This window comes from Mycolicibacter sp. MU0083 (assembly GCF_963378075.1).
Lineage (GTDB): Bacteria > Actinomycetota > Actinomycetes > Mycobacteriales > Mycobacteriaceae > Mycobacterium > Mycobacterium kokjensenii.
The window spans coordinates 2,407,097-2,518,435 of the sequence record NZ_OY726394.1 but is presented as its reverse complement, the minus strand read 5'-3'; the positions used below and the strand labels follow the sequence as shown (position 1 = coordinate 2,518,435).

General features: G+C 68.9%; 118 protein-coding genes, 4 tRNA genes and 1 pseudogene (2 of these 123 only partly in view). 72 read left to right on the top strand and 51 right to left on the bottom strand.

The annotated features are described in order from the left end of the window. Positions 1-568 carry the 3' end of an FtsK/SpoIIIE family DNA translocase gene (locus RCP38_RS11685; RefSeq protein WP_308473126.1) on the top strand. The gene continues 2,018 nt to the left of window position 1, outside the view, so 568 of the gene's 2,586 nt are visible here — the last part of the coding sequence; the start codon falls outside the window, past its left edge; its stop codon occupies positions 566-568. Between the two features lie 34 nt (positions 569-602). Here RCP38_RS11685 and RCP38_RS11680 read toward each other — a convergent pair whose 3' ends face one another. Then, entirely contained in the window at positions 603-5,414 is a 4,812-nt protein-coding gene (locus RCP38_RS11680) for a PE family protein (RefSeq protein WP_308473125.1), read from the bottom strand. A gap of 191 nt (positions 5,415-5,605) precedes the next feature. Next, entirely contained in the window at positions 5,606-6,958 is a 1,353-nt protein-coding gene (locus tag RCP38_RS11675) for a wax ester/triacylglycerol synthase family O-acyltransferase (protein ID WP_308473124.1), read from the bottom strand. A 185-nt stretch (positions 6,959-7,143) separates the two neighbouring features. Here RCP38_RS11675 and RCP38_RS11670 point away from each other — a divergent pair, with 185 nt between their 5' ends. Then, positions 7,144-7,653, top strand: a complete 510-nt coding sequence (locus tag RCP38_RS11670) for a DUF421 domain-containing protein (protein ID WP_308473123.1) — start codon at positions 7,144-7,146, stop codon at positions 7,651-7,653. Between the two features lie 3 nt (positions 7,654-7,656). On the opposite strand, the gene RCP38_RS11665 is transcribed toward RCP38_RS11670, so the two are convergent. Then, positions 7,657-8,205, bottom strand: coding sequence for an amino-acid N-acetyltransferase (locus tag RCP38_RS11665; protein WP_308473122.1), 549 nt, complete (start codon positions 8,203-8,205; stop codon positions 7,657-7,659). Positions 8,206-8,236: 31 nt separating this feature from the next. Between RCP38_RS11665 and pgsA (RCP38_RS11660) the strand changes: the two genes are divergently transcribed. The 4 genes from pgsA (RCP38_RS11660) (at position 8,237) to pspM (ending at position 11,039) form a co-directional block, all read left to right on the top strand. Further along, complete coding sequence (pgsA, locus tag RCP38_RS11660; protein ID WP_373692342.1) at positions 8,237-8,833, top strand: CDP-diacylglycerol--glycerol-3-phosphate 3-phosphatidyltransferase; 597 nt, start codon at positions 8,237-8,239, stop codon at positions 8,831-8,833. 99 nt (positions 8,834-8,932) lie between these two features. Next, the gene (gene clgR / locus RCP38_RS11655) at positions 8,933-9,274 is read left to right on the top strand and encodes a transcriptional regulator ClgR (RefSeq protein ID WP_308473120.1); all 342 of its coding nucleotides are present in this window, start codon (positions 8,933-8,935) and stop codon (positions 9,272-9,274) included. Between the two features lie 104 nt (positions 9,275-9,378). Continuing rightward, positions 9,379-10,197: a phage shock protein PspA gene (gene pspA, locus RCP38_RS11650; protein ID WP_308473119.1), complete on the top strand. Its 819-nt coding sequence runs from the start codon at positions 9,379-9,381 to the stop codon at positions 10,195-10,197. 5 nt (positions 10,198-10,202) lie between these two features. Beyond that, positions 10,203-11,039, top strand: a complete 837-nt coding sequence (pspM, locus tag RCP38_RS11645) for a phage shock envelope stress response protein PspM (RefSeq protein WP_308473118.1) — start codon at positions 10,203-10,205, stop codon at positions 11,037-11,039. Here pspM and RCP38_RS11640 read toward each other — a convergent pair. Beyond that, complete coding sequence (locus RCP38_RS11640) at positions 11,036-11,458, bottom strand: DUF5313 domain-containing protein (RefSeq protein WP_308473117.1); 423 nt, start codon at positions 11,456-11,458, stop codon at positions 11,036-11,038. The genes pspM and RCP38_RS11640 overlap by 4 nt on opposite strands. A 10-nt stretch (positions 11,459-11,468) precedes the next feature. Beyond that, positions 11,469-11,915 carry a limonene-1,2-epoxide hydrolase family protein gene (locus RCP38_RS11635; RefSeq protein ID WP_308473116.1) on the bottom strand — a complete coding sequence of 149 codons (447 nt, stop codon included), beginning with the start codon at positions 11,913-11,915 and terminating at the stop codon, positions 11,469-11,471. A 42-nt stretch (positions 11,916-11,957) separates the two neighbouring features. On the opposite strand from RCP38_RS11635, the gene RCP38_RS11630 reads away from it, so the two are divergent. Both RCP38_RS11630 and RCP38_RS11625 read left to right on the top strand, forming a co-directional pair. Beyond that, entirely contained in the window at positions 11,958-13,130 is a 1,173-nt protein-coding gene (locus RCP38_RS11630) for a glycosyltransferase (RefSeq protein ID WP_308473115.1), read from the top strand. Between the two features lie 9 nt (positions 13,131-13,139). After that, the gene (locus RCP38_RS11625) at positions 13,140-13,334 is read left to right on the top strand and encodes a DUF3046 domain-containing protein (protein ID WP_308473114.1); all 195 of its coding nucleotides are present in this window, start codon (positions 13,140-13,142) and stop codon (positions 13,332-13,334) included. Positions 13,335-13,339: 5 nt separating this feature from the next. Here the strand turns inward: RCP38_RS11625 and RCP38_RS11620 are convergent, their stop codons facing one another. Next, on the bottom strand, positions 13,340-13,975 hold the full coding sequence (locus tag RCP38_RS11620) for a TetR/AcrR family transcriptional regulator (protein ID WP_308473113.1): 636 nt from the start codon (positions 13,973-13,975) through the stop codon (positions 13,340-13,342). A 70-nt stretch (positions 13,976-14,045) separates the two neighbouring features. Between RCP38_RS11620 and RCP38_RS11615 the strand changes: the two genes are divergently transcribed. The 4 genes from RCP38_RS11615 (at position 14,046) to RCP38_RS11600 (ending at position 17,866) form a co-directional block, all read left to right on the top strand. After that, on the top strand, positions 14,046-15,266 hold the full coding sequence (locus RCP38_RS11615; RefSeq protein ID WP_308473112.1) for an oxygenase MpaB family protein: 1,221 nt from the start codon (positions 14,046-14,048) through the stop codon (positions 15,264-15,266). Positions 15,267-15,442: 176 nt separating this feature from the next. Further along, positions 15,443-16,495: a recombinase RecA gene (recA, locus tag RCP38_RS11610; RefSeq protein ID WP_174549742.1), complete on the top strand. Its 1,053-nt coding sequence runs from the start codon at positions 15,443-15,445 to the stop codon at positions 16,493-16,495. After that, a complete protein-coding gene (gene recX / locus RCP38_RS11605; protein WP_308473111.1) occupies positions 16,464-17,003 on the top strand; it encodes a recombination regulator RecX in 540 nt (179 codons plus the stop codon). Before recA ends, recX begins: the two co-directional genes overlap by 32 nt. A 284-nt stretch (positions 17,004-17,287) precedes the next feature. Next, a complete protein-coding gene (locus RCP38_RS11600) occupies positions 17,288-17,866 on the top strand; it encodes a hypothetical protein (protein ID WP_308473110.1) in 579 nt (192 codons plus the stop codon). A gap of 64 nt (positions 17,867-17,930) precedes the next feature. Here RCP38_RS11600 and RCP38_RS11595 read toward each other — a convergent pair whose 3' ends face one another. The 5 genes from RCP38_RS11595 to RCP38_RS11575 all read right to left on the bottom strand — a co-directional run bounded on the left by RCP38_RS11595 (position 17,931) and on the right by RCP38_RS11575 (position 21,347). Continuing rightward, entirely contained in the window at positions 17,931-18,158 is a 228-nt protein-coding gene (locus tag RCP38_RS11595; RefSeq protein ID WP_308473109.1) for an Rv1893 family protein, read from the bottom strand. Positions 18,159-18,221: 63 nt separating this feature from the next. Then, on the bottom strand, positions 18,222-19,106 hold the full coding sequence (locus RCP38_RS11590; protein WP_308473108.1) for an amino acid ABC transporter permease: 885 nt from the start codon (positions 19,104-19,106) through the stop codon (positions 18,222-18,224). Then, positions 19,103-19,777 carry an amino acid ABC transporter permease gene (locus tag RCP38_RS11585; RefSeq protein WP_308473107.1) on the bottom strand — a complete coding sequence of 225 codons (675 nt, stop codon included), beginning with the start codon at positions 19,775-19,777 and terminating at the stop codon, positions 19,103-19,105. The genes RCP38_RS11590 and RCP38_RS11585 overlap by 4 nt, the downstream gene beginning before the upstream one ends. Next, entirely contained in the window at positions 19,777-20,589 is an 813-nt protein-coding gene (locus tag RCP38_RS11580) for a glutamate ABC transporter substrate-binding protein (protein WP_373692341.1), read from the bottom strand. The genes RCP38_RS11585 and RCP38_RS11580 overlap by 1 nt, the downstream gene beginning before the upstream one ends. Continuing rightward, positions 20,589-21,347: an amino acid ABC transporter ATP-binding protein gene (locus RCP38_RS11575; protein ID WP_308473106.1), complete on the bottom strand. Its 759-nt coding sequence runs from the start codon at positions 21,345-21,347 to the stop codon at positions 20,589-20,591. The genes RCP38_RS11580 and RCP38_RS11575 overlap by 1 nt, the downstream gene beginning before the upstream one ends. A gap of 99 nt (positions 21,348-21,446) precedes the next feature. Here RCP38_RS11575 and miaB point away from each other — a divergent pair, with 99 nt between their 5' ends. Both miaB and RCP38_RS11565 read left to right on the top strand, forming a co-directional pair. Then, positions 21,447-22,913: a tRNA (N6-isopentenyl adenosine(37)-C2)-methylthiotransferase MiaB gene (gene miaB, locus RCP38_RS11570; RefSeq protein WP_308473105.1), complete on the top strand. Its 1,467-nt coding sequence runs from the start codon at positions 21,447-21,449 to the stop codon at positions 22,911-22,913. After that, positions 22,910-23,503, top strand: coding sequence for an Rv2732c family membrane protein (locus RCP38_RS11565; protein WP_308473104.1), 594 nt, complete (start codon positions 22,910-22,912; stop codon positions 23,501-23,503). The genes miaB and RCP38_RS11565 overlap by 4 nt, the downstream gene beginning before the upstream one ends. Positions 23,504-23,533: 30 nt before the next feature. Here RCP38_RS11565 and RCP38_RS11560 read toward each other — a convergent pair whose 3' ends face one another. Next, positions 23,534-24,865 (bottom strand): DUF349 domain-containing protein, encoded by a 1,332-nt coding sequence (locus tag RCP38_RS11560; RefSeq protein ID WP_308473103.1) that lies wholly within the window; start codon positions 24,863-24,865, stop codon positions 23,534-23,536. A 250-nt stretch (positions 24,866-25,115) separates the two neighbouring features. Between RCP38_RS11560 and RCP38_RS11555 the strand changes: the two genes are divergently transcribed. The 9 genes from RCP38_RS11555 to RCP38_RS11515 all read left to right on the top strand — a co-directional run bounded on the left by RCP38_RS11555 (position 25,116) and on the right by RCP38_RS11515 (position 35,982). Continuing rightward, positions 25,116-26,006: a DMT family transporter gene (locus RCP38_RS11555; RefSeq protein WP_308473102.1), complete on the top strand. Its 891-nt coding sequence runs from the start codon at positions 25,116-25,118 to the stop codon at positions 26,004-26,006. A 55-nt stretch (positions 26,007-26,061) separates the two neighbouring features. Next, positions 26,062-26,979 (top strand): DMT family transporter, encoded by a 918-nt coding sequence (locus RCP38_RS11550; RefSeq protein WP_308473101.1) that lies wholly within the window; start codon positions 26,062-26,064, stop codon positions 26,977-26,979. A gap of 10 nt (positions 26,980-26,989) precedes the next feature. Then, complete coding sequence (locus tag RCP38_RS11545; protein WP_308473100.1) at positions 26,990-27,658, top strand: class III extradiol ring-cleavage dioxygenase family protein; 669 nt, start codon at positions 26,990-26,992, stop codon at positions 27,656-27,658. Then, complete coding sequence (gene miaA / locus RCP38_RS11540; protein WP_308473099.1) at positions 27,655-28,575, top strand: tRNA (adenosine(37)-N6)-dimethylallyltransferase MiaA; 921 nt, start codon at positions 27,655-27,657, stop codon at positions 28,573-28,575. The genes RCP38_RS11545 and miaA overlap by 4 nt, the downstream gene beginning before the upstream one ends. A gap of 4 nt (positions 28,576-28,579) precedes the next feature. Next, positions 28,580-29,446 (top strand): diaminopimelate epimerase, encoded by an 867-nt coding sequence (gene dapF, locus RCP38_RS11535; protein WP_308473098.1) that lies wholly within the window; start codon positions 28,580-28,582, stop codon positions 29,444-29,446. Continuing rightward, positions 29,443-30,852 (top strand): GTPase HflX, encoded by a 1,410-nt coding sequence (gene hflX, locus RCP38_RS11530; protein WP_308473097.1) that lies wholly within the window; start codon positions 29,443-29,445, stop codon positions 30,850-30,852. Before dapF ends, hflX begins: the two co-directional genes overlap by 4 nt. Before the next feature lie 216 nt (positions 30,853-31,068). After that, a complete protein-coding gene (locus RCP38_RS11525; protein WP_308473096.1) occupies positions 31,069-32,433 on the top strand; it encodes a DEAD/DEAH box helicase in 1,365 nt (454 codons plus the stop codon). 87 nt (positions 32,434-32,520) lie between these two features. Continuing rightward, complete coding sequence (locus RCP38_RS11520) at positions 32,521-33,681, top strand: acyl-CoA dehydrogenase family protein (RefSeq protein WP_308473095.1); 1,161 nt, start codon at positions 32,521-32,523, stop codon at positions 33,679-33,681. A gap of 231 nt (positions 33,682-33,912) precedes the next feature. Further along, a complete protein-coding gene (locus RCP38_RS11515; protein ID WP_416223205.1) occupies positions 33,913-35,982 on the top strand; it encodes a sunset domain-containing protein in 2,070 nt (689 codons plus the stop codon). Here the strand turns inward: RCP38_RS11515 and RCP38_RS11510 are convergent, their stop codons facing one another. Both RCP38_RS11510 and lexA read right to left on the bottom strand, forming a co-directional pair. Beyond that, positions 35,983-36,435, bottom strand: a complete 453-nt coding sequence (locus RCP38_RS11510) for a nuclear transport factor 2 family protein (RefSeq protein WP_308473094.1) — start codon at positions 36,433-36,435, stop codon at positions 35,983-35,985. A gap of 2 nt (positions 36,436-36,437) precedes the next feature. Next, on the bottom strand, positions 36,438-37,118 hold the full coding sequence (gene lexA, locus RCP38_RS11505; RefSeq protein WP_308473093.1) for a transcriptional repressor LexA: 681 nt from the start codon (positions 37,116-37,118) through the stop codon (positions 36,438-36,440). 212 nt (positions 37,119-37,330) lie between these two features. Between lexA and RCP38_RS11500 the strand changes: the two genes are divergently transcribed. The 3 genes from RCP38_RS11500 to RCP38_RS11490 all read left to right on the top strand — a co-directional run bounded on the left by RCP38_RS11500 (position 37,331) and on the right by RCP38_RS11490 (position 38,971). After that, a complete protein-coding gene (locus tag RCP38_RS11500) occupies positions 37,331-37,840 on the top strand; it encodes a LysM peptidoglycan-binding domain-containing protein (RefSeq protein WP_308473092.1) in 510 nt (169 codons plus the stop codon). Between the two features lie 143 nt (positions 37,841-37,983). Next, complete coding sequence (gene nrdR, locus RCP38_RS11495) at positions 37,984-38,448, top strand: transcriptional regulator NrdR (protein ID WP_308473091.1); 465 nt, start codon at positions 37,984-37,986, stop codon at positions 38,446-38,448. A 37-nt stretch (positions 38,449-38,485) separates the two neighbouring features. Beyond that, complete coding sequence (locus RCP38_RS11490; protein WP_308473090.1) at positions 38,486-38,971, top strand: peroxynitrite isomerase; 486 nt, start codon at positions 38,486-38,488, stop codon at positions 38,969-38,971. Positions 38,972-38,987: 16 nt separating this feature from the next. Here RCP38_RS11490 and RCP38_RS11485 read toward each other — a convergent pair whose 3' ends face one another. Together RCP38_RS11485 and sthA are read right to left on the bottom strand one after the other, a co-directional pair. Further along, entirely contained in the window at positions 38,988-39,962 is a 975-nt protein-coding gene (locus RCP38_RS11485) for a proteasome assembly chaperone family protein (RefSeq protein WP_308477221.1), read from the bottom strand. 175 nt (positions 39,963-40,137) lie between these two features. Next, positions 40,138-41,552: pseudogene (gene sthA / locus RCP38_RS11480) on the bottom strand (Si-specific NAD(P)(+) transhydrogenase). Between the two features lie 140 nt (positions 41,553-41,692). Between sthA and RCP38_RS11475 the strand changes: the two are divergent. Next, on the top strand, positions 41,693-42,751 hold the full coding sequence (locus tag RCP38_RS11475) for a DUF4192 domain-containing protein (protein ID WP_308473089.1): 1,059 nt from the start codon (positions 41,693-41,695) through the stop codon (positions 42,749-42,751). A 12-nt stretch (positions 42,752-42,763) separates the two neighbouring features. Here the strand turns inward: RCP38_RS11475 and RCP38_RS11470 are convergent, their stop codons facing one another. The 3 genes from RCP38_RS11470 to RCP38_RS11460 form a co-directional block, all read right to left on the bottom strand. Beyond that, positions 42,764-43,456, bottom strand: a complete 693-nt coding sequence (locus tag RCP38_RS11470; RefSeq protein WP_308473088.1) for a metal-dependent transcriptional regulator — start codon at positions 43,454-43,456, stop codon at positions 42,764-42,766. A 145-nt stretch (positions 43,457-43,601) separates the two neighbouring features. Further along, positions 43,602-44,567: a sigma-70 family RNA polymerase sigma factor gene (locus RCP38_RS11465; RefSeq protein ID WP_308473087.1), complete on the bottom strand. Its 966-nt coding sequence runs from the start codon at positions 44,565-44,567 to the stop codon at positions 43,602-43,604. Between the two features lie 128 nt (positions 44,568-44,695). Further along, a complete protein-coding gene (locus tag RCP38_RS11460) occupies positions 44,696-45,121 on the bottom strand; it encodes a DUF3099 domain-containing protein (protein ID WP_308473086.1) in 426 nt (141 codons plus the stop codon). Between the two features lie 65 nt (positions 45,122-45,186). On the opposite strand from RCP38_RS11460, the gene RCP38_RS11455 reads away from it, so the two are divergent. Next, the gene (locus RCP38_RS11455) at positions 45,187-45,426 is read left to right on the top strand and encodes a DUF3039 domain-containing protein (RefSeq protein ID WP_308477219.1); all 240 of its coding nucleotides are present in this window, start codon (positions 45,187-45,189) and stop codon (positions 45,424-45,426) included. Here the strand turns inward: RCP38_RS11455 and RCP38_RS11450 are convergent. Together RCP38_RS11450 and RCP38_RS11445 are read right to left on the bottom strand one after the other, a co-directional pair. Continuing rightward, positions 45,413-46,360 carry a YihY/virulence factor BrkB family protein gene (locus RCP38_RS11450; RefSeq protein ID WP_308473085.1) on the bottom strand — a complete coding sequence of 316 codons (948 nt, stop codon included), beginning with the start codon at positions 46,358-46,360 and terminating at the stop codon, positions 45,413-45,415. The genes RCP38_RS11455 and RCP38_RS11450 overlap by 14 nt on opposite strands. A gap of 72 nt (positions 46,361-46,432) precedes the next feature. Continuing rightward, entirely contained in the window at positions 46,433-46,627 is a 195-nt protein-coding gene (locus tag RCP38_RS11445) for a DUF7455 domain-containing protein (protein ID WP_308473084.1), read from the bottom strand. Between the two features lie 118 nt (positions 46,628-46,745). Between RCP38_RS11445 and RCP38_RS11440 the strand changes: the two genes are divergently transcribed. Further along, entirely contained in the window at positions 46,746-47,108 is a 363-nt protein-coding gene (locus RCP38_RS11440) for a DUF952 domain-containing protein (protein WP_308473083.1), read from the top strand. On the opposite strand, the gene RCP38_RS11435 is transcribed toward RCP38_RS11440, so the two are convergent. The 5 genes from RCP38_RS11435 to cei form a co-directional block, all read right to left on the bottom strand. Beyond that, positions 47,053-47,340, bottom strand: coding sequence for a hypothetical protein (locus RCP38_RS11435; RefSeq protein WP_308473082.1), 288 nt, complete (start codon positions 47,338-47,340; stop codon positions 47,053-47,055). The genes RCP38_RS11440 and RCP38_RS11435 overlap by 56 nt on opposite strands. Before the next feature lie 38 nt (positions 47,341-47,378). After that, positions 47,379-48,455 (bottom strand): methyltransferase, encoded by a 1,077-nt coding sequence (locus RCP38_RS11430; protein WP_308473081.1) that lies wholly within the window; start codon positions 48,453-48,455, stop codon positions 47,379-47,381. A 15-nt stretch (positions 48,456-48,470) separates the two neighbouring features. Then, entirely contained in the window at positions 48,471-49,916 is a 1,446-nt protein-coding gene (locus tag RCP38_RS11425; protein WP_308473080.1) for an RNA polymerase sigma factor, read from the bottom strand. A 187-nt stretch (positions 49,917-50,103) separates the two neighbouring features. Next, positions 50,104-50,910, bottom strand: a complete 807-nt coding sequence (gene ppgK, locus RCP38_RS11420) for a polyphosphate--glucose phosphotransferase (RefSeq protein WP_308473079.1) — start codon at positions 50,908-50,910, stop codon at positions 50,104-50,106. Between the two features lie 24 nt (positions 50,911-50,934). Continuing rightward, positions 50,935-51,585, bottom strand: a complete 651-nt coding sequence (gene cei / locus RCP38_RS11415) for an envelope integrity protein Cei (RefSeq protein ID WP_308473078.1) — start codon at positions 51,583-51,585, stop codon at positions 50,935-50,937. 169 nt (positions 51,586-51,754) lie between these two features. Here cei and RCP38_RS11410 point away from each other — a divergent pair, with 169 nt between their 5' ends. Then, positions 51,755-52,057 (top strand): DUF4193 domain-containing protein, encoded by a 303-nt coding sequence (locus RCP38_RS11410; protein WP_013829371.1) that lies wholly within the window; start codon positions 51,755-51,757, stop codon positions 52,055-52,057. A 21-nt stretch (positions 52,058-52,078) separates the two neighbouring features. Here the strand turns inward: RCP38_RS11410 and RCP38_RS11405 are convergent, their stop codons facing one another. Next, positions 52,079-52,564 (bottom strand): DUF3093 domain-containing protein, encoded by a 486-nt coding sequence (locus RCP38_RS11405; protein WP_308473077.1) that lies wholly within the window; start codon positions 52,562-52,564, stop codon positions 52,079-52,081. Positions 52,565-52,589: 25 nt separating this feature from the next. On the opposite strand from RCP38_RS11405, the gene dut reads away from it, so the two are divergent. Together dut and RCP38_RS11395 are read left to right on the top strand one after the other, a co-directional pair. Next, a complete protein-coding gene (dut, locus tag RCP38_RS11400; protein ID WP_308473076.1) occupies positions 52,590-53,054 on the top strand; it encodes a dUTP diphosphatase in 465 nt (154 codons plus the stop codon). 43 nt (positions 53,055-53,097) lie between these two features. Beyond that, positions 53,098-53,931 (top strand): DUF3710 domain-containing protein, encoded by an 834-nt coding sequence (locus RCP38_RS11395; RefSeq protein WP_308473075.1) that lies wholly within the window; start codon positions 53,098-53,100, stop codon positions 53,929-53,931. Here RCP38_RS11395 and RCP38_RS11390 read toward each other — a convergent pair. Beyond that, positions 53,918-54,607 (bottom strand): alpha/beta hydrolase, encoded by a 690-nt coding sequence (locus RCP38_RS11390; RefSeq protein WP_308473074.1) that lies wholly within the window; start codon positions 54,605-54,607, stop codon positions 53,918-53,920. The genes RCP38_RS11395 and RCP38_RS11390 overlap by 14 nt on opposite strands. Positions 54,608-54,734: 127 nt before the next feature. Here RCP38_RS11390 and RCP38_RS11385 point away from each other — a divergent pair, with 127 nt between their 5' ends. Together RCP38_RS11385 and RCP38_RS11380 are read left to right on the top strand one after the other, a co-directional pair. Continuing rightward, positions 54,735-55,106: an OB-fold nucleic acid binding domain-containing protein gene (locus RCP38_RS11385; protein WP_019735637.1), complete on the top strand. Its 372-nt coding sequence runs from the start codon at positions 54,735-54,737 to the stop codon at positions 55,104-55,106. A gap of 28 nt (positions 55,107-55,134) precedes the next feature. Next, entirely contained in the window at positions 55,135-55,812 is a 678-nt protein-coding gene (locus RCP38_RS11380; protein WP_308473073.1) for a DUF3159 domain-containing protein, read from the top strand. Here RCP38_RS11380 and RCP38_RS11375 read toward each other — a convergent pair. Together RCP38_RS11375 and RCP38_RS11370 are read right to left on the bottom strand one after the other, a co-directional pair. Beyond that, on the bottom strand, positions 55,798-56,460 hold the full coding sequence (locus RCP38_RS11375) for a potassium channel family protein (protein WP_308473072.1): 663 nt from the start codon (positions 56,458-56,460) through the stop codon (positions 55,798-55,800). The genes RCP38_RS11380 and RCP38_RS11375 overlap by 15 nt on opposite strands. Beyond that, positions 56,457-57,125: a potassium channel family protein gene (locus RCP38_RS11370; protein WP_308473071.1), complete on the bottom strand. Its 669-nt coding sequence runs from the start codon at positions 57,123-57,125 to the stop codon at positions 56,457-56,459. The genes RCP38_RS11375 and RCP38_RS11370 overlap by 4 nt, the downstream gene beginning before the upstream one ends. Positions 57,126-57,229: 104 nt before the next feature. Here RCP38_RS11370 and RCP38_RS11365 point away from each other — a divergent pair, with 104 nt between their 5' ends. The 3 genes from RCP38_RS11365 to dxs all read left to right on the top strand — a co-directional run bounded on the left by RCP38_RS11365 (position 57,230) and on the right by dxs (position 62,423). Further along, positions 57,230-59,227 (top strand): APC family permease, encoded by a 1,998-nt coding sequence (locus RCP38_RS11365; RefSeq protein ID WP_308473070.1) that lies wholly within the window; start codon positions 57,230-57,232, stop codon positions 59,225-59,227. Next, entirely contained in the window at positions 59,224-60,399 is a 1,176-nt protein-coding gene (locus RCP38_RS11360; protein ID WP_308473069.1) for a class I SAM-dependent RNA methyltransferase, read from the top strand. Before RCP38_RS11365 ends, RCP38_RS11360 begins: the two co-directional genes overlap by 4 nt. Positions 60,400-60,509: 110 nt before the next feature. Next, positions 60,510-62,423: a 1-deoxy-D-xylulose-5-phosphate synthase gene (dxs, locus tag RCP38_RS11355; RefSeq protein WP_308473068.1), complete on the top strand. Its 1,914-nt coding sequence runs from the start codon at positions 60,510-60,512 to the stop codon at positions 62,421-62,423. On the opposite strand, the gene RCP38_RS11350 is transcribed toward dxs, so the two are convergent. The 3 genes from RCP38_RS11350 to RCP38_RS11340 all read right to left on the bottom strand — a co-directional run bounded on the left by RCP38_RS11350 (position 62,420) and on the right by RCP38_RS11340 (position 64,796). After that, positions 62,420-62,836 carry a PACE efflux transporter gene (locus tag RCP38_RS11350; RefSeq protein ID WP_308473067.1) on the bottom strand — a complete coding sequence of 139 codons (417 nt, stop codon included), beginning with the start codon at positions 62,834-62,836 and terminating at the stop codon, positions 62,420-62,422. The genes dxs and RCP38_RS11350 overlap by 4 nt on opposite strands. 158 nt (positions 62,837-62,994) lie before the next feature. Further along, positions 62,995-64,257, bottom strand: a complete 1,263-nt coding sequence (locus RCP38_RS11345) for a ribonuclease D (RefSeq protein WP_308473066.1) — start codon at positions 64,255-64,257, stop codon at positions 62,995-62,997. A 2-nt stretch (positions 64,258-64,259) separates the two neighbouring features. Beyond that, positions 64,260-64,796, bottom strand: a complete 537-nt coding sequence (locus RCP38_RS11340; RefSeq protein WP_373692511.1) for a DUF3000 domain-containing protein — start codon at positions 64,794-64,796, stop codon at positions 64,260-64,262. A gap of 232 nt (positions 64,797-65,028) precedes the next feature. On the opposite strand from RCP38_RS11340, the gene hemE reads away from it, so the two are divergent. The 3 genes from hemE (at position 65,029) to hemQ (ending at position 68,349) form a co-directional block, all read left to right on the top strand. Further along, positions 65,029-66,090, top strand: coding sequence for a uroporphyrinogen decarboxylase (gene hemE, locus RCP38_RS11335; RefSeq protein WP_308473064.1), 1,062 nt, complete (start codon positions 65,029-65,031; stop codon positions 66,088-66,090). Beyond that, on the top strand, positions 66,087-67,448 hold the full coding sequence (locus RCP38_RS11330) for a protoporphyrinogen oxidase (protein WP_308473063.1): 1,362 nt from the start codon (positions 66,087-66,089) through the stop codon (positions 67,446-67,448). The genes hemE and RCP38_RS11330 overlap by 4 nt, the downstream gene beginning before the upstream one ends. 199 nt (positions 67,449-67,647) lie before the next feature. Continuing rightward, a complete protein-coding gene (hemQ, locus tag RCP38_RS11325) occupies positions 67,648-68,349 on the top strand; it encodes a hydrogen peroxide-dependent heme synthase (RefSeq protein ID WP_308473062.1) in 702 nt (233 codons plus the stop codon). A 12-nt stretch (positions 68,350-68,361) separates the two neighbouring features. Here the strand turns inward: hemQ and msrB are convergent, their stop codons facing one another. Genes msrB through RCP38_RS11305 form a run of 4 tightly spaced genes read right to left on the bottom strand, consistent with a single transcriptional unit; the run spans position 68,362 to position 72,470 of the window. Then, positions 68,362-68,769, bottom strand: a complete 408-nt coding sequence (gene msrB, locus RCP38_RS11320; RefSeq protein ID WP_308473061.1) for a peptide-methionine (R)-S-oxide reductase MsrB — start codon at positions 68,767-68,769, stop codon at positions 68,362-68,364. Then, a complete protein-coding gene (gene aftC, locus RCP38_RS11315; protein WP_308477218.1) occupies positions 68,766-70,091 on the bottom strand; it encodes an arabinofuranan 3-O-arabinosyltransferase in 1,326 nt (441 codons plus the stop codon). Before aftC ends, msrB begins: the two co-directional genes overlap by 4 nt. A gap of 8 nt (positions 70,092-70,099) precedes the next feature. After that, positions 70,100-71,677 (bottom strand): alpha/beta fold hydrolase, encoded by a 1,578-nt coding sequence (locus tag RCP38_RS11310; protein ID WP_308473060.1) that lies wholly within the window; start codon positions 71,675-71,677, stop codon positions 70,100-70,102. 10 nt (positions 71,678-71,687) lie between these two features. Next, positions 71,688-72,470, bottom strand: a complete 783-nt coding sequence (locus tag RCP38_RS11305; RefSeq protein WP_308473059.1) for a pyrimidine reductase family protein — start codon at positions 72,468-72,470, stop codon at positions 71,688-71,690. Between the two features lie 34 nt (positions 72,471-72,504). Between RCP38_RS11305 and zapE the strand changes: the two genes are divergently transcribed. After that, positions 72,505-73,560 carry a cell division protein ZapE gene (zapE, locus tag RCP38_RS11300; protein ID WP_308473058.1) on the top strand — a complete coding sequence of 352 codons (1,056 nt, stop codon included), beginning with the start codon at positions 72,505-72,507 and terminating at the stop codon, positions 73,558-73,560. Between the two features lie 100 nt (positions 73,561-73,660). On the opposite strand, the gene RCP38_RS11295 is transcribed toward zapE, so the two are convergent. Next, the gene (locus RCP38_RS11295) at positions 73,661-74,194 is read right to left on the bottom strand and encodes a hypothetical protein (RefSeq protein ID WP_308477216.1); all 534 of its coding nucleotides are present in this window, start codon (positions 74,192-74,194) and stop codon (positions 73,661-73,663) included. Positions 74,195-74,294: 100 nt separating this feature from the next. Then, a complete protein-coding gene (locus RCP38_RS11290) occupies positions 74,295-74,822 on the bottom strand; it encodes a DUF4352 domain-containing protein (RefSeq protein ID WP_308473057.1) in 528 nt (175 codons plus the stop codon). A gap of 190 nt (positions 74,823-75,012) precedes the next feature. Here RCP38_RS11290 and RCP38_RS11285 point away from each other — a divergent pair, with 190 nt between their 5' ends. Beyond that, positions 75,013-75,276: a hypothetical protein gene (locus RCP38_RS11285; RefSeq protein WP_308473056.1), complete on the top strand. Its 264-nt coding sequence runs from the start codon at positions 75,013-75,015 to the stop codon at positions 75,274-75,276. 41 nt (positions 75,277-75,317) lie between these two features. Here RCP38_RS11285 and RCP38_RS11280 read toward each other — a convergent pair whose 3' ends face one another. The 5 genes from RCP38_RS11280 to RCP38_RS11260 all read right to left on the bottom strand — a co-directional run bounded on the left by RCP38_RS11280 (position 75,318) and on the right by RCP38_RS11260 (position 76,338). Further along, positions 75,318-75,602: a ribosome modulation factor gene (locus RCP38_RS11280; protein WP_308473055.1), complete on the bottom strand. Its 285-nt coding sequence runs from the start codon at positions 75,600-75,602 to the stop codon at positions 75,318-75,320. Beyond that, a complete protein-coding gene (locus tag RCP38_RS11275; RefSeq protein WP_308473054.1) occupies positions 75,599-75,880 on the bottom strand; it encodes a hypothetical protein in 282 nt (93 codons plus the stop codon). Before RCP38_RS11275 ends, RCP38_RS11280 begins: the two co-directional genes overlap by 4 nt. A gap of 192 nt (positions 75,881-76,072) precedes the next feature. Further along, a tRNA-Val gene (locus RCP38_RS11270) sits at positions 76,073-76,147 on the bottom strand. Positions 76,148-76,164: 17 nt separating this feature from the next. Then, positions 76,165-76,235 (bottom strand) — tRNA-Cys (locus RCP38_RS11265). 30 nt (positions 76,236-76,265) lie between these two features. After that, positions 76,266-76,338, bottom strand: a tRNA-Gly gene (locus RCP38_RS11260). A gap of 160 nt (positions 76,339-76,498) precedes the next feature. On the opposite strand from RCP38_RS11260, the gene RCP38_RS11255 reads away from it, so the two are divergent. Further along, positions 76,499-76,570, top strand: a tRNA-Val gene (locus RCP38_RS11255). A gap of 409 nt (positions 76,571-76,979) precedes the next feature. On the opposite strand, the gene RCP38_RS11250 is transcribed toward RCP38_RS11255, so the two are convergent. The 3 genes from RCP38_RS11250 to RCP38_RS11240 form a co-directional block, all read right to left on the bottom strand. Continuing rightward, positions 76,980-77,867, bottom strand: coding sequence for a metal-dependent hydrolase (locus tag RCP38_RS11250; RefSeq protein ID WP_308473053.1), 888 nt, complete (start codon positions 77,865-77,867; stop codon positions 76,980-76,982). Positions 77,868-77,983: 116 nt separating this feature from the next. Next, entirely contained in the window at positions 77,984-78,604 is a 621-nt protein-coding gene (locus RCP38_RS11245) for a hypothetical protein (protein ID WP_308473052.1), read from the bottom strand. Between the two features lie 96 nt (positions 78,605-78,700). Next, a complete protein-coding gene (locus RCP38_RS11240; protein WP_308473051.1) occupies positions 78,701-79,351 on the bottom strand; it encodes a DedA family protein in 651 nt (216 codons plus the stop codon). A gap of 124 nt (positions 79,352-79,475) precedes the next feature. On the opposite strand from RCP38_RS11240, the gene RCP38_RS11235 reads away from it, so the two are divergent. Next, positions 79,476-81,140, top strand: a complete 1,665-nt coding sequence (locus RCP38_RS11235; RefSeq protein WP_308473050.1) for an acyl-CoA synthetase — start codon at positions 79,476-79,478, stop codon at positions 81,138-81,140. A 14-nt stretch (positions 81,141-81,154) separates the two neighbouring features. Here RCP38_RS11235 and RCP38_RS11230 read toward each other — a convergent pair whose 3' ends face one another. Next, complete coding sequence (locus RCP38_RS11230; protein ID WP_308473049.1) at positions 81,155-81,952, bottom strand: enoyl-CoA hydratase/isomerase family protein; 798 nt, start codon at positions 81,950-81,952, stop codon at positions 81,155-81,157. Positions 81,953-82,171: 219 nt separating this feature from the next. On the opposite strand from RCP38_RS11230, the gene fdxA reads away from it, so the two are divergent. The 5 genes from fdxA (at position 82,172) to RCP38_RS11205 (ending at position 85,011) form a co-directional block, all read left to right on the top strand. Beyond that, positions 82,172-82,516, top strand: coding sequence for a ferredoxin (gene fdxA, locus RCP38_RS11225; protein WP_308473048.1), 345 nt, complete (start codon positions 82,172-82,174; stop codon positions 82,514-82,516). Beyond that, positions 82,513-83,244, top strand: a complete 732-nt coding sequence (locus RCP38_RS11220) for a helix-turn-helix transcriptional regulator (RefSeq protein ID WP_308473047.1) — start codon at positions 82,513-82,515, stop codon at positions 83,242-83,244. Before fdxA ends, RCP38_RS11220 begins: the two co-directional genes overlap by 4 nt. After that, the gene (locus tag RCP38_RS11215; RefSeq protein WP_308473046.1) at positions 83,241-83,666 is read left to right on the top strand and encodes a hypothetical protein; all 426 of its coding nucleotides are present in this window, start codon (positions 83,241-83,243) and stop codon (positions 83,664-83,666) included. Before RCP38_RS11220 ends, RCP38_RS11215 begins: the two co-directional genes overlap by 4 nt. Before the next feature lie 41 nt (positions 83,667-83,707). Beyond that, positions 83,708-84,046 carry a cupin domain-containing protein gene (locus tag RCP38_RS11210; RefSeq protein WP_308473045.1) on the top strand — a complete coding sequence of 113 codons (339 nt, stop codon included), beginning with the start codon at positions 83,708-83,710 and terminating at the stop codon, positions 84,044-84,046. Positions 84,047-84,120: 74 nt separating this feature from the next. Then, positions 84,121-85,011 carry an NAD(P)H-dependent flavin oxidoreductase gene (locus RCP38_RS11205; protein WP_308477215.1) on the top strand — a complete coding sequence of 297 codons (891 nt, stop codon included), beginning with the start codon at positions 84,121-84,123 and terminating at the stop codon, positions 85,009-85,011. Here RCP38_RS11205 and RCP38_RS11200 read toward each other — a convergent pair. After that, on the bottom strand, positions 85,008-85,718 hold the full coding sequence (locus RCP38_RS11200; RefSeq protein WP_308473044.1) for a helix-turn-helix transcriptional regulator: 711 nt from the start codon (positions 85,716-85,718) through the stop codon (positions 85,008-85,010). The genes RCP38_RS11205 and RCP38_RS11200 overlap by 4 nt on opposite strands. Positions 85,719-85,810: 92 nt before the next feature. On the opposite strand from RCP38_RS11200, the gene RCP38_RS11195 reads away from it, so the two are divergent. The 17 genes from RCP38_RS11195 to ruvB all read left to right on the top strand — a co-directional run bounded on the left by RCP38_RS11195 (position 85,811) and on the right by ruvB (position 101,592). Beyond that, positions 85,811-86,266, top strand: a complete 456-nt coding sequence (locus RCP38_RS11195) for a DoxX family membrane protein (RefSeq protein WP_308473043.1) — start codon at positions 85,811-85,813, stop codon at positions 86,264-86,266. A gap of 113 nt (positions 86,267-86,379) precedes the next feature. Beyond that, complete coding sequence (locus tag RCP38_RS11190; protein ID WP_308473042.1) at positions 86,380-86,994, top strand: PaaI family thioesterase; 615 nt, start codon at positions 86,380-86,382, stop codon at positions 86,992-86,994. 89 nt (positions 86,995-87,083) lie between these two features. Beyond that, positions 87,084-89,141 carry a threonine--tRNA ligase gene (thrS, locus tag RCP38_RS11185; protein ID WP_308473041.1) on the top strand — a complete coding sequence of 686 codons (2,058 nt, stop codon included), beginning with the start codon at positions 87,084-87,086 and terminating at the stop codon, positions 89,139-89,141. After that, positions 89,138-89,710 carry an ATP adenylyltransferase gene (locus tag RCP38_RS11180; protein ID WP_308473040.1) on the top strand — a complete coding sequence of 191 codons (573 nt, stop codon included), beginning with the start codon at positions 89,138-89,140 and terminating at the stop codon, positions 89,708-89,710. Before thrS ends, RCP38_RS11180 begins: the two co-directional genes overlap by 4 nt. Beyond that, entirely contained in the window at positions 89,707-90,372 is a 666-nt protein-coding gene (pgsA, locus tag RCP38_RS11175) for a phosphatidylinositol phosphate synthase (protein ID WP_308473039.1), read from the top strand. The genes RCP38_RS11180 and pgsA (RCP38_RS11175) overlap by 4 nt, the downstream gene beginning before the upstream one ends. Next, the gene (locus RCP38_RS11170; RefSeq protein ID WP_308473038.1) at positions 90,369-91,313 is read left to right on the top strand and encodes a phosphatidylinositol mannoside acyltransferase; all 945 of its coding nucleotides are present in this window, start codon (positions 90,369-90,371) and stop codon (positions 91,311-91,313) included. The genes pgsA (RCP38_RS11175) and RCP38_RS11170 overlap by 4 nt, the downstream gene beginning before the upstream one ends. Continuing rightward, positions 91,313-92,437, top strand: coding sequence for a glycosyltransferase family 4 protein (locus RCP38_RS11165; protein WP_308473037.1), 1,125 nt, complete (start codon positions 91,313-91,315; stop codon positions 92,435-92,437). Before RCP38_RS11170 ends, RCP38_RS11165 begins: the two co-directional genes overlap by 1 nt. Beyond that, entirely contained in the window at positions 92,437-93,480 is a 1,044-nt protein-coding gene (locus RCP38_RS11160) for an NUDIX hydrolase (protein ID WP_308473036.1), read from the top strand. The genes RCP38_RS11165 and RCP38_RS11160 overlap by 1 nt, the downstream gene beginning before the upstream one ends. A gap of 148 nt (positions 93,481-93,628) precedes the next feature. Next, positions 93,629-94,642, top strand: coding sequence for an alcohol dehydrogenase catalytic domain-containing protein (locus tag RCP38_RS11155; RefSeq protein WP_308473035.1), 1,014 nt, complete (start codon positions 93,629-93,631; stop codon positions 94,640-94,642). Positions 94,643-94,739: 97 nt separating this feature from the next. Then, positions 94,740-95,657: a pyridoxal 5'-phosphate synthase lyase subunit PdxS gene (gene pdxS / locus RCP38_RS11150; RefSeq protein ID WP_308473034.1), complete on the top strand. Its 918-nt coding sequence runs from the start codon at positions 94,740-94,742 to the stop codon at positions 95,655-95,657. A 7-nt stretch (positions 95,658-95,664) separates the two neighbouring features. Then, the gene (tesB, locus tag RCP38_RS11145) at positions 95,665-96,510 is read left to right on the top strand and encodes an acyl-CoA thioesterase II (protein WP_308473033.1); all 846 of its coding nucleotides are present in this window, start codon (positions 95,665-95,667) and stop codon (positions 96,508-96,510) included. Then, entirely contained in the window at positions 96,507-97,103 is a 597-nt protein-coding gene (gene pdxT, locus RCP38_RS11140) for a pyridoxal 5'-phosphate synthase glutaminase subunit PdxT (protein WP_308473032.1), read from the top strand. The genes tesB and pdxT overlap by 4 nt, the downstream gene beginning before the upstream one ends. Before the next feature lie 27 nt (positions 97,104-97,130). After that, the gene (locus RCP38_RS11135) at positions 97,131-98,486 is read left to right on the top strand and encodes an ABC1 kinase family protein (protein WP_308473031.1); all 1,356 of its coding nucleotides are present in this window, start codon (positions 97,131-97,133) and stop codon (positions 98,484-98,486) included. A gap of 59 nt (positions 98,487-98,545) precedes the next feature. Continuing rightward, positions 98,546-99,301 (top strand): YebC/PmpR family DNA-binding transcriptional regulator, encoded by a 756-nt coding sequence (locus tag RCP38_RS11130; protein ID WP_308473030.1) that lies wholly within the window; start codon positions 98,546-98,548, stop codon positions 99,299-99,301. A gap of 106 nt (positions 99,302-99,407) precedes the next feature. Beyond that, positions 99,408-99,965 carry a crossover junction endodeoxyribonuclease RuvC gene (gene ruvC / locus RCP38_RS11125; protein WP_308473029.1) on the top strand — a complete coding sequence of 186 codons (558 nt, stop codon included), beginning with the start codon at positions 99,408-99,410 and terminating at the stop codon, positions 99,963-99,965. Next, positions 99,962-100,552 carry a Holliday junction branch migration protein RuvA gene (gene ruvA / locus RCP38_RS11120; RefSeq protein WP_308473028.1) on the top strand — a complete coding sequence of 197 codons (591 nt, stop codon included), beginning with the start codon at positions 99,962-99,964 and terminating at the stop codon, positions 100,550-100,552. The genes ruvC and ruvA overlap by 4 nt, the downstream gene beginning before the upstream one ends. After that, positions 100,549-101,592 carry a Holliday junction branch migration DNA helicase RuvB gene (gene ruvB / locus RCP38_RS11115; RefSeq protein ID WP_308473027.1) on the top strand — a complete coding sequence of 348 codons (1,044 nt, stop codon included), beginning with the start codon at positions 100,549-100,551 and terminating at the stop codon, positions 101,590-101,592. The genes ruvA and ruvB overlap by 4 nt, the downstream gene beginning before the upstream one ends. Before the next feature lie 32 nt (positions 101,593-101,624). On the opposite strand, the gene gabT is transcribed toward ruvB, so the two are convergent. Together gabT and RCP38_RS11105 are read right to left on the bottom strand one after the other, a co-directional pair. After that, on the bottom strand, positions 101,625-102,980 hold the full coding sequence (gene gabT, locus RCP38_RS11110; RefSeq protein WP_308473026.1) for a 4-aminobutyrate--2-oxoglutarate transaminase: 1,356 nt from the start codon (positions 102,978-102,980) through the stop codon (positions 101,625-101,627). Between the two features lie 33 nt (positions 102,981-103,013). Continuing rightward, on the bottom strand, positions 103,014-103,334 hold the full coding sequence (locus RCP38_RS11105) for a hypothetical protein (protein ID WP_308473025.1): 321 nt from the start codon (positions 103,332-103,334) through the stop codon (positions 103,014-103,016). A gap of 181 nt (positions 103,335-103,515) precedes the next feature. Here RCP38_RS11105 and yajC point away from each other — a divergent pair, with 181 nt between their 5' ends. The 6 genes from yajC to RCP38_RS11075 form a co-directional block, all read left to right on the top strand. After that, complete coding sequence (yajC, locus tag RCP38_RS11100; protein ID WP_308473024.1) at positions 103,516-103,824, top strand: preprotein translocase subunit YajC; 309 nt, start codon at positions 103,516-103,518, stop codon at positions 103,822-103,824. 173 nt (positions 103,825-103,997) lie between these two features. After that, complete coding sequence (secD, locus tag RCP38_RS11095; protein ID WP_308473023.1) at positions 103,998-105,986, top strand: protein translocase subunit SecD; 1,989 nt, start codon at positions 103,998-104,000, stop codon at positions 105,984-105,986. 4 nt (positions 105,987-105,990) lie between these two features. Then, positions 105,991-107,247 (top strand): protein translocase subunit SecF, encoded by a 1,257-nt coding sequence (gene secF / locus RCP38_RS11090; protein ID WP_308473022.1) that lies wholly within the window; start codon positions 105,991-105,993, stop codon positions 107,245-107,247. Between the two features lie 6 nt (positions 107,248-107,253). Next, the gene (locus tag RCP38_RS11085) at positions 107,254-108,912 is read left to right on the top strand and encodes an ABC transporter substrate-binding protein (RefSeq protein WP_308473021.1); all 1,659 of its coding nucleotides are present in this window, start codon (positions 107,254-107,256) and stop codon (positions 108,910-108,912) included. Continuing rightward, on the top strand, positions 108,909-109,445 hold the full coding sequence (locus RCP38_RS11080) for an adenine phosphoribosyltransferase (protein WP_308473020.1): 537 nt from the start codon (positions 108,909-108,911) through the stop codon (positions 109,443-109,445). Before RCP38_RS11085 ends, RCP38_RS11080 begins: the two co-directional genes overlap by 4 nt. Positions 109,446-109,548: 103 nt before the next feature. Next, on the top strand, positions 109,549-111,339 hold the 5' portion of the coding sequence (locus tag RCP38_RS11075) for a RelA/SpoT family protein (protein ID WP_308477214.1). It continues 531 nt past the right edge of the window; only the first 1,791 of its 2,322 coding nucleotides appear in the window; its start codon is at positions 109,549-109,551; the stop codon falls past the right edge of the window.

Genomic DNA, 111,339 nt, shown 5'->3' with positions numbered 1-111,339 from the left:
CGTCGTCACCGGCCTGATCAAGACCAACGTGCCGTCCCGGCTGGCGTTCGCGACCTCGTCGCTGACCGACTCGCGAGTCATCCTGGATCAGCCGGGCGCGGAGAAGCTGATCGGTATGGGCGACGGACTGTTCCTGCCGATGGGCGCCAACAAGCCGATCCGGCTGCAGGGCGCGTTCATCTCCGACGAAGAGATCCAGGCCGTCGTCAGCGCCTGCAAGGAACAGGCCGAACCGGAGTACACCGAGGGTGTCACCGCGGTGAAGACGGGCGGTGACCGCGCCGACGTCGACCCCGATATCGGCGACGACATGGAGGTGTTCCTGCAGGCCGTCGAACTGGTGGTGTCCAGCCAGTTCGGGTCCACCTCGATGCTGCAGCGCAAGCTGCGGGTGGGCTTCGCCAAAGCAGGCCGGCTGATGGACCTGATGGAGACCCGCAGCATCGTGGGGCCCTCGGAGGGGTCCAAGGCACGCCAGGTGCTGGTCAAGCCCGACGAGCTGGCCGCGACCCTGATGGCCATCCGCGGCGGCGGCGAACCGGATACCAGCGACACCGAAGACTTCTAGCCGCCGTCACCGGAGTCCGCTGAAGAACCGGCGGCTACGGCGTGCCGCCCGCCCCGCCGGGGCCGCCCGAGCCACCAATGGAGCCGGTGGGGCCAGTGCCAAGTGTGCCGAGTTCGCCCGGGTTACCTGCGGCAATGGAATCGCCGCCGTCGCCCCCATTGCCTCCGTTGCCGCCGCTGCCGGTGTCGCCGTTGCCGCCGCTGCCGCCGTCGCCCCCATTTCCGCCCGTAGAGGTGTTGCTGGAACCGCCGTTGCCGCCATTGCCGCCGTCGCCACCGGTGAAGGAAGCCACGGCATCGCCGCCGTTTCCGCCAGCACCGCCGTCGCCGCCGGTGCCGGTGTCGCTGGTGCCGCCGTTGCCTCCGTTTCCGCCGTTTCCGCCGGCACCGCCGCTGGGATTCGCGTTGCCGCCGTCGCCGCCGTGTCCACCATTACTACTGTTGCTGTCGCCACCGGTACCGCCCGAGCCGCCCCAGCCGCCGGTGCCGCCGGCACCGCCGCGACCACCGCTACCGATGTTGCTGTTGCCGCCGTGGCCGCCGTGGCCGCCGCTGCCGCTGTTGCCGCCGTGGCCGCCGTTGCCGCCGTCACCGCCGAGACCGGCGTCGCTGTCCCCACCGTTTCCACCCCGGCCGCCGGCGACGCCACCGTCGCCGCCGTCGCCGCCGCTGCCAGCGTTGCCGGTGTTGCTGGCGCCGCCGTTGCCACCGCGGCCGCCCCAGAGGTAGCCGATGCCGCCGCCGCCTCCATTGCCGCCGTCGCCGGTGTTGCTGGTGCCGCCGTCGCCGCCGTTGCCTCCGGTAGAGGCGCTGCCACCGCCGCCGTTGCCGCCGTTGCCCCCGATGCGGGTGTTGCTGGTGCCGCCATTGCCGCCGTTGCCGCCGTTGCCGCCGTCGCCGCCGTCGCCGCCGTTGCCGCCGTTGCCGGTGCCGCTGTTCCCGCCGCTTCCGCCGCCGCCGCCGCTGTTCCCTCCGCTTCCGCCGTTTCCGCCGTCGCCTCCGTTGCCATCGTTGCCGGTAGTGCTGCTCCCGCCATGGCCTCCGGTACCGCCGTCGCCGCCGTTGCCGCTGGCGCTGGCGCTGTCGCCGCCGTTCCCGCCGTTTCCGCCGTCGCCACCGCCAATGTGGCCGCTTCCGCCGGCACCGCCGCTTCCGCCATCGTGGCCTGCGCGGCTATTGCCGCCGTTGCCGCCGTTGCCGCCGTGGCCGGTGTTGCTGGTACCGCCGTTGCCGCCGTTTCCGCCAGAGCCCCCGGAGTCGGGGCCCCAGGCGCCGTTGCTGGTGCCGCCGTTGCCGCCGTGTCCGCCGTTTCCGGTGTTGCTGGTGCCGCCGTTGCCGCCGTGTCCGCCGTCGCCGCCGTCGCTGGTGCCGCCGTTGCCGCCGTGTCCGCCGTTTCCGGTGTTGCTGGTGCCGCCGTTGCCGCCGTTGCCGCCGTCGCTGGTGCCGCCGTTGCCGCCGTGTCCGCCGTTGGCGCCGTTCCCAGTGTCGCTGGTGCCGCCGCTTCCGCCGTTTCCGCCACCGATTGCGCTGTCTCCACCGTTGCCGCCGGTGCCGCCGGTATCGCCATTTCCGCCGTTTCCGCCGTCTCCGCCACCGTTGCTACTGCCGCCGTGTCCGCCGTTGCCACCGTTGCCGCCGTCGCCGATTTCGCCGGTGTCGCTGGTGCCGCCGTTTCCGCCGTGACCGCCATTGCCGCCGCCATGACCGCCGTTTCCGCCGCTGCCGCCGTTTCCGCCGCCGCTGCTTCCGCCATTTCCGCCCCGGCCGCCGTCGCCGCCGTCGCCGCCGACTAGTGCCGCGCCTCCGGCACCGCCGTTTGTGCCATGGGCCGCAATACCGGTATGGCTGCTGCCGCCGCTGCCGCCGCGTCCACCCGCCCCACCGTGACCAGTGGCACCACCCCCGTTTCCGCCGTCGCCGGCCGCGCCTGCAGTACCGCCGTTGCCGTTGGTGGTGTTGCCGCCGTTGCCGCCGTGTCCGCCGTGTCCGCCGTTGCCGTTGGTGGTGTTTCCGCCGTCGCCGGCCGCGCCTGCAGTACCGCCGTTGCCGTTGGTGGTGTTGCCGCCGTTGCCGCCGTGTCCGCCGTGTCCGCCGTTGCCGTTGGTGGTGTTTCCGCCGTCGCCGGCCGCGCCGGCTGCGCCGCCGTTGCCGTTGGTGGTGTTGCCGCCGTTGCCGCCGTGTCCGCCGTTTCCGCCGTGGTTTCCGCCGCTGCCTTCGTTGTCCCCGCCGTTGCCGCCGGTCCCTCCGTCCCCGCCGTTGCTGGTGCTGCTGGCGCCGCCGTGCCCGCCGTGTCCGCCGTCGCCACCGACACCGCCGGCGGCGCCGTTGCCGCCGTGGCCCGCGGCTCCGCTGATGGTGTTACCGCCGTTACCGCCATCACCCCCGTTGCTGCCATAGCCACCGCTGCCGGCTGAGCCGCCGTGGGCGCCGTCGGTCGCGACCCCGGTGTCGCTGTCGCCGCCGTCACCGCCGCGACCACCACTACCACCGCCGTTGCCGCCATTTCCGGCTGCGCCGGCCGTGCCGGCGTTGCCGCTGGTCGTGCTCCCGCCGTTGCCGCCGTTTCCGCCGTTGCCACCACCGATCTCGCCGCCGTTGCCGCCGTTGCCGCCGTTTCCGGCGTTTCCGCCGTTCCCAGTGTCGCTGTTGCCGCCGTTGCCGCCGTTGCCGCCGTGGCCGCCGAAGGAGGTGTCAGAGGTCCCGACGGCACCAACGCCGCCGTGACCGCCGTTGCCGCCGACGGTACTGGCGCTGTTGCCGCCGTTGCCGCCGTTACCGCCGGAGGCGCCCTGGCCGATGATGTTGTTCCCGGCAAGGCTCGGCGCGCCCGTACCCCCGTCGCCTCCGTTGCCGGCCGTCCCGCTGATGGTGTCTCCACCGTTGCCGCCGTCGCCCCCGACGCCGTTGGTTGCCCAGGTGGCGAAGAGATATTGCCAGCCGGTCGCGGTACCGGCTTGGCCACCGTCGGCGCCATCGGCCGCAATACCGTCATCGCTGGAACCGCCGTCGCCGCCGCGACCACCGTTGCCGCCCATGAAGGTGCCGGTGCCGCCGTGTCCGGCCGCGCCTCCTGCACCGCCGTTGCCGCTGCTGGTGGAACCGCCCGCGCCGCCGTCGCCACCGCGACCACCCCAGATCATCGCAGTGCTATCGGGGGCGTCGCTAGCGCCCGCGGCGCCACCGGCCCCGCCGGCGCCCCCGTTGCCGGTGACGCTGTCACCGCCGGCGCCTCCTGTGCCTCCGGTGCCGTGGTAGCCGCCGATCACGCCCAAGGGGAGATTCGGCGCGGTGCCGTCGGAGAACCAGCCGGTGGCCACGCCGCCGGCCCCGCCGGCACCGCCCGCGCCTCCGTCACCGGTGACGCTGCTGATACCGCGACCGCCGGTTCCGCCGTCCCCGCCCGCGTAGGTGCCTGCACCGCCAGCGCCGCCGGCCCCGGCGGTGCCGTTGCCCTCGGCGACTGGCGCGCTACCGCCGGTGCCCCCATTACCACCGCGGCCACCCTGGGTTGCCACGGTGTTGTCGGTGGTCAGGCCATTCCCGCCGGCGCCGCCGTCGCCTCCGTTGCCGGCCACTCCGGTGCTACCGCTCGCGGCGACGGTGCCGTCGCCGCCGAGTCCACCGGCACCGCCGACTGCAGCGTTACCCCCTCGGCCGCCATCCTGTCCGTCGTAGCCGTCGACGTGCTCGGCTGTCCCGTCGAGACCGGCGGCGCCGTTGCCGCCGTTGCCGCCGTTACCGCCGACCCCGCCGACCCCACCGCCCCCGTCGGCACCTGCCGATCCGAACCAGCCGACACGGCTGCCGGCGCTGCCGCCATCGCCTCCGTCGCCGCCGGCGGTGCCGTCCTGTCCATCGGTGTGTCCGCCAGAGACGCCGTCGGCACCGTTTCCGCCGGCACCGCCCGCACCTCCGGCACCACCATTGCCGCTGTTGCCGAGTATGAGCCCGGCGTTGCCACCGTTGCCCCCATTGCCGCCGGTTCCGCCGGCCAAGCCCACCGGGTTGCCCGCGGTGGGTGCCACCCCGGCAATCCCGGCGCCACCGGCACCACCGGTGCCGCCGTTGCCCCCGAAGCCCCACGCGATGGCATCGCCGCCCGCACCACCGTTGCCGCCGGCGTGACCGGTCCAGCCCGTTCCGCCGACACCGCCGGCGCCGCCGTCGCCCATCAGCCAGCCACCGGTACCGCCGGCGCCGCCGTTTCCGGCCTCGATGAGCCCGTCGTCGCTCAGCCAGGCCGACGCACCGGTTCCGCCGGCGCCGCCGTTTCCGAACATGCCGGCCATCCCACCGACTGCGCCGTCGGGATCGGCGAGGGTGCCGGCCACTCCGGCACCGCCGTCGCCGATCAAGAATCCGCCGTCACCCAGATCGCCGATGCCCGGAAGCCAGCCGAACAGCGAGGTGTTGGTGTCGGCGAAGCCATCCAGACCGTTGCCGATCAAAGTGCGGCCGAACAGCAACTCCGATGGCCAGTTCAGGATGTTCAGCCACCAGGTGTTCCCTGGGTCGGTGATGACGTTCTGCAGGTCTTGGTGCAGCGCCATGTACCAGTCGTCGTGCCACGCAGCGGCCATTGGATCTGCTTCGGTGGCGCCGGGCAGCACCAGATCCAATCCAGCCCACGACCCCTGCGGTTCTGGGATCGGACCCTCCCAGAAGGCGGGGTCGAACAGGTCCTCGAAGCCGAAGTCGGCCCGTGCCACCGGCGCCGGGAGGACCGGCGCCAGCCCGAATGCCGCAAACGCCCCCACCGTCGCACCGGCACCCACCACCCGAACTCCACGACGGCCCCGACGGCCGCTCGAAGTGCCTTTGCGTCCGTGACCCCGATCAACAGCCATGGTTCCTGAGACCTTCCATGCCAAATCCCAGTGGTTTCCTGTGTGAGAGCCAACCATGGGGAGCGTGGGGGGAATACAGGGTTTTCCCTGGACTTCCGTATGAAGCTGCCAGATCAGAGGAACGTCGCCGCCAAGGCGCTGATCGCCGGCACATGACGTGAGATCGCCCTGGCCGCGCCCGGGTAAAGGCGCTAAGCGCTGTGCACCAGGCCCAGCCCGTGCCAGTCGCGGAGCGGCCTGCGGCGCTTACTGCGCGCCACCAGCCGGCCGACCGCGGTCTCCAGGCCCCGGGTGAGTTCGTCGGCCGCGGCGAGGTCGAAGTCGGCCAGCATCCCGACGAACAGGTTCCCGGCGTATCCGAGGATCGCCACGCCCGTGCGAAGTTGCATCGCGATGGGTGGCACCGGCAGGACCTGCACCACGTCGCATCCCATGATCTGCAGCGGCACCGCGGGGCCGGGCACCGTGGTCGCCACGGTCACCACACCGCGTTGGTGGAGCCGGCCGAGCAGCTGCGCCGCCCACCCCGACCAGGTGACCGGTAGCAGGCCGGCGGCCGACATGACCGCATGCCCGGCATGGTGCTGCCCGCCGGCCTTGGCGTGCGCCAGCCGCGACCGCACGGCCAGCAGCCGACGCACCGGGTGGGACTCCTCGATGGGCAGATTCGGCAGCAGCAGCGAAACCCGGTTCTGGGCCTGCCGTGCTTCCTCGCCCGCGGTCGCCACCGGTACCAGGGTCCGCAACGAATCCGGTTGTGGCACTTGGCCGCGACGGATCATGAAATCCCGGTAGCTCTCGGTGAGCGCAGCCAGCACCACATCGTTGACGGTGACGTCGAAGGCCCGGCAGATCTGCTCGACGTCGGCCAGCGCCACCCGCGCGGCGCTGTACCGGCGCCGACTGGTGATCGGCCCGTTCAGCGGGGACTCGGCCGGCTGCAGCAGACCGGTGGCCAACTCCACGACGCCGCGCAGATTGTCGATCCAGTGCAGCGGGTTGAGGTCCGGCACCGGCCGGTGATGCGGTGGCCGCGCCGCATCGCGGGGCGCCGCGACGGCCGCATCGCCGAAGCCGTTGTCGGACAGGCCGGTCAGCATGTGGGCGGTCGCGCCGGCATCGGCGATGCACTGGTGGACCTTCATCAGCAGAGCCCACCGGTCATCGGCGAGTCCGCCGATCACCCAGATCTCCCACAGCGGGCGGCGGCGATCCAGCCGCCAGGACATCACGTCGGCGATCACCCCGTGCAGTTCGGCATCGCCGCCGGGGGCGGGCACCGCGATCCGGCCGATGTGGTGGGCGATATCGAAGTGGGGGTCGTCGACCCACTCCGGTGTCCCCAGGCCCAAGGCGTGGCGGACCAACCGCTGACCGAATCGCGGGCAGCCGCGCAGTCGGTCGGCCAGGGTGGCCTGGATCGCGTCGTGGTCGGGCATCGGGCCGTCGAGCACCGCCAAGGTGCCGATGGCCATGCTGACGTTGTGATCGGAGTCTTCGACGCCCAGAAATCCGGCATCCAGGGGGGTCAGGTGCTCGGCCACGGCTACCTCCAGTTATCTGCAACTGTCAGTACCACTATCGCTGGTTTCGTGGTTCGCGGGCAGGGCCGGAAGTCCTCGGGTTGGCCGGCGACGGTGCCACACGGTGAACACGCGGTGAACACGCGGCGGACACGGACCGGACACGGACGGTTTTCTGAAAACGGACCGGCGCGTAATCTCAGCACGTGGATTGGGCACGACTTTTCGCTTTCGATACCCCGCCGTCGGAGATCATCATCCGCGGAACCGTCATCTACATCGCGATCTACGCGATGCTGCGGGTGGTATTGAAACGTGAGTCGGGTACCAACGGCATCACCGATCTGATCGTCGTGGTGCTGATCGCCGATGCGGCGCAGAACGGGATGGCGGGCGGCTACCGGTCGATCAGCGACGGGATCCTGCTGGTCGGGGTGATCATCGGCTGGTCCTACCTGCTCAACTGGATGGCGCACCGGTGGCCCGGTGTGGCGAGGCTGCTGCGGCCGGGGCCGCTGCTGGTGATCCACGACGGCAAATTCCTCGACGGCAATATGCGCAAAGAGATGATCACCGAAGAACAGGTTCGCGAGCAGGCCCGCAAACAGGGAATAGCGGACCTATCCCTGGTCCGCGAGGGGCGAATGGAATCCGACGGGCAGTTCAGCTTCCTGATCGGCGCCATTCACGGCACCCGAAATATGGTGCGCGACTAACGGTCACAGGATCAACAGCATCCGGGTGTTGCCCAGTGTGTTGGGCTTGACGTAGCTCAGGTCCAGGAATTCGGCGACGCCGACGTCGTAGGAGCGCTGCATCTCCGCGAACACTTCGGCGGTGACCGGTGTGCCGTCGATCTCGGCGAAGCCGTGCCGGGCGAAGAACTCGGTCTCGAAGGTCAACACGAACAGGCGCTGCAACTGCAGATCGCGGGCGACCTGCAACAGCCGATCGACGATGGCGTGCCCGATTCCGCGGCCGGTCATGGTCGGATCGACCGCGATGGTGCGCACCTCGCCGAGATCCGACCACAGCACGTGCAGCGCACCGCACCCCACCACCCGCTGGTCGGCGTCCTCGGCGACCCAGAACTCCTGGACCGCCTCATACAGGGTCACCAGGTTCTTCTCCAGCAGGATTTTGCCGGCGTAGATGTCCACCAGCTTCTTGATCGCCGGGACGTCCGAGGTGCGCGCGCGTCGTACCAGGGGTCGTCCAGCCGGGGGATCCGCGGCAAGATTCACAGCTGCACAGTATCGGTTTCTCATTTCCGGCCGGGTAACCGATATTCTGACTGCCGTGTCGGGACAGCCTCAAGCCGGTTCAGCGGTGACGCGTGTCCCCGTCGTCAATCTCGCCAACGCGTTGACCGTGTTGCGGATGGTGCTGGTACCCGTGTTCCTCCTGGTGCTGTTCGCCGACGGCGGCCACGAACCCAGGACCCGCATCGTGGCGTTCCTGATCTTCGCGGCGGCCATCGTCACCGACCGGCTCGACGGCATGCTGGCGCGCAACTGCGGCATGGTGACCGATTTCGGCACCATGGCCGACCCGATCGCCGACAAGGCGCTGATCGGCGCCGCACTGATCGGGTTGTCGATGCTCGGGGACCTGTGGTGGTGGGTGACCGTGCTGATCCTGGCCCGGGAGGTGGGGATCACCCTGCTGCGATTCGCGGTGCTGCACCGCGGGGTGATCCCGGCCAGCCGCGGCGGAAAACTCAAGACGTTGGTGCAGGCCGTGGGTATCGGGCTGCTGATCCTGCCGCTGACCGGGCCCTGGCTGGTGACCGCGTGGGCGGTGATGGCGGCGGCGGTGGTGCTGACGGTGTTGACCGGCGCCGACTACATCCGATCGGCGGTCGTCGATATGCGCGACGGGCCGCGCGCAGGCTGACCCGAAGGAAATCGTCGGATCCGGGAACCCGGACGGGCATCGTATGCGTTGACCCTGTTGACTGAGTTTGCTTCGGTGACCCGTGAGGGGGAGTGCACGATGACGACATTGCTGCGGGAGTCCGTCGGCGAGGTGTTGCGCCAGGCCCGGACCACGCAAGGACGCACCCTGCGGGAGGTGTCGGATTCGGCGCGGGTCAGTCTCGGCTACCTCTCCGAGGTGGAGCGGGGCCGTAAGGAAGCCTCGAGCGAGTTGCTCAACGCGATCTGTGCGGCGCTGCAGATCCCGCTGTCGACGGTGCTCTTCGACGCCGGGAACCGGTTGGCGCGCGCCGAGCGGGCACAGCGGCCGGTGGCCGGCGCCGGAGTCACCCGTATCGATGCCGGCACCAAGGTCGTCATTCCGCCGGTGCGCACTCTCGCTTCGGCGGCTTCGGCGTGACGCGCCCGGCTTGAACACCCACTCGATACCCGGTGACCCGATAAATTGGTCAGCGGTATCGGCAGTAGCGCGACAACACTGGAACAAGTAGACGGAGCTGACTGATGGCCAACCCGTTCGTCAAGGCGTGGAAGTACTTGATGGCGTTGTTCAACTCGAAGATCGACGAGCACGCCGATCCCAAGGTGCAGATCCAGCAGGCCATCGAGGAGGCACAGCGTCAGCACCAGGCACTGACCCAGCAGGCCGCGCAGGTCATCGGTAATCAGCGGCAGCTGGAGATGCGGCTGAACCGTCAGCTGGCCGACATCGAGAAACTTCAGGTCAACGTTCGCCAGGCGCTGACCCTGGCCGACCAGGCCGCCGCCGGCGGCGACGCGGCGAAGGCCACCGAATACAACAACGCCGCCGAGGCGTTCGCGGCGCAGCTGGTCACCGCCGAACAGAGTGTGGAAGACCTCAAGACCCTGCACGACCAGGCGTTGTCGGCGGCGATGCAGGCCAAGAAGGCGGTCGAGCAGAACGCCATGGTGCTGCAGCAGAAGATCGCCGAGCGCACCAAGCTGCTCAGCCAGCTCGAGCAGGCCAAGATGCAGGAGCAGGTCAGCGCGTCACTGCGGTCGATGAGTGAGATCGCCGCCCCCGGAACCACCCCGAGCCTCGACGAGGTCCGCGACAAGATCGAACGGCGTTACGCCAACGCGATCGGGGCCGCCGAGCTGGCGCAGGGGTCGGTGCAGGGCCGGATGATCGAGATCGAGCAGGCCGGTGTGCAGATGGCCGGCCACTCGCGGCTGGAACAGATCCGCGCCTCCATGCGGGGCGAGTCGCTGCCGGCCGGTGGAACCGCCACCGCTGCCGGACAGGCCGCCCCGGCGGCGCCGAAGACCGATCCCACCCCCGAGAACCCGTTGGGACGGTAACCCCCATGGCCGCGATACTCGGAGGCAGCGCCCGGCACCCGTTGCTGCAGCGCGCGGTGGACCGGGCCAGTGAGATCGCCGACATCGTCGCCGACAAGCTGGGGTCGATCGCCGATCCCCGGGCCCGGCTGCTGCGCAAGCGCCGGTGGGCGCTGCGCCTGGGTCTGTTCTTCACCGCCGCCTGCGGGTTCTGGATACTGGTGACGGCCGTGCTCGCGTCGTGGTCCACCCCGGTGTGGGTGTTGCTGATCACCGGGTTGGTCGCGGCGGGGGCGGCGGCACCGGCGACGCTGCTGTTATTGCGGTACCGCTGGCTGCGTTCGGTGCCGCTGCCGGTGCAACGGGCCGCCTCGGTGCGTCGCCTGCCGCCGCCGGGGTCGGCGGCACGCCCGGCGATGTACGCACTCGGCGCCTCCGAACGCGGCATGGTGTCGCTGTTGGGTGTGCTGGAGCGCGGACGGTTGCTGCCCGAGGGTGAGATCACCGAACTGACGGCGGCGGTCAACCGCGCCGCGTCGACGATGGCGGCCACCGCGGCCGAGGTGGTGTCGATGGAGCGCGCCGTGCTGCACAGCGCGCAGTCGAGTGCGTATCTGGTGCCGACGATCAACGCGTTCACCGCCCAGCTCAGCGCCGGTGTTCGCCAGTACAACGAGATGGTCACCGCCGCAGCGCAATTGGTCGCCTCAGCCAACGATGGATCGGTATCGACGTCCGGCGATCCGGCGAACTCCCCGATGTCGCAGCTGCGGTACCGCGAGGAGTTGGCCGGCGCCACCGAGAAGATGCTGGGTTGGGCCGCGGCATTCGACGAACTGGCCGAGTTGCCGCGCGTGGTCTAGATGTCGTCGCTGCGCTGATCGACCGAATCCGGGCGCGGACCGTAGCGCTCCTCGTAGGACCGGTGGATGTGGGCGTCGCGCTGGCGTTTGCGCGCATCGGCTAACTCCGGGTCGAGGCCGTGCATCCGCAACATGTGTTTGCGCCACACCTTGTTGAGCGCATGCGCGAACAGGATCACCATGGACCAGATCGGAAACGTCATGGTGAATCGCGTCATGACGTCGGCCGGGAAAAACCAGAACGGGAGCAGGATCAGCGTCGTCGGCACCAGGGCACGCATGATCATCCGGACGGTCGCACCGGGGCCGGCCAGGTCGTTGCGGACCCAGTCCCGCAGCTCCGGCGGCAGCGGACGGCCATAGCAGTAGCGGAGATACTGGATCGGACTCGGACGTGCGGGTTTCGAACTCTCAGACACGGTGGAGACCCTAGAACGTCGGGCGCAGCGCGGGGAAAACGGTTGCCGCCACGGCCCGCAATGTGCCCTTGAGGATGTCCAGGAAGTCGAAGTAGTCCCGCCACAACGTGATCCGGCCGCCGCGCACCTCGAAGACCCCGCAGACCCAGAACTGCACCCGCAGCGGTCCGAACGTCAACGCGTCGGTCCGCTCGGTGAGCACCGAGGCGCCGTCGGCGGCGACGCGGTGGATCTTGACGTCGAAGGTCCCGCGACCCGACAACTGCCGGAACACCCGGATGGTCGCGGCGCGGCCGTAGATGGTCGGCACCCCGACGTTCTGGTACACCACGTCCTCGGCCAGGGCGGAGGCCGCGGTGTCGAGATCCTCGTCGCGCAGAGCCTCCAGGAAGGTCTCCACGACGCGGATGTTCTCGGTGGCTTCGCGTGCGCTGGACTCGACAGTCGGTTCGGTCATGCCTGCCACCCTAGGCCCGGTGGGGTATGGCACGGTAGGCCGATGCGAGTGGTGGTGGTAGCCGGGCCCGACCCCGGTCACGCGATCCCGGCGATCGCGCTGTGCAAGCGCTTCACGGCCGCCGGCGACACGCCGACGCTGCTGACCGGCGTGAAGTGGCTCGACACCGCGCGCGCCGCCGGAGTGGACGCCGCCGAATTGCTCGGACTCGATCCCACCGCCGGTGACGACGACGCCGACGACGGTGCCAAGTTGCACCACCGGGCGGCGCGGATGGCGGTGCAGAACGGCGACCTACTGCGGGCCCTGGCACCGGATCTGGTGGTCTCCGACGTCATCACGGCCTGCGGGGGGATGGCCGCCGAACTGCTCGGTATCCCGTGGGTCGAGCTCAGCCCGCACCCGCTGTACCTGCCCTCGAAGGGGCTGCCGCCGATCGGCAGTGGCCTGGCGCCGGGTACCGGGCTGCGCGGCCGGTTGCGGGATGCGGTGATGCGGTCGCTGACGGCGCGGTCGGTGCGCGGCGGGATGCGTCAGCGCGCCGAAGCGCGGATCGGGATCGGACTGCCGGGTCGTGATCCGGGGCCGCTACGGCGTCTGATCGCCACGCTGCCCGCCCTCGAAGTACCCCGACCGGATTGGCCCGCCGACGCCGTCGTGGTGGGGCCGCTGCACTTCGAGCCGACCGATCAGGTGCTCGACGTGCCGCCGGGCGCCGGTCCGCTGGTGGTGGTGGCGCCGTCCACGGCGGCGACCGGCGCGACGGGCCTCGCCGAACTGGCGCTGGAACACCTGGTGCCCGGTGCCGGGCTGCCCGACGGTGCACGGGTGGCGGTGTCGAGGCTGAGCGGCCCGCCGCTGACCCTGCCGCCGTGGGCGGTCGCCGGGCTGGGGCGCCAAGATGAGCTGCTCGCGCGCGCCGACCTGCTGATCTGTGGCAGTGGACACGGGATCGTGGCGAAGGGGCTGCTGGCCGGGGTGCCGCTGGTGGTGGTGCCCGGCGGCGGTGATCAGTGGGAGATCGCCAATCGGGTGGCGCGCCAGGGCAGCGGTCGATTGATCCGGCCGCTGACCGGGCCGGCGCTGGCCGAGGCGGCGGGGGAGGTCTTGGCGTCGTCGGGCTACCGCGAGGCCGCGCGCCGGGCCGCCGGCAGTGCGACCGATGTCGCCGATCCGGTACGGGTGTGCCATGAAGCGTTGGCGGGCACTGGGTAGGTTGGACGCGTGCGCCTGACCGAATTCCATGAGCGCGTCGCCTCGCGTTTCGGTGCCGCCTACGGCACTTCGGTGGTCTCCGACCATGTGCTTGCCGCGGTGGGTGGGCGGACCGCCGCGCAGGCGATCGAGGACGGGGTGGAGCCGCGCGACGTGTGGTGGGCGCTGTGCACGGATTTCGACGTGCCGCGCGATCAGTGGTGAGGTGCTCAGCCGCGCTGCACGATGCTGCGGACCAGGGCCACCGAGAGATCGGAACAGATCGCGGCGAGTTCGGTGGTGGTCTCGACCGGGTCGTCGAGCCAGGTCTCGATGATCTGGTTGACGCCGCCGACGATGAACAACGCACCGCGGCGTAGTTCGGCGGGCGCGGGAACCCGACCGTCGAGCACCCCGGGGGCGTGTTCGACGATGGCATCGGTGATGAGGTCGAGGATGCCGGCGCGGTGCTCGTTGAGGCCCGGTATCGCCGACAGGTCGCTGGTGGCGATGCGGTGGATGAAGGGGTCGGCGGCGATCAGGTCCAGAAAGGCGGTCAGCGCGGACCGCAGTTTTTCGGTCAGGGTCCCGGGGTTACCCACCCCCGCGGTGACCATCGCCTCGAGCAGTTGGTCGCGGACGTCGTCGGAGACGGCGAAGAACAGCGCGTCGCGGTTGGGGAACTGCTCGTAGAAGTAGCGCGGCGTCAGTCCCGCCGCGGTGCACACCCCGCGGACGGTGACCTCGCTGATGCCCGATTCGCCCCAGATCTGACGGCCGGCGGCCAGCAGCCTGCTACGGCGCTCGGCGCGGCGGTCGGCCGCGCTGATTCCGCCGTAGTCGCGCACGACCTCGGGGCGTTTCATTGACATCACCCTACTAGCGGCTTTACATTCGGAACACAGACGTTATCCAAATCTGTTAGGGGGCTGTCCGATGAACTCGCCTGCGCAGGCCATACCCGCTCGACACCCCGATAAGCCCGGCGCGGTTCCGATCGGCATCCGACTGCTGGCCGGAGCGTTGAGGATCGACCAGCCCAGTCCCGAGCGGTGGCGGCAGATCGGTGCGGACCTGACCGCCGGTGACGAACCGATGCGCCGACTGGTCGAGTGGATGTCGGCCACCGAGGGGGCGCGGCCCATCTTCGAGCGGATCCTGGCCGAGGGCCTGGCCGCAGTGCCGGATGCGCCCGAACCGCTGCGGGAGTTCTTCGGCGAGTTCGAACCGATCCCGGACTGGGTCGAGATGGAACGGGTGCGGCGCGGCCAGCGGGCGCTGCGGCGCGGCGGTGCCGACGGCACCTACATCGCCCGGGACGTGTCGTTCCTCGGCGGCTACCAGTTCTCCTCGTTCAACAAGACCCTGCTGCGCACCGGGGTGTTGGAGAAGGGCTCCAACAAGCGTTTCGCCGAGACCCTGCAATGGGCGATGGACGTCAGCGGCGAGGGGGGACTGGAACCGCTGGGGACCGGCTACCGGGCCACCATCCGGGTGCGGTTGATCCACGAATACGTCCGCCGCCATGTGGCCGCGCTGCCGGATTGGCGCGGTGACGAATGGGGGCTACCGGTCAACCAGACCGACATGGCCGCCACCCTGGTGGGTGCGCTGATCGCACCGCCGGCCGGTGGGCTGATGCTGGGACTGGTGCTGTCCCCGGCCGAACTCGACGACATCGCGCACCTGACCCGCTACGTCGGCTGGCTGATGGGCGTGCGCGAGGACTGGCTGCCGCACAGCTTCCGGGACGGTGTCCGCATCCTGTACCAAACCCTCGGCGCGCTCTCGGCGCCCGACGAGACCACCAGGCAACTGGCGGAGCCGATGGCCGACGACCCGCTGGAGTGGCACTATGGCGGCCTGGCCGGATTGCGGCGTCGCATCGCACGGGCCCAGCATCTGTCGTTGACCAGCAGCTTCCTGGGGCCGCGCACCATGCGCAAACTCGGGCTGCCGGCCTTCGTGCTGCCGTGGTACCCGCTGCTGCGGATGCCGGTGAATCTGGCCCGCAGCGCCGCGGCGCTGCTGCTGCCCGGTGGGCTCGACCGTGCTGCGCTACGTGGCCGGCGTGAGCAGGAGGCGTTCATGCGCACCATGATGGGCGCCGGCGACACCACCATCGGGGCGTCCGCGCACGTCATGCAGGTGGCCTGACCGGAGAGAAAAGTCTTGACGCGCCGACACGCCGCGCGCCTGACTTGATTCGAACATCCGTTCGCCTACTGTGGAGGCAGTTCGCGCGGCCCGACGGGGTTGTCAGACCCCGCCGCTAGCGTCACGGCCAATCGACCGAGAACCGGTCAAACCGAACACCGAACCACAGGAGAGGCATCATGGCGCAAGCCCCCGATCGCGAAAAAGCACTCGAACTGGCGATGGCCCAGATCGACAAGAACTTCGGCAAAGGCTCGGTGATGCGCCTCGGAGACGAGGTGCGTCAGCCGATCTCGGTCATCCCGACCGGTTCGATCGCCCTGGACGTGGCGCTAGGCATCGGCGGCCTGCCCCGCGGCCGGGTCGTCGAGATCTACGGCCCGGAGTCCTCGGGTAAGACGACCGTGGCACTGCACGCGGTGGCCAACGCCCAGGCCGCCGGCGGGATCGCGGCGTTCATCGACGCCGAGCACGCCCTGGACCCCGAATACGCCAAGAAACTCGGCGTGGACACCGACTCGCTGCTGGTGTCCCAGCCCGACACCGGGGAGCAGGCGCTGGAGATCGCCGACACGCTGATCCGTTCCGGTGCCCTGGACATCCTGGTCATCGACTCGGTGGCCGCCCTGGTGCCGCGCGCGGAGATCGAAGGCGAGATGGGCGACAGTCACGTCGGCCTGCAGGCCCGGCTGATGAGCCAGGCGCTGCGGAAGATGACCGGCGCCCTGAACAATTCGGGCACCACCGCGATCTTCATCAACCAGCTGCGCGAGAAGATCGGGGTGATGTTCGGCAGCCCCGAAACCACCACGGGCGGAAAGGCGTTGAAGTTCTACGCGTCGGTGCGTCTGGACGTCCGACGGATCGAGACCCTCAAGGACGGCACCGACGCGGTCGGCAACCGCACCCGGGTCAAGGTCGTCAAGAACAAGGTGTCGCCGCCGTTCAAGCAGGCCGAGTTCGACATCCTCTACGGCCGGGGCATCTCCCGGGAGGGCTCGCTGATCGACATGGGTGTGGACCAGGGCTTCATCCGCAAGTCCGGGTCCTGGTTCACCTACGACGGCGAACAGCTGGGGCAGGGTAAGGAGAACGCCCGCAACTACCTGCTGACCAACGTCGATGTGGCCAATGAGATCGAAAAGAAGATCAAGGAGAAGCTCGGTATCGGCGCCGTGCTGACCGATGAGCTGGCCGATGACGTTCTGCCCGCCCCCGTCGACTTCTGAGCCGGTCGAGGTCGATCCGGCCAAGCGCGCTGAGCAGGCGAAGTCGCTGTGTCTTCGCCTGCTCACCGCGCGGGCACGCACCCGCGCGGAGCTCGCCGGTCAACTGGCCAAGCGGGGATACCCCGATGACGTCAGCGAGCGGGTGCTCGATCGGTTGGCCGCGGCCAAACTGATCGACGACGTCGACTTCGCCGAACAGTGGGTGCGGTCCCGGCGGGAACACGCCGGCAAGGGCCGCAAAGCGCTGGCCGTCGAACTACGCACCAAAGGTGTCGCCGAAGACGTGATCGCCGGTGCCCTCGAAGGTATCGACGCCGCCGCCGAACGTGACCGAGCCGAACAGCTGGTGCACGCCAAGCTGCGCCGGGAGACCCTCGGCGGCGACGACGACCTCAAGGTCACCCGCCGGCTGGTGGCGATGCTCGCCCGGCGCGGCTACAACCCCTCGATGGCCTACGACGTGGTCAGCACCGAACTGGCCGCCGAGCGGGAACGCCGGAGGGTTTGAATCGGTTTACTCATGAATCCGCCAATAGCCGTGGAGTCCATCTCAATCTAGAAGTCTGCGCCGTCTGGAATCGTCGCTTCCTGCCCCGCTGTGTCGTCCGATCGTATGAATCCGGAGTTCAATCCATCCCGGATTCGTTGGTGCCGGATATAGTTATGCCACGGAATCGCAGGCATGGCACCAGACGTTTCCCGTGCCATGAATGCCTTCCGCTCCTTGAATTCGGGGCGAGATGCAATACTGAATCCTAGGGATATTTAGGGCCTGATCCAAGGAGCGGAACGGTGCAGAGAGTCTTGGTCGCAGTGTGTTTGACAGTTGCGTGCCTTGCTGGCTCGGCCTGCTCTGGAAACGGGAATTCTTCGACAAGGTCGACCGCTCAGTCTCCGCGCGACAGTCAAGCCAAGAACGATAGCGGAATTTCTGGGAATGGACACCAGACAACTTTCACTCTGAATGGTGTTGAGGGAAGTATCGACGCGCCGGTGGACTGTGTTTCAGTTTCCGGAACCTCAGCAGGTGAGCCACTATCAGTCAGCCTTTCTATAGCCTCGAATGAGAAAGCAGTGTATGAAATCGCGAGGAAGCAATATCCGGATCTCGAAACAGTTTGGGAGCTCGGCAAAAAAATCGACCAGGTCGTGGTCAAAATTATGAATGACGGCAGCGTCGGCGAGCTTGCGATCCAATATCAAGGCAAGTATGTCGAGGCCAAGTCGAGATTCGGGTTTGATGCGGTTCATTCTCAGTCGGGAAGAACGCATGTAGTCTCAGGTTCAATTGCTGATGTGATGGACGTGGAAGCGGAGTCATTTCAATCCAAAATCAATTTCCCATACAAAATGACGGTCAGTTGCCCATGATGGTCTGAAAATTTGAAATTCGGTGCCAGATGTTGGAATCCGACACCGAGCAACCCGCTGGGGCTTATGCCTCGTCTTCTTCGGCGTCGCTGCTGCCGGTGAAGACTTCCTTGGTCCGCTCGACGGCGTGGCTGGCGATCTCCATCGAGTCCTGAACGATCGCGCTGACACCGCCGGAGATGTCCCCGCGGATGATGTCGCCGGCGTCCTCGACGATGTCGGAGGCCTTTTCCACCGCGTGAGCGGCGATGTCGCGGGCGGCGTTGAAAGCGTCCTTGGGGGTGATGGCCATGGCGATCTCCTGTCGCTAGCTGTTGAGTCAGACTCTAGACGCCGGGCACCGCGCGTGCAGTGCCTAAACAACCCTGGCGCCCGGGGTGCCCTCGGGTTCGATCGTGGCCGATTCCAGGGGAGAGCGACGGGCTCTGCGCAGCCGGCGCTCGAGTCGCGTCGCCCCCGCGGACAGCACCAGATTCCCGCTGATCATCAACGCCGCGATCACCAGCAGTGCGGCCAGATAGTTGCTGTATTGGGAGCCCACGACGGTGCCCTGACGCACCATCTCCACGAACGTGATCTGGTAGCCGATCGCGGTGTCCTTGAGCACCACCACCAGTTGTGACACCAGCACCGGCAGCATCGTGGTGACGGCTTGGGGCAACAGGACCAGCCGCATCGTCTGCATCCAGCGCAGACCCAGTGCGTCGGCGGCTTCGGACTGGCCGCCGGGCAGCGTGTTGACCCCCGCCCGCACGATCTCGGCGATCACGGCGCCGTTGTACAGCGTCAGACCGGTGACCACGCCCGCCAGGGCTATCTGCTGCGGGGGAAAGACGTCGACCACGCCGTAGACGAAGTAGGCGAAGATCATCATGATCAGCACCGGTATCGCCCGGAAGAACTCCACGATCACCGCACAGCACCAGCGGATCGGCCGGATCGGGGACAGTCGGCCGACGCCGAGGGCGAGTCCCAAGATCAACGCGAAGCCGATCGACCAGGCCGCCGCGGTCAGTGTCCCCGCGATGCCGGGCAGGACGTAGGTGCGCCACAGATCGGCGGTCAGAAACGGTGCCCACTTCTCCGCGGCCAGTTGGCCTTTGGCCGACAGCCGGCAATACACCACCCAGGCCAGTAGGGCCGTGACGACCACGGTGGCCACCGACAAGGCGTGATAGCGGGCGCGGGCACGTGGCCCCGGGGCGTCGAACAGCACCGTGGCGCGGGGAGTCTGCCTCATCGCGACGCCTCCCATCGCCGGTCCAGGTAACCGAACAGCAGGCCCAGCGGCAGGGTGAGCACGACAAAACCGGTCGCGAACACCGCGCCCACCCCGAGCAGGGCGGCGGTGTTCTCGGTCATGGTCTTCATCAACAGGGCCGCTTCAGCCACCCCGATCGCCGAAGCCAACGTGGTGTTCTTGGTCAGCGCGATCAACACCGACCCCAACGGGATCACCGCGGCACGAAAAGCCTGGGGTAACAGCACGATCCGCAGATTCTGGGTAAAGCTCAATCCCAGCGACCGGGCCGCCTCGGCCTGGCCGATCCCCACGGTGTTGACGCCCGACCGGACCGCTTCACACACGAACGACGCCGTGTACACCCCCAGCCCCAGCACCGCCAGCCGGAAGTTGCTGTCGTCGATCGACGTCGGCGACTGCGGGTCGGTCAGCGAGACCCCCAGCGTCTGCGCCAGGCCGAACGAGCACAGCAACAGCAGCAGGGTCAGCGGGGTGTTACGGACCAGATGCACATAGCCGGTGCCGAGCCAGCGCAGCACCGGAACCGGGGCCAGCCGCATGGCCGCCAACCCGGTGCCCAGCACCAGCGCGAGCAGGCCGGACAGCACGGCCAACTCCACGGTGACGGTGAACGACGCCAGGATCTGGCTCCGGTATTCGGTCAGCATCAGCGTTCGATGGGGGGCGGTTCGGGCACCGCGAAACCGGCGGCGCCGAAGTTGTCCATGAACGCCGCCTGCCACGAGCCGTCACGTTCCATCTCCTGCAGGGCGTCGTTGATTCGGCGGCGCAGTTCGTCGTCGCCCTTGCGCAGACCGATCCCGTAGCGCTCCTGGGAGAACCGCTCGCCGACCAGCTTGAACGCCCCGGGGCTCTGGGCGGCGTACCCGGCCAGGATCACGTCATCGGTGGTCACCGCGTCGATGGCCCGGTTGCGCAGCGCCTCGACGCACGCCGAGTAGGTGTCGTAGCGCTGCAGTTGCACACCCGGATAACGGTCCTTGATGCGCTGGGCCGGCGTCGAACCCGATACCGAACACAGTCTCTTGTGCTGCTGCAGGGACGCGGTGCCGGTGATAGCGGTGTCGTCGGCACGCACCAGCAGTGACTGCCCGGTGAGCAGGTAGGGCCCGGCGAAGTCGACCTTCTCGCGCCGGGAATCGGTGATCGAATAGGTGGCCACCACAAAATCGACCTGTCCGTTTCGCAGCAGCATCTCGCGCTGGCCGGAAGGCGCTTCGATCCAGGCGATGCGGTCCGGCGGGTAGCCGAGTCGCCCGGCGATGTAGCGGGCGACGTCGACGTCGAATCCGCCCAGTGTGCCGTCCGGTCTCTTGACGCTCAGGCCGGGCTGATCGAATTTGACACCGATGACGATCTTGCCGCCGTCGTGCCGTGTGCACCCGGCGAACAGCGCGACCACCAGCATCAGCACGGCACCGATTCGTGCCGCTGCACGCAAGCTCGGTCGGCTCGGCATCAGCGGTCGAGGATCTTGGCGAGGAAGTCTCGGGCCCGGGCGGTCTCGGGGGCGCTGAAGAAGTCCTCCGGGGCGCCGTCTTCGACGATGGCGCCGTCGGCCATGAACACCACCCGGTCGGCCGCACGCCGGGCGAAGCCCATCTCGTGGGTCACCACCACCATCGTCATCCCGTCGTCGGCCAGCGTGGTCATCACGTCGAGCACCTCGCTGATCATCTCCGGGTCCAGGGCGCTGGTCGGCTCGTCGAACAACATCACCTTCGGATCCATCGCCAGGGACCGGGCGATCGCCACCCGCTGTTGCTGCCCACCGGACAGTTGCCCGGGATGCTTGCCGGACTGATCGGCCACGCCGACCCGCTCCAGCAATGCCATCGCCTGGCGCTGCGCCCGCGCCCGCGACAGCTTATGCACCTTCATCGGTGCCAGTGTGACGTTGTCCAGGACCGTCATGTGCGGAAACAGGTTGAAGGACTGGAACACCATGCCGACCTGTGCGCGCAACCGGGCCAGCGCCGAGCCCTCGGCGGGCAGCGGCCGACCGTCGACGGTGATGACGCCGGAGTCGATGACCTCCAGCCGGTTGATGGTCCGGCACAGGGTGGATTTTCCCGAGCCCGAGGGGCCGATGACGGCCACCACCTCGCCGCGGGCGATCTCCAGGTTGATGTCTTTGAGCACATGCACTTCGCCGAAGTACTTGTTGACGTCGCGGAGGGCGATCATCGGCACCGGATCCGGCCGGCCGCTGGTCATGGCATCCGACCCTACCCAGGATGGTCGGGGCGAGTCGCAGCTATCGGCCCGGTCACTCCGATCGCCTCGGACATCGTCAACCGCCGTACCATAGTCCGGGTGAGTTTGCCGGTGGTTTCCGAACAGCCGCGCACCTACGAGGTGCGCACCTACGGCTGTCAGATGAATGTGCACGACTCCGAACGCATCGCCGGCATGCTGGAACAGGCAGGCTATCGCCGTGCCGCCGACGGCACCGACGCCGACCTGGTGGTGTTCAACACCTGCGCGGTGCGCGAGAACGCCGACAACAAGCTCTACGGCAACCTCAGCCACCTCGCCCCCAACAAACGCAGCAATCCCGACATGCAGATCGCCGTCGGCGGGTGTCTGGCACAGAAGGACAAGGACAGCGTGCTGAGCCGGGCGCCGTGGGTGGACGTCGTCTTCGGCACCCACAACCTGGGATCCCTGCCCGCACTGCTGGAACGCGCCCGGCACAACCGCACCGCCCAGGTCGAGATCGTCGAGTCGTTGCGGGAGTTCCCCTCGACGCTGCCGGCAGCACGGGATTCGGCCTACTCGGCCTGGGTCTCCATCTCCGTCGGCTGCAACAACAGCTGCACCTTCTGCATCGTGCCGTCGCTGCGCGGACGCGAGGTGGACCGCAGCCCCGACGACATCCTGGCCGAGGTAGCCGCACTCGCCGACCAGGGTGTGCTCGAAGTGACCCTGCTCGGGCAGAACGTCAACGCCTACGGTGTCTCGTTCGCCGACCCCGAACTGCCCCGCGACCGCGGTGCGTTCGCCTCGCTGCTGCGGGCCTGCGGAACCATCGACGGCCTCGAGCGGGTCCGGTTCACCTCACCGCACCCGGCTGAGTTCACCGACGACGTCATCGAGGCGATGGCGCAGACCCCCAACGTCTGTCCCACCCTGCACATGCCGCTGCAATCCGGATCGGACCGGGTGCTGCGCGCCATGCGCCGCTCCTACCGGGCCGAGCGCTACCTGGGCATCCTGGACCGAGTCCGGGCCGCCATCCCGGACGCGGCGATCACCACCGACCTGATCGTCGGCTTCCCGGGCGAGACCGAGCAGGATTTCGACGAGACCCTCGAAGTGGTGGCCGCCGCCCGGTTCTCCGCCGCGTTCACCTTCCAGTACTCCAAACGGCCCGGAACCCCGGCCGCCGAACTGCCCGACCAGCTACCCAAAGAAGTCGTCCAGCACCGCTACGACCGGCTGATCGAACTGCAGGAGCAGATCTCCTGGGAAGAGAACCAGGCGCAGATCGGACGCACCGTGGAACTGCTGGTGGCCGTCGGCGAAGGGCGCAAAGACGCCGCGACGGCGCGGATGAGCGGCCGGGCGCGCGACGGCCGGCTGGTGCACTTCGCGCCGGGGGAGACCCGGGTGCGTCCCGGTGACGTGGTGACCACGACGATCACGGGTGCGGCACCGCACCACCTGCTGGCCGACGGTGCGCTGCTGAGTCACCGGCGCACCCGAGCGGGAGACCTGCATGCCGAGCCGACCCCCGGGATCGGACTGGGCATGCCCAAGATGCCGGGAGTGGCGCGATGAGCAGTAAAGACAACCACCGCGAGTTCGAGGCCTACCGTGCCGACATCGAAGATGCCGAGCGTCGCGTCGCGGGCGAGATCGATCCCGGCGGCAGGGGACTGGTGGTCGCGATCGCGGTGTTCGTCCTGCTCGGCACGTTCCTGCTGCCGCACACCGGGTCCGTCCGCGGGTGGGACGTGCTGTTCCCCGGCCCCGGCACCGACCGCGACCTGTTGACGCTGCCGTCGCAGCTGTTCATGTGGCTGGCGCTGGTGTTCGGCGTGGTGTTCTCGCTGATGGCGCTGGTCACCCGGCGCTGGACGGTGGCCTGGGTGGCGCTGGCGGGTTCGACCGTGGCCAGCGCGTTGGGCCTGTTGGCGGTCTGGTCGCGGCAGACCGCGGAGTTGGGCGGCCCGGGACCCGGCATCGGATTGATCCTGGGATGGATCACGGTGATCGTGTTGGCGTTCCACTGGGCGCGGGTGGTGTGGTCGAAGACCGCACTGCAGCTCGCCGCCGAAGCGGAGCGCCGACGCAGTACCGCGGAGTTGCAGTCGAAGAACCTGCTCGACGATCTCCGCCGCCCCGACGACCAGCCGCCGGCCGAGTAGCCCACCGGCTCGCACCGGCGGCGACGCCGGTCAGCGCCGGTTCAGCGCCTTCTCGGCGGCGTCCGCCCATTGGCGCCACTGCTCGGCGCTGGCGGCGGCCTCCGCGGCCTCCTTGTCCCGGCCCGCGGCTTGAGCCTTCTGCGCTTGGCGCTCGAATTGCTCAGCGCGGGTGCGGAATTGGGCTGCCCGCGCCTCGGCTTCCGGATCCACGACGGAGGCCTCGGCGGCGGCGCCGGCGTCGCGCACCTTCTTCTCCACCACCCGCAACCGTCGCTCCAGTTCGGCGGCGCGATCCCGCGGCGCCTTGCCGATCTCATCCCACTTGGTGACGATCGAGCGCAGCGCGGCACGCGCGGCGTTCTGGTTGGTGGGGTCGATCTTCTCCGCTTCGGCCAGCAGGGCTTCCTTGGCCGCCGCATTGGCCTCGAACTCGGCATCCCGTTCGGCATTGGCCGCGTTACGGGCGGAGAAGAACGTGTCCTGGGCGGCCTTGAACCGTTGCCACAACGCCTCGTCCACATCCTTGGAAGCCCGCCCGGTGGCCTTCCAGCTGGTGAGCAGCTGCCGGAACGCGGCACTGGTGGCAGCCCAGTCGGTGGAACCGGACAGCTCCTCGGCCCGCTTACACAGTCGCTCTTTCTCCTCGCGCGCCCCGGCTCGACCGCGGTCGAGCTCGGCGAAGTGCGATCCGCGGCGCCGGTTGAAACCGTCCCGGGCCGCGGCGTAGCGCTTCCACAGGGCGTCGTCGACCTTGCGGTCCAGACCGGAGATCGTCCGCCACTCGTCGAGGATCGCCCGCAACCGGTCGCCGGTGGCCTTCCACTGGGTGGAGTTGGCGGCCAGCTCCTCGGCCTCGGCCGCCAGCGCCTCCTTGCGCGCGGTGGCCTCCGCCCGCGCCTCATCGCGCTGCGCCCGGCCGGCGGCCGCAACGGAGTCGGCGTGCTCGGTGACCGCACTGATCCGGGCCGCCAGGGCATCCACGTCGCCGAGGATGCTGGCGGTCGGCAACTGCTCGGCGAGCGCGATCGCCGATGCCTTGATCTTGCGCGCGTCGCCGCTGCCGGAGGACAACCGCTCCTCGAGCAGCGTCACCTCGGTGCTCAGATCGTCGTACCGGCGACCGAAGTGGGCGAATGCGGCCTCGTTGTCCCCGGCCTGCCAGGAACCGATCACCCGTTCGCCGGCCGCGGTGATCAGCCACACCGTGCCGTCGTCGTCGACGCGCCCGAACCGGTGTGGATCGGCGGCGGGAGGTCCGATAACGGCCGGGGTCGGCCGCACACCCGGTTTGGGCCCCGGCCGGGGTCCGGGACGCGGGCCCGGGCGTGGCGTGGGGGCGGACGAACCGCTGTCAGTGGTCATCGCTGTCGTCACCTAACCCTTCGCGGGATAACCCGCGCATCTGCCGCGCGCCGCGGCGCCTTCGATCTGCCTTGAAGCATTCAAGTGTATTGAAGCAGTTATCTCCCGCGTTACGACGTCAACTCGACGGTTCAGCGAGCCTCGACGCAGGAGTGGCGAGGCCGGGGACGGCGGATGGGCCGGGCGGTAGCCTGTTCGATCGCCGCCCGGTATCACCGTGGTGCACGCGGAGTCATTAAGGAGACAGTCCGTGGCAAAAGAGACCATCGTCGTGTTGCTGGCACTCGGTGCGGCACTGTTCAGCGCGATCAGTGACGTCCTGCAGCAGCACAGTGCGCGTCGGGTCGGCGATCAGATCACCGGTCCCGCAGCGTTGTTCGCGACGTTGCTCACCGACCGGCAGTGGTGGGTGGGCAGTGTTGCCGGTGTCGTGGCGCTGGGCTTGCAGGCCGTGGCGTTGGGGCTGGGGTCGGTGCTGCTGGTGGAATCGTTGCTGGTGACGTCGTTGTTGTTCGCGCTGCCGCTGGGCGCCCGCCGGTCCGGTCACCGGCTGGGGCGTTCGGTCTGGGTGTGGTCGGCGGTGCTGGTCGCGGCCGAGACTCTCATCATCACCGTCGGTCATCCCACCGCGGGCCAGACCCGGGCGCCGCTGGATTCCTGGGGCACGGTGATCGCGATCCTGGCGCCGGTGATGCTGCTGTGTCTGATCGGGGCACGCGTCCTCGCCGGCCGAGCGGTGTCGGCGGTCCTGCTGGCCGCGGTGTCGGCCACCTGCTGGGGTGTCTTCGCGGTACTCACCAAAGGCGTCGTGGATCTGATCGGGCACGGGTGGTCGACGGCGTTGGCCGCCCCCGAACCGTATGCGTGGGTTGCCCTCGCCCTGGCCGGCGTGGTGTTCCAGCAGGCGTCGTTTCGGGCCGGCGCACTGACCGCCTCCCTGCCGACGATCACGGTGCTGGAACCGTTGGTGGCCGGGACGCTGGGAATCGTGCTGCTCGGCGAGGTGCTCGATCCCGGCCGGACGGGCGCGTTCACCCTGGTTCTTGCGGTGGGCACGCTGGTCGTCGCCGTCGTGGCGCTCTCCCGCGACCAGGCCGCGACGGTGACCGACACCGCCGTTGCTGCCGCTCCGGCGGTCTAGCCTCCCGGCGCTCACCCGGACTACGAGTATCGTTTTCCGTTTGAGGGAGGACGTCATGTCGACAGGGAATGTCCTAGCGGCGTTGCTCGCGTTGTGCGCTGCGCTGGCGTCCGCGATCGGCGATGTGATCCGCCAGCGGTCTGCGCAGGAGGTCACCGACAAACACGTGGGTCATCTGGAGCTGTTCTGGCTCTCGCTGCGCGACCCGCGATGGTGGGGTGGTGGCGCGGCAGCGGTCGCCAACTACGTACTGCAGGCCGTGGCGCTGGCGGTCGGCTCGGTGATGCTGGTGACCGGTCTGCAGGTGACCGCACTGCTGTTCGCGTTGCCGATCTATGCCTGGTTGACCCGGCGCCGGGTCAGCAACTGGGAGTGGATGTGGGCCATCCTGCTGGCCTCGGCGCTTGCGGTGGTCGTCATCGTGGGTGACCCGACCGAGGGCAAACAACACGCACCGGCCAGCACCTGGATCATCGTGTCGGTGGTGCTGGCGGCGGTGCTGATCGGTTGCGTACTGGCCGCCCGGATCTACAAGGGCCGTCCCGCCGCCGCGGTGCTGCTGGCGGTGGTGGCCGGCACGTCGCTGGCCGTGTTCGCGCTGCTGACCAAGGTGCTGGTGGAGGTGCTCAAGGCCGACGGCGTCGCGGCGGTGCTGCGGGCACCGGCGGTGGTGCCGTGGTTGGTGGCGACCCTGGCCGGGATGATCTTCCAGCAGTCGGCCTTCCGTGCCGGGGCATTGACCGCGTCGATGCCCACCATGATCGTGGCCAAACCGCTGGTCGCCAGCGCCCTGGGTGTGCTGCTGCTCAACGAGACCATTCAGGCCGGGGGAATCGAGGACCTCACGGTCATCGCCGGGGTGGTGCTGATCGTGATCGCCACGGCGGCGTTGGCCCGTGGGGAAGCCGCCACCATCGTCGCCGATACCGGCGCCGACCGGGCCGCGCCACTGCCGTCGCCGACCAACGGCTAATTTTGGTGCCGTGCTGGGACCGATAGCGATCATGCCGTCGGCGCCGGTGCTGGTGCCCGAACTGGCCGGCGCCGCCGTCGAGGCGGCCGAATTACGGGTCGCCGCACTGGAAGCCGCCACCTACCTGCCGAAGCGTTGGATCGCCTTCGGCGCCGGGCCAGATGCGGTGTACGGACCCGGCAGTGCGGGCAGTTTCGGTGGATTCGGCGCCGACGTCGCCGTGCAACTGTCGCCGGACGCCGCGGAATCGGTCGACCTACCGCTTCCGGCACTGGTCGCCGGGTGGGTGCGCGGGCAGATCTCGCCGGACGCCGAGGTGACGGTGCACTGTTGGGCGGATCCGGGCACCGCACTGGATGCCGGCCGGCGGGTGCGCGCCCGGATCGACGACGCCGCCGAACCCGTCGGGGTTCTGGTGCTGGCCGACGGCGCCAACACGCTGACCCCGACAGCGCCGGGCGGACATCACCCCGCCGACGTCGAGAGCCAGCGGGTACTCGACGAGGCACTGGCCGGCGGAGATGTCGGAGCCCTGACCGGACTGCCCGCACCGGTCATCGGCCGAGCGGCGTATGCGGCGCTGGCCGGACTGGCCGGCGCCGAACCGCGTGCGGTCACCGAGCTCTATCGCGCCGCCCCCTACGGCGTCGGCTACTTCGTGGGGGTCTGGCAGCAGTGAGGCCGATCGCGGTCGTCGGACCCACCGGCACCGGCAAATCCCAACTGGCACTGGATCTTGCGACGTGGTTCGGTGAATCCGGGAGACTGGCCGAAATCGTCAACGCCGATGCCATGCAGCTCTACCGCGGAATGGACATCGGGACGGCGAAACTGCCGCCGGATCAACGGTGCGGCATCCCGCATCACCAACTCGACGTGCTCGAGGTGACCCAGACCGCGACCGTGGCCCGCTATCAGCAGGCCGCGGCGGACGATGTCACCGCGATCATGGGCCGGGGTGCGGTGCCGATCATCGTCGGCGGCTCGATGCTCTACCTGCAGGCACTGCTCGACGACTGGTCGTTTCCGGCCACCGATCCGGTGGTGCGGGCCCGCTACGAGCAGCGGTTGGCCGAGGTCGGCGTGGCGGCCATGCATGCCGAACTCGCGGTGGCCGACCCCGCGGCCGCCGCGGCGATCCTGCCCACCGACGGCAGGCGCATCGTGCGGGCACTGGAGGTGGTGGAGTTGACGGGGCAGCCCTTCGCCGCGTCGGCACCGGCCATCGGTGCTCCCCGCTGGGATACCGTGATCCTCGGATTGGACTGTGACACAACCGTTCTCGATGAGCGCTTGGCCGCCCGAACCGACACCATGTTCGCCCAGGGGCTGGTGGCCGAGGTCCGGGAACTGTTGCGGTGCGGGTTGCGTGACGGGGTGACCGCCGCCCGGGCGCTGGGTTATGCCCAGGTGATCGCCGACCTGGACGCCGGCGGCGACGGGTCCGCGGCCCGGGAACCGACTTTCATCGGTACCCGCCGCTATGTGCGCCGGCAGCGTTCCTGGTTCCGCCGCGACCACCGCATCGTCTGGCTCGACGCCGCCTCGGACGGGTTGCTCGACGCGGCGCTGGCCGCGGTGCGACACGTATCCTGAGCGCATGCTTTTCGCCAAAGGCCACGGCACCCAGAACGACTTCGTGCTGTTGCCGGATCTGGACGCCGCGCTGCAGTTGGCCCCGGCCGCGGTGGCCGCGCTCTGCGACCGCCGCCGCGGGCTGGGCGCCGACGGTCTGCTGCGGGTCACCACCGCCGGTGCCGCGGCACGCGCCGGGGTATTCGAGCACCTTCCCGAAGGGGTGGCGGCCGGCGACTGGTTCATGGACTACCGCAACGCCGACGGTTCGGTGGCCGAGATGTGCGGCAACGGGGTTCGGGTGTTCGCCCACTACCTGCGGGCGGCCGGGCTGGAGACCCGCGATGAATTCGTGGTGGGCTCGCTGGCGGGGCCGCGGCCGGTGACCGTGCACCACACCGACGACGTGCACGCCGAGATCACCGTCGACATGGGCAAGGCCGCGGTGCTGGGCTCGGGCACCGCGATCGTCGGCGGCCGGGAGTTCTCCGGCCTCGGCGTCGACGTCGGCAACCCGCACCTGGCCTGCGTGGACGCCGCTTTGACCACCGCGGAACTGGCCGCCCTGGACGTCGGCGCACCGGTGTCGTTCGATCCCGCGCAGTTCCCGCACGGGGTGAACGTGGAGATCCTGACCGCACCCCGCGACGGCGCCGTGTCGATGCGGGTACACGAGCGCGGCGTGGGGGAGACCCGCTCCTGCGGCACCGGGACGGTGGCCGCGGCGGTGGCGGCGCTGGCGCACACCGGCGCCACCACCGGCACGCTGCGGGTCGACATCCCCGGCGGGCAGGTCAGCGTCACCGTCACCGACGCCACCAGCTACCTGCGCGGACCGTCGCAGCTGGTGGCCCGCGGCGAAATCGCGCCGCGGTGGTGGGCGGCGCAGTGAGCTATCCCGACTCCGGACCGGCGCCCAGCACCGGCGAGCTCAACCTCGACGACCGGGCGGCGCTGCGCCGGGTGGCCGGACTGTCCACCGAACTCGCCGACATCTCCGAGGTCGAATACCGCCAGCTGCGGCTGGAACGGGTGGTGCTGGTCGGGGTGTGGACCGAGGGCACCGCGGCAGAGGCCGACGCCAGCATGGTGGAGTTGGCCGCGCTGGCCGAAACCGCCGGCTCACAGGTGCTCGAAGGCCTGATCCAGCGCCGTGACCGGCCCGACCCGGCCACCTACATCGGGTCGGGCAAAGCCCAGGAACTGCGGGAGATGGTGCTGGCCACCGGTGCCGACACCGTCATCTGTGACGGTGAACTGTCCCCGGCGCAGCTCAACGCGCTGGAGAAGGCGGTCAAGGTCAAGGTGATCGACCGCACCGCGCTGATCCTCGACATCTTCGCCCAGCACGCCACCAGCGCCGAGGGTAAGGCGCAGGTGGCACTCGCGCAGATGCAGTACATGCTGCCGCGGTTGCGCGGCTGGGGCGAGTCGATGTCACGTCAGGCCGGTGGCCGGGCCGGCGGTGCCGGCGGCGGGGTCGGCACCCGGGGACCGGGTGAAACCAAGATCGAGACCGACCGCCGGCGGATCCGGGAACGGATGTCCAAGCTGCGCCGCGAGATCAAGGCCATGAAACAGGTCCGCGACACCCAGCGCAGCCGGCGTCGACACAGCGACATCCCGTCGGTGGCCATCGTCGGATACACCAACGCCGGAAAATCCAGCCTGCTCAATGCGCTGACCGGTGCCGGCGTACTGGTCCAGGATGCGTTGTTCGCCACACTGGAACCCACCACACGCCGTGGCCAATTCGACGACGAGCGGCCATTCGTGTTGACCGACACCGTGGGTTTCGTTCGGCATCTGCCCACTCAGTTGGTCGAGGCGTTTCGTTCCACCCTGGAGGAGGTCGCCGACGCCGACCTGCTCGTCCACGTGGTCGACGGTTCTGATCCGGCGCCGCTGGCGCAGATCGCCGCGGTGCGCGAGGTGATCGCGCAAGTCATCGCCGAGCATGACGCCCGGCCCGCACCGGAACTGTTGGTGGTCAACAAGATCGACGCCGCGGGGGACCTGACGATGGCTCAGCTGCGTCGTGCGTTGCCCGAGGCGGTGTTCGTTTCGGCGCATACCGGGGAGGGGATCGAGGCGTTGCGCCACCGGATGTCGCAGTTGGTGGCTCCGGTCGATGCCGCGGTGGACGTCGTCATCCCTTACAGCCGTGGCGATTTGCTGGCCCGGATTCACGAATTGGGTCGGGTGCAGCAGGCCGAGTACGGGGAGGGCGGCACCAGAGTCCGCGCCCGGGTGCCTGCGGCACTGGCCGCCAGCCTGCAGGAATTCGCTGCGCTTTAGGCGTTTGCCGTCCCGGTGCGATAGGCTGGCAGGCACGCGTCGTGGAACGCTTACTCACCGCCGTCACGGACTTCGATTCCGATTCAGCAGGCGTGTGAAGCTCTTCTCGCGGCGATCGCTATTGCCAACAGGCAATCTCGCCAACCCCTGTGTTGCAGACAGACCGGTGCCGCCATGGCGGCCACTGCAGCACAACCGATGCCGGAAAGGCATGTAATGACCACCGAATCCTTCGCCGAACTCGGCGTGCCCGCAGCGCTCGTCGCTGCACTGAACGACCGCGGCATCACCGCACCGTTCCCGATCCAGATCGCCACGCTGCCGGACAGTCTGGCCGGCCGCGACGTACTCGGCCGGGGCAAGACCGGCAGCGGCAAGACGCTGGCCTTCTCACTGCCGCTGGTCGCACGACTTGCCGGTGAGAAGCGTTACCGGGCCCGCCCGAGCGGACTGGTGCTGGCTCCCACCCGGGAACTGGCCACGCAGATCACCGCGACGCTGGAACCGTTGGCGGCGGCCAGCGGGCTGACGGTGACCACCATCTTCGGGGGAGTCTCGCAGAACCGTCAGGTCAGCGCGCTCAACGCCGGGGTGGACATCGTGGTGGCCTGCCCGGGGCGCCTGGAAGACCTGATGAAGCAGAAGCTGATCACGCTGGACGCGGTGCGCGTCACCGTGCTCGACGAGGCCGACCACATGGCCGACCTGGGTTTCCTGCCCGGCGTCACGCGGATTCTGGCCGCGACTTCGGAAACCGGTCAGCGCCTGCTGTTCTCGGCGACCTTGGACAACGGCGTGGACAAGTTGGTCCGGCGGTTCCTGCGGAATCCGGTGTCGCACTCCGTCGACGAGATCGACGCACCGCCGCCCGCGATGACCCACCACGTGTTCCACGTGTCTGGTCTGCAGGACAAGAAGGAACTGGTGCAGCTTCTCGCGTCGGGAACCGGACGACGAATCCTGTTCCTGCGCACCAAACATCAAGCCCGAAAGCTGGCCCGGCAGTTGACCGAATCCGGTGTGCCCTCGGTCGATCTGCACGGCAACCTGTCGCAGCCCGCCCGCGAGCGCAATCTTGCGGCGTTCACGACCGGTGACGTGCGGGTACTGGTCGCCACCGATATCGCCGCCCGCGGTGTCCACGTCGACGAGGTCGAACTGGTGGTGCATGTGGACCCGCCCGCCGAACACAAGGCGTATCTGCACCGGTCCGGGCGTACCGCACGGGCCGGCAGCGCCGGTGACGTCGTCACCGTGGTGCTGCCCGAACAGCGGCGCGAGACCCAGATGCTGCTGCGGCGTGCCGGGATCACCGTCGCCCCGCAACAGGTCGGTGCAGACTCGGAACCGGTGCGCGATCTGGTGGGGGAGGTCGCGCCGTTGCGCGCGCCCGCGCCGGTGGCACCGAAGACCGCACCGCCGGCCCGTGCCCGGACCGCGGACAACGCCTCCGGCCGCCCGGGCCGTCCGCGACGTCGTCGTGGCGGTGGTAGCGGCGGTGGCGCCCCGCAGCAGGGCGGGCAGACCGATGCCCGACGCCGGCAGCGCAGCGGGTCCGCGGGGCGGCGCCAGGCGGGGTAGCGGCCGGCCGACGGCAACCACCGCTTCGCCCAACCATCCGGTTGGTCTATTCTCGTCGGAAAGTTCCCCTCGACCGGAGGTCAGGCAATGAGCGCCGCAGTCAAATACCAGCGAACCCTGTTCGAACCCGAGCACGAACTGTTCCGGGAGTCCTACCGGGCCTTCCTGGAGCGGCACGTCGCGCCGCACCACGACCAGTGGGAGAAGGACAAGATCGTCGACCGCTCGGTCTGGCTCGAGGCGGGCAAGCAGGGCTTCCTGGGCATGGCGGTGCCGGAGGAGTACGGCGGCGGCGGCAACCCCGACTTCCGCTACAACACGATCATCACCGAGGAGACCACCGCCGGTCGCTACAGCGGGCTCGGCTTCGGGCTGCACAACGACGTATGTGCGCCCTACCTGCTGGAACTGTGCAACGAGGAGCAGCGGAAGCGCTGGCTGCCGAAGTTCTGCACCGGTGAGCTGATCACCGCGATCGCGATGACCGAGCCCGGCACCGGCAGTGACCTGCAGGGCATCAAGACCCGCGCGGTCAAGCAGGGCGACCACTACGTGCTGAACGGGTCCAAGACGTTCATCACCAACGGCATCAACTCCGACCTGGTGATCGTCGTCGCCCAGACCGACCCGGAGAAGGGCGCCCAGGGCTTCAGCCTGCTGGTCGTGGAGCGCGGCATGGCGGGCTTCGAACGCGGCCGGCACCTCGACAAGATCGGCCTGGACGCCCAGGACACCGCCGAGCTGTCCTTCACCGACGTGCACGTCCCGGTGGAGAACCTGCTCGGCGAGGAGGGCATGGGCTTCATCTACCTCATGCAGAACCTGCCGCAGGAGCGCATCTCGATCGCGATCATGGCCGCCGCGGCCATGGAGGCCTCGCTGGAGCAGACCATCCAGTACACCAAGGAGCGCAAGGCGTTCGGCAAGCCGATCGGCAGCTTCCAGAACAGCCGGTTCGTGCTGGCCGAGCTGGCCACCGAGGCCACCGCGGTGCGGATCATGGTCGACGAGTTCGTCCGACTGCACCTGGACAAGAAACTGACCGCCGAGCAGGCCGCGATGGCCAAGTGGTACACCACCGAGAAGCAGGTGCACCTGATCGACCGCTGCCTGCAGCTGCACGGCGGTTACGGATTCATGCGGGAATACCCCATCGCGCGGGCCTACCTGGACTCGCGGGTGCAGACGATCTACGGCGGCACCACCGAAATCATGAAAGAGATCATCGGGCGCAGCCTCGGCGTGTAGCAGCGGGACTCCGACGCAACAGCGGAGTGTGTAGCAGGGCATCTTAGGGGGTGCGACCAGCGTATTTGGTCGCACCCCTTGCTCTGTTCGGGGGCGTGGATTCGGCATCATTTCGGCATCGGGTAGGTATCTGTTTTCGCAATACCCATGACATGGCTTCGAAATTCAGGCCGATTGCGGGAAAGTCTTAGCCGGAAATATTTGCGTCGATATTGATGCCTGGGAGGGCTGGTGACTAGTCGGAAAGATCGGTTCGACAAGACGGCGGTGCGCATGGCGCTCGGCCTCGCGGCGACGGTCACCGTGCTCTTGTCGGTGCAGACGGCCGCGGCGACACCCGACGGCGATGCCCATGACGCGATCACCGCGGCATGGCAGTCCGCCGGCGGTGACGGTTCTCCGCTGGGAGCGCCCAGAGGTGAGGTGCACCCCGCCGGAATCGGCTTCGCGCAGGACTTCGCCGGTGGCACCATCTACTTCACCCCGGAAACCGGCGCCAAGACCCTCTACGGCGCGATCCTGGACAAGTACGAGTCGCTGGGCGGCGCGGCGAGCGCCGGCCTGGGCTTCCCCAGCAGTGACGAGGTACCGGGCCTGGTGCCCGACAGCCGGGTGGCGATCCTGTCCGGCGCCGACAATCCGGTGATCTTCTGGACACCCGAGCACGGCGCACACGTGGTGCGCGGACCGATCAACGCGGCCTGGGACAAACTGGGCAGCTCCACCGGAGCACTCGGGGTCCCGGTCGACGACGAGAGCTACGAGGGCGCTGTCGTCACCCAGAAGTTCAGCAACGGCGTGCTGTCCTTCGACAGCGCGACGAAGACGTTCACCGCGGTACCCCCGGAATTGGCGGCGCAACTCGCCGACCTCGCCGCCCAGCCCGACCCGGCGGCGGCCATCGACCAGGCCTGGCGTGCCGCCGGCGGGCCGTCCGGGCAGCTGGGCGCCAAGCAGGGCGATGAGTACGCGATCGGCGAAGACGGCGCGGGCCAGGACTTCGCCGGCGGCAAGGTGTACTTCAGCGCCGCGACCGGTGCCGGCGTCGTCGACGGTGAAGTCTTGGACAAGTACGAGTCGCTGGGCGGCCCGGACGGCAGCGATCTGGGATACCCGATCACCAGCACCGCCGACGGCGCCTTGAGCGGCAGCAGGTTCAGCGCGTTCTCCGCCGATGACGAACCGGTGATCTTCTTCAGCCCCGACAACGGCGCCTTCGTGGTCCGCGGTGCGCTCAAGGCCGCCTGGGACAAGCTCGACGGCGCCACCGGCAAGCTCGGTGCACCGGTCGGTGACCAGAGCCTCGAGGGGGATGTGACCTCGCAGAAGTTCACCGGCGGGACGATCTCCTGGAACCAGGCCACCCGTACCTTCAGCAGCGAGCCGGCCGACCTGGCGAAAGGTCTGTCCGGGCTGCAGATTCCCGGGATGACGCTGCCCGACGGCAGCTCGACCACCGCGACCGGCGCGGGCGACGAGACGCGCTGGAATTGGATGTGGGTGTTGATTCCGGTCGCCGTGCTCGCGGTGCTCGGCGTGTTCGCCGGTGCGGCCATGTGGTGGCAGCGGCGGCGGGCGGTTGTGGTGCCCGAGAGCACTCCGGTGGCCGCGCCGCGGCCGCCGACGGCGCCGCTGCCGACCACCGATGACTACGACTACGACGACGATGACGAGCGGTGGGCGCACCACGACGCACGCGGGGACTACCAGGACTCGCGTGAGGACTACCGCGAGTCGCGTGAGGACTACCGCGACGAGACGCGGGAGAACGAGGGCATGGTCCGGTTGCCGAGCCGCTACGGCACCTCGACCTACGCGCCCGAGCCCGAACTGCCGTCGGCTCCCGACGCGCCGTGGCTGCACTACGGCGACCACGAGGCCGAGGCCGAGGCCGAGGCCGAACTCGACGATGACGACGACACCGACACGGCGCCGACGCGGGTGGTGGCCGAAGAGGACTTCGGCACCGGTCGTCATGCCGTGGGCCACGCGAGCGCGCCGAGCGAATCGCCGGCCTTCGGGGGTGGCGAATCGTATCCCTACGGGTCTGCCGCGGAACCCCGCGGGTTCGGCGGTGCTGCCGAGCCGCGCGCGTTCGGTACCGAGGAGTCGGTCCATCCGGTGATGCACCTGCCGCTCGACGACCCCTACCAGCAGCCCGCGGGTTATCCGATCAAGGCGAACATCGGCTCGGGGCTGTACTACACCCCGCAGAACGCACTGTATGAGGACACCCTCGCCGAGATCTGGTTCGCCACCGAGGACGCCGCGCGGCTCAACGGTTTCACCAGAGCGAACTGATCACTGCAGCGGCAGCGGAAGGTTGTGATCGCGCCGGGGCCGAGGACCGAAGATCCGCCGCTGCTCGGCGGTGATCGCGATGTCGTCGATGCTGGACTCGCGGCGGCTCATCCGGCCGTCTGATGCGAACTCCCACAGTTCGTTTCCGTAACTGCGCCACCACTGGCCGTGCGCGTCGCGGCATTCGTACTGATAGCGCACCGCGATCCGGTTGTCCTGGTAGCACCACAGTTCCTTGCGCAGGGCGTAGTCGAGTTCAGCGGCCCACTTGCGGCTCAGGAACGCCTCGATCTCGGCGCGCCCGGTGATGAACTCATCCCGGTTACGCCACACCGAATCCTCGGTGTAGACCGACGCAACACGGGCCGGATCCCTTGTGTTCCAGGCATCTTCAGCGGCTTGCACCTTGCGTCGCGCCGATTCCTCGTCGAAGGGCGGGCAGGGCGCGAACATGGTCAGATCTTGCGGATGACGGTGACGACCTTGCCCAGAACCACCGCGTCGTTGCCGGGAATCGGGTCGAACACCGGATTGTGCGGCATCAACCACACCTGGCCGCCGGTGCGTTTGAAGGTCTTCACGGTGGCCTCGCCGTCGATCATGGCGGCCACGATGTCGCCGTTGTCGGCGACGTTCTGCTGGCGCACCACCACCCAGTCGCCGTCACAGATGGCCGCGTCCACCATCGACTCGCCCACGACTTTGAGCAGGAACAGCTCGCCTTCGCCCACCAGCTCGCGGGGGAGCGGGAAGACGTCCTCGACGGCCTCTTCGGCCAGGATCGGCCCGCCCGCGGCGATTCGGCCGAGGACCGGGACGAAGGTGGGCTCCGGCAGGGAGTCCGAGCCGGCGAAGTCGGTGCGCTGTGCCGTCTCTGCGACGGTCGTGTCGTCATGGCCGCGGACGTCCACGGCACGCGGCCGGTTGGGGTCGCGGCGCAGATAGCCCTTGCGCTCCAGGGTCCGCAGCTGATGGGCGACCGACGAGGTCGAGGTCAGTCCGACGGCATCACCGATCTCGCGGATGCTCGGCGGGTAGCCCCGCTCGTTCACCGACGCGCGGATGACGTTCAGGATGGTGCGCTGCCGGGCGGTCAGCGCGGAGTCCGGGCCCGCAGAGTTGCTGCTGTCACTCATAGCGGCGAATCTAGTCGCACGACCGAGAAATATCAAACATGTGTTCGAGACGTGTCGTGCGGGCGTTCGAACGCGGCGGGGTGATGTCGGGGGTGTTCGCTAACGTTTTCGATAACGATTCGATCAGGTGTTCGACATCGAACGTCTGATCGATTAATCTTCGAACAGTCGAGCGAAAAGGGTCGCCGACGCCGAGTGAGGGAGAACCGCGCATGATGCTCATCGACACGATTGCCCCGGGCTTCGAATCTTCCGAATCGTTCGAGGCCGAGCCGATCCTGGTCCATCGCGGTCGCATCACCTCCGGTCGGGCGCAGCCGGTGCGCACCCGTGCGGCGCGGCCGGTCCGGTCGCGGCCGGCGGTCGCACCACTGCAGTACCGCGGAACCGGGGTGCTGATGTCGCGGACACCGCACCGGCCGCAGTCGGTCCGGGCCATCACCCCGGGAACCACCGTCGTGCTGGCCCTGGTCGCCGCGGCGATCACGGTATGGCTCGGGATGATCGTGCAGTTCGGTGCGCCGGTGGCCGCCGGTGACTCCGCGGTGCCGGACCGGCTGGGCGTCGTACGGGTGCACAACGGGGAGAGCCTGCAGCACTTGGCCACCCGGGTGGCGCCGGACGCGCCGACGGGTCAGGTCGTCGAGCGCATCCGGGAGCTCAATGCTCTGGATTCGGTGGTCCTGGTCGCCGGACAGACGCTGATCGCCCCGTTGGGCTGAGATCGGTGTCGACGCTTCGGGGGCTTGCGGGCACTGCGGGGTACGACTGTCGAGCCGCGCAGGTACGCTCGCAGTTGTCCCAATTGCCCCGGGTTCCCCAGCTGTCGGGGGAGCCGGGTTCCCCGTACGGCGAAGGAGCGGTGATGCACTGCCCGTTTTGTCGCCATCCAGACTCCCGAGTGGTGGACTCCCGCGAGACCGACGAAGGCCAATCGATCCGGCGGCGTCGTTCCTGCCCGGAATGCGGCCGGCGGTTCTCCACCGTGGAAACCGCGGTGCTGGCCGTGGTCAAGCGCAGCGGCGTCACCGAACCGTTCAGTCGCGAGAAAGTGGTCAGTGGAGTCCGTCGGGCCTGCCAGGGTCGCCAGGTCGACGACGATGCACTGAACCTGTTGGCCCAGCAGGTCGAAGACGCGGTTCGTGCGGCGGGCTCGCCCGAGATTCCCAGCCACGAGGTGGGCCTGGCGATACTGGGCCCGCTGCGTGAACTCGACGAGGTGGCCTATCTGCGGTTCGCGTCGGTGTACCGTTCGTTCTCCTCGGCGGCCGACTTCGAACGGGAGATCGAGGCCCTGCGCGAACATCGCGAAGCACCGTCCGCCGGTTGAGCCGTGCCGGCCTGCGACGCGCATTAGGCTGGCGTTCATGGCACCCGAGTTGCATCCCAATCTTGCCGAGTTGGCATCGCTGCTGGGGACCTGGTCGGGTCGGGGGCGCGGGGTGTATCCCACCATCGATTCGTTCGACTACCTCGAAGAAGTGGTGTTCTCCCACGTCGGCAAGCCGTTTCTGATCTACGGACAGAAAACGAAGTCGGTCGCAGACGGGCTGCCCCTGCACGCCGAGACCGGATACCTACGGGTGCCCGAGCCCGGCCGGATCGAATGGATTCTGGCGCACCCGAGCGGGATCAGTGAGATCGAGGTCGGCAGCTACACGCGAACCGAGCACGGTATCGACCTGGAGATGTCGGCATCGACCATCGGGCTGGCCCCCAGCGCCAAAGAGGTCAGCGTACTGAGCCGTCACTACCGCCTGACCGGCGACGAACTGTCCTACACCCTGGACATGGGTGCGGTCGGCCAACCGGCGCAGAACCACCTGGCGGCGGCGCTGCGCCGGACCGGCTGAGACCCCGCGGCGGCGCTCAGTCGTCGTCGCGGTTCTTCTTCGCCTCCTGGGCCAGGAATCGCTCGAATTCGGCACCGAGTTCGTCGGCGCTGGGCAGTTCCTCGTCGCGCGCCAGCAACGAGCGGTTCTGCTGGGCGTCGAGGAACGCGTCGTACTGGCGTTCCAGTGTCGCCACGACCTGCGCGACTTCGGCACTGGCCGCCACCTGCTCGTCGATTTTGGCGCGAATCTCGGCGGCCGCGGAGTGCAGTTCGTCCAGCGGCAGGTCCAATGCGCCGGTCACCGCGGCCTGTTTGAGCAGCGCCGCCGCCGCTTCCGGATAGTCGGTCTGGGCCACGTAGTGCGGCACGTGCACGGTGAAGCCGGCCACCTCGTGGCCGTGCTGGGCCATCCGGTACTCCAACAGGTTCGAGGCGCTACCGGGGACCTGCACCTCGGTGATCCACGGGGTGAAGTCGCTGATCAAGTCCCGGTTGTTGGAGTGCGCGGTCAAGGTCACCGGCCGGGTGTGCGGAACCGCCATCGGAATGGTGCCCAATCCGATCGTGCGGCGCACGCCGAGTTGCTCGGCCAGCAGACGCACCGCGGTGATGAAGCGTTCCCACTTCAGGTCGGGCTCCATGCCCGCCAACAGCAGAAACGGTGTACCCGCGCTGTCGCGCAGGGCGTGCAGGCTTAGCTCCGGCTCCTGGTAGTGGGTGAAGTGATCCGTTTTGAACGTCATCACGGGCCGCCGGGAGCGGTAGTCGAGCAGATCGTCGATCGCGAAGGACGCCACCAGTTCGCTGTCCAGGGCGGTCTTGAGGTGACGGGCAGCCAACCGGATGGCGTGGCCGGCATCGGAGAAGCCCTCCAGGGCGTGGATCAGGACCGGCCCCTCGCCGTCGGCGGACATCAGCTGCGGCGCCGGAAACTCCAGCTCGTACATGCCGCTCTGCTGAGCCTGGTACTGCCGGTCCCGGTCGGGACCATGGTCCGGGTAATCGGCCATCGCCTTCGCCTCCTCGTCGTGCGGATCCACGGCACGGATCGCATTATCTAGTGTCCCTCACCGGGGGCAGGCACCGAAAACGGTGCGCGCATGTGTTCGACAACGTACGGGGTCGCCCCGGGCATTCCGCGGCGGGGATGTGTTCGCTCAGCGATGAAAGCGCCCGGCCGCGACGTCAACTGCGGAACTGCTGCAAGGCACGCATCTTGTTCATCACATCCAGGGCGGCGTTCTTGTAGGCCTCGGAGAACGTCGGATAGTTGAACACCGCGTCGACGAGGTATTCCACCGTGCCGCCGCAGCCCATGACGGCCTGGCCGATATGCACCAGTTCGGTCGCATTGGTGCCGAAGATGTGGACGCCGAGCAGCGCCAGGTCCGTCGTCGACACCAACAGCTTGAGCATTCCGTAGGAGTCGCCGGCGATCTGCCCGCGGGCCAACTCCCGATACCTGGCCACCCCCACCTCGTAGGGAATCGCCTTGCGGGTCAGTTCCGATTCGGTCGCGCCGACGTAGGAGACCTCGGGGATCGAATAGATCCCGATCGGTTGCAGGGCGGTGATCCCGTCGGTCGGCTCGCCGAACGCGTGGTAGGGGCGAGCCGGCCCTGCTCCATCGAGGTGGCGGCCAGCGCCGGGAATCCGATCACATCACCGACGGCGTAGATGTGGTCCACCGACGTCCGGAACATTCCGTCGACGACGATGCGACCCCGTTCGTCGGTCTGCAGCCCGGCATTGGCCAGTTCGAGGTGGGCGGTGTGTCCTTGGCGGCCGGCCGAGTACATCACCGTCTCCGCCGGAATCTGCTTGCCGCTGGCCAGCGTGGTGACCGTGCCGTTCGGGCTCACGTCGACGGCGGTCACCTCCTCGCCGAACCGGAAGGTCACCGCCAGATCCCGCAGGTGGAATCGCAGGGCCTCGACCACCTCCGGGTCACAGAACTCCAGCATCGATTCGCGCTTCTCGACCACGGTGACCCGCGTTCCCAAGGCGGCGAACATCGACGCGTACTCGATACCGATGACGCCCGCGCCGACCACCACCATCGACGACGGGATGAACTTCAGGTCGAGAATTCCGTCGGAGTCCAGCACCCGTTCCTCGTCGAAGGTGACCCCGGACGGTCGGACGGGTTTGGTCCCGGTGGCGATCACGATGTGATCGCCGGTGATCGTGGTCGTCTCGGTTCGGCTGTGGCCGTCGATGACGATCGTGTGCGGGTCCGCGAATCGGCCGTGACCGAGCAGGAGATCGATGCGGTTGCGCATCAACTGGTTGCGCACCACCTCGGTCTCCTTGCCGATCACATATTGGGTGCGTGCCAGCAGGTCGGCGGGGGTGATCTTGTCCTTGACCCGGTAGCTGGCGCCGTAGAGATCACGCTGATTCATCCCGGTCAGGTACAGCACCGCTTCACGCAGGGTCTTGGACGGAATGGTCCCGGTGTTGACACAGACCCCGCCGATCATCCGGCCGCGCTCGACGACCGCGACGGACTTTCCGAGCTTCGCCGACGCGATGGCCGCCTTCTGCCCGCCCGGACCGGAACCGATGACGATGATGTCGTACTCCCGCTTCGCATCCATGACACTGACAATTACGCGACTTCGCCCTGTCGTGCACGGCGATCGCGATCTGTTCACAGTTGACGGTTCATCCACAGAGACGTGGCCGGCGGCGCTCGGTGGTGCCCCCGATGACGGGGGTGGTCGTCACCGTTGCGGACATGACGACAAAACAAACGGAATTCACACTCAACCGTCCCGGTGCGCTGATCGCCGCACTGCCGGCCATCCTCGGATTCGTCCCGGAGAAGTCCCTGATCCTGGTCTCGGTCGACGGTGGCGAACTGGGCTCGGTACTGCGGGTCGACCTCACCGAGGAACTCGCCGACAACGTCGGCCGGCTCGCCGAGGTCGCGGCGGCGGCCGCCCCCGCCGGTGCGATCGCGGTGATCGTCGACGGGCAGGGCGCGCGCTGCCCGGTCTGCAACGATGAGCACCGCCGGTTGGTCGACGACCTGACCGAAAGCCTGTCCGATCACGACATCGTGCTGCTCGCCGCACACGTGGTGGACCGGGTCGCCCGCGGCGGCCGGTGGCACTGCCCCGACGGCTGTGGTGCCGGCGGCCCGGTCGACGATCCCGACGCATCGCCGCTGGCCGCGGCCGCGGTCTTAGAAGGGCGGCGGCTCTACGCCCGGCGCAGTGATCTGCAGGCGGTGATCACGCCCGACAGCCCGGGGCGCTGCAGTGCGGTGGCCGAGGCGATCGACGACTGCGCGGCCGACCGTGCCGCGGCGGGGGAGGACGGGTCGCGGGAGCGGGCTCGCCGCGACGTCGAACAGGCGCTGGACGTCATCGTGGCGGTGGCCGACGGCCGTCCACCGACCGACGTGGAGGTGGCACGGATCGGCTGCGCACTCACCGACGTCCGGGTTCGGGATATCTTGTGCGCGTTGGCGATCAGTGATTCGGCCGCCGACTCGGAGCGCCTGTGGTCGGTGGCGGCGCGGGCTCTGCCGCAGCCGTGGCGGGCCGAGGCACTGGTTCTGCTGGCGTTCAGCGCCTACGCGCGCGGTGACGGGCCGTTGGCCGGGGTGTCGCTGGAGGCTGCGCTGCGGGCCGTGCCGGAGCATCGGATGGCCGGCCTGCTCGATACCGCGCTGCAGTCCGGGTTGCGACCGGAGCGGGTCCGCGGACTGGCCGAGACCGGCTATCGGTTGGCGCAACAGCTCGGGGTGCGGCTACCGGAACGCTGCGGGCTCGGTCGGCGGGCCGGCTGATGCGGTGCCGTGTCAGACCTTCTGCACCTTCACGGCGTGCGCCATCTCGAACGGCAGGCTCACGTCGGTGTGCCCGGGCATCACGATGGTCACGCCGTCGTCTCCGTCGGACTGCACGGTGACCCGCGCATCGGGCACCACACCGGCCTCCTTCAGCCGGGTGATCAGCTCGATGTCGCCTTGGACGTGTTCGGTGAGCTGGCGCACCACCACCGCCACCGGGGACCCGGCCGGCAACTCCGTCAGCCGCACGAGATCGGAGTCCCCGGATCCCGAGCCCGCGCCGATCCCCAGGTCGAGCAGGCCCGGAATGGGGTTGCCGAACGGCGAGGTGGTCGGGTTGTCGAGCACCTGGACCAGGCGACGCTCGACGTCCTCGCTCATCACGTGTTCCCACCGGCAGGCCTCGGCGTGCACCTCTTCCAGCGGCAGCCCGATGACATCGACCAGCAGCCGCTCGGCCAGCCGGTGTTTACGCATCACCGAGACCGCCAGGTTGCGGCCCTTCTCGGTGAGTTCGAGATGACGATCACCGGCCACCTTCAGCAGGCCGTCGCGTTCCATCCGGGACACCGTCTGGCTCACGGTCGGACCACTTTGTTCCAGTCGCTCGGCTATCCGAGCACGCAGCGGGGTGACACCCTCTTCCTCCAGGTCGTAGATCGTCCTGAGGTACATCTCGGTGGTATCAACCAACTCATTCATTCCGCGCCTTCCGTCGCAGCCGAGTCTACTTCGACGGCAAAATGCGCGGTCAGCGTCCGACACCCTGCATCGGGGCGATCAGACGCGTCCGGCGGGCCACCACGGACAGTGGCGGCCCGCCGGAGCGGTTTTCGTGAGTGTCTGGTCAGCTGGCGTAGGAACGCAACCGGTCCGCACGCTCACCGTGGCGCAGCTTGGTCATCACCTCGCGCTCGATCTGACGGACCCGCTCGCGGGACAGCCCGAACAGCTTGCCGATCTGGTCCAGCGTGCGGGGCTGCCCGTCGTCCAGGCCGAAGCGCAGCCGGATCACCTGGTGTTCGCGCTCATCGAGAGTCGCCAGCACACTGCGGATGTCGGTGTGCAACAGCTCGGCGATCACCGCGTTCTCGGCGGACATCGCCTCGGAGTCCTCGATGAAATCGCCCAGCGGCGCCTCCTCGTCCGAGCCGACCGGCATGTCGAGGCTGACCGGATCGCGGCTGTGCTCGAGCAGATCGTTGATCTTCTCCGCGGGGATACCCGACTCGGCGGCGAGTTCCTCGTCGGTGGCCTCGCGACCGAGCTGCTGGTGCATCTCCCGCTTGATCCGGGCCAGTTTGTTCACCTGCTCGACCAGATGCACCGGGAGCCGGATGGTGCGGCTCTGGTCGGCCATCCCACGGGTGATGGCCTGGCGGATCCACCAGGTCGCATAGGTGGAGAACTTGAAACCCTTTGCGTAGTCGAACTTCTCCATCGCGCGGATCAATCCGAGGTTGCCCTCCTGGATGAGGTCCAACAGCGGCATCCCCCGACCGGTGTAGCGCTTGGCCAGCGAAACCACCAGGCGCAGGTTGGCTTCCAGCAGATGGCGGCGGGCGGCCTCACCATCTCGCACCACCGCGGCCAGATCGCGTTTGCGCTTCTCACCGAAGCGCTTGCGGGTGTCGAGCAGGTGCTGGGCGTACAGGCCCGCCTCGATCCGCTTGGCCAACTCCACCTCGTCGGCGGCGTTGAGCAATGCGGTCTTGCCGATACCGTTGAGGTACACCCGCACCAGATCGGCGGCTGGGCTTTGAGTGTCCAGATCGCCGTCGATCCGACTGATGGTGGCATCTGCCTTTGCCATTACGGCCTCCCGTTGATCGGCTTCAGCTGTCACTCGTGACAACGAGCGACACGGGTGCAGAGTTCCCGGCCGATCTCATTTCCACACCACTTGACGTGCAGAAATACGCCGATGACCTTGAGAATGTGCTAAGAACTCCCGGCTGGGGAGGTGTCGTCGCCGTCGGCATCGTCCGTCGGCGGCACTTCGGGCTGTTCCAGCGCGCGGGGGGAACCGGTGGGGAACAACGGAATGCGGGTGGGTGCCCCCGCGTACCGCCGGGGCTCCTCGGCTTTGCGGGGCGGCCGGTCGTTGGCGATCAGCACCGCCATCCACGGCAGCGGTATCGACGCGACCAGGATCAGCAGGGAGATCAGACCGTTGTGCCACTGCCCGTAGGCGAGGGCGGCCAGGATCAGCGCCGGCACCCGGAACGACATCAGGGTCAGGTATTTGCGCACCCGATCGCGGTGCTGCTGTTCATAAGAGGGGGCGGCAGCGGTGATCAGGACCGGCCGACCATCGTCGTCGAAACCCAGCTCGGGGCCGTGCTTCATCACTCCACTGTCCCACACCGGCGATTCCGTGGCACGAGGGGTTTTGGATCATCCCCGGTTCTGGGCACAATGGGCGCATGGGCATACAGACCGACACCCTTGAGCGCACCGATTCCGAGGAACGCGTCGACGACGGGACCGACGGCGATACCCCGAAATACTTCCACTACGTCAAAAAGGACAAGATCGCCGAGAGCGCGGTCATGGGCACCCACGTGGTCGCCCTGTGCGGTGAGGTCTTCCCGGTGACCAAGTCGGCGAAGCCGGGGTCTCCGGTGTGCCCGGACTGCAAGCGGATCTACGAGACCCTCAAGAAGGCCTGACCGGGTCGGCGTCACCGCCGTTGCGGGCGGCCCGTGACACCACCCAGGTCCGCAACTGATGCAGGTGGGTGGCCTGCGCCGGCCACTCCTCCTGAACGGCGGCGTTCAACTCGGCGCCCAGCATGATCGCGAAGCCGAGCAGGAACGCGAACAGCAGGAAGGCGATCGGCGTCGCCAGTGCCCCGTAGGTGTAGCCGGTGCTGGTGATGTAGCTCAGGTAGACCCGCAATCCCAGGGTGGCCACGACGAACACCATGGTGGCCAGCAGTGCGCCGAGGATCAGTCGGTGCGACGGCAGCGGCCTGGGCAGCGAAACCCGGTACAGCACCGTGACCGTGACCATCAGACCCAACACCAGCGCCGGGTAATAGCCGAACCGCAGCATGTGGGTCCACCCGTCGGGTAACCGCTCGGCCACCGCGTGCGGGCCCAGTGCCGCCAGCGGCGCGGTGGCGACGGCGATCATCAGCATCACCACATACAGGCCCAGTGCGAAGAAACGTTGCCGCACCGGATGGCGTAGCGGCGTCTGATCGTGCGCCTCGACGACCGAGTCGACGAACGCCGAGATGGCCGAGGAACCGGCCCACAACGAGATCACGAAACCGAGTGAGACGACCTCACCGCGGGCGTTGGCCACGATGTCGCGCACGGTCGGCTCGATGATCTCGACGACCACGTTCTGGGAGAAGAAGCTGCTGGCCATGCCGATCAGCCGGTCTTGGATGGTGACCAACGTGTCCGGCCCGAACAGCGGTGCCACATACGACAGGCTGCCCAGCATCCCCAGCAGCAGCGGCGGCAATGACAGCACCGACCAGAATCCGGCCTGCGCGGACTCGGCGAAAATCGAGTCGTCCCAGCTTTTCACGAGGGTGCGGCGTGCGACACGCAGCAGGTGATGGCGGGAAGGCATGCGGCTCTGGTCAGTCATGGCCAGCCCAGCATTCCTGACAACTACTCCTGGTACACAATCGGCGCGCACCGTGGTGCGCGCCGATCCGGGTTAGGCGTCGGTCGAGGCGCTGACCTGAATCACCGCGGCGAGCTCGATCAGCTTGGCCTCGTGCTCGTTGGCGTGGTGCTGGCAGAACAGCAGCTCGGCTCCGGAGGGCAGCGTGGCGCGTACCCGGGCGGCGGCTCCGCACCGGTCACACCGATCAGCCCGGGTCAGTTCGGGACTGGTCAGAGTCGCGTTCATGGGCTCCTCCGTTCTCGCGGTTGTCATCAAGTGTGTCAGACGCTCGGGCGTTCGGCGTTGTTCCCCGCTTCGGCTGTGTCGTGTCTCACCCCTGCCGGCCCTGCGGCAGGATCGGGGGATGACACCGATGAGCAAGATCTTCGTGCACCTGTGCGGCAGTGCCGACTGGGCGGACGCGCAGGTGTCCGGGGCGCTGATTCCGGAGTCGCTGGAGCGGGTGGGATTCGTGCACCTGTCGACCCCGCAGCAGGTGCATCTGCCCGCCAACCGGTTGTATCGCGGACGCATGGATCTGGTGTTGTTGCAGGTGGACCCGGCTAAGGTGGCCGCGCCGGTGCGTTGGGAGCCGGGGGTACCCGAAGATCCCGCGTCGATGCTGTTCCCCCATCTGTACGGGCCGTTGCCCGTCGCGGCGGTGACCGGCGTCAGCCCCTATCGGCCGGGCCCGGACGGCGTGTTCCCGGCGCTCGATCCAGGCTGATCGGGGTGGTCGGCTTGGCCGCCGACGCCCGGGTCAGTTCGCTACGGGCGAACGTGGTCTGGGCCTTGTTGACCAGGACGGCCGGCACGCGGGGCCACGCGGCGGCGACGGCATTGATGGCGTCGAGCACCGCGGGATTCAGATCGGCCTCGGCCGGTGCCGGATAGCCGTGGGTCATCGCGCGTTTGAGCAACGCGGCGAAGGTCTGGGGCGACGCGTTATCCGTCGGCATGCCCGGCGATCCTACTCCGTACCGGCGGGCCCGGTGTTTCAGACGGGACGGGCCTCGATGATCGAGATCGGGCCGGCCGTCGGAATCACCCGCCGCAGCCGGAATCCCGCCGCCGACAGCAGTTCGGCGTACTCGCGTCGGGTGCGTTCCCGCCCGCCCGCGCTGGTCAGCATCTCCAGGTCCAGCAGCAGGCCCAGATGCGGGGGAGCGCCCTCGGGCAACACCATCTCCAACAGCAGCAACCTGCCGTCCGCGGTGATGGCGCTGCGGACATTGCGCAGAATCGCCACCGACTGCTCGTCGTCCCAGTCGTGGATGACGGTCTTGAGCAGATAGATGTCGCCGCCGGCGGGGACCGACTCGAAGAAGGACCCGCCGGACAGCTCGGTCCGGACGCCGACTCCGGCCGCGGCCAGGGTGGCATCCGCGCCGGCCACCACGGCAGGCAGATCGAACAGCACCCCGCGGGCCTCCGGTGCCCGGCGCAGCACGGCCGCCAGCAGCGCGCCGTGGCCGCCGCCCACATCGACGATCTTCTTGGCGCCGCTGAAATCGTATGCCGGAACGGCGCTTTCGATGGCGACCGCCGATGCGCCGGTCATCGCGTCGTTGAACACCTGTGCCAGTTCGGGGTTGGTGCCCAGATAGTCGAAGAACGGCATGCCGCGCACCTTGTCCGCGGCCGTCCGGCCGGTCCGTACCGAGTGCTCCAGGTCGGACCAGTGTTCCCGGTGTGCCGGGTCTCCGATGAACGCGATCATCGCCGCCACGCCGGCGGTGTCGCCGGAGAGCAGCGCGCGGCCGGTGCGGGTCAGCGCGAACCGGCCGTCGCGGCGCAGCTTGAGCACGGACTGGGCGGCCAATGCGCGCATCAGGCGGTAGGTGGCGCCCGGGTGGGTGCCGAGGCGCTGGGCGACGTCTTCGGCGCCGCGCGGGCCGTCCCGCAGTTGATCGGGAATTCCCAGGCGCACCGCTACCGCCAGGGCCTGGGCCAACCAGGCGCCGAACCCGAGTTCCAAGACGGCGACCGGTGCCGGGACCGTCGCCAGGCGCAGCCGTTGCAGGCCGCCGCGCATCGCATCGACGGCTCTCAGCAGGGCCGCGGGTGGCGCCATCGTCGTCCGCGCCGACTAGTCGAGGTAGTCCCGCAGAACCTGAGACCGGCTGGGATGCCGCAACTTCGACATCGTCTTCGACTCGATCTGGCGGATACGTTCGCGGGTGACCCCGTAGACCTGCCCGATCTCATCGAGGGTGCGGGGCTGACCGTCGGTCAGGCCGAACCGCAGCCGCACCACGCCGGCTTCCCGCTCCGAGAGCGTCTCGAGCACCGACTGCAACTGATCCTGCAGCAGGGTGAACGAGACCGCGTCGACCGCGACGACGGCCTCGCTGTCCTCGATGAAGTCACCGAGCTGGGAGTCGCCCTCGTCACCGATGGTCTGGTCCAGCGAGATCGGCTCCCGGGCGTACTGCTGGATCTCGAGCACCTTCTCCGGGGTGATGTCCATCTCCCGGGCCAGCTCTTCGGGGGTGGGCTCGCGGCCCAGATCCTGCAGCAGCTCGCGCTGGATACGGCCGAGCTTGTTGATCACCTCGACCATGTGCACCGGAATACGGATGGTGCGGGCCTGGTCGGCCATGGCGCGGGTGATGGCCTGACGGATCCACCAGGTGGCGTAGGTGGAGAACTTGTAGCCCTTGGTGTAGTCGAACTTCTCCACCGCACGGATCAGGCCGAGGTTGCCCTCCTGGATCAGGTCCAGGAACGCCATGCCGCGGCCGGTGTAGCGCTTGGCCAGTGACACCACCAGTCGCAGGTTGGCTTCCAGTAGATGGTTCTTGGCGCGGTCGCCGTCACGGCAGATCCAGGCCATGTCGCGGCGATAGGCGACGGCCAGCTTCTCGCCCTTCTCGGAGTGCTCCGCCATCTTCTGGGTGGCGAACAACCCCGCCTCGATCCGCTTGGCCAGCTCGACTTCCTCTTCGGCGTTGAGCAGCGCCACCTTGCCGATCTGCTTGAGGTAGGCCCGCACCGAGTCTGCCGACGCGGTCAGCTCGGCGTCCTTGCGGGCCTGGCGTAGCGCCTCGGATTCCTCTTCGTCCCAGACGAAGTCACCCGAAGCCTTGTCCTTCTCGCTGGGCTCGGCGATCTCCTCGTCGTCGGCGTCGTCGGCCGACTCGGTGGCCGAGCCCGACGCGGGTTCCGCGGTGTCCGAGTCGTCGTCGAGTTCTTCGATGCTCAGGTCGGCGGGGTCGATGTCGTCGTCACCGGGTTCGGCGTCCAACTCGAGATCGGTCTCGAGTTCGTCGGGCGACACATCGGCATCGGTCTTCTTGGCGGCCGCCTTGGTGGCCTTGGTGGCCTTCTTCGCCGGCCCGCGGGTGGTCGACTTGGCGGCCTTCTTGGCGGGGGCCGTCTTCGTAGCCTTGGCGGCGGTTCGCTTGGCGGGGGCCTTGGCTGCGGCTTTGGCCGGTGCCTTGGCGGGCGCCTTCGCGGCGGCTTTGGCCGGTGCCTTGGTGGCGGTGCCCTTCTTGGGCTCCTCAGTCGCCGGCTGTGCCTTGCTCGCTGCCACGTCCACCCCTCTGGTCGGAACTACGTTCGGCTCGCAGCGTCGTGCGCGACCGAAAATGTCGGGTATGTCGAATGTCGGCTCTATTTCAGTTGGGTGATCAACTGGGATAGTCGCCGCTATCGGTTAGGCGGCCGCCGTCGACCATTGTAACGACAGGTTGCGGCGGTAATCGTTCAGCGGGCAGATTTCAGCGGGTCACATCGGTGTCGGAGGCCATCGCCGCACCGACGATTCCGGCGGTGTTCTGCAACGTCGCCGCGACCACCGGGGTCCGGTTCTCCAACAGCGGCACCCACCGGTCGGCTTTCCGGCTGATGCCGCCGCCGACGATGATCAGGTCCGGGCAGAGCGCGTTTTCGACCGCGGTCAACACCATCGTGACCTGCTTGGCCCATTTCGCCATGGACCAGTTCTTGCGCTCCTTGACCGACGCCGCCGCCCGGTGCTCGGCCTCCTTGCCGCCCACTTCGATGTGCCCGAGTTCGGTGTTGGGCAGCAGTTTTCCGTTGTGGATCACCGCAGACCCGATGCCGGTCCCGAAGGTGAGCAACACCACCACCCCGGGGATGTCCTTGCCTGCGCCGAACCGTGCTTCGGCGAGTCCGGCGGCGTCGGCGTCGTTGAGGATGGTGACCGGCTGGTCGCCGAGTGCGGAGGCGATCGCGTCGCGGGCGTTCATTCCGATCCAGGACTTGTCGACGTTGGCGGCGGTCTGAACGACACCGTCGACCACCACCCCCGGATAGGTGACGCCCAACGGGCCGGTCCAGCCGAAATCCCGGACCACGGCGGCCACGGTGCCGGCGACCAGGGCCGGCGTCGCGGGGTTGGGGGTGGGCAGTTTGAACCGCTCGCCGATCAGGGCCCCGGTGTCCAGATCGACGAGGCCGCCTTTGATGCCGGTGCCGCCGACGTCGACGCCGAATCCCCGCCGTTGCCGCCGGGCGCCGGCACTCGGGCGGTCCGGCTGCGGGGCGGGACTGGTCTCGGTCATCGGATCTCCTGGGCGGATGGGTCGTCAGCAGGTGCCGGAGTGGATCTTGGTCAACAACGCCTGGTCGGGCAGCCCGGTGGCGTCGGGGCGCAGACCGGCCAGCGCGGCTTCGATGTCGTCGCTGTGGGACAGGCTGACGAAGTCACTGCCGACCGCCAGATCCACCGAATCGTCGTCGCGGTCGTCGCGGAACAGTTCGGTGCACGGGGCGACCAACCACAGCGCCGCCGCAGCCGCCTGGCCGGCCGGGCCGAAGCGGATCTGTCCCTGGCAGTCCAGACGGTCGTCGGCATAGACCGGGTCGTTGGCGGCGGTGGGCTGGGCGAAACCGTCGTCGCGCAGTGCGTCGGCGATGTCGGCGGCCTGCCCCGCCCGGCCGCTGGCGTTCAGGACGCGGGCTTTGATGTCGGCCAGCTTGGCCGGCGTGGTGTTGATCATCGTGGTGCGGGGCACCGGAGTGCCCAGTCGCGGTTGGTCCGGTTCGGTGGGGGCCGGCGGGGCATTGCACGCCGCGACCTCATGCACGTCGGCCGGTCGGGTGAGTGCCACCGTCCATGCCACGGCGGTCAGCAGGACCAGCACGGCCAGGCCGTAGGCGGCCGGTCGGTTGTTGCGTCGACGGAACGGCCGACCCTGCTTGTCGAACTCGGTGCCGGAAGTGATTTGCGCGACCACGTACGCACTCTAGAGGGCGCGCACGGCGGAGATAACCGTGGTCAGGCTCGTATTGTGATACAAATCACAGTTGATCTGGACACGATCCGGGCACGAATCATTTGGTGGATGCGTTCGACGCTGGTACAAAGCTCGCGCAGGTATACGAGGGGACTGAGGGGAGAAGACCATGGCTACCGATTACGACGCCCCGCGGCGCACCGAGACCGATGACGTTTCCGAGGATTCGTTGGAGGAACTCAAAGCGCGGCGTAACGAGGCGCAGTCCGCCGTGGTCGACGTCGACGAATCCGAGTCGGCGGAGTCCTTCGAACTGCCCGGCGCCGACCTGTCGGGTGAAGAGCTTTCGGTGCGCGTCGTTCCCAAGCAGGCCGACGAGTTCACCTGTTCGAGCTGCTTCTTGGTGCAGCACCGCAGCCGGCTGGCCAGCGAGAAGAACGGTGTGATGATCTGCACCGACTGCGCGGCCTGAGCGCAGCCGGTCCCGTACCGCTCAGTCCTGCAGCGCCGCCAGCATCCGCTGCGGATGCCGGCAGCTGACCAGCCAGTACGGCGTCGGGTCGTCCGGGTCGTCGAGGACGATCAACGCCAGCGGGCCCACCCATCCGCGGTGTACGACGAACGCCGCGGGATCGAGTTGGCGGCCCAGCGCTGCGGATTTGGCCGACGCCGGGACCTCGGCGACACGTGCGATCACGGTCGCGGGCAGATGCGCGTCGCCCACCCACAGCTGGTTTTCCCCACCGCTGGAGGTGACCCGGACCTTGACGCGGCCCAGCCACAGCAGGGCGGCGACGGTGATCGCGAAGAAGACGGCGAAGGGCAGCCAGCCCGGCAGTGAGCGCAGGCCCATCCGGACCACGTAGGCCATCAGGCCGGTCCCGAAGAAGCCCAGCGGCCACCACCACCACGGAACCCAGAGTTGTTCGCTGTACCGCACTGTTTGCGATGTCCGGTGGTTCACACGCGATCCCGACATCCGGCTAAGAGTAGTCTTGCGCCTCGTGTCGCCCAGTCTTGCGGTTGTTCGTCTCGATCCGGATCTGCCGTTGCCGAGTCGTGCTCATGCCGGTGATGCCGGCGTCGATCTCTTCAGCGCGGTCGATATCGAGTTGGATCCGGGCCAGCGCGCCCTGGTACCCACCGGTATTGCGGTTGCGATCCCGTTCGGCATGGTCGGATTGGTGCATCCACGGTCGGGTTTGGCTGCGCGGGTTGGTCTTTCGATCGTGAACAGTCCGGGCACCGTCGACGCGGGCTATCGTGGTGAGATCAAGGTGTCGTTGATCAACCTCGACCCGGCCACGCCGATCGAGATTCACCGCGGCGACCGGATCGCCCAGTTGCTGGTGCAGCGGGTGGAGCTGGTGGAACTGGTCGAGGTGGCGTCGTTCGACGAGGCCGGGTTGGCTCCGACGACCCGCGGCGCGGACGGGCACGGCTCCTCGGGCGGGCATGCGAGTTTGTGACGGCTGTGATGGCGAAGCGATGTAAGGAAGATGGGCGGCGGTAATGGCATTCGGTAGAGGCAAAGGCAAGCGCGGGGCCGGTAAACCGGTGGACGCCGCCCCGGAAGCCTCCGGCGAGCCCGACGAACTCGATGTCACCCCGGAGCCCGAAGCCGACGAGCTCGAGGGCCCCTTCGACATCGAGGATTTCGACGACCCCGCGATGGCGGCGGCAGCGCGGCTGGATCTGGGGTCGGTGCTGGTGCCGATGCCGCCGGGCGCCCAGGTCCAGGTCGAGTTGAGCGAGACCGGGGTGCCCAGCGCGGTGTGGCTGGTGACGCCCAACGGTCGATTCAACATCGCCGCCTACGCCGCGCCCAAGTCCGCGGGGCTGTGGCGCGAGGTGGCCGGCGAACTGGCCGACGCGCTGCGGCGGGACAACGCCAACGTCAGCGTCGTCGACGGTCCGTGGGGCCGGGAGGTCGTGGGCTCGGCGACCGGCGCGGTCCGATTCATCGGCGTCGACGGTTACCGCTGGATGGTGCGTTGTGTGATCAACGGGCGGCCCGAAACCATGGATCTGCTGGCCCAACAGGCGCGCGAGGCCCTGGCCGACACGGTCGTCCGCCGCGGTGACACGCCGCTTCCGGTGCGCACGCCGCTACCGGTGCGACTGCCCGAGCCGATGGCCGAACAGTTGCGGGCGGCCGCCGCTCAGCAGGCGGCGGCCCAGCAGGCCGCTGCTCAGCAGGCGACGGCCCAGCAGATGGCGGCCGCCGAGCAGTACACCGGTGGCATCATGCCCAGCGGCGGCGGGGACATCCCCCCGGCCCCGACGGCCCGCCGCAGCGTGGAGGGATCCGCGATGCAGCAGCTGCGCACCATTACCGGCGGCTAGCCTGCTCGAGTGCGGTCAGCGCGGCGGCCCCCAGCGCGGCCGGGTCGGCTCCGATCTGGTCCAACGTGACGGTGCACAACGCCGCCCGCGGTGCGGCGGCCACCCACTCGGAGGCCACCTGCAACGGATGCACCGCGTCGTCGACCGCCGCGGTCACACCCATCGGCACGGCCAGGGACGCCAATTCGGCGTAGGTCGGCGCGACATAGGCCGCCGCCTCATCGAGTGCGTCGGGCAGTTTCGGCCACTGGGCGGTCCAGGACCGGGTCAACTCGTCACCGAGCCAGGCCGGGCTCGATGCCCGCATCTGTGCCACCACCGCGGCCAGGCCCTCGCTGCGCAACTGTTCGGCGCTGTAGCGGGCGGCGTGGGCGGCCGGCGCCTCGTCGGGGACACCGGCCCACGCGGGCAGTGCGGCCAGCACGCCGACCGCGCGGTCGGGATGACGCAGCGCCCATGCGGCGGCCACCGCCGCGCCGATCGACACGCCGCCGGCGATGATCGGGCCGTCGCGTTCGGCCGCGGTGTCCAGCGCCGCCAGATATCCCTCGACGAGCCGTCCCGGCTGCGGTCGGTGGGTGACCAACTCGACGCCCACCTGCTGCAACGGGGAGGAGAACGCCCGCCGGATGTAGTCGTCGTCGGATCCGGTCCCCGGCAGCAGGACAGCCGTCACACCGCGTAAAACCAATGCCGCCTCGTGATCGTTTCGGGTGTTGTCAGCCACCCGGTAGGCCGGTCGTGTGGCATTAGGTAATCAACAGGTCTACCGTAGCGTGCGCACACGATTGAGGGAGAGGGCAATGGCTGCTCCGAAAGAGTACCTGCGCCGGCTGACTCGGCGATTGACGGAAGATCCCGAGCTGCGTGACGTCGAGGAGTTGTCCGACGAGGCGCTCAACACCGGTGCGCAGCGCGCCATCGACTGCGAACGCGGCCAAGAGGTCACCATGGTCGGCGTGTTGCGCAGCGTGGAGGCCAACGCCAAGGGGTGTGTGGGAGGTGTCCGCGCCGAACTGTTCGACGGCACCGACACCGTGACACTGGTGTGGCTGGGGCAGCGGCGGATCCCCGGAATCGACTCCGGGCGCACCCTGCGGGTGCACGGTCGGCTGGGCAAGCTCGAAAGCGGCTGCAAGGCCATCTACAACCCGCACTACGAAATCCAGCAGTGATCGCGCCTCCCACCGGGACGGCGCAGCGATGACCGAGGACTTCAGCAGTGAAGGCGCCCAGGGGCCACAGCGGCTGCTCGAGCAGATCGGTGGAGTAGCCGGGCTGATCTACTCCTCGCTGCCCATCGTGGTGTTCGTCCCGACATCCAACTTCTTGGGACTGCGGGCCGCGGTCCTGGCAGCGCTGGGGGTGGCGGCAGCGGTGCTGGTGTGGCGGCTGTTGCGCCGCCAGTCCACTCAGCCGGCGGTATCGGGCTTCTTCGGGGTCGCCGTCTGTGCCCTGATCGCCTATCTGATGGGGGACTCCAAAGGCTATTTCCTGCTGGGAATCTGGACGTCGCTGCTGTGGGCGGTGGTCTTCGCCGGTTCGATAGTGGTCCGTCGTCCCGCGGTGGGCTACATCTGGACCTGGACCAGCGGCCAGGCCCGGGCCTGGCGGGAGTTGCGCTCGGCGGTCTACGCCTACGATCTGGCGACGCTGACCTGGGTGCTGGTGTTCGGCTCGCGTTTCGTGGTCCAGCGGTTGCTCTACAACGCCGACGAGACCGGGTGGCTGGGGGTGGCGCGGATCGCGATGGGCTGGCCGTTGACGGCCGTCGCGGCGGTGGCCACCTACCTGGCCGTCAAGCACGTGCAGCGACTCCTCGACGCCCACCTCGCCGCCGACGACGAAGGCGAGTGCGAGGCCCGGTCAGTGCGCCGGTAGCAGCAGGGCGCGCAGTTCGCCCTCGACGCCGTCGGATGCGACGAACAGCAACTCGTCGCCGCCTTCGAGGGGCTCGTCGTCCTGCGGCACGATCACCCGGGCACCGCGCAGGATCGTCACCAGCGCGGCGTCGCGCGGCAGCGCCAGCTTGCGTACCGGCTTGCCGCCCCAAGGGGTGTCGTCGGGCAGGGTGATCTCCAACAGGTTGGCCTGCCCTTTGCGGAACTCCATCAGCCGGACCAGGTCCCCGACCGCAACGGCTTCCTCGACGAGCGAGGCGAGCATGCGCGGTGTGGAGACCGCCACATCCACCCCCCAGGCGTCGGTGAACAGCCATTCGTTGCGGGGATCGTTGACCCGGGCCACCACTCGGGGGACCGCGAACTCGGTCTTGGCCAGCAGCGACAACACCACGTTGGCCTTGTCGTCGCCGGTCGCGGCGATCACCACGTCGAAGGTCTCCAGGCGTACCGACTCCAGCAGGCTCAGCTCGCAGGCATCACCCAGTTGCCAGTGCGCCTCGGGGATGTCGTCGGCGTCGAGGTGTTCGGGATTGCGCTCGATCAACGTCACCTGATGGTCGCTGTCGAGCAGTTCCCGCGCGATCGACCGGCCCACCGCGCCGGCGCCGGCCACCGCCACCTTCACTGCAGGTCCTCACTCGGCGGCAGTGCGGCGATCGCGATCGCCTCGGCGACCCTGCCGGACACCGCCACGATGTACACCTGGTCACTGGCCTGGATCACCGTTCTGGGCTCGGGTAGCACCCCGGTCCCGAACCGGATCAAGAACGCCACCCGCGCATTGATGGACGCCTCCAGATCGGTGACGGGACGCCCGATCCAGTCCTCGTGCAGGACCACTTCGGCCACCGCGACGGTTCCGGTGGGGTCACGCCATTTGGTGGTCTCGCTCTCCCGGGTCAGCGCGGCCAGCATCCGGTCGGTGGTCCAGGGCACGGTGGCGATGGTCGGAATACCCAGGCGCTCGTAGACCGCAGCGCGTTTGGCGTCGTAGATACGGGCGACGACGCGCGACACCCCGAAGGTCTCCCGGGCCAGCCGCGCCGCGATGATGTTCGAGTTGTCACCCGAGGACACCGCGGCGAACGCGCCGGCATCCTCGATACCCGCCCGCAGCAGTACATCGCGGTCGAATCCCATGCCGAGCACCCGCTCACCGTTGAACTCCGGGCTGAGCCGGTTGAACGCGGTGCTGTCCCGGTCGATGATCGCGACCTCATGGCCGATCCGGGACAGTCCGTCGGCGACCGAGGCGCCGACCCGGCCGCAACCCATCACAACTACCCGCACGTGCAAGGTCCTTTCGGCGGCGTTTCGGCAGTCTTTCGACCGGAGTGGTACCCGTATCCGGTGAACGCTACCGCCAGGGCCGACCTGGCTTACCCTTGGCTCTCGTGTCGAAGATATCCACCGCTGCGCGGCGCCTGGTCCTAGGTCGTCCGTTCCGCAGCGACCGGCTCAGCCAGACGCTGTTGCCCAAACGGATCGCGCTGCCGGTGTTCGCCTCCGACGCGCTGTCTTCGGTGGCCTACGGGCCCGAAGAGATCTTCCTGGTGTTGTCGGTGGCGGGTCTTGCGGCCTACCGGTTGACGCCCTGGGTCGGGTTGGCGGTGGCATTCGTGTTCATCACGGTGGTGGCCTCCTACCGCCAGAATGTGCACGCCTATCCCTCCGGCGGTGGCGACTACGAGGTGGTCACCACCAACCTGGGATCCACCGCGGGCCTGACCGTGGCCAGTGCGCTGATGGTGGATTACGTACTGACGGTCGCGGTCTCGATCTCGTCGGGGATCGCGAACATCGGCTCGGCGATACCGTTCATCGCCGATCACAAGGTCGCCTTCGCGGTGGGGACGGTGATCGTGGTGGCCGCGGTGAACCTGCGGGGGATCCGGGAATCGGGCACCGCGTTCGCCTTCCCGACGTATGCGTTCATGGTCGGGGTCTTCGTCATGCTGGGGTGGGGGCTGTTCCAGATCTTCGTGCTGGACCACCCGCTGCAGGCCGAGTCCGCGGATTTCAAGATCCACTCGGCACAGGGCGAGATGGTCGGTATCGCACTGGTCTTCCTGGTCGCGAAATCGTTCTCGTCGGGCTGTGCGGCATTGACCGGGGTGGAGGCGATCAGCAACGGTGTGCCGGCCTTCCGCAAACCCAAATCCCGCAATGCGGCCACCACGCTGCTGATGCTCGGGGCCATCGCGGTGACCATGATGATGGGCATCATCGTGCTGGCCCGCCAGACCGGGGTCAAGATCGCGGCGAGGCCCCACGAACAGCTGATCGGGGCTCCCGACGACTACGACCAGAAGACCCTGCTCGCCCAGTTGGCCGAGACCGTGTTCCACGGTTTCCCGCCCGGGCTGTGGATCATCGCCGGAGTGACCGCGCTGATCCTGGCGCTGGCCGCCAACACCGCGTTCAACGGGTTCCCGGTGCTGGGCTCGATCCTGGCCCAGGACTCCTACCTGCCACGCCAACTGCACACCCGCGGCGACCGGTTGGCCTTCTCCAACGGCATCGTGTTCCTGGCCGTGGTGGCCATCGCCTTCATCGTGGCGTTCCGCGCCGAGGTGACCGCGCTGATCCAGCTCTACATCGTCGGGGTGTTCGTCTCCTTCACACTCAGCCAGATCGGTATGGTCCGGCACTGGAACGCCTTGCTGCGCACCGAGACCGACCGGGCCGCACGGGCCACCATGCAGCGTTCCCGGGTGGTCAACACCATCGGTTTCCTCGCCACCGGGATCGTGCTGATCGTGGTGATCGCCACCAAGTTCGTCGCGGGCGCCTGGATCGCGATCGTGGCGATGTCGGCGCTGTTCGTGCTGATGAAGATGATCCGCCGCCATTACGACGCGGTGAGCGTCGAACTGGAGGCCCAATCGGCCGCCGTGGAAGACCAGTCGGTGTTGCCCAGCCGCAACCACGCCCTGGTGCTGGTGTCCAAGCTGCACCTGCCGACGCGGCGCGCCCTGGCCTACGCCCGCGCGACCCGGCCGGACTCGCTGGAGGCGATCACCGTCAGCGTCGACGACACCGAGACACGCGCGCTGGTGCGCGGGTGGGAGGATAGCGACATCACCGTCCCGCTCAAGGTGATCGCATCGCCCTACCGTGAGGTGACCCGGCCGGTGCTCGAATACGTCAAACGCATCAGTAAGGAGTCGCCGCGCACCGTGGTGACTGTCTACATCCCCGAATACGTGGTGGGCCACTGGTGGGAACAGCTGCTGCACAACCAGAGTGCGCTGCGGCTCAAGACCCGACTGCTGTTCATGCCGCAGGTCATGGTGACCTCGGTGCCGTGGCAGCTGAACTCCGCCGAGCGCCGCAAGGTGCTGGCGCCCCACCGCGCACCCGGCGACACCCGGAGAGGCTTCGAACAGTGATCGATCAGGAGCTGATCCTGACCACCGAGGCGCCCGCGAACGGCGGCAGTTGCATCGCGCGCCATGACGGGCGCGTGGTGTTCGTGCGTTACGCACTGCCGGGCGAACGCGTGCGGGCCCGGATCACCGCCGAGCGGGGTGCCTACTGGCACGCCGAATGCGTCGAGGTGCTCGAGGCGGCGCCCGGCCGCATCGACTCGCTGTGCCCGATCGCCGGAGTCGACGGCGCCGGCTGCTGTGACCTGGCGTTCGCCGATCCGGATGCGGCCCGGGCGCTCAAGGGCGAAGTGGTGTCCAACCAACTGGAACGGCTCGGCGGTCACCGGTGGCAGGGCGCGGCCGAACCGCTCGGCACCGACGGGCCGACGGGCTGGCGCAGCCGGGTGCGGCTGGACGTGGGGGCCGACGGGCGGGCCGGATTCCACCGATATCACAGCGATGAACTGGTCACCGACCTGCACTGCGGCCAGCTGCCGGGGGGTATGACCAAGGGCCTGGCCGACCGGACCTGGCGGCCCGGTGACCACCTGCACGTCGCCGCCGACGACGACGGCGTGCGCCACGTGGTCAGCACCGGGCGCGGGCACCGTCCCGAAGTACTCGAGGGCGACTATCACGCCACCCAGTGGGTGGGGCGCCGACGCTGGCAGATCCCGGTGACCGCCTTCTGGCAGGCACACCGCCGGGCGGCGACGGTCTACAGCGCCCTGATCGCCGAATGGGCGCAGGCCGGCACCGGCGGCACCGCCTGGGACCTGTACGGCGGGTCGGGGATCTTCGCCGCGGCGCTGGCCGAGTCGGTGGGGGAGACCGGCAAGGTCGTCAGCGTCGACACCTCGCGCGCGGCCACCGGCGCCGCCCGGGTCGCGCTGGCCGATCTGCCGCAGGTGTCGGTGCACACCGACTCGGTGCGCCGCGTGCTGAGCGCCCAGAGCGCCGCCGCCGACGTCGCGGTACTGGACCCGCCGCGGGCCGGCGCCGGACGTGAGGTGATCGACCTGCTGGCGGCCGCCGGCGTGCCGCGCCTGGTACACATCGGTTGCGAGGCGGCGGCGTTCGCCCGCGACATCGGGCTCTACCGCGGGCACGGGTACACCGTCGAACAGATCCGGGTGTTCGACGCGTTCCCGCTGACCCACCACATGGAGTGCGTGGCGCTGCTGACACGGTGACCGCCGCACCGTCGAGACCGACGTTTTGCAGGCGGCCACTCGGACTTTCCCGGCGAAACGTCGGTCTCGCCGGATGGGTGGCCGGCCGCAGTCATGCGTAGACTGGCCGGATGCTTGAAGGGATCCGCGGCCCCGCCGATCTGCAGTACCTGTCGCAGGCACAGCTGACCGATCTGGCGGTGGAAATCCGTGAGTTCCTGATCCACAAGGTCGCTGCGACCGGTGGCCACCTGGGGCCGAACCTGGGTGTGGTGGAACTGACGCTGGCGCTGCACCGGGTGTTCGACTCCCCGCACGACCCGATCATCTTCGACACCGGCCACCAGGCCTACGTGCACAAGATGCTCACCGGGCGCAGCCCCGACTTCGACACCCTGCGCAAGAAGGGCGGGCTGTCGGGTTACCCGTCGCGCGCCGAGAGCGAACACGACTGGGTCGAATCCAGCCACGCCAGCGCAGCACTGTCCTACGCCGACGGACTGGCCAAAGCCTTCGAACTGACCGGGCACCGCAACCGTCACGTGGTGGCCGTGGTCGGTGACGGCGCCCTGACCGGCGGCATGTGCTGGGAGGCGCTGAACAACATCGCGGCCGGCAACCGCCCGGTCGTGATCGTGGTCAACGACAACGGCCGCAGCTACGCGCCCACCATCGGCGGTTTCGCCGACCACCTGGCCGCGCTGCGCCTGCAGCCCGCCTATGAGCGGCTGCTGGAGCGCGGGCGCAGCGCGATCCGCGGTCTGCCCGTCGTCGGCGAACTGGGCTACCAGGTGATCCACAGTGTCAAAGCGGGCGTCAAGGACGCACTGGCGCCGCAGGCGCTCTTCACCGATCTGGGCCTGAAATACCTGGGGCCGATCGACGGCCACGACGAAGCGGCGGTGGAATCCGCGCTGCGCCGCGCGCGAGGCTTCGGCGGGCCGGTGATCGTGCATGTGGTCACCCGCAAGGGCAAGGGCTACGGTCCGGCCGAGAACGACGAGGCCGAGCAGATGCACGCCTGCGGCGTGATCGACCCGGTGACCGGGTATGCCACCGAATCCTCCGGGCGCGGCTGGACGTCGGTGTTCTCCGACGCGCTCATCGACTACGGGACCAAACGTCGCGACGTGGTGGCGATCACCGCCGCGATGCCCGGCCCGACCGGACTCGCGCCGTTCGGCCAGCGGTTCCCGGATCGGATGTTCGACGTCGGGATCGCCGAACAGCACGCGGTGACGTCGGCGGCCGGGCTGGCGATGGGCGGCCTGCACCCGGTGGTGGCGGTCTACTCGACGTTCCTCAACCGTGCCTTCGACCAGCTGATGATGGACGTCGCCCTGCACCGGCTTCCGGTCACCCTGGTCCTGGACCGGTCCGGGATCACCGGATCCGACGGCGCCAGCCACAACGGGATGTGGGATCTGTCCATTCTCGGGATCGTGCCGGGCATGCGGGTCGCCGCACCACGCGACGGGGCCCGCCTGCGCGAAGAACTCGGCGAAGCGCTGGACGTCGGGGATGGTCCCACCGCGCTGCGCTTCCCGAAAGGTGAAGTGGGCGAAGATATTCCCGCCATCGAGCGGCGGTCGGGGGTGGACGTGCTGGCGGTCCCCGCCGAAGGGTTGTCGCAGGATGTCCTGCTGGTGGCGGTGGGTGCCTTCGCGTCCATGGCGCTGGCGGTGGCCGATCGGCTGCGCAATCAGGGCATCGGGGTGACCGTGGTCGACCCGCGCTGGGTGTTGCCGGTGCCCGCGGTGCTGGCCGAGTTGGCCGACGCACACAAACTGGTGGTCACCTGCGAGGACAACGGTGCGGCCGGCGGCGTCGGCTCGGCGGTGTCGGCGGCACTGCGCCACGTCGAAGTCGATGTGCCGTGCCGCGACGTCGCGCTGCCGCAGCGTTTCTACGACCACGCATCGCGGGGTGAACTGTTGGCCGAGATCGGCCTGACCGCGCAGGACGTGGCCCGCCAGATCACCGGTTGGGTGGCGGCGATGGGCAGCTGCAACTGCGTGGAAGAGGTCAGCGAGCAGCTGGATTAGGCCGCGTTCCCACGGGGCGGCCACACCGTGTCGAACAGCCACGCGAACACGAAGGTGTAGCCGAGGAAGAAGGCCAGCAGGCCGATCTCCAGGCCGAACGCCTGCAGCAGGGATACCTTCAGCAGCCAGGACACCAGCGGCAACAGCAGCAGCACCAACCCGCCTTCGAAGCCGAGGGCGTGCACGATCCGACGTCGCACGGTGCGGGTCGGGGAGTGCTGCCGATGCTCCCACGCTTCGAACACGGTGGTCCAGAGGTAGTTCCACAGCATCGCAACCGTCGACGCCGCCACCGCCAGCGCGCCCGATCGGCCGCCGCCGAACCCCAGCAGGGTGAGACCCCAGGTGGTCAGCGCAACGGCGACCAACTCGTAGCTGACGACGTAGACGATCCGGCGAAACGCTGGTGACATGGGGCCTCCACGGTAAAACCATGGGAAGTCCGCAAGGGTTCGCGTCCACGGTGCGGTTGCGATGAGCGGCGCCGATCAAAGACGGCATTCGGCTGCTCGTGCACAGAGTCTAGCAACGGCATCGTGCGCCGGCCGGTGAGCGTGAGTACCGCCGCCGATCAGCGCTCGGGGGCCGCGTCACCCAGGGCGGCGCCCAGCACCGGCACCGTCAGTTCCCGCTGCCAGGGGCGTGCGCCGCCCTCGGCCAGGAATTCCTCGATCACCGTGGTGATCTCGGCCGACGGCGGCTTCCAGTCCCAGCACAACCGGCGCACCAACTCCGGCGTGAGCAGGTTCTCGGTCGGCACGTTCACCCGTTCCGACACCGTGCTCAGCGCGGCGCGGGCCGCCTCCAGCCGAGCGGCCGCTTCGGGCTTGCGCCGGGACCAGCGTGACGGCGGCGGGGGACCGCTGTTGGACTCGGGGGCTTCCAGCGGTTCCCGGCTGTCGCGGGCGGTCGCCAGTGCGCCCAGCCACATCTGGGCGTTGCGGCGTTGCTTGGGTCCGCCGAAGACCGGCAGGGCGATCAGTTCCTCGACGGTGGTGGGGTTGGCGACGGCGGCGGCGATGATCGCGGAGTCCGGCAGGATGCGTCCCGGCGCGATATCGCGGCGCGCGGCGATCCGATCGCGGACCGTCCAGAGTTCCCGCACCGCGGCCAGGCCGCGCCGATCGCGAACCTTGTGGATACCCGAGGTGCGCCGCCAGCGGTCGCGCCGTGTGGTCGTGGCGAAGTCGGTGATCCGAAGATGATTGAATTCCTGTGCCGCCCAATCGGTTTTACCTTGATCGGCCAGCTCCGCGGCGACCGCGTCGCGCAGTTCGATGAGAACCTCGACATCGAGGGCGGCATAGTTGAGCCAGTCGGCGGGAAGCGGTCTTTTCGACCAGTCGGCGGCGCCGTGGCCCTTGGCCAGTCCCAGGCCCAGCAGTCGCTGCACCATCGCGGCGAGGTTGACCCGGTCGAAACCGGCCAGTCGACCGGCCAATTCGGTGTCGTAGAGCGCTTTGGGCCACATCCCCACCTCGGCGAGGCAGGCCAGGTCCTGATCGGCGGCGTGCAGGATCCACTCGTCGTCGTCGAGCACCTCGGCGACCGGGCGCAGCAGGGCGGCGGGATCCTCTCCGGCTCCGACCGGGTCGATGAGCACGGTGCCCGCGCCGGCCCGCCGGATCTGGATCAGGTAGGCCCGATTGGAGTAGCGGAAACCCGACGCCCGCTCGGCATCCACCGCGAACGGCCCCCGACCGCCGGCCAGTTGGTCGGCGGCGGCACCGATCTGGCGCGCGGTGACCGACACCTCCGGCACCCCGTCCGCGGGATGCACCAACGGCGTCGGCTCTGGCTCGTCTGCGGTGGATTCGGTGATCTGCTCGGACATCGTCAGGCGCGGGTTCGCGAACTCAGGTCGGTGATACCCACCGGCGGCAGGCCGGCGGCGTGTTCGAGCACCTCGCAGAACGCCTGGACGTGGGTGCTCAACTCGGGTGTGGTCGCCGTCCACGACGCACGCAGCTCCAACTGGTGCCCACGCGGCGGACCGGAGATGTCGCCGTAGCGCACCGAGGTGGTGGCGGTGACGGTCCCGCCCAAGGCGGTGACGTGCTCGGTGCGGGCACCCAGCGCGTCCACCAGCCAACTCCACGCGACTTCGGGCAGCAGTGGGTCGATCGCCTCGTGCGGATCCAGGTCGGCCTGGATGAATGCCACCATCCGCATGGTGCCGTCCCAGGCGTCGGTGCCGTCCGGGTCGTAGAGCAGGATCAGCCGCCCGAAGGCGTCGCCCTCGGAGTCCTCCGGGACGAACTCGGTTTCGGGATGTTTGACCTCGGCACCCAGCGCGTAGCTGTACGGTGCCAACCGCTGCGGAGGCCGGATCGGCCCCAATTCGATCTCCGATCGCACGGTCGCGGCGTGCATCGTCGCCACCGCTTCCCGGAATGGGGCAGGCTCGGCTGATGTCACGGGTGCCGCTCCTTAACTGATCGCTGTGCGCCGCGTCGCCGGCGTCCGGCCCCAAGGGTTCACTTGCGCACCGCTGCGACGCGGGTCACCGAATTCCACGCTAACCCCCGGCGCCGATCGGGGCGGACAGGCGCGCCGAATCGGGACGGTTCGGGTGTGCGGGGAGGGCGTGGCAGCATTGGGCGTGATGAGTGCGCGTCGTGAACTGCCTGATTCCCCGTACCTGGCCGCTATCGCCGGCCGCGAGCCCCACCGGGTTCCGGTCTGGTTCATGCGGCAGGCCGGTCGTTCCCTGCCGGAATACCGCGAGCTGCGTGCCCAGCACAGCATGCTGGCGGCCTGCTTCGATCCCGAACTGGTCTGCGAGATCACCCTGCAGCCGGTGCGCCGGCACGGGGTCGACGCCGCGATCCTGTTCTCCGACATCGTGGTGCCGCTGCGCGGCGCCGGGGTGGACCTGGACATCGTTCCCGACGTCGGGCCGGTGATCGCCGACCCGGTGCGCAGCGCAGCCGACGTGGCCGCGCTCAAACCACTGGAACCGCAGCAGGTCAGCGCCGTCGCCGAGGCGGTATCGCTGCTGGTGGGCGCCCTCGGGGAGGTGCCGCTGATCGGCTTCGCCGGCGCGCCGTTCACCATGGCGTCCTACCTGGTCGAGGGCGGACCCAGCCGCACCCACGCCCGCACCAAGGCGATGATGCAGGCCGACCCGGACAGCTGGCATGAGCTGATGACCCGGCTCACGGATCTGACCATCGCATTCCTGGCCGTGCAGCTCGATCACGGCGTGGATGCCATCCAGCTGTTCGACTCCTGGGCCGGAACGCTCTGCCTGGCCGACTACCGCCGCTTCGTGGCACCGCACAGTTCGCGGGTGTTCGCCGCCCTGGCGGACCGCGGGGTGCCGATGACGCACTTCGGGGTGCACACCGGCGAGTTGCTGGGTGCCATGGCAGACGCGATGCGGCCGGCTCCGGCCACCATGGTGGGGGTGGACTGGCGGACGTCGCTGATCGACGCGGCCGCCCGCGTCGGTCCCGGCACCGCCCTGCAGGGCAATCTGGATCCCGCGGTGCTGCTCGCGGGCTGGCCGGTGGTCGAACGGGTCGCCCGGGGGGTGGTCGCCGACGGTCGTGCCGCGGTCGCCGCCGGGGCCTCCGGCCACGTGTTCAACCTCGGGCACGGGGTTCCTCCCGAAGCCGACCCCGGTGTGTTGACCGACCTGGTGACGCTGGTCCACTCCCTGTGACCGTGTCGTACTGCATCGTCGGGGGTGGGATCTCCGGTCTGGCCGCCGCCCACCGGCTGCGTGCCACGCTCGGCGATGGAGTCGACATCACCGTCTTCGATCCGGCTGACCGGCTCGGCGGAATCCTGCGGACCGAGACCCTGGGCGGCCTGAACGTCGATGTGGGTGCCGAGGCGTTCGTCGCCCGCCGGCCCGAGGTACCCGCGCTGCTGAGCGAGCTGGGCCTGGCCGCGCGGCAGCGCGGCACCACCGGGGTACGGCCGCTGCTGTACAGCCGTCGACTGCTGCATCGGTTGCCGGCGGACACCCTCAACGGCATCCCGTCCTCGCCGGAGTCGATGGCCGGCCTGGTCGACGCGGAGACCCTTGCACGCATCCACGGGGAGCCCGGTCGCCGGCTGGACTTCGAACCGGGCAGTGACCCGGCACTGGGCGAGTTGGTCGCGGACCGCTTCGGTGAGCAGGTGGTCTCCTGCTCGGTGGACCCCCTCATCGGTGGGGTGTATGCGGGTTCGGCGGCCACCGTCGGACTGCGCTCGGCCGTCCCGGGCCTGGCGACCGCGCTCGACGACGGCGCGCCCAGCCTGACCGAGGCGGTGCGGCGGGCGCTGCCACCGAACACCGGCACCCCGGTGTTCGGTGCGATCGCAGGCGGATATCGGGTCCTGGTCGACGCCCTGGTCCGCAGCGCCCGGCCGCGTTGGGTGCAGTCGGCGGTGACACAGATCGATCCGGTCGACGACGGCTGGCTGCTGCGGGATGCCGGCGGCGGCCACCATCGCGCCGACCGGGTGATCGTCGCGGTCCCGGCCCCGGTGTTGGCCCGGCTGGCGACCGGGTTCGCGCCGCGCGCCGCGGCGGCGGCCAGCCGGATCGGCAACGCCTCCTCGGTGGTGGTGGCCATGGCGGTGCCCGCCGGCGCGCCGTTCCCGGACAACTCCGGGGTGCTGGTGGCCACCGGTGAGCGACTGCACTCCAAGGCGATCACCCTGACCTCGCGCAAGTGGGGCGACCGCGGGCACGGCGGCAGCGTCGAGGTGCTGCGGATGTCCTTCGGCCGGTTCGGCGATTCCCGCACCGGTGTCTCCGACGCGGAACTGGTTGCATGGTCGGTGCAGGACCTGGCGGCCGTCTTCGGTGTCTCGGTGGACCCGATCGAGGTACGCGTACAGCGTTGGCCTGCAGCGATGCCGCAATACCGGTCGGGGCACGCCGCTCTGGTCACCGGGTTGCGCGCCGCGTTGCCACCCACGGTGGCGGTGGCCGGCAACTACCTCGACGGCATCGGGGTGCCGGCCTGTATCGCCGCGGCCGATCGCGCGGTGGCGGCCGTCATCAGCGCCACCCCGGCGCCCTAAGAGTTGGCGGTGGCCCGCGTCGCCCGGCTCCGCCGCGCTTGCGACCACCGCGTAGAACATGGCGGTGGCCCGCGTCGCCCGGCTCCGCCGCGCTTGCGACCACCGTGTAGAACATGGCGGTGGCCCGCGTCGCCCGGCTCCGCCGCGCTTGCGACCACCGCGTGGCACCTTCGCGTCGGATCGTGGCAGCATATGAGCCATGGCGCACCTCGACTACGACAAGTTGAACTCCACTCTCCGCTACGTGATGTTCTCGGTCTTCTCGGTCAACCCGGGCGGACTCGACGAGAGTTCGGAAAGCCGCGAGGCGATCGCCGACCAGACCGCGACCTTCCTCAAACAGCAGGAAGAGCGGGGCGTGGTGATCCGCGGCATCTACGACGTCGCCGGGTTGCGCGCGGACGCCGACTTCATGATCTGGTCGCACGCCGAGCGCATCGAAGACCTGCAGGCCACCTACTCCGGTTTCCGCCGCACCGCGCTGGGGCGGCTCTGCGACCCGGTGTGGAGCAACGTCGCCCTGCACCGGCCCGCCGAGTTCAACCGGAGCCACGTCCCGGCGTTCATCGCCGGTGAACCGGCCGGGGACTACATCTGCGTGTACCCGTTCGTGCGGTCGCTGGAGTGGTACGTGCTGCCCGAGGAGGACCGTCGGCGGATGCTGGCCGAACACGGGATGGCCGCCCGGGAGTACAAGGACGTCCGGGCGAACACCGTGCCGGCGTTCGCGCTCGGCGACTACGAATGGATCCTGGCCTTCGAGGCGCCCGAACTCGATCGCATCGTCGACCTGATGCGCGACCTGCGGAACACCGAGGCGCGCTTGCACGCCCGCGAAGAGACCCCGTTCTTCACCGGTCCGCGGGTCGACGTCGAGAAGTTGGTGGCCGCACTGCCGTAGGCCACCGGCCGCTCAGCCTTTCGGCACCAGCCGCAGGCAGATCGAGTTGATGCAGTAACGCTGGTCGGTCGGGGTGGGGTAGCCCTCACCGGTGAACACGTGCCCCAGATGGCTGTGGCACGACGCGCACAGCACCTCGGTGCGCCGCATCCCCAGTGAGTCGTCCGAGCGCAGGATCACCGCGTCGGAGTCGGCCGGGTCGAAGAACGACGGCCACCCGCAGTGCGAATGGAATTTCTCGCTGCTGCGGAACAATTCGGCGCCGCACGCTCGGCACTCGTAGACACCCTCGGTGGTGGTGTCGGTGTACTCACCGGTGTTGGGCGGCTCGGTGCCGGCGCGGCGCAGCACCGCGAACTCCTGCGGGGTGAGCTTGGCCCGCCACTCGTCGTCGGACAGGGACACCTTGGGAGACGTCATGCCTCCACGTTAGTCTTCGCCGGCCCGGTCGCCAGCCAGGCCGGATCGATCCCGTCGTCGAGCCTGCCCTGTTCGCGTGCGTCGAGGTAGCGGTAGCACAACACGGTGCACACCACGATCAGCAGCAGCGACCAGCCGTAGGTGATCTTGAGGTAGTCCAGTGGGCGACCGACGTTCATCCAACGGAAGATCAGCCACTTGTCCAGCGTCATGAAGCCGTACACGGCCAGCCATGCCGGCCAGTTGCGCAGCACCGAGTTCGGCAGCACCACCGTCATCAGGAACGGGAGCAACACGATCGAGTAGTAGCCCTGCCCCAGCGACAACACCAGGAACGATGCGGTCAGCACCACGCCGGAGGACGTCAGCATCCAGAACCGGGCATCACGGGTGCGGTAATAGCGGTAGAGCAGCCACAGGCTGACCCCGGCGAGCACGACGAACAGCACCCGCAGGAACAAGATCAGCGCGGGCGGCAGACCGAAATAGACGCCGTTGCCCAGGATCGAGGAGTTGAAGTAGTCGCGGGTGCCCATGATGTAGGGCACGGTCTGGGTGAAATAGCTCTTCGGATCGCTGGCCATCGGGTAGGCCACCACGTTGAACAGCACCGGCACGGTGATCGCGCCGACGAACGGGCGCCACTGCCTGCTGAGCAGGGGCAACAACAGCAGCGGTGCCAGTACCGGTTTGACCACCAGGGTCAGCCCGATCGCGATACCGGCCCACCACTGCCGGCTCGCCCGGCCGTCGAGCAGCCAGCGCAGGAACAGCACCTCGGCCAACAGGATCACGCCGTTGATGTTGGTGAACACCAGTGTGCTGCTGACACTCTCGGTGAGAAACATCGCCGCGAGCAGCGCGGGGGCCGCGACCGACCCCAGCCCGAAACCGAACATCCGCAGCAGCAGGTACGCCGCGAGCACGATCGCAAGCGTGTTGGTGGCGATGAACGTGTAGCGCGACAGCATCTCCGGCAGATAGCCGAACGGCGACATCAGCAGCGTGCCGCCGGGAGAGTACAGATAATGCGGGTCGACGTAGTCGAAGTGCTCGTTGTAGATGTCCAAGCCGTGCCGGAAGTTCAGCACCGCCCGGTAGACCGGTTTGAAGTCGTCGGTGATGTTGCCGTTCAGGGGCAGCACGACGGCCCGGTGGATCAACGACATGATGGCGATGGGCCACAGCACCGAACGCAGCACCGTCGCGGTAGTGGGTGCGGTCGTCGGGGGCCGGAACGCGGCCAGCAGGGCGGTGCCCGCCCGGTTCAGGAAGGAGTCGGCTGCCGTCACCAGCGAACCGTACCGCGGACCGGTCCCCAGGGGCCGGATCAGGCCGGGCAGTACACGTCGGTTTCGGGTAGTGCGCCGCTGTCCAGGTAGCCGATCAGCGGGGGCAGCGTGCATGACGAATACACCGCGGCCCCGTGCCCGATGCCCTGCCACATCACCCGCTTGCTGGCCGTGCCGGCGTTGATTACGGCGGCGGCGGTGGCCGCCACCCCTTCCTCGCCGACGATCGGATCGTTCTGCACACCCAGGAGCAGGACTTCGACGTTGAGCTCCTTGGGCGGTTCGGGAGTGCTGCTACTGGGCCAGCTCAGGCACTGCGCCATGTCCAGGGCGCCGACCGTGCCGAACTGCGGGTACTCCTTGCCCCAGGCGACCACCAGTTCGCGGATACGGTCCGGGGTGGGCCGATTGAGTGCGTCGGCGCAGAAATTGATGAAGTGGCCGTCGCCGCCGGTGATGCCCTCGGCCCGGTTGATCAAGTTGGTCAGCAGGTTGGCGTCACCGCTATTGGCAGCGGCCAGTGCTCTGGCCAGTTCGTTGGTGCTGCTCACCCGGTCGCCGGTCGGATACCCCAGGCTGGTGACGATGGCGTTGGTGACCGCCGCCACCGAAGCACCGCCGGGGCCGTGCCCGGCACGAGCCGACGCCAACAGCGCGTCGACGGCTGCTTTCGGGTCCGGTCCCAGCGCACAGTCCACCGCGACGCACTGCGCGACGAACACCTCGAACGCCGCTTCCTGCCCCTTGACCCGCTGCTCGGCGGCCGCTTCGGCGGCCACCCCGAGGGGGATGGGGGAGTCCAGCGCCAACCGGGCCACCTTGCCGGGATGGGATCCGGCGTAGGCCAGTGCGATCTGGGCGCCGTTTCCGATACCCAGCAGCGCCAGCGCGGGAACATCCCAGATGCTGCGCAGGCGTTCGAGGTCGGTCGCGGCGTGGGCGTTGTCGTAGGACGATTCGCCGGGGGAGATGGAATCGGTGCAGTCGGTGGTCGCTTCCGTCGTCACCGTGGTCAGATTGGCCACCGGGTCGTCGCCGGGCGCGAACTGCGCCTGGTTCCACATGGTGTCGCGCTGCCCGCGGTCACGGCAGTCCACCGGGCTCGACATCCCGGTGCCGCGGCGGTCCACCGCGATGATCGGATGACTCTTGAGCACGTCGGCTCCGCCGCGGGACAGCCAGATCGGCAGCTGCAGCGACGACGGCAGATCCCAGCCGGTGGTGAACACGATCGGCCCGGCATCCGCCGGTGTCTGCACCGACCGGGCCCGCACCACCCCGATGCCGATGGAGGTCGAACTGTTGCCGAGCGGGTCGATGTCGGCGTCGTAGCTGGCGCAGTCCAGCCGCACCCCGGGGGTGGGCGGCGCCGCGGCGTCACCGAACACCCGGGCCGTGCAGTCATGCCAGGGCAGGTCGTTCTTGGGTACCTCGATCTGCGGCGGCCCGGACTGCTCCACGGTGGACTCGGGTTGGCCCTGCGGGCCGGCGCCGGAGTCGGTGGCGAAACGCGGATCGGCGGCCAGCCCCGGCGCACATCCGCTCAGCGCCGGTGCGGACCCGGCCAGCACGGCCACCACCACCGCGAGCCGGGCGAACCTCGAAAAGCTGGTCATGCCTGTCACCTTATAGGCGCGGGCTTTTGACGTAGCGTCCGTAGAGGTAGCCGGATTCGTCGGTGAGCAGGTGTGCGCAGCGCATCGGGGTGGTCAGTTCGCCCGGGCCGGTGGCGATGCGGCGGGCCAGACCGCCGACCAGGTAGGGCGCCACGGTCAGACACAGTTCGTCGAGCAGTTCACGCTCGATGAACGAACTCAACAGGGTCGGGCCGCCCTCGGTGAGCACCCGGTACAGATCGCGCCGAGCCAATTCGGCCAGCACCGCCGTCTCGTCGACCCGCTGGGGATCGGAGCCCGAGCACGCCACGACTTCGGCGCGGCCGGACAGGCTCCGCCGGGTATCGTCGGCGACCGCCGCACAGGTCAGCACCAACGGCGCCAGTTCGGTGTCGGTGAACACCCGCAGGTCGCGGTCCAGTTGCCCGGACCGGCTCACGATCGCCAGTCGAGGTACCTCGGTCTGCCCGCGTTCACGGCGGCTCGCACGCTGCGCGACGCCGAGCCGCGCGCCGCCGTAGTTCTCGACCCGAATCGTGCCCGCCCCCACCAGGACGACATCGGCCAGCGCCCGCAACAGCATGAACAGGGCACGGTCGCCCGGTCCGGCCAGGCCGCCGGAGGTGCCCGCCACGGTCGCACCGCCGTCGATGCTCCCGATGAAGTTGGCCCGCACCCACATCGTCGGGCCGCCGGTGTCGGGATAGCCGTACAACCGGCCCAGTTCGGCGTCATCGACGGGCCCCGAAGAGCCCAGCAGGGAGAATCCGGGGTCGGCGCTCTGATCGGACATGATCTCGATTGCACCATGCGACTAGAGTTCGTGGGTGTCCAATCCTGCCACTGAGTCTCTCGACCGCCTGGTGGACAGGCATCCGGCGGTGTCGCCGGAACGCTTGATCGCCCAGCTCACCCCGCCGCCGACGTTCGACGGAGCCAGCTTCGACAGCTACCGGCCCGACCCGTCGCAGCCCACCCAGGCCGCCGCGGTAACCGCCTGTACCGCGTTCTGCGAGCAGGCGCTGGTCCGGCGCGCGGGACGACGCAAGCTGTTCGGCAAGCGGGAAGTGCTGCCGGGGGTGGGCATCTACCTCGACGGCGGATTCGGCGTCGGCAAGACGCATCTGCTGGCCTCGATCTACCGCCGGATCACCGATTCGGGCAGCGGCCGGGGCGCCGCCGAAGCACCGGGAACCGCCTTCGCGACGTTCATGGAGCTGACCCAACTGGCCGGGGTATTCGGTTTCACCGAATGCATCGAGTTGCTCGGCGGCTACACCGTGGTCTGCATCGACGAGTTCGAACTCGACGATCCCGGCAACACCACCTTGGTGTCGCGGCTGTTGTCCGAACTGGTGGCGCGCGGGGTGTCCATCGCCGCCACCTCCAACACCCTGCCCGATCAGCTCGGTGAGGGCCGCTTCGCGGTCCAGGATTTCCTCCGTGAGATCCACGCGTTGGCAAGCATTTTCAACCCCGTACGGGTCGACGGACCGGACTACCGGCACCGCGACCTACCGCCGGCACCGGAGCCGCCGTCGACGCAGGAGATCGCCCGGCGCGCGGCGGCACGTCCGGGGGCGACGCTGGATGACTTCGACGGGTTGTGCGAGCACCTGGCCACCATGCACCCGTCGCGGTACCTGACGCTGATCGAGGGCGTCGCCGCGGTGTTCCTCACCGATGCGCACCCCATCGACGACCAGAACGTGGCGCTGCGACTCGTGGCGCTCACCGACCGGCTCTACGACGCCGGCATCCCGGTGGTGGCGTCCGGGGCCAAGCTGGACCAGATCTTCAGTGCCGAGATGATGGCCGGCGGCTACCGCAAGAAATACCTGCGGGCGACTTCCCGGCTGCTGGCGTTGAGTAGCGGCGGCTAGCGCAGAGCCGAAGCTGGACCGCCGTATCCAACCCGGTGGTCAGCGAGGTTCGACGGAGGAGAGCCGAAGCTGGACCGCCGTATCCAACCCGGCGGTCAGCTCACAGGTTCCACTGCGCCAGGCGCAGCCCGGTGTTGCGCGACAGCATCACCACGTGAGTCACCAAGCCCCGGTAGACATCCCAGTAGACGCCGCCGTTGACGGTGGAACCGGCCGGGGCGTTGGTCAACACCGCGTCCAGAGTGGTCGGGTCATCGGTGTGCTTGGCGACGTAGGCGTCGCCACCGGGCGTGACGCCGTCGAAGGTCACCGAGGCCGCCATGATGTAGGGGTTGGGTACCGAGATCGGGTGGACGGTCAGGTTCGCCCGCCAGGGGCCACCCTGGTTACGCCAGCGCGGCGTCCCGTTCGCGCCCCAGCCGGGCGGGATCTCGGAAGGCACGACATCGTGCAGGGTCACGTCGGCGACAATCGGGCCGAACGCCTCATCGTGGTACTGGATGCGCAGGGTGTCGCCGATCCGCCCGATCGGTGCCTCCGGGGTGGTGGTCGGCGTGGCATGTGCGGCGGCCGGCACCATCAACGCCAGCGCGGTGGCGACGGAAGTGACCAGGCCCAGAATCCAGCGATGCATCATGTCCTCTTCGTTTGCTTGTGGGCATGATGGCACATCGCGTTGACCGGTGCAGCAGCCTTCGTCCGGGAGCGGGGCGATTCCGGCCGGTGACCGGCGATCAGTCGATGGTCCATTCCCCGGCGTCATCGGCGAATCCGGCCGACGGCACATATTTGACCCGCACCGGATCGACGCCGCGGGGCAGGGCGAACACCACGCAACCGCTGGCCGATTCGCCCGGGGCGAGGTGGAACACCCCGGAGTCGAAGTTCGTGCATTCCTCGACGTTCTTCAGGTCCGCGGCGTGGATCTGATCGTCGGAGCCGATGACCGACACGTTGATGTTGACCGATCCCTCGATCTCCGACGGCCCGGGATCGGTGATGGTGAACTTCGTTGCGAGGTAGCCCGTGTCGGGCTCGGCGCCGCTGCGAGTGGGCGTCGCGGGACGGATGACCCCGTCCAGGGTGACGACGACGTTGCTGCCGTCGGCGCGCGTCAGGGTCAGGGTGTCACCGGGGTGGGCGACCGGTCGCGCGGCGGCGGGCGGTTGCCCGTCGGCCGACTCGGCCTGGCCTGAACATCCTGCAACCGGGCCGGCGGCGAGCAATGCCGTCGCGGCGAAAGCGAGGACGGGTCGATTCATGCGGCTCACCTTTCACAGGTTGTCCCGTGTGTATCGCTGACGATTGTGCCGCCCACCCACTTGCCGGTCGGCTCCGGCCGGTGTTTGCCGGCGATCTGGCCGAATGCGCCGGTGGCCGATTGTGATCTTCGTTATAACGGAACCGTAGGTGCAGCTAACGCGGCTGTGCACGTTCGCAAAGGGGTGCAACATGCTCGAATCGCTGATCGCAGGCGCTATCGGGGGAGCATTGGGGGGCAAGGGTGCCGATGCGTCGGCAAAGATTCCCAGTCCTGGCGGTCTGGGCAGCCTGATCAGTGGCGGCCTGGGCGGTCTGGCCGGTGGCGGGCTGCTCAGTGGTGTCCTGGGCCCCGACGTCCTCGCGAACGCCGCCGGCAGCCTGGTGGGCGGGGGCGTGCTGGGCACCGTCGTCACCGCGTTGGTGGGCATGGTGCTGAAGGCGAACAAGGGGTAACCGGGGAACGCCGCCGCCCGGGCGCCACCGCGGCCCGGGTGTCAGGCGTGCCGGAGACGGCAGTGCGGCCCGCGCGGAAACGTCCGCTCGGAGCGCGGTGCGGCCGCGCTGCGACGGCCGGTGATCACCACCCTCGAACAGCAGTCCGGCGGCGTCGAGAAACAGCTGAGTGGTGCGCCGACGACGGATTCGAGCATCGACCGATAACCGAGCCGCCAGGCGCGCGCCAGCGTGTAATCCTCTCCGGCATAAGGATTCACGGCACCGACATAGGCGTTCCGTCCGTCGATCATCGCCTGCTTGATGGCGGCGGCCCGCGGTGTCACGGTGCGTCTTCCCGCCCGGCCGGCGGTTCCGGCGGCTGCTGCCGGACCGCGTCGCAGACCGCCCGGTGCACAGCTTCGCCGACCAGCACACCCAACGGGTTGCCGATGTTCGGGGACACCCACGGCCCGCAGTCATCGCCCCGGTCCACGAGTGCCGGGGTCCGTGGCGGAGGGTGGGGAACGGCACCGGCGGTGCCGTGGCTACCCAGGATGCCGGTGGCGACCGCCGCCCAGATGATCGCGTGGCGGACACGGCGTCGCCGTCGCAGGCCGGTCATCGGGAGTTACCGCTGGGGTGATCGGTGTTCATGGTGCGCACCGTAGCCGGGGGGTCGGACACCTGATCCGGGATCGCGGGGAACTCTCCGGGTGCGGGGAAGTCTGCGCGGCCGGTGCCGACCGCCTGTGCATGCCTAGCGCACGACTTATGGTTAGTGGCTCTAAGTAGAGCCTCCGACCTGCTTCGATCGTGGTGCGCGGTACTGGGATTGAACCAGCGACCTCTTCCGTGTCAGGGAAGCGCTCTCCCGCTGAGCTAACCGCGCTTAGAGCCTTGGGACGGAGGTGGAGACGGGAATCGAACCCGTGTGCACGGCTTTGCAGGCCGTTGCCTCACCACTCGGCCACTCCACCGCAAGGGGTTGATGCCACTTGACACCCTCGAGCGGATGACGGGATTCGAACCCGCGACCCTCACCTTGGCAAGGTGATGCGCTACCAACTGCGCTACATCCGCGTGCTACGAGCGAGATCGTCGCTCGTTGCGAAACGGAACATTAGCCCACTGATGTCAGACAACACAACTCTGCACGTCAGAGCGGCGAGTCGCGGGAAAGTGCCCTGCGCGTTGAGGCTTCGGGGCTTCGGCGTGCTAGTGTTCGTCCTCGTTCATCTCCGGTCTCGTAGCTCAGGGGGAGAGCGTCCGCCTCACACGCGGAAGGTCGCTGGTTCGATCCCAGCCGGGACCACAAGAAAGCCACCTGGTGACAGGTGGCTTTTTTCGTTTTCGGGCATGCTGCGCGGGCCCGGCCGGCGCGGTCCGGCGATGGTGGTGTCGGAGATCGCCGGGCGGGATCGCCGCGGGATCTTCTCGGCGGGCGCGCATCGCGCGGGGCTGCGCCGGCGTCGGGCGCACCGGCGTCGGGTGTGCCGGGGGGAGTCCGGTCGGATGGCCGACTCGGCGGTGCGCGACGGTCGTGTGGCGCGGGATGCCGGTGGCCCATTGATTGCGTAAATCGTTATCCAGCAACAAATATAGACGGGTCAATGCTCTCGAGTGGCGGTCTGTATCGATGAATTCCTAACGGCCAGTTGGATATTCACTAGCGTTATGGGTGTGTGTCGTAGCCTGAGGGTGGGGCTCGATCAGGATTTCGGTCAGCGCAGGTGGTCCTTGAGGTCCCCGTCGGGACCGAACAGTTTCGAACGCCAATAATCAAGCAAGTCAACGGTATTCACGTCATCGGGGTGAAATTCCGGGCGCAGGTATATCGCGGCGTCGCGCAGGAATCCCCGGAAGAACGGGCCGCGATACAGCGCAGTGATACCGCGCAGCACCTGGCGTGGACGACGGCGTGCAACCGGGTCTTTCGCTAGCGACACGGCCAGTCCGAGGGCGACGAGCGGAACGGTTGCGGCGATCAACACCGCCATCGCGATGATCCGGATCGCCTCGGAACCGCCGGCGGCGCGATAGAGGTCGAGCGCCACCGATTTATGCTCGAGTTCTTCGACCGCATGCCAATTCAGCAGGTTCCACACCTCGGGGCTGCCCGGAATGGCCTGGATTTCGCGGCTGGACAGGATGCGTTCGGCCAAGATCGCGGTGTAATGCTCCAACGCGGCGGTCTGAGCCAGGTGCACGAGGGCCGGAGTGCGGTTCTCGACACGAATTCTCCAGCGGTGCACCGCCTTGGAATCCTGCCAGCGAATCGGATAGCCCTCGCCGGCCAGCAGCTCGTTGAGGCGGCGGTGTTCTTGGCCGTGGGTGGACTCCTGGCCGATGAACCCGGCCACCCGCGACTTCAGCGCCGGATCGACCGTTCGGTCGGACATTCGGCGTACCGACCGGATGAAGGATTCCTCACCGGCCGGGAAGCCGCCGGACAGGCCGGCGAGAAAATGACTGAGCACCATGTCGCCGTCGGCGAAATACCTGCCGTATCCGTCGCCGTCGTCGACGCCGCGGTCGAATCGGAAGCGGATTCGGCGGGCCTTCGGATAGCCAGTGGAGTGACTCGAGCGCGCCGGATCGTGGCTCGTCATCGCAGGCAGTCCCTAACTGTGAGCGGTCTGGGCCCGAGCCTAGCCACGCCGGCGGCGATCGGCACGGCGAGCGCTCCGGCCGTCGGGGAGCGCCCGTCGGGGGCTGTCGGCGGGGCCTACGCCATCTCGGGGGCATTCAGGTTCGCGATCACCAGGTCGAACTCGGCGACCTCCAGGATCTCGGCGCCGGCCTCGTTGACCGCCCGGGCCCAGATGGCCTGGTCGGCGCCGCGGCCGGCCACCAAGGCCGCCCGGTCGTCGAAACTGATCGAGGACACCGCGCGACCCGAATGCCGATCGGCCAACAGGGTGCTGCTGCAGAAGCCGCCCAGGTCTTCCAATTCGGGCATCAGGGCGAGTTTGTAGGTGTCGATCAGCCGTTCCAGTCCGTCCGGACGAGTGCGTAACCAGGTGACGCGTACGCCGGCGTGCCGCCTGGAGCGGTGATCGCGATGCACCGCGGCGATCTCCCAGCGGGTGATCTCGGTGGTGGCATGGAAGATCTCGGCCACGCGGTCACACATCCGCTGCGCCTCGGTCTCGCTGGCCCGCAGGGTGTCCTCGTCGAGCCACGACGACGTGACGATGCACCGACCGGCATCGCGGTCGACGAGCATGGACATTCCCGCGCAGCCGTCCTGCTCGGCCAACGTCGGCATCACCCGGTCGCGGACGTGGACGATGCCCACATCGAGGAAAGAGGGATGGGCATGAATGGTGGTTGCGCGCGCGAACATGCGAGCCTCCGAGAGATCGGGGCGACGCCCCGGCAGCGCCGCCGGTCCCTCCACCATCCTCCGGTGCGGGAGCGGGGACAACCCCCAATCGCGGTGCTATTCGACCGGGTCGGGCTCCTGATACCGCGCGTTCATCTCGGCGATCTGCGCCCCGATCCGGCCCCGCAGCGCGATGGTGGCGACCAACCCGCCCAACACCGCGATCAGCATCGCCACCCAGGAGAATCGGGACAGCCAGTGTTCGGCGGCGACCCCGGCGTAGTACACCAGGGCGGTGGTGCCGCCGGCCCAGCAGATGGCACCGAGCACGTTGGCGGCCAGGAAATGCCGGTAGGGCATCTTCAACGCACCCGCCAGCGGGCCGGCCAGGATGCGCAGCAGGGCGATAAACCGACCGAAGAACACCGCGCTGGTTCCCCAGCGGCCGAAGGACCGTTCGGCGAACGCGATGTGGCCGGGCCCGAAGTGGTTGGGGAATCGGCGACCGAGACGGTCGAACAGCGGCATACCGAAGCGCCGACCGATCGAGTAGCCGATCGAGTCACCGATGATCGCTCCGATGATCGCCGCCAGCGCGACTCCGGCGGGGTCGACCGCCAACTCGTGCCGCGACGACAGCAATGCGGCACCGACCAACATGAGCTCGCCGGGCAAAGGGATGCCGAGGCTCTCCAAGCCGATCACCCCACCGACGAGTAGGTACACCAAAACGGGCGGGATCGAGTGCAGCAGGACATCCACCGACATGGGCCAAGCATGCCTGACGCGCAGCGGAAAAGCCCGTTGAGACCGCCGGCGTCGCAATAAGCGTCACCTAGTAGCGTTACCCGGATGCATGCCCGGTGCCAGTGAGCGAAGACCAGGAGCGACAGTGGAATTCAACCTCGCCCGAGTGTTCTCGGCAGTCGCGGAGGCCGTCCCGGACCGGGATTGCATCGTCTTCGGTGACCGACGTCTCAGTTTCGGCCAGGTGCAGGGTCGGTCACAGCGGCTGGCGCGGGCCCTGCACGAGCACGGTCTGGGTGTCCGGCGAGAACGCGGCGAGCTGGCTCCCGACGAATCCGGGCAAAGTCATCTGGCGCTGTACCTGGCAAACGGCAACGAATACCTCGAGGGCATGCTCGGCGCCTACAACGCCCGGGTCGCCCCGTTCAACGTCAACTACCGCTACGTCGCCGACGAACTGGTCTACCTGCTGACCAACGCCGCCGCCGAAGCGATCATGTACCACGCCCGGTATGCCCCCACCCTGGCCGAGGCGCTGCAGCAGGCCGGCGACCGGTTAGCCGAGCCGATGCTGATCCACGTCGACGACGACTCCGGGCATCCGCCGCTGCCCGGTGCGGTGCGCTACGAGGAACTGCTGGCCACCACCTCCGCCGAGCCGCTGGATCTGGCGCTGTCCCCGGATGACCTGTATCTGCTCTACACCGGCGGCACCACCGGCATGCCCAAGGGCGTGATGTGGCGCCAGCACGACATCTATATCAACGCGATGGGCGGTCGGGCGTTCGGTACCGGCGCGGTACCCACCGACATGGCCGAGATCGTCGACCGGGCGCGCGCGGGAGGCGCCGGTTCGATGACGGTGGCACCGCTGATGCACGGCGCCGCCCAATGGGCCGCGTTCATCACGCTGCTCGGCGGCCGACCGTTCGTCATGTCGACGGCCACCGACCGATTCGATCCGGTGGCGACCTGGGAGTTGGCCGCAAAAGAGCGGGTCATCTCGTTGTCGATCGTCGGCGACGCCTTCGCCCGGCCGTTGGCCGACGCCCTGGAGGCCGGTGGCCCCGAGCTGGCTGAAGACCTGTCGGGCCTGTTCGTCCTGGCCAGTGGCGGTGCCGCGCTGACCGTGCCCGTCAAACAGCGGATCTTGGACCTGCTGCCGCAGCTGTCGATCCTCGACGCCGGCGGGTCCTCGGAGACCGGCGCGCAGATGGGGCAGACCACCAGCAAAGACCAGCCCTCCACCGGTCGGTTCACACCGAACCCCGGCGCGGTGGTGGTCAGCGAGGACATGTCGCGCATCCTCACCCCCGGCGACGACGAGATCGGCTGGCTGGCGCAGCAGGGCTACGTCCCGCTGGGTTATCTCGGGGATCCGGAGAAGTCGGCTCGCACGTTCCCGGTCATCGAGGGCGTCCGGCATTCGGTCCCGGGGGATCGGGCCCGCTGGGACGCCGACGGCGGCATCGAGCTGCTCGGTCGCGACTCGGTGACGATCAACTCCGGCGGTGAGAAGATCTTCGCCGAGGAGGTCGAGGCCGCGATCGCCCAGCACCCCGCCGTCTACGACGTGGTGGTGGTGGGCCGGCCCAGCGAGCGGTGGGGCAACGAGGTCGTCGCGGTCGTGCAGCTCGCCGAGGGCGCGCAGGCGGACTCCGCCGACATCGTCGCCGAAGCGGCGCATCACATCGCGCGTTACAAGTTGCCCAAAGACGTGGTGTTCTGCCCGCAGGTACAGCGCTCGCCGTCGGGCAAGGCCGACTATCGGTGGGCCAAGGCGCAGGCGGTCGCCGCCCAACAGGCCTAGCGGGACCGGCCGGCTCAGCCGAAGCGCGGCGTGCGCTTCTCCTTGATGGCGGCCAGTCCCTCGGTCACGTCCGGGCCGGAGAAGCCCAGGAATTCCAGGCCCAACGAGGTCTCGAACGCCGGCGCGAACTGCCGATACCAGTGGTTGAGGCTGTGCTTGGTGAAGCGGATCGCATCCTGGGCCCCGTGCGCCAGATTCTCGGCGATTTCGGTGGCGGTGGCCAGCACCTGGTCGTCGTCGACGCACTTGGACACCAAACCGATGCGTTCGGCCTCCTCGCCGTCCAGCGTTTCGCAGGTCAGCAGGTAGTACTTGGCCTTGGCCATGCCGACCAGCAGCGGCCAGCAGATCGCCGCGTGATCACCGGCGGCGACCCCGAGCTTGGTGTGGCCGTCGATCAGCCGGGCGGTGCGCCCGGCCACCGAGATGTCGGACAGCAGGGCCACCACCAGGCCCGCGCCCACCGCGGGTCCACTGATCGCCGAGATCACCGGTTTGGAGAAGTTGATCAGGTTCAGCACCAGGTCACGGGCCTCGCGCAGCACCTGCATGCGTCCGGCGTGGTCGCCGACGATCTTCTCGATCAGCTCGAAGCTGCCGCCCGCCGAGAACGCCCTGCCCTCGCCGCGCACCACCACCGCGCGGACCGAGTCGTCGCGGTCGATCACCGGCCACACGTCGGCGAGGTCGCGGTGCATCTGCGGCCCCACCGAATTGAGTCCGGGAGCGTCGAGTATCAGGGTCAGCACCCCGTCGCCGGCGGCCTCGAGGCGCAGGGATGGAAAATCGCGGTAGCGGGAGTTGTCGGGCATCATTCGTTTCTACTCGGCCGCCCCGTAGCGCGGCAGCGGGTCGGCGACATCCGGCACCCGGGCAGGCCGAATTCCCCCGGTCATGGATGTGCTGAATCATCAAGGGCGGCAGGTAAATCAATCGATCGAGCCGCGACCGGATCGGGGTCCGGCGGGACGTCCGAAATTTGGGTCCGCCCTTCTAGTTTCTACAAAATTCCTTGTGTAAACTCTGTGCCCATGGCATATGTGATCGGGAAGCCGTGCGTCGACGTGATGGACCGGGCTTGCGTGGAAGAGTGTCCGGTTGACTGCATCTACGAAGGCGGTCGAGCCCTCTACATCCACCCGGATGAATGTGTGGACTGCGGAGCCTGCGAGCCGGTGTGCCCGGTCGAGGCCATCTACTACGAAGATGACCTCCCGGACGAGCTGCAACTCCACCAGGCCGACAACGCGGCGTTCTTCGCCGAGGCCCTGCCGGGGCGCGACGAGGCGCTCGGTTCGCCCGGCGGCGCCGCCAAGATCGGCCCGCTCGGAATCGACACTCCGCTGGTTGCCGGTTATCCGCCCCAGGGGGAGTGACCGACATCGCCAAGCCGTCTGGGCCAACCGGAGGACGTCGCCTCGACGTGCTTCGGCTGGTGCAGGCGTCGGATGAACCGCTGAGCATCGCGCAGATCGCCGACGAACTGCGGGTGCATCCCAACACGGTGCGTTTCCACCTCGACACTCTGGTCGAAGACGGCCGGGTGGAGCAGACCGAACCCGACCACAAGGGGCGCGGACGTCCGGCGCTGATGTTTCGGGCGATTCGGCAGATGGACCGCGGTGGTCCGCGTCGATTCCGGCTGCTCGCCGAGATCCTGACCATCGGGTTGGCCTCCGACACCGATCCCAGCGGCAAGGCGCTGGCCGCCGGCCGGGCGTGGGGCCGGAGATTGCGGCCGTTGCACGAGCCCACCGAACCCGGTGACGTCGAGGAATCGACCGAACACCTCGTCGAGATGCTCGACGAGCTGGGGTTCGACCCCGAGTACCTGCAACCCGATGCCACCGGAGAGCAGCAGCTCGGTCTGCGGCACTGCCCCTTCCTGGAACTCGCGGAGACCTCGGTCGAAGTGACCTGCCCGATTCACCTGGGTCTGATGCAGGGCGCGCTGGAAGCCTGGGAGGCTCCGGTGACCGTCGATCGCCTCGACCCGTTCGCCCAACCCGACCTGTGCGTGGCGCACCTGAAGTCGCTGACCCGCAACGGAACGCGGGTCGACCCGCCACCGAACACCAGGCAGCTGGAAGGCCCGGCCGAGTGAGCGCCGGCGCCGCGGTCGCGATCGCCGCCACCTTCCTGTGGTTGGGAATGGTGACCGCGATCTCCTTCATGGAGGCGCCCCTGAAGTTCCGTGCGCCCAACGCCACCATCCCGATCTGTCTGGGCATCGGCCGGTTGGTGTTCCGGGCCCTCAACACCGCCGAATTCGTGTTGGCGGTCGTCATCGCGGTGACATTCGTGACGGATCGGCCGACGGCCGGCATCGTGGCGGCCTACGCGGTCGCCGCGACCATGCTGGCGGCGCAGGTCATCGCGGTACGCCCCGCGCTGGGCCGTCGCGCCGACCAGGTGCTCTCCGGCCTGGAGGCACCCCGGTCCCGGGCCCACTACGCCTACGTGGCCCTGGAGATCGTCAAGGTCGCCGCGCTGCTGCCGCTGGGCATCCTGCTGCTGTCCCGCTGAGTCGTTCGTTCTGCACCGCAACCACCGCGAAGGGATCACCGATGGAATCGACCTCTTTGACCACATTGGCCGACGAGATGCTCGCCGAGGCCAAGCAACACCACAGTGGGCGGGCGGCCCATACCGTCTACGGCGGTTCGGTGCATCACCTGCGGCAGACCCTGGTCGCGCTGCAGGCCGGCCAGGCGCTGGCCGAACACGACAGCCCGGGGGAGTCGACCCTGCAGGTGCTGCGCGGCCGGGTACGGCTGACCGCCGGTGAGGACAGTTGGGAGGGCGCGGCCGGGGAACTCGCCACCCTGCCGCGCAGTCGCCACGCGCTGGAGTCGCTGGAGGACTCGGTGGTGCTGTTGACCGTGGCCAAGAGCGCCTCGCACTGAGCGTGGCGCGCGGCCCGCTGAGCACGCCGTGGTCGCGGCGGGCCGGTCTGAGGTTGCCCGTCCTCAACGCGCCGATGGGCGGGGTCGCCGGGGGACGGCTGGCGGCCGCGGTCAGTGCGGCCGGTGGTCTGGGCATGGTCGGGATGGGCAGCACCGCCACCGCGACGGCCCTGCGCACCGAACTGGCCGCGCTCGCCGATACGTCGCGTTTCGGAATCGGCTTGGTGGACTGGGTGATCCGTGCCCAGCCTGACCTGTTCGATGCCGCCTTGGCGGCCCGCCCGACGCTGCTGTCGGTCAGTTTCGGGGCCGACCTGTCGTGGGTCGAGCGGGCCCGCGCGGCCGGAATCCGCACCGTCACCCAGGTCTACGACGCCGACGACGCCCGCCGCGCCGCGGCTGCCGGGGTGGACCTGCTGGTGGCCCGGGGCGCCGAGGGCGGCGGTCACGGTGACGTCCGGCTGGCCACCCTGCCGCTGCTGGACGCGGTGCTGGACGCCGTCACGGTGCCGGTGCTGGCCGCGGGCGGGATCGCCTCGCCGCGCAGTCTGGCCGCGGTGCTGGCCGCCGGGGCCTCCGGCGCCTGGCTGGGGACCTGCCTGTCGGCGTGTGCCGAGGCGTCGACCGGCGACGCCGCCCGCCGGGCGCTGATCGCCGCCGCCGGCACCGACACCGTCACCACCCGGGCCTTCGACGTCGGGCAACGGCTGGACTGGCCGGAGCGGTTCCCCTCCCGGGTGCTGCGCAACACGTTCACCGACCGTTGGACCGGACGCGAGGACGTACTGGCCGGTGATCGCGACGCCGAAGCCGAGTTGGCGGCCGGGATCGCCGCCGCGGATCAGCGGGTCGCCCCGGTCGATGCCGGCCAGGGCGTCGGACTGCTCACCGGCAGCCGCCCGGTGGCGGCGGTGCTCGACGAACTGTGCACCGGGGCACTGAACCTGTTGGGGGGCTGGGTCTAAGGCGGCGGTGACGCGGTACCGGGTGCCAAGACCACGCAGCAGCGCGACGGATCGGGATCCAGCCGGGTCTGCGGGCAGTGCGGGGTGAGGGCGTCGGCGACACCGCCGATCAGGGCGAGGTTCATCGAGCAGGCCAACTGCGTCTGGGACTGGGCCAGGGCGTGGAACGGGCAGTTGGCCAACCGCACCTCGCCGTCTCCGCGATACGGCTCGTAGCCGTGTTCGCCGAGCACCGCGGTGGCCGACTCGAGTGCCGCGGCCGCATCGGTCGGGGGCCCGCTACGGCATGCCGCGGTGCCGAGTTCGCGGCCGTGTTCGCGGGCCAGTCTGTCGAGGACGCCGAGCACCGGTGCGCCGGTTTGAGCCGCCTCGGCGATCGCGTCGGCCATCAGTCGCCCGGCCAGCTCGTACTCGCGGGGTGGCAGCGACACCGCGATCTCGCAACGGGACCGCCGATAACGCTTCGACGGGCGTCCGGCGCCGGGGCCGGAGCGGCCGGCCGCCCGCGCATAGTCACTCTCCAGCAGGCCGTCGGCCTCCAGCCGGTCGAGGTGGAACTTGGCCTGGTGCCGGGCCAGTCCGGTCGCGGCCGCAGCCTCGTCGCGGCTGACCGGGCCGGCCTGGGAGACGACGAATCGGTACAGCTCACGTCGCACCGGATCGGCGAGCGCGCCGATTCCGGTCAGGTCGCGGTCGGAGTTGGACATGTCAGCAACCCTCTATCGAATAAAAACCTTGACGATAGATTCCGTTCGTTCTAACGTTCAAAATATCATTAGTTAGAAACGAGGAGGCTGCCATGACCGCCATCGACGACCGAAACACCGGTGCCCTGTCCGAGCGGTTGAAGGACCCGTTGTTCGAAGCGTTCTTCGTGTTGCGCACCGTGTTCACCGTGGCCCCGATCCTGTTCGGGCTGGACAAATTCTTCAATCTCCTGACGCGCGTTCCCGGCGGGGCGGGATCCGATCACTGGGACAAATACCTCGCCGGCTGGATCAACGACATCCTGCCAGGAAACGGCGACCAGGCGATGTATCTGATCGGCGTCGTGGAGGTGGCCGCCGGAGTGCTGGTCGCGGTCGCGCCGCGGATCGGCGCCTGGGTGGTGGCGCTCTGGCTGGGCGGCATCATCGTCGACCTGCTCACCCTGCCCGGCTACTACGACATAGCGCTGCGCGACTTCGGCCTGCTGGCGGCCGCCGTCGTACTGGCGCGACTGGCGCAGGCGGTGCACGTCCGACGGCTCGCCTGACGGCGTCCCACACCTCGACGCGACAGGGGGCGCGTCGAGGTGTGGCGACCGCCGGTCGCGGCGATCGTGGGTGTGCCGCCGGTGCCGCGACGCCCGGAACGTTAAATAGGGGAGTGAGTGCCCCACATGCCGGCGGCGGATTCAACCCGCCCGAACCGACCGAGAAGGGCGGACCGGACTACGGCCGGTTCCTCGACGCCATCCGCACCCTCGAGGACTATGCGCGCATCGCCGACGCCCCGGCCGAGGTGATCACCCGGGCCGCGGACGTGCTGCAGGGGGTCTGCGCGACGCTGGCGCCGTTCGAGACCGACGAATGGACGTCGCCGTCGGGTCGCCGACTGGACCTGCCGATGCGCGGCAACCTGTTGTCGGTGCCGATGAAGCTCAAAAAGGACTCCGACGGACGGCTTCGCGGCTGGGCCCGATTCCGCCAGTTCCACCTGGGCCGCAACGGGGCGGCACACGGCGGCGCCATCGGGCTGCTGTTCGACTCGGTGCTGGGGACCGCGTCGTGGATGCTGACCGGTGGCCCCTACCAGCGCACCGCATTCCTGCACATCAACTACCGCCAGATCGTCCCGCTCGACAAGGAGTTGCAGGTCGAGGCCTGGGTCAGCCGGACCGAGGGCCGCAAGATCTTCGTCGAGACCAGGCTCTGCGACGGTGACACCGTACTCAGCGACGGCGAGGCGTTGTTCGTGGTCCTCAAACCCGGCCAGCCCTGACGGCCTACTCCCGCACGATTCGCCGGCACAGCACCGATAGCATGGTCGCGGACGTTTCGACCCCCTAGCACCCCTTTGGAGACCACCGCATGAGCGCGCCCGCCCAGCCCGATTCGATCCGGGTTCCCGCCGGGACCACCGCGGCCTCCGCGGTGCGCGCGGCGGGCCTGCCCGACCGGGGAGCCCCGGACGCCATCGTGGTGGTGCGTGACGCCGACGGAAAGCTGCGCGACCTGAGCTGGATTCCCGACGCCGAGGTCGAGGTCACCCCGGTAGCGGCCGACACCGACGACGGGCGCAGCGTCATCCGGCACTCGTGCGCGCACGTGCTGGCCCAGGCCGTCCAAGACCTGTTCCCGGCGGCCAAACTCGGTATCGGCCCGCCCATCACCGACGGCTTCTACTACGACTTCGACGTCCCGGAGGCGTTCACCCCCGACGACCTGACCAAGCTCGAAAAGCGGATGCGCGCCATCATCAAGGACGGTCAGCTGTTCTCCCGGCGGGTGTACGAGTCCAAGGACGCCGCCCGTGCCGAGTTGGCCGCCGAGCCCTACAAGCTGGAACTGGTGGACGACAAGTCCGGCGACAGCGACATCATGGAAGTCGGTGGCGACGAGCTCACCGCCTACGACAACCTCAACCCGCGCACCCGGGAACGGGTCTGGGGCGACCTGTGCCGTGGTCCGCACATTCCGACCACCCGGTTCATCCCGGCGTTCAAACTGACCCGATCCTCGGCGGCCTACTGGCGCGGCGATCAGAAGAACGCCAGCCTCCAGCGGGTCTACGGCACCGCGTGGGAGTCGCAGGAAGCCCTCGACCGGCACCTGGAACTGATCGAAGAGGCGCTGCGGCGTGACCACCGCAAGCTCGGGGTCGAGCTCGATCTGTTCAGCTTCCCCGACGAGATTGGTTCCGGCCTACCGGTTTTCCACCCCAAGGGCGGCATCATCCGTCGGGAGCTGGAAGAGTACTCGCGGCGCAAGCACATCGAGGCCGGCTACCAGTTCGTCAACACCCCGCACATCACCAAATCGGAGTTGTACGAGACCTCGGGCCACCTGGAGTGGTACCGCGAGGGCATGTACCCGGCGATGCACATCGACGCCGAGTTCGCCGAGGACGGCACCCTGCGCAAACCCGGCCAGGACTACTACCTCAAGCCGATGAACTGCCCCATGCACCACCTGATCTACCGGTCGCGGGGACGGTCCTATCGCGAACTGCCGTTGCGGCTGTTCGAGTTCGGCAGTGTGTACCGCTACGAGCGTTCCGGCGTGGTACACGGTCTGACCCGGGTGCGCGGGATGACCCAGGACGACGCGCACATCTACTGCACCCGGGAGAGCATGCGCGACGAGCTCGCCTCGTTGCTGCGATTCGTGCTCGACCTGCTCGCCGACTACGGTCTCGACGACTACTTCCTGGAACTGTCCACCAAGGACCCGGAGAAGTACGTCGGCTCCGACGAGGTCTGGGAAGAGGCCACCGAGACGTTGCGCGAGGTCGCCGAGGAATCCGGCCTGACCCTGGTACCCGACCCGGGCGGCGCGGCGTTCTACGGCCCGAAGATCTCGGTGCAGGTCAAGGACGCCCTCGGTCGCAGCTGGCAGATGTCGACCATCCAACTCGACTTCAACATGCCCGACCGGTTCGAACTGGAATACACCGCCAACGACGGAACCCGGCAACGTCCGGTGCTGATCCACCGGGCGCTTTTCGGCTCCATCGAGCGCTTCTTCGGAGTGCTCACCGAGCACTATGCGGGCGCGTTCCCGGCCTGGCTGGCACCGATCCAGGTGGTGGGCATCCCGGTGGCCGACGCCCACGTCGACTACCTCGACGACCTGGCCGCCGAACTGCGCCGCAACGGGGTGCGGGTCGAGGTGGACGCCAGCGACGACCGGATGCCCAAGAAGATCGTCAACCACACCAACCAGAAGATTCCGTTCATGCTGCTGGCCGGTGACCGCGACGTCGAGGCGGGCGCGGTCAGCTTCCGGTTCGCCGACCGCAGCCAGATCAACGGGGTTCCGCGGGCCGAGGCGGTCGCGGCCATCGCCGGCTGGATCGCGGCCCGCGACAACACGGTGCCGACCGCCGATACCGTCCGGGCGGCCCTCGAACCGGGTGCGGCCCAGTGACCGGCGGCCGGGCGGGCGAGGACGGGATCGTCGACACCGGTGCCGGTGAACCCGACCGGCTGGAACGGCTGTGGACGCCCTATCGGATGACCTACCTGGCCGAGGCGCCGCTGAACCGCGCCGACTCCGGATCGGCGCGGTCGAAGAGGCCGTTCACCGACATCCCCATGCTGTCCGACGAAGACGGCCTGGTGGTGGCCCGCGGTGAGTACGTCTACGCGGTGCTCAACCTCTACCCGTACAACCCCGGGCACCTGATGGTGGTGCCCTACCGGCGGTTCTCGGAGTTCGAAGACCTCACCGACGACGAGGGCACCGAACTGATGGCGTTCATCCAGAAGGCGATCCGCGTCATCAAGTCCGTGTCGCACCCGCACGGCTTCAACGTCGGCATGAATCTTGGTGAGTCGGCAGGCGGATCGCTGGCCGAGCACCTGCACGTCCACGTGGTGCCGCGCTGGGGCGGCGACGCGAACTTCATCACGGTCGTCGGCGGTTCCAAGGTGATCCCGCAGTTGCTGCGCGACACTCGCCGGCTGCTCGCCGACGAGTGGGCCGGGCAGCAATGAGCCGACTGCCCTTCCTGTCGCGGGCCACGTTCGCCGGGATCACCACGCCGGTGGCCCGAGTCCTGCTGCGGGCCGGGCTCACCGCCGATATCGTCACCATCATCGGTACCGCCGGCGCGGTGCTGGCCGCACTGACGCTGTTCCCGACGGGTCACCTGTTCGCGGGCACCCTGATCGTCTGGTTCTTCGTGCACTTCGACATGGTCGACGGGGCGATGGCCCGCCAAAGCGGCGGCGGCAGCGCGTTCGGCGCCGTGCTGGACGCCACCTGCGACCGGATCAGCGACGGCGCGGTGTTCTGCGGGCTGGCCTGGTGGGCGGCGTTCGGGCTCGAAGACCCCCCGCTGGTGGTCGCGACGCTGATCTGCCTGGTCACCTCGCAGGTGATCTCCTACATCAAGGCCCGCGCCGAAGCCAGCGGCCTGCGCGGCGACGGCGGCTACATCGAACGTCCCGAACGATTGATCATCGTGCTGGTGGGTGCCGGATTGTCCGGGCTGCCGATGGTCCCGGTGCCGTGGGCGCTGCATGTGGCGATGTGGCTGCTGGCGGTCGCCAGCCTGATCACCTGCGCGCAGCGGCTGCACACCGTGCGGACCTCGCCGGGTGCGGTGGAGCCGTTGAAGAGCGCATCCGACGGTGAGGAGACCGGCGGATCGTGACCCTCATCCCGCGCGGCCTACGGCTCCCCGGACTCGGCCGACTCGAGGACTGGGCCACCGACACCGGATACGCGGCCGGCTGGATGCTGGTGCGCGCCATGCCGGAGTTGGTCGCCCGCAACACCTTCGACGCCGGTGCCCTGGTCGCGGCCCGCGGCGGCGGCCCCGACCAACTGCGCCGCAACCTGGCCCGGGTGATTGGGTCCGCACCCGAGGATGTCCCCGCCGAACTGATGCGGGCGTCGCTGGCCTCCTACGCGCGGTATTGGCGGGAAGCGTTCCGGCTGCCGTCGATGGACCTGGCGGCACTGGCCGGGCAGCTGCACGATTCGATACACGGTCGCGAGCACATCGATGCCGCGCTGGTGGCCGGTCGCGGCGCGGTGATGGCGCTGCCGCACAGCGGCAACTGGGACATGGCCGGGGTGTGGCTGGCCCAGACCCACGGCAGGTTCACCACGGTGGCCGAACGCCTCAAACCCGAGTCGTTGTACCGGCGCTTCCTGGCGTTCCGGGAGAGCTTGGGCTTCGAGGTGCTGCCGCTGTCCGGTGGCCCCCGCCCGCCGTTCGAGATTCTCGCCGAACGCCTCACCGGCAACGGACTGGTCTGTCTGCTGGCCGACCGCGACCTGACCCGCAACGGCGTGCCGGTCGACTTCTTCGGCGAGGCCACCCGCATGCCGGCGGGCTCGGCGAAACTCGCCGTCGAAACCGGCGCCGCCCTGTTGCCGGCACACTGCCGGTTCGACGGCGCGGGCTGGCGCGTCGACATCGGCGCCCCCCTGGACTGCAGCAGCGGTGACATCGGCGTGATCACCCAGGTGCTGGCCGACAGGTTCGCCGAGGGCATCGCGGCCTACCCGCAGGATTGGCACATGCTGCAGCCGCAGTGGATTGCCGACCTGCCCGAATCGCGACGGGCGCAGCTGGGGGAACGCTGATGCGGATCGGCATGGTCTGTCCCTATTCGTTCGACGTACCCGGCGGGGTGCAGGCCCACGTGCTGCAACTGGCGGAGGTCTTCCGTGCCCGCGGGCACCACGTCAGCGTGTTGGCACCGGCATCACCGGAGGTCTCGCTGCCGGATTACGTGGTGTCGGCGGGCAAAGCCATCGCCATCCCGTACAACGGATCGGTGGCGCGACTGCAGTTCAGCCCGGCCGCACACCGCAGGGTCAAGAAGTGGCTGACCAGCGGTGATTTCGACGTGCTGCACCTGCATGAGCCGAACGCGCCCAGCCTGTCGATGCTGGCGTTGAACATGGCCGAAGGGCCGATCGTGGCGACCTTTCACACCTCGACGACCAAGTCGCTGACGCTGAGCGTGGTGCAGGGCCTGCTGCGGCCGATGCACGAGAAGATCATCGGCCGGATCGCGGTCTCGGACCTGGCCCGGCGCTGGCAGATGGAAGCCCTGGGCTCGGACGCCGTGGAGATTCCCAACGGGGTGGATGTGGCGGCGTTCGCCACCGCGACGCCGCTGGAGGGTTACCCGCGGGCCGGGCGAACCGTGTTGTTCCTGGGACGCTACGACGAACCCCGCAAGGGCATGTCGGTACTGCTGGGTGCCCTGCCGGCGGTGGCCGAGAAGTTCGCCGACGTCCAGGTTCTGATCGTGGGCCGCGGTGACGAGGATGAATTGCGCCGCAGCGCAGGAAAATTCGCACATCATCTGCGCTTCCTCGGGCAGGTGGACGACGCCGAGAAGGCCGCTGCGCTGCGCAGTGCCGACGTCTACTGTGCGCCCAACACCGGCGGCGAGAGCTTCGGCATCGTGCTGGCCGAGGCCATGGCCGCCGGCGCCGCGGTGGTCGCCAGCGACCTGGACGCCTTCCGTCGGGTGCTCAGCGACGGTGCAGCCGGCCGGCTGGTGCCGGTGGGGGACTCCGCCGCGCTGGCCGCCGCGCTGATCGACCTGCTCGCCGACGACGCGCTGCGGGCCTCCTATGCCGCCGCCGGCGCCGAGGCGGTGCGCCGTTTCGACTGGCCGGTGGTGGCCGATCAGATCCTGCGGGTCTACGAGACGGTCGCCGGGGTCGGCAGCAAGATCACGGTGGGTGACTGATGGGGCCGACCTGGGTGACCGCCGTGCTGGTGCTGATCGGCGTGGCGGTGACGGCCGTCGCCGCGGCCTGGGCGTATCAGACCGCCAACCGGCTCGACCGGCTGCACGTTCGCTGCGACCTGTCCTGGCAGGCGCTGGATGCGGCGTTGGCCCGCCGTGCCGTGGTGGCCCGTGCGGTGGCGATCGAGGCCTACGGCGAGCAGGTTGCGGGCCGCCGGCTGGCGGCGTCGGCCGCCGCCGCCGAACGGGCGCCGCGCGACGATCGCGAGACCGCCGAGAACGCGCTCTCCGCCGAATTGGCGATGGTCGACATCGGCGTACTGCCGGCTCCGATGGTCGCCGAGTTGGCCGACGCCGAGGCCCGGGTGCTGCTGGCCCGCCGCTTCCACAACGACGCGGTCCGCGACACCGTCGCGCTGCGCGAGCGGCCCCTGGTCCGGGCTCTGCATCTGGGCGGAACAGCCCCGATGCCAACATATTTCGAAATCGTCGAGCGGGCGGCGGCGATCACCCACGGCAATCGCGGCGTGCCGGGCCCGCGGGTGTCGGCGCGCGTGGTGCTGCTCGACGAGAACGGATCTGTGCTGCTGCTGCGCGGTCACGACCCGGCGCTGCCGGACGACGGCCCGGCCGGCCCGGCACCGCGCTGGTGGTTCACCGTGGGCGGGCAGGTGCTGCCCGACGAGCCGCTGGCCGAAGCGGCCGCCCGCGAGTTGGCCGAGGAGACCGGTCTGCAGGTCGCGCCCGGTGCCCTGGTCGGGCCGATCTGGCGTCGGGACGCGGTGTTCGAGTTCAACGGCGAGCGACTCGACAGCCAGGAATACTTCTTCGCCCACCGCACCGCGAGATTCGAGCCGTCGACCGCGGGCCACACCGGGCTCGAGCAGCGGTACCTCAACGGCCACCGCTGGTGCGACGCCGCGGAGATGACGGCGTTGACCGCCGGCGGGGAGACCGTCTACCCGAGGCAACTGGCGGAGCGGATCGCCGAGGCCGCCGCGGCGGCCGACGGTGCGCCCGGGGGCCTGCGCCGGATCTCCTGACCCCCGCGTCCGCACCCCCGCGTCCGCACCCCCGCGTCCGCACCCCCGCGAGCGGGCGTGTCTGTCCGGCGACACGCCGCGTGCAGCCGTACAACTGCGCACCGTCGAAACACCGGATGAGCAGGGCTATCGCGCCTACCATGTGGTGATGGCTACCCACCGCGCTGTCCAGGTCGCCGCCCCCGGCGCGCCGCTGACCTTCGCCGATGCCGAGACCTCGCCGCCGGGGCCCGGCCGGGTCCGCATCGCCGTCGCCGCCTGCGGTATCTGCGGCACCGACCACGTCTTCGTCAACGGCGGCTTTCCGGGAATGTCGTGGCCGGTCACGTTGGGCCACGAGATCGCCGGAACCATCGCCGAACTGGGGTCCGGCGTCACCGGCTGGCAGGTCGGAGACCGGGTCGCCGTCGGCTGGTTCGGCGGGCACTGCGGGCACTGCCGGCTTTGTCGCCGAGGCGATTTCATCCACTGCACCAACGGTCAGGTCCCCAGCTGGCACTACCCGGGCGGTTACGCCGAATCGGTGACGGTGCCGGCCAATGCGCTGGCGCGGATCCCCGACGAACTGTCCTTCGCCGAAGCCGCACCGATGGGCTGCGCCGGGGTGACCACCTACGGCGGGTTGCGATCCACCAAGGCACGATCCGGCGACCGGGTGGCGGTCCTCGGCATCGGCGGGCTGGGGCATCTGGGTGTGCAGTTCAGCCGGGCGATGGGCTTCGAGACCATCGCGATCGCCCGGGGAGCCGCGAAGGCCGCCGACGCCCGGGCGCTCGGCGCCCACCATTACATCGACTCGACCGCCGGGGACGTCGGCGCGGCACTGCGGGCCCTCGGCGGTGTCTCGGTGGTGCTGGCCACCGCCGCCAACTCGCAGGCGATGGCCGACACCATCGGCGGACTGGATCCGCGCGGGGAACTGGTGGTGATCGGAGTCACCGCCGATCCACTGCCCATCGCACCGGCCGATCTGATCGGACCCGGGATCACCGTGTTCGGCCATCCGTCGGGCAGTGCCCGCGACGTCGAGGAGACGATGCGTTTCGCGGTGCTCTCGGGCGTTCGTGCCCGGACCGAAGAACAACCGCTGTCCGAGGCGGCCGCGGCCTATGCCGCCATGGCGGAGGGCCGCGCGCGCTACCGGATGGTTTTGACCATGTGAGTACCTCCGGATGGGCCCCGGGGACGAGGTGGGAAATCCGCCGACGTCGGCGCACTACACTGGGCGGGTACTACAGGCCAGCAAGGAGAAGCATTCAGTGGACAGCGCGGCGCAGAACGGTTCGGCACCCGGCGGACAGACGGGTACCGCCCGGGTAAAGCGCGGCATGGCCGAGATGCTCAAGGGCGGCGTCATCATGGACGTCGTCACCCCTGATCAGGCGCGTATCGCCGAGGCCGCCGGGGCCGTCGCGGTGATGGCACTGGAGCGGGTGCCGGCCGACATCCGGGCCCAGGGCGGGGTTTCGCGGATGAGCGACCCGGACATGATCGAGGGCATCATCGAAGCCGTCACCATTCCGGTGATGGCCAAGGTCCGCATCGGCCACTTCGTCGAAGCGCAGATCCTGCAGAGCCTCGGGGTGGACTACATCGACGAGTCCGAGGTGCTCACCCCCGCCGACTACACCCACCACATCGACAAATGGGCCTACACCGTGCCGTTCGTGTGCGGGGCCACCAACCTGGGTGAGGCGCTGCGGCGGATCACCGAGGGCGCGGCCATGATTCGCTCCAAGGGCGAGGCCGGGACCGGCGATGTGTCCAACGCCACCACCCACATGCGCTCCATCGGCGGCGAGATCCGCCGTCTGACGTCACTGTCGGAAGACGAACTGTTCGTCGCGGCAAAGGAATTGCAGGCACCCTACGAGTTGGTCGCCGAGGTGGCCAAGGCCGGCAAGCTGCCGGTGACGCTGTTCACCGCCGGAGGCATCGCCACCCCGGCAGACGCGGCGATGATGATGCAGCTCGGCGCCGAAGGCGTTTTCGTGGGTTCGGGGATCTTCAAATCCGGTGACCCGGCGGCACGTGCGGCCGCCATCGTGAAGGCCACCACCTTCTACGACGACCCCGACGTGCTGGCCCGGGTCTCCCGCGGTCTCGGTGAGGCCATGGTCGGTATCAACGTCGAGGACATCGCGCAGCCCCATCGGCTGGCCGAGCGCGGCTGGTAACAGCCCGGTGGCGATCGAAGAGATCCTCGATCTCGAGCAACTCGAGGTCAACATCTACCGGGGCAGTGTGTTCAGCCCCAATTCCGATGACACCCAGCGCACTTTCGGCGGGCACGTGGCCGGCCAGGCACTGGTGTCGGCGGTGCGGACCGTGGACCCGCGGTTCGGGGTCCACTCGCTGCACGGATACTTCCTGCGTCCCGGAGATGCCAAGGCCCCCACGGTGTTCACCGTCGAACGGGTACGCGACGGCGGCTCGTTCTGCACCAGGCGGGTCAACGCCATCCAGCACGGCGAGACCATCTTCAACATGTCGGCGTCGTTCCAGACCGCACAACAAGGCATCGAGCACCAGGACGTGATGCCCGATGCGCCGGACCCGGTCGACCTACCCGACATCGGCGCGATGAAGGCCTTCGACGACGAAGGATTCAAGGCGTTCGCCGAGTGGGACCTGCGCAAGGTGCCGCGCGCCCAGCTGCCGCATATCCCGGGCAAGGTCGCCGAGCAGCAGGTTTGGTTCCGCCACCGCGACCCGCTGCCGGACGACCCGGTGCTGCACATCTGCGCGCTGGCCTACATGAGCGACCTGACGCTGCTGGGCGCCTCGTGGTCGATCCACCCGAAGGTCCGCGACCACCTGCAGGTGGCGTCGCTGGATCATGCGATGTGGTTCATGCGGCCGTTCCGCGCCGACGAATGGCTGCTCTACGACCAGTCGTCGCCGTCGGCGGGTGCCGGGCGATCGCTGACCCAGGGCAAGATCTACAACCGGTCCGGGGGCCTGGTGGCGGCCGTCATGCAGGAGGGCCTGACCCGCTTCCCGTCCGGTTACCGACCGTCTGAATCGTGAGCGGCCCGCGCATCGGCGTACTCGCACTGCAAGGCGATGTTCGCGAACACCTCGCCGCGCTGAACGAGGCGGGCGCCGAACCGGTTTCGGTGCGCCGCCGCGAAGAATTGGATGCCGTGGAGGCCCTGCTGATTCCCGGCGGGGAGTCGACCGCGATCAGTCACCTGCTTCGCGAGCTGGAACTCGCCGATCCGCTGCGGGCCCGGTTGGCCGACGGAATGCCGGCCTACGGGTCGTGCGCGGGCATGATCCTGCTGGCCAGTGACATCATCGATGCCGGAGTGCAGGGGCGGGCCGCGATTCCGCTGTCTGGAATCGATATGACGGTGCGGCGCAACGCTTTCGGACGCCAAGTCAACTCCTTCGAGGGTGCCGTGGACTTCGACGGCCTCGACGAGCCGGTGCATGCGGTGTTCATCCGGGCACCGTGGGTGGAACGGATCGGGCCCGGAGTGCGGGTGCTGGCCGAGGCCGCCGGACATCCGGTCGCAGTACGCCAGGGCAGGGTGCTGGCTACCTCGTTCCATCCGGAGGTGACCGGTGACCGCCGGATCCACCGATTGTTCGTCGACATCGTGCGGGATTGCGCCTGATCGTCGCGGCTGCGTCATGATGTACCCATGGCAGATATCGCGAGGGGCGGATTGCGCCGCGCCGTGAAGCTGGCGAGCCTCCCGGCCGGGGTCGCGGGCCGTGCGGCGTTGGGCGTCGGCAAGCGGATGACCGGCAAGTCCAAGGACGAGGTCAGCGCCGAACTCCTCGACAAGGCCGCCGAGGAGATGTTCAAGGTGCTCGGCGAGCTCAAGGGCGGCGCGATGAAGGTCGGTCAGGCCCTGTCGGTGATGGAGGCCGCGATTCCTCCGCAGTACGCCGAACCGTTCCGGGCCGCGCTGGTCAAACTGCAGAGCGAGGCCCCGCCGCTGCCGGCGGCCAAGGTGCACCGCGTGCTAGACGCCCAGCTGGGCACCAGATGGCGGGAACGCTTCACCTCGTTCGACGACACCCCGGCCGCCTCGGCGAGCATCGGGCAGGTGCACCGGGCGGTCTGGAAGGACGGCCGCGACGTCGCGGTCAAGATCCAGTATCCCGGCGCCGACGAGGCGCTGCGTGCCGACCTCAAACTGATCCAGCGGTTCAACTGGGTCGCCAAGCAGGTGGTGCCCGGCGCCGACGTGGACCGGCTGGTCTCGGAGATCAACGACACCCTGGAAGCCGAACTGGAGTACCGCCAGGAAGCCGACAACCAGCGAGCCTTCGCCAAGGCCTACGCCGATGACCCGAAGTTCATGGTGCCCGCGGTGATCGCCAGCGCGCCGAAGGTGATCGTCTCGGAGTGGATGGAAGGTCGGCGGTTGTCGGCGATCATCAGCGGCGGCACCCGGGAGGAACGCGACTCGGCGTGCGCCCTGCTGCTGGAGTTCACCCTGAGTTCGCCGGCCCGCGTCGGCCTGGTCCACGCCGACCCGCACCCCGGCAACTTCATGCTGCTTCCCGACGGCCGACTGGGCGTCATCGACTTCGGTGCGGTGGCCGAACATCCCGGCGGCATCCCCGCGGAGTTCGCCGAACTGCTGTGCTGGGCGCGGGACGAACAGTGGGACCAGGTGATCCGGCTGCTCAAGCAGCTGGGGTTCATGCCCGCCGACTACGATCTCAGCCCCGACCAGCTGGTCGAGTACATCCAGCCGCTGTGGCCCTACATCGACCCGCTGCGCGCCGGGGAGTTCCACTTCACCCGCGCCTGGTTCCAGAAGTCGGCGCTGGTCACCACCGATCCGCTGGCGGACGGCTTCGGCGACCGCTTCAAGATGGCGCGCCGGCTGACCATCCCGGCCGGCTACGTCATGTTGTTGCGCACGCTGGGCGGATTGCTGGGGGTCGCGGTGCAACTGGATGCGCACGTGGACTATGCCGCGCTGATCGAGCGGTGGGCGCCCGGGTTCTTCCCGCCCGGGCAGCCACCGGAGCGCCGCTGAGGCCGACGCGTAGAATCGCTGCGCGAACTTTTCTCCTATAACAGTGAGGCAGGACGGCTATGAGCGGCCATTCCAAGTGGGCCACCACCAAGCACAAGAAGGCCGTCATCGACGCTCGTCGCGGCAAGAACTTCGCTCGGTTGATCAAGAACATCGAGGTCGCGGCCCGTGTCGGCGGCGGCGACCCGTCGGGGAACCCGACGCTGTACGACGCGATCCAGAAGGCCAAGAAGAACTCGGTACCCAACGACAACATCGAGCGGGCCCGCAAGCGCGGCGCCGGTGAAGAAGCCGGCGGCGCCGACTACCAGACCATCACCTACGAGGGGTACGGCCCCAACGGGGTGGCGGTGCTGATCGAGTGCCTGACCGACAACCGGAACCGGGCCGCCAGCGAAGTCCGGGTGGCCATGACGCGCAACGGCGGCACCATGGCCGACCCGGGCTCGGTGGCCTACCTGTTCAGCCGCAAGGGCACGGTGACCCTCGAGAAGAACGGGCTGACCGAGGACGACCTGCTGATGGCCGTACTGGAGGCCGGTGCCGAGGAGGTCAACGACCTGGGGGAGAGCTTCGAGGTCATCTCCGAGCCGGGTGACCTGGTGGCGGTCCGCAGCGCACTGATCGACGCCGGCATCGACTACGAGTCGGCGGAGGCCAGCTTCCAGCCGTCGGTGAGCGTGGCCGTCGACGTCGAGGGCGCGCAGAAGGTGTTCAAGCTCGTCGAGGCGCTCGAGGACAACGACGACGTGCAGAACGTGTGGACCAACGTCGACCTCTCCGACGAGGTACTCGCCGCGCTCGACGCCGAGTAACGGCGGTTCGCTCGCCCGAAACCGCACACCCGCGTGTCGCGGCGGTGAGTTGTCGCCCGCAGGCACTACTGTTCGAACAGATGTTCACAACGGTAGGGAGTGTGCGGTGCGGGTGATGGGTGTCGACCCCGGGTTGACGCGCTGCGGGTTGTCCGTGGTCGAAGGCGGCTCCGGACGTCAGGTCACCGCGCTGGACGTCGATGTGGTGCGGACCCCGGCCGACCAGTCGCTGCCGCAACGGCTGCTGACGATCAGCGACGTCGCCGAACACTGGCTCGACACCCACCGGCCGGACGTGGTCGCCGTGGAGCGGGTGTTCGCCCAGCAGAACGTGTCCACCGTGATGGGCACCGCCCAGGCCGGCGGGGTGATCGCGCTACAGGCCGCCAAACGGGGCATCGAGGTGCACTTCCACACCCCCAGTGAGGTCAAGGCCGCGGTCACCGGCAACGGTTCGGCGGATAAGGCACAGGTGACCACCATGATCACCCGCATCCTCGGTCTGCAGCAGAAGCCGACGCCCGCCGACGCCGCCGACGCACTCGCGCTGGCGATCTGCCACTGCTGGCGGGCTCCGATGATCGCCCGGATGGCTGCCGCCGAGGCGCTCGCCGCCGAACAGCAGCGCAAATACGCGGCCAGACTCAAGGCGGCCCGGGCATGATCGCGTCGGTGCGCGGTGAGGTCATCGACATCGCGCTGGATCACGCGGTGCTCGAGGCGTCCGGCGTCGGCTACAAGCTGATGGCCACCCCGTCGACCCTGTCGACGCTGCGTCGCGGCAGCGAAGCACGGCTGATCACCGCGATGATCGTGCGCGAGGACTCGATGACGCTCTACGGCTTCCCCGACGGCGACGCGCGGGACCTGTTTCTCACGCTGATCGGGGTCTCGGGGATCGGCCCGAAGATCGCCCTGGCGGCCCTGGCGGTCTACGACGCGACCGCCCTGCGCCGCGTACTGGCCGACGGCGACGTCACCGCGCTGACCCGGGTGCCCGGGATCGGGAAACGCGGTGCCGAGCGACTGGTGCTGGAACTGCGCGACAAGGTCGGCGCGGTGGCGGCCGCCGACGGCACGGTGCCCAGCGGTCATGCGGTGCGCGCGCCGGTGATCGAAGCGCTGGTCGGGTTGGGCTTCGCCGCCAAGCAGGCCGAAGAGACCACCGACAAGGTGCTGGCGGAGACACCCGAGGCGAGCACCGCCGAGGCACTGCGGACCGCGCTGAGTCGGCTGGGGAAGACCAGATGAGTGAACCCGAAGACCGCGACGTGTCCCCGGCGCTGACGGTCGGCGAAGGCGACATCGACGCGGGCCTGCGCCCCCGCAGCCTGGCCGAGTTCATCGGACAGCCGCGGGTACGCGAGCAACTGCAGTTGGTGCTCGAGGGCGCCAAGAACCGCGGCGGCACCCCCGACCATATTCTGCTGTCCGGACCACCCGGCCTGGGCAAGACATCGTTGGCGATGATCATCGCCGGGGAGCTGGGCAGTTCGCTGCGGCTGACGTCCGGGCCGGCGTTGGAGCGTGCCGGCGACCTGGCCGCGATGCTGTCGAACCTGGTCGAACACGACGTGCTGTTCATCGACGAGATCCACCGCATCGCCCGGCCCGCCGAGGAGATGCTGTACCTGGCGATGGAGGACTTCCGGGTCGACGTCGTCGTCGGCAAAGGCCCCGGCGCCACCTCGATACCACTGGAGGTCGCACCGTTCACCCTGGTCGGGGCGACTACTCGCTCGGGTGCGCTGACCGGGCCGTTGCGCGACCGATTCGGGTTCACCGCGCACATGGACTTCTACGATCCCGCCGAACTACAGCGGGTGCTGGCGCGTTCGGCGAGGATCCTCGGCATCGAGCTGGGTGCCGAGGCCGCCGCGGAGGTCGCCCGGCGCTCCCGCGGCACACCGCGGATCGCCAACCGGCTGCTGCGCCGGGTGCGCGACTACGCCGAGGTGCGCGCCGACGGGGTGATCACCCGCGATGTCGCCAAAGCCGCACTGGAGGTCTACGACGTCGACGAGTTGGGCCTGGACCGGTTGGACCGGGCCGTACTGTCGGCGCTGACCCGTGGGTTCGGCGGCGGGCCGGTGGGGGTGTCGACGCTGGCCGTGGCGGTGGGGGAGGAAGCCACCACCGTCGAGGAGGTCTGCGAGCCGTTTCTGGTGCGGGCCGGGATGGTGGCGCGCACCCCGCGGGGCCGGGTGGCGACCCCGGCGGCCTGGACACACCTGGGTATCGTGCCGCCGGCCGGAGCGGGCGGGCTGGGGCAACAGGGGCTGTTCGAGTAGCGACCCGGGGCGGGGGATTACCGAGCTGGAGGTTAGAGCTTCGCTAGTTCGCCGGCCAGCACGTCCAAGCCCTCGAGCAGCAATTCGTCACTGATCGTCAACGGCGGCAGCAGCCGCACCACATTTCCGAACGTCCCGCAGGTCAACACGATCACGCCGGCCCGATGGCAGGCCGCGGCCAGCGCCTTGGTCAGTGCCGGGTCCGGTTCGCTGGTGTCGGGCCGCACCAGTTCGACCGCGATCATGGCGCCGCGGCCGCGCACATCCCCGATGCGGCCGTCGTCGGCCTGCAACCGGCCCAGTCGTTCGAACGCCAGTCGTTCGATCTGCCGGGCCCGCCCCACCAGGTCGTCGGCCTCCACGGTGGCCAGCGCCCCCAGTGCGGCCGCACAGGCCACCGGGTTGCCGCCGAAGGTTCCGCCCAGACCGCTGACGTGCGGGGCGTCCATGATCTCGGCGCGCCCGGTGACCGCGGCCAGCGGCAGGCCGCCACCGATGCCCTTGGCCGTGCAGATCAGGTCCGGCGCCAACCCGTCGGGGCCCTCGTGTTCGCAGGCGAACATCGCCCCGGTGCGCGCGAAGCCGGTCTGCACCTCGTCGGCGACGAACACCACGTTGTTGTCGCGGCACCACGCCAGCAGCGCGGGCAGAAAGCCGGGGGCCGGAACGATGAAGCCGCCCTCGCCCTGGATCGGTTCGATGACCACCGCGGCCAGGTTGTGGGCGCCGATCTGATTCTCCAGAACGGCGATGGTGCGTTCGGCCGCCCGCACGCCGTCGCTGGCCAGTTCCTTGTCGACCAGGCCGTCCCGGTAGGGATAGGACGCGGGCGCCCGGTAGACGTCCGGCGCGAACGGCCCGAACCCGCTCTTGTACGGCATGGATTTGGCGGTCAGCGCCATCGTCAGGTTGGTGCGTCCGTGGTAGGCGTGGTCGAACGCCACCACCGCGGATTTGCGGGTGTAGGCGCGGGCGATCTTCACGGCGTTCTCCAATGCCTCCGCACCGGAGTTGAGCAGTACCGAACGCTTCTCGAACCGGCCCGGGGTGATCCGGTTGAGGGCCTCGGCGACGGCCACGTACCCCTCATACGGGGTGACCATGAAGCAGGTGTGGGTGAACTCGGCGACCTGCTGCTGCACCGCGTCCACCACGCGCGGGGCGGCATTGCCGACCGTGGTGACGGCGATACCGGAGCCCAGGTCGATCAGCCGGTTGCCGTCGACGTCCTCGACGATGCCGCCGGCTGCGCGGGACGCATAAACCGGCAGCGTGCTGCCCACTCCGCGGGCTACGGCTGCGGCACGCCGGCTCGCCAGCCGCTGCGACACGGGTCCGGGGATCTCGGTGGCCAGGTGACGGCTCTGCGCCGGCGGTGGCACGGACATCGGCGGGGCCTCCTCAGCGGTGTTGGCTGCGACTCAGATCTGGCCGAGCGGCCGGCACGCGTTGCCGAAGGGTTGCCAGTATTGGCCCGGCGGGCAGTCCAACGGCGTCGGCCCCTGGCCCAGCGGCATGCACGTGTTGGTGCTGGGTTCCCAGTACTGGCCGCCCGGGCAGCCCAGGGGCGTCGGCCCCTGGCCGAGCGGCATGCAGGTGTTGGTGCTGGGTTCCCAGTACTGGCCGCCCGGGCAGGCCAGCGGTTCGGCCCAGCCGACGGCGGGTGCGGCGATCGTGCCCATCGCCAGGGGAGCCGCAGCCAATGCAACGGCGCTCGCCAGAGCGCATGCGATGTTCTTCATCGGCCAACCTTCCTCAAGAGTTCCGGCCCCCCGTCACCGACAGCCTATGTGGTGGGCGCCGGTATCGACGCGCGGTCAGTGCAGTCAATGGCACACTGTTGTCATCACCGTGGCCCGCCACAGGTCCTGTGGTCCGGTGCCGGATACCTGATTCACACAAGTCGAAAGATCGGTTGTCGTCATGGATAGCATCGTCATCTTCTTCCCGTTCCTACTGGTCATGGGTGCGTTCATGTTCTTCGCCACCCGGAAGCAGAAGCGCGCCATGCAGGCCACCATCGACCTGCACGAGTCGCTGCGGGTGGGTGACCGGGTACACACCACCTCGGGGCTCGAGGGGACCATCACCGGAATCACCGACGACGACGTCGACTTGGAGATCGCGCCCGGCGTGGTGACCACCTGGATGAAGCTGGCCGTTCGGGACAAGATCGAGCCGGCGGAGCTGGAGTCGGAGGCCGTCGTCGAAGAAGCCGTCGAAGGCGCCTAGACCTGCACCGGCCCCGCGACGCGCGGAACGCCCGCCCAACGGTCGCACCGGACGGCCGGGCACGTACCCTTTTGCGGGTGCAGTCGTACTGATCGCTGCGGGCGGTCCGAGCACGGACCAGCCCCGACGACCGCGAGAGCGCATTGCGCAATGAGCGAAGGAGACTCAACAACGTGGCATCGCCTTCGGCGCCGGTGCACCCTGCCCGCAACCTGGCGGTGTTCCTGGCAATGCTCATCGGCGTCTATCTGCTGGTATTCCTGACCGGGGACAAGCTGGCCGAGCCCAAACTCGGCATCGATCTGCAGGGCGGCACCCGCGTGACGCTCACGGCGCGGACACCGGACGGTTCCGCACCGACTCGCGATGCGCTCAACCAGGCACAACAGATCATCAGTGCGCGCGTCAACGGCCTCGGTGTCTCCGGTTCCGAGGTCATCATCGACGGGAACAACCTGGTCATCACCGTGCCCGGCAGCGACGGCAACGAAGCCCGCAATCTCGGGCAGACCGCACGCCTGTACGTGCGTCCGGTGGCCGAGGCGCTGCCCGTTCAGGCGTTGCTGCAGGCGGGCAATCGGATGCCCGGTCAGCCCGGTGGCGCGCCCGGCATCCCCGGTCTCCCGCCGGGTGCCGGCGGCGGTCTCCCGGGCGGGATTCCCGGGGGTCTCCCCGGCGGTGCCCCCGGCCTCGACGGATCCGCTCCCGGTCAGCCCGGTGGCGGCGCGCCCGGTGCACCCGAGCCCGCGACGCTGCCGGCCCAGCCACGGCCCTACCCGCAGGATCCCACTCCGGGACCCGGCACCACCTCGGAGAGCCCGGAACCGCAGAGCCCGGCCGACTCGGCGACGTCCACCACCTCGGAGACGTCGACGGCTCCGGCACCGGGCGAATCGGAATCGCCGGCCGAGCCCGGCACCGAGCCCGCGACGCCGGCCCTGCCGGGAGTACCCGGCAAGCCCGGGAAGATCGACCCCGACAAGCGCCTGGCGGCCAGGATCGCCGCGCAGAAGCAGCTGCGGCAGAGTGAAGACCGGCTGATGCAGGTCGTCACCATGAAGATGCAGGCCTCGCAGTGCGACAAGGAAGACATCCTGGCCGGCAACGACGACCCGGACCTGCCCCTGGTGACCTGCTCGCAGGACCACCAGACCGTCTACCTGCTCAAGCCGTCGCTCATCAGTGGTGACGAGATCGCCGATGCCAGCTCGGGTATGGACCAGCGCAGCGGCGCCAACATCGTCCAGGTGCAGTTCAAGAGCGGCGCGGCCGACCGCTGGGCCGACTTCACCGCGAACAACATCGGTACCCAGACCGCGTTCACGCTGGACTCACAGGTCGTCAGCGCACCGGTCATCCAGGAGGCCATCCCCGGCGGCCGCACCCAGATCACCGGCGGCTCCCCGGGCTTCACCCAGGACGAGGCACGCCAGCTGGCCAACGTGCTCAAGTACGGTTCGCTGCCGCTGTCGTTCGAGGCCTCCGAGGCGGAGACCGTCTCGGCCACGCTCGGCATGACGTCGATGCGGGCCGGCCTGATCGCTGGCGCGATCGGCCTGGTCCTGGTGCTCGTCTACTCCCTGCTCTACTACCGCGTACTCGGGGTACTGACGGCATTGTCGCTGGTCGTGGCCGGTGCCATGGTCTACGCGATCCTGGTGTTGCTGGGCCGCTACATCAACTACACGCTCGACCTGGCCGGTATCGCCGGTCTGATCATCGGTATCGGCACCACCGCCGACTCGTTCGTGGTGTTCTTCGAACGCATCAAGGACGAGATCCGGGAGGGACGTTCGTTCCGCTCCGCGGTTCCGCGAGGCTGGGCGCGCGCCCGCAAGACGATCGTGTCCGGCAACGCGGTGACGTTCCTGGCGGCGGCGGTGCTGTACTTCCTGGCCGTCGGGCAGGTGAAGGGCTTCGCGTTCACACTGGGTCTGACCACCATCCTCGACATCGTCGTGGTGTTCCTGGTGACCTGGCCGCTGGTGTATCTCGCGTCCAAGTCGCCGACGTTGGCCAAGCCGTCCTACAACGGGCTCGGCGCGGTCCAGCAGGTCGCGCGCGAGCGGCGGGCGGTGGCCAGAGCCGGCGGCGGAACCGGCGGCAAACCCGGAGCCAAAACGCGCACGCGGGTAACCGCCCAGTCGACGGAACAGGGATAGCCAGATGGCCAAACCGAACACTAAGAGCGGCGCGAAGCGCGTGACGAAGTCCGCGACGGACGCGACGGGTGCGGTCGAGCTCACCAAGAGCGGCACAACCGCACCGGAGCACGGCTTCCTGTCGCGGCTCTACACCGGTACCGGCGCGTTCGAGGTCATCGGCAAGCGGCGGATGTGGTACGCGATCAGCGGCGTGATGGTGGCCATCGCGATCGTCAGCATCCTGGTCCGTGGCTTCACCTTCGGCATCGACTTCGCCGGCGGCACCAAGGTGTCGTTTCCGCGTGGCGACACCAGCGTCACCCAGGTCGAAGAGGTGTTCCGCAAGAGCGTGGGCAGCAGCCCCGAATCGGTGGTCGTGGTCGGCAACGGAAATTCTGCGACGGTGCAGATCCGTGCCGAAACGCTGACCAACGAGCAGACCGAGAAGCTGCGCGACGACCTGTACGAGGCCTTCCAGCCGGTTGGTCCCGACGGCCAGCCCAGTAAACAGGCGATCAGCGATTCGGCGGTGTCGGAGACCTGGGGTGGGCAGATCACCCAGAAGGCCGTGATCGCCCTGGTGGTGTTCCTGCTGTTGGCCTCGCTGTACATCACCGTCCGCTACGAGTGGTTCATGACCATCTCGGCGATGGTGTCGATGGTCTTCGACATCCTGGTGACCGCCGGGGTGTACTCGCTGGTCGGGTTCGAAGTCACCCCGGCCACGGTCATCGGTTTGCTGACCATCCTCGGGTTCTCCATCTACGACACCGTCATCGTGTTCGACAAGGTGGAGGAGAACACCCACGGCTTCGAACACAAGACCCGGCGCACCTATGCCGAGGAAGCCAACCTGGCGGTCAACCAGACGTTCATGCGGTCGATCAACACCAGCCTGATCTCGGCGCTGCCGATCATCTCGCTGATGGTGGTGGCGGTGTGGCTGCTGGGGGTGGGGACCCTGCAGGACCTGGCCCTGGTGCAGTTGGTCGGTGTCGTGGTCGGTACCTATTCCTCGATCTATCTGGCGACACCGCTGCTGGTCACGCTGCGGGAGCGCACCGAACTGGTGCAGAACCACACCCGCCGGGTGATGCGGCGGCGCAACGCCGCCGGTTCGAAGACGGGGGCCGCCGGTGGCGACGACGCCGCGACCGACTCCGACGATGCCGATGCGGTGACGACGGTGGCGGGAACCCCGGTGCCCGGAGCCAAACCGGCGCGGCCCACCAGCCGGCGCACCCAGCGGCCGACCGGCAAGCCGAGCACCGGACGGTAACCGGCGATGGCGGCCCGCTGGCGGCAGGCTGGCGCGTGGGTGGTGGCGATCGTCACCGGCCTCGGCGCCTGGTCGATGTCGGCGTGCACCAGCGCCACCGTCGACGAGATCGACTACGCCGTCGACGGCAGCCTGCCCACCTACAACAGCACCACGGTCGCCGGCGCCGCCTCGGCGGGCCCGCAGGCGTTCTCACGCACCCTGCTCGGCTTCGGCTACCACGGGCCGGACGGTCAGATCGTCACCGACCACGACTTCGGCAGCATCTCGGTGGTGGGCCGGGCCCCGCTGGTGCTCGACTACCAGATCGACGATGCGGCGGTGTACTCCGACGGCAAGCCGGTGACCTGCGACGACCTGGTGCTGGCCTGGGCGGCCCAGTCCGGACGGTTCCCGGGTTTCGACGCGGCCAGCCGGGCGGGCTACCTCGACATCGAGAACATCGAATGCGAATCCGGTGCGAAGAAGGCCCGGGTCTCGTTCTTCCCCGACCGCAACATCGTCGACTACGAGGAGCTGTTCACCGCGACCTCGATGATGCCGTCGCACATCATCAGCGACATGCTCGGCATCAACATCACCGAAGCCGTGCAGGGCAAGCTCGGGCCGGCCGAGGAGGCCATCGCCAGGATCGCGCAGGCCTGGAACACCACCTGGCAACTCGACCGTGACGCCGACCTGCGGCGCTTCCCGTCGTCGGGTCCCTACAAGATCGACTCGGTGCTCGACGGGGGCGCAGTGGTCCTGGTGGCCAACGACCTGTGGTGGGGCGCCAAGCCGGTCACCAATCGGATCACCGTGTGGCCGCAGGCCACCGACATCGCCGAACGGGTCAACAAGCGCGTCGTGGAGGTCATCGACGTCGCGACGGGCTCCGCGGGGTCACTGATCACCCCGGACGACTACCAGAGCGCCGACAGCCCCTCGGGCGGCATCGAGCAGTTGATCTTCGCACCGTCGGGGCCGCTGTCGGAGACGCCGGCCCGGCGGGCGGTGGCCCTGTGCACCCCGCGAGATGTGATCGCCCGCGATGCGGGTGTCGCGGTGGTCAACTCGCGGCTCAACACCGCTATCGACGACGCGTTCGACCAGGCCGAGAACGTTCCCGAGGCCGAGCAGTTCGCGCACGCCGACCTCGACGCCGCCCGGGAGGCCCTCGGCGGCAGACCGTTGACCGTGCGGATCGGCTACCACGGGCCCAATACCCGGCTGGCCGCGGTGATCGGGGCGATCACCGCGTCGTGTGAGCAGGCCGGAATCACCGTCACCGAGGTGGCGTCCGAGGAGATCGGGCCGCAGTCGCTGCGCGAAGGGCAGATCGACGCGTTACTGGCCAGCACCGGCGGATCCACCGGCAGCGGGTCGAGTGGGTCGTCGGCGGTGGACGCCTACGAACTGTTCAGCGGCAACGGCAACAACCTGTCGGGCTACCGCAACGACCAGATCGACGGCGTCGTCTCGGCGCTGGCGGTCACCGCGGACCCCGCCGAGATGGTCCGCCTGCTCGCCGAGGCCGCCCCGGTGCTGTGGGCGGATATGCCGACCCTGCCGCTCTACCGCCAGCAGCGCACGCTGATGTCGTCGAAGAAGACCTACGGCGTGGCGGCCAACCCGACCCGTTGGGGTGCCGGGTGGAACATGGACCGCTGGGCGCTGCAGCAGTGAACCAGACCGGAGCCGCAGCCGCCGAGGTCATCGCAGCGCTGATCCGCGAGGTGGCCGACTTCCCCACGCCGGGAATCGCATTCAAAGACCTGACTCCGGTGTTCGCCGACCCCGCCGGGCTGGCGGCGGTCACCGATGCGCTGGCCCGCGCCGCGGCCGGTGCCGACGTGGTGGCCGGTATCGACGCCCGCGGCTTCCTGCTGGCCGGGGCGGTGGCCGACCGGCTCGGGGTGGGCGCCCTGGCGGTCCGCAAGGGCGGCAAGCTGCCACCGCCGGTGCTCTCGGAGTCCTACCAGCTCGAGTATGGCGATGCGGTGCTGGAGATTCCCGCCGAGGGCATCGATCTGGCCGGGCGCCGGGTGGTGATTCTCGACGACGTGCTGGCCACCGGTGGAACCCTGGCCGCGGCACAGCGGTTGCTGGGACGGGCCGGCGCCGAGGTGGTCGGTGCGGCGGTGGTGCTGGAGCTGCCCGGACTGGGTGGGCGTGCGGCGGTGGGAGCTTTGCCGCTGACCAGCCTGCACCTGATTTAGCCGATACTCTCGTGGTCGGAGGTGACACACATTGGGCTTTGACCAGGGGCCCGGGCAGGGGCCCGACCAGGATCAGCGCAGCACGGACGCCGGCCGGCCGGTAGTGCTCTCGGAGGCGCTCGCCCAGGATTCACCCACCGAACGCACCGACCTGTTGAAGGTCCCCACCAGCGCGTCGCGGCGGGTGCGGGCCCGGATCGCCCGGCGGATCACCGCGCAGCGCGGTGCGGTCAGCCCGGTGCTGGAACCGCTGGTCGCGGTGCACCGCCAGTACTACCCGAAGGCCAACCTGACGCTGCTGCAACGCGCGTACGAGGTCGCCGAGGAGCGGCACGCCGCCCAGTTGCGGCATTCGGGGGACCCCTACATCACCCATCCGGTGGCGGTGGCGACCATCCTGGCCGAGCTGGGCATGGACACCATCACCCTGGTGGCCGCGTTGTTGCACGACACCGTCGAGGACACCGGCTACACGCTGGAGGCGCTGGCCGGCGAATTCGGCGACGAGGTCGCCCACCTGGTGGACGGGGTGACCAAACTCGACAAGGTGGTGCTGGGCACCGCCGCCGAGGCCGAGACCATCCGCAAGATGATCATCGCGATGGCGCGCGACCCGCGGGTGCTGGTGATCAAGGTCGCCGACCGGCTGCACAACATGCGCACCATCCGGTTCCTGGCGCCGGAGAAGCAGGCCCGCAAAGCGCGCGAGACGCTGGAAGTGATTGCGCCGCTGGCACATCGGCTGGGTATGGCCACCGTCAAGTGGGAACTCGAGGACCTGTCGTTCGCGATTCTGCACCCGAAGCGCTACGAAGAGATCGTGCGGTTGGTGGCCGACCGGGCGCCGTCGCGGGACACCTATCTGGCCAAGGTGCGCACCGAGATCGTCAACACGCTGGCGAAGTCGAAGATCACCGCGACCGTCGAAGGACGGCCCAAACACTATTGGTCGATCTACCAGAAGATGATCGTGCGCGGCCGCGACTTCGACGACATCTACGATCTGGTGGGCCTGCGGATTCTGTGCGACGAGATCCGGGACTGCTATGCCGCGGTCGGTGTCGTGCACTCGCTGTGGCAGCCGATGGCGGGCCGGTTCAAGGACTACATCGCCCAGCCGCGCTACGGGGTCTACCAGTCGCTGCACACCACGGTGATCGGCCCGGAGGGCAAGCCGCTGGAGATCCAGATCCGCACCCGGGAGATGCACCGCACCGCCGAATACGGCATCGCCGCGCACTGGCGCTACAAAGAAGCCAAGGGCCGCAACGGTGTTCCACACCCGGGCACCGCCGCCGAGATCGACGACATGGCCTGGATGCGCCAATTGCTGGACTGGCAGCGGGAGGCGGCGGATCCGGGGGAGTTCCTCGAATCGCTGCGCTACGACCTGGCCGTCAAAGAGATCTTCGTGTTCACCCCCAAGGGCGACGTGATCACGCTGCCCACCGGGTCCACCCCGGTCGACTTCGCCTACGCGGTGCACACCGAGGTCGGGCATCGCTGCATCGGGGCACGGGTCAACGGCCGGCTGGTGGCATTGGAGCGCAAGCTCGAAAACGGGGAAGTGGTGGAGGTCTTCACCTCCAAGGCGGCCAACGCCGGCCCGTCACGCGACTGGCAGCAGTTCGTGGTGTCACCGCGGGCCAAGGCCAAGATCCGGCAGTGGTTCGCCAAGGAGCGTCGCGAGGAGGCGCTGGAGTCCGGCAAGGACGCCATGGCCCGCGAGGTGCGGCGCGCCGGCCTGCCGCTGCAGCGACTGGTCAACGGTGAATCGATGGCGGCGGTCGCCCGCGAACTGCACTACAGCGATGTGTCGGCGCTCTACACCGCGGTCGGGGAGAACCACGTCTCGGCCCACCACGTCGTGCAGCGACTGGTCGCGCAACTCGGC

Coding starts and splice junctions, on each gene's coding strand:
- RCP38_RS11385 (WP_019735637.1), top strand. CDS start 54,735: ATGGCTGCTCCGAAAGAGTACCTGCGCCGGCTGACTCGGCGATTGACG.
- RCP38_RS11405 (WP_308473077.1), bottom strand. CDS start 52,564: ATGTCGGGATCGCGTGTGAACCACCGGACATCGCAAACAGTGCGGTAC.
- RCP38_RS11200 (WP_308473044.1), bottom strand. CDS start 85,718: ATGTCCAACTCCGACCGCGACCTGACCGGAATCGGCGCGCTCGCCGAT.
- RCP38_RS11575 (WP_308473106.1), bottom strand. CDS start 21,347: ATGACCAGCGGCCGGCCGGATCCGGTGCCGATGATCGCCCTCCGCGAC.
- RCP38_RS11470 (WP_308473088.1), bottom strand. CDS start 43,456: ATGAATGAGTTGGTTGATACCACCGAGATGTACCTCAGGACGATCTAC.
- RCP38_RS11275 (WP_308473054.1), bottom strand. CDS start 75,880: ATGACCGGCCTGCGACGGCGACGCCGTGTCCGCCACGCGATCATCTGG.
- lexA (WP_308473093.1), bottom strand. CDS start 37,118: ATGAGTGACAGCAGCAACTCTGCGGGCCCGGACTCCGCGCTGACCGCC.
- RCP38_RS11155 (WP_308473035.1), top strand. CDS start 93,629: ATGGCTACCCACCGCGCTGTCCAGGTCGCCGCCCCCGGCGCGCCGCTG.
- RCP38_RS11305 (WP_308473059.1), bottom strand. CDS start 72,470: ATGTCCGATCAGAGCGCCGACCCCGGATTCTCCCTGCTGGGCTCTTCG.
- RCP38_RS11195 (WP_308473043.1), top strand. CDS start 85,811: ATGACCGCCATCGACGACCGAAACACCGGTGCCCTGTCCGAGCGGTTG.
- RCP38_RS11135 (WP_308473031.1), top strand. CDS start 97,131: ATGGCAGATATCGCGAGGGGCGGATTGCGCCGCGCCGTGAAGCTGGCG.
- RCP38_RS11500 (WP_308473092.1), top strand. CDS start 37,331: ATGATGCTCATCGACACGATTGCCCCGGGCTTCGAATCTTCCGAATCG.
- RCP38_RS11250 (WP_308473053.1), bottom strand. CDS start 77,867: ATGACGAGCCACGATCCGGCGCGCTCGAGTCACTCCACTGGCTATCCG.
- RCP38_RS11085 (WP_308473021.1), top strand. CDS start 107,254: ATGGCGGCCCGCTGGCGGCAGGCTGGCGCGTGGGTGGTGGCGATCGTC.
- RCP38_RS11510 (WP_308473094.1), bottom strand. CDS start 36,435: ATGTTCGCGCCCTGCCCGCCCTTCGACGAGGAATCGGCGCGACGCAAG.
- RCP38_RS11310 (WP_308473060.1), bottom strand. CDS start 71,677: ATGACCAGCTTTTCGAGGTTCGCCCGGCTCGCGGTGGTGGTGGCCGTG.
- RCP38_RS11395 (WP_308473075.1), top strand. CDS start 53,098: ATGGCATTCGGTAGAGGCAAAGGCAAGCGCGGGGCCGGTAAACCGGTG.
- RCP38_RS11165 (WP_308473037.1), top strand. CDS start 91,313: ATGCGGATCGGCATGGTCTGTCCCTATTCGTTCGACGTACCCGGCGGG.
- nrdR (WP_308473091.1), top strand. CDS start 37,984: ATGCACTGCCCGTTTTGTCGCCATCCAGACTCCCGAGTGGTGGACTCC.
- RCP38_RS11580 (WP_373692341.1), bottom strand. CDS start 20,589: ATGCCGAGCCGACCGAGCTTGCGTGCAGCGGCACGAATCGGTGCCGTG.
- RCP38_RS11230 (WP_308473049.1), bottom strand. CDS start 81,952: ATGCCCGACAACTCCCGCTACCGCGATTTTCCATCCCTGCGCCTCGAG.
- RCP38_RS11585 (WP_308473107.1), bottom strand. CDS start 19,777: ATGCTGACCGAATACCGGAGCCAGATCCTGGCGTCGTTCACCGTCACC.
- clgR (WP_308473120.1), top strand. CDS start 8,933: ATGACGACATTGCTGCGGGAGTCCGTCGGCGAGGTGTTGCGCCAGGCC.
- pspA (WP_308473119.1), top strand. CDS start 9,379: ATGGCCAACCCGTTCGTCAAGGCGTGGAAGTACTTGATGGCGTTGTTC.
- ruvB (WP_308473027.1), top strand. CDS start 100,549: ATGAGTGAACCCGAAGACCGCGACGTGTCCCCGGCGCTGACGGTCGGC.
- RCP38_RS11630 (WP_308473115.1), top strand. CDS start 11,958: ATGCGAGTGGTGGTGGTAGCCGGGCCCGACCCCGGTCACGCGATCCCG.
- secF (WP_308473022.1), top strand. CDS start 105,991: ATGGCCAAACCGAACACTAAGAGCGGCGCGAAGCGCGTGACGAAGTCC.
- RCP38_RS11240 (WP_308473051.1), bottom strand. CDS start 79,351: ATGTCGGTGGATGTCCTGCTGCACTCGATCCCGCCCGTTTTGGTGTAC.
- ruvA (WP_308473028.1), top strand. CDS start 99,962: ATGATCGCGTCGGTGCGCGGTGAGGTCATCGACATCGCGCTGGATCAC.
- RCP38_RS11615 (WP_308473112.1), top strand. CDS start 14,046: ATGAACTCGCCTGCGCAGGCCATACCCGCTCGACACCCCGATAAGCCC.
- RCP38_RS11285 (WP_308473056.1), top strand. CDS start 75,013: ATGCTCGAATCGCTGATCGCAGGCGCTATCGGGGGAGCATTGGGGGGC.
- RCP38_RS11475 (WP_308473089.1), top strand. CDS start 41,693: ATGACGACAAAACAAACGGAATTCACACTCAACCGTCCCGGTGCGCTG.
- RCP38_RS11105 (WP_308473025.1), bottom strand. CDS start 103,334: ATGAAGAACATCGCATGCGCTCTGGCGAGCGCCGTTGCATTGGCTGCG.
- RCP38_RS11340 (WP_373692511.1), bottom strand. CDS start 64,796: ATGCACGCCGCGACCGTGCGATCGGAGATCGAATTGGGGCCGATCCGG.
- RCP38_RS11440 (WP_308473083.1), top strand. CDS start 46,746: ATGACACCGATGAGCAAGATCTTCGTGCACCTGTGCGGCAGTGCCGAC.
- RCP38_RS11430 (WP_308473081.1), bottom strand. CDS start 48,455: ATGGCGCCACCCGCGGCCCTGCTGAGAGCCGTCGATGCGATGCGCGGC.
- RCP38_RS11665 (WP_308473122.1), bottom strand. CDS start 8,205: ATGAGAAACCGATACTGTGCAGCTGTGAATCTTGCCGCGGATCCCCCG.
- RCP38_RS11435 (WP_308473082.1), bottom strand. CDS start 47,340: ATGCCGACGGATAACGCGTCGCCCCAGACCTTCGCCGCGTTGCTCAAA.
- RCP38_RS11550 (WP_308473101.1), top strand. CDS start 26,062: ATGTCGACAGGGAATGTCCTAGCGGCGTTGCTCGCGTTGTGCGCTGCG.
- fdxA (WP_308473048.1), top strand. CDS start 82,172: ATGGCATATGTGATCGGGAAGCCGTGCGTCGACGTGATGGACCGGGCT.
- yajC (WP_308473024.1), top strand. CDS start 103,516: ATGGATAGCATCGTCATCTTCTTCCCGTTCCTACTGGTCATGGGTGCG.
- dxs (WP_308473068.1), top strand. CDS start 60,510: ATGCTTGAAGGGATCCGCGGCCCCGCCGATCTGCAGTACCTGTCGCAG.
- RCP38_RS11450 (WP_308473085.1), bottom strand. CDS start 46,360: ATGACTGACCAGAGCCGCATGCCTTCCCGCCATCACCTGCTGCGTGTC.
- RCP38_RS11210 (WP_308473045.1), top strand. CDS start 83,708: ATGGAATCGACCTCTTTGACCACATTGGCCGACGAGATGCTCGCCGAG.
- RCP38_RS11295 (WP_308477216.1), bottom strand. CDS start 74,194: ATGCATCGCTGGATTCTGGGCCTGGTCACTTCCGTCGCCACCGCGCTG.
- RCP38_RS11520 (WP_308473095.1), top strand. CDS start 32,521: ATGAGCGCCGCAGTCAAATACCAGCGAACCCTGTTCGAACCCGAGCAC.
- RCP38_RS11350 (WP_308473067.1), bottom strand. CDS start 62,836: ATGTCACCAGCGTTTCGCCGGATCGTCTACGTCGTCAGCTACGAGTTG.
- gabT (WP_308473026.1), bottom strand. CDS start 102,980: ATGTCCGTGCCACCGCCGGCGCAGAGCCGTCACCTGGCCACCGAGATC.
- RCP38_RS11635 (WP_308473116.1), bottom strand. CDS start 11,915: ATGACCGAACCGACTGTCGAGTCCAGCGCACGCGAAGCCACCGAGAAC.
- RCP38_RS11245 (WP_308473052.1), bottom strand. CDS start 78,604: ATGTTCGCGCGCGCAACCACCATTCATGCCCATCCCTCTTTCCTCGAT.
- RCP38_RS11595 (WP_308473109.1), bottom strand. CDS start 18,158: ATGGCCATCACCCCCAAGGACGCTTTCAACGCCGCCCGCGACATCGCC.
- RCP38_RS11590 (WP_308473108.1), bottom strand. CDS start 19,106: ATGAGGCAGACTCCCCGCGCCACGGTGCTGTTCGACGCCCCGGGGCCA.
- RCP38_RS11560 (WP_308473103.1), bottom strand. CDS start 24,865: ATGACCACTGACAGCGGTTCGTCCGCCCCCACGCCACGCCCGGGCCCG.
- RCP38_RS11445 (WP_308473084.1), bottom strand. CDS start 46,627: ATGAACGCGACTCTGACCAGTCCCGAACTGACCCGGGCTGATCGGTGT.
- RCP38_RS11525 (WP_308473096.1), top strand. CDS start 31,069: ATGACCACCGAATCCTTCGCCGAACTCGGCGTGCCCGCAGCGCTCGTC.
- RCP38_RS11130 (WP_308473030.1), top strand. CDS start 98,546: ATGAGCGGCCATTCCAAGTGGGCCACCACCAAGCACAAGAAGGCCGTC.
- RCP38_RS11345 (WP_308473066.1), bottom strand. CDS start 64,257: ATGTCCGAGCAGATCACCGAATCCACCGCAGACGAGCCAGAGCCGACG.
- RCP38_RS11410 (WP_013829371.1), top strand. CDS start 51,755: ATGGCTACCGATTACGACGCCCCGCGGCGCACCGAGACCGATGACGTT.
- RCP38_RS11565 (WP_308473104.1), top strand. CDS start 22,910: ATGAGCAGTAAAGACAACCACCGCGAGTTCGAGGCCTACCGTGCCGAC.
- hemE (WP_308473064.1), top strand. CDS start 65,029: ATGAGTGCGCGTCGTGAACTGCCTGATTCCCCGTACCTGGCCGCTATC.
- pgsA (WP_308473039.1), top strand. CDS start 89,707: ATGAGCCGACTGCCCTTCCTGTCGCGGGCCACGTTCGCCGGGATCACC.
- RCP38_RS11485 (WP_308477221.1), bottom strand. CDS start 39,962: ATGGCCGATTACCCGGACCATGGTCCCGACCGGGACCGGCAGTACCAG.
- RCP38_RS11680 (WP_308473125.1), bottom strand. CDS start 5,414: ATGGCTGTTGATCGGGGTCACGGACGCAAAGGCACTTCGAGCGGCCGT.
- thrS (WP_308473041.1), top strand. CDS start 87,084: ATGAGCGCGCCCGCCCAGCCCGATTCGATCCGGGTTCCCGCCGGGACC.
- recX (WP_308473111.1), top strand. CDS start 16,464: ATGACGTTCTGCCCGCCCCCGTCGACTTCTGAGCCGGTCGAGGTCGAT.
- RCP38_RS11160 (WP_308473036.1), top strand. CDS start 92,437: ATGGGGCCGACCTGGGTGACCGCCGTGCTGGTGCTGATCGGCGTGGCG.
- RCP38_RS11380 (WP_308473073.1), top strand. CDS start 55,135: ATGACCGAGGACTTCAGCAGTGAAGGCGCCCAGGGGCCACAGCGGCTG.
- pspM (WP_308473118.1), top strand. CDS start 10,203: ATGGCCGCGATACTCGGAGGCAGCGCCCGGCACCCGTTGCTGCAGCGC.
- hemQ (WP_308473062.1), top strand. CDS start 67,648: ATGGCGCACCTCGACTACGACAAGTTGAACTCCACTCTCCGCTACGTG.
- RCP38_RS11620 (WP_308473113.1), bottom strand. CDS start 13,975: ATGAAACGCCCCGAGGTCGTGCGCGACTACGGCGGAATCAGCGCGGCC.
- msrB (WP_308473061.1), bottom strand. CDS start 68,769: ATGACGTCTCCCAAGGTGTCCCTGTCCGACGACGAGTGGCGGGCCAAG.
- ppgK (WP_308473079.1), bottom strand. CDS start 50,910: ATGACCGAGACCAGTCCCGCCCCGCAGCCGGACCGCCCGAGTGCCGGC.
- RCP38_RS11465 (WP_308473087.1), bottom strand. CDS start 44,567: ATGGCAAAGGCAGATGCCACCATCAGTCGGATCGACGGCGATCTGGAC.
- RCP38_RS11490 (WP_308473090.1), top strand. CDS start 38,486: ATGGCACCCGAGTTGCATCCCAATCTTGCCGAGTTGGCATCGCTGCTG.
- RCP38_RS11290 (WP_308473057.1), bottom strand. CDS start 74,822: ATGAATCGACCCGTCCTCGCTTTCGCCGCGACGGCATTGCTCGCCGCC.
- dapF (WP_308473098.1), top strand. CDS start 28,580: ATGCTTTTCGCCAAAGGCCACGGCACCCAGAACGACTTCGTGCTGTTG.
- RCP38_RS11205 (WP_308477215.1), top strand. CDS start 84,121: ATGGGCGGGGTCGCCGGGGGACGGCTGGCGGCCGCGGTCAGTGCGGCC.